This window comes from Haemophilus parainfluenzae ATCC 33392, from assembly GCF_031191205.1.
In the GTDB taxonomy this organism is placed as follows: domain Bacteria; phylum Pseudomonadota; class Gammaproteobacteria; order Enterobacterales; family Pasteurellaceae; genus Haemophilus_D; species Haemophilus_D parainfluenzae.
In genome coordinates this window covers 7,501-122,843 of sequence record NZ_CP133470.1, presented here as the reverse complement: position 1 = coordinate 122,843, position 115,343 = coordinate 7,501, and the positions used below count along the sequence as shown (strand labels likewise).

General features: G+C 39.8%; 106 protein-coding genes and 6 tRNA genes (1 of these 112 running past the window's edge). 65 read left to right on the top strand and 47 right to left on the bottom strand.

Features of this window, described 5'->3' with window-relative positions:
• Both RDV53_RS00590 and recN read left to right on the top strand, forming a co-directional pair.
• Positions 1 to 556, top strand: partial view of an NAD(+) kinase gene (locus tag RDV53_RS00590; RefSeq protein ID WP_005696488.1) — the 3' portion only. 335 nt of this gene lie to the left of the window's left edge; only the last 556 of its 891 coding nucleotides appear in the window; its start codon lies off the left edge, out of view; its stop codon occupies positions 554 to 556.
• 76 nt (positions 557 to 632) lie between these two features.
• Positions 633 to 2,309, top strand: a complete 1,677-nt coding sequence (gene recN / locus RDV53_RS00585; RefSeq protein WP_005696487.1) for a DNA repair protein RecN — start codon at positions 633 to 635, stop codon at positions 2,307 to 2,309.
• 23 nt (positions 2,310 to 2,332) lie between these two features.
• Here recN and RDV53_RS00580 read toward each other — a convergent pair whose 3' ends face one another.
• Together RDV53_RS00580 and RDV53_RS00575 are read right to left on the bottom strand one after the other, a co-directional pair.
• On the bottom strand, positions 2,333 to 2,899 hold the full coding sequence (locus tag RDV53_RS00580; protein ID WP_005696486.1) for an aminotransferase class IV family protein: 567 nt from the start codon (positions 2,897 to 2,899) through the stop codon (positions 2,333 to 2,335).
• The gene (locus tag RDV53_RS00575; protein ID WP_005696485.1) at positions 2,899 to 3,873 is read right to left on the bottom strand and encodes an aminodeoxychorismate synthase component I; all 975 of its coding nucleotides are present in this window, start codon (positions 3,871 to 3,873) and stop codon (positions 2,899 to 2,901) included. Before RDV53_RS00575 ends, RDV53_RS00580 begins: the two co-directional genes overlap by 1 nt.
• 91 nt (positions 3,874 to 3,964) lie before the next feature.
• Here RDV53_RS00575 and RDV53_RS00570 point away from each other — a divergent pair, with 91 nt between their 5' ends.
• The 10 genes from RDV53_RS00570 (at position 3,965) to RDV53_RS00525 (ending at position 12,480) form a co-directional block, all read left to right on the top strand.
• Complete coding sequence (locus tag RDV53_RS00570; RefSeq protein ID WP_521689239.1) at positions 3,965 to 4,540, top strand: anthranilate synthase component II; 576 nt, start codon at positions 3,965 to 3,967, stop codon at positions 4,538 to 4,540.
• Between the two features lie 78 nt (positions 4,541 to 4,618).
• Complete coding sequence (gene metK, locus RDV53_RS00565) at positions 4,619 to 5,773, top strand: methionine adenosyltransferase (protein WP_005696483.1); 1,155 nt, start codon at positions 4,619 to 4,621, stop codon at positions 5,771 to 5,773.
• 56 nt (positions 5,774 to 5,829) lie between these two features.
• On the top strand, positions 5,830 to 6,342 hold the full coding sequence (locus RDV53_RS00560) for a SprT family zinc-dependent metalloprotease (RefSeq protein WP_005696481.1): 513 nt from the start codon (positions 5,830 to 5,832) through the stop codon (positions 6,340 to 6,342).
• A gap of 53 nt (positions 6,343 to 6,395) precedes the next feature.
• Entirely contained in the window at positions 6,396 to 6,914 is a 519-nt protein-coding gene (locus RDV53_RS00555; protein ID WP_005696480.1) for an opacity family porin, read from the top strand.
• 156 nt (positions 6,915 to 7,070) lie between these two features.
• Complete coding sequence (locus RDV53_RS00550; protein WP_005696479.1) at positions 7,071 to 7,415, top strand: ArsC family reductase; 345 nt, start codon at positions 7,071 to 7,073, stop codon at positions 7,413 to 7,415.
• 69 nt (positions 7,416 to 7,484) lie between these two features.
• Entirely contained in the window at positions 7,485 to 7,931 is a 447-nt protein-coding gene (locus RDV53_RS00545; RefSeq protein WP_032822690.1) for a hypothetical protein, read from the top strand.
• A gap of 86 nt (positions 7,932 to 8,017) precedes the next feature.
• On the top strand, positions 8,018 to 8,419 hold the full coding sequence (locus tag RDV53_RS00540; protein WP_005696477.1) for a hypothetical protein: 402 nt from the start codon (positions 8,018 to 8,020) through the stop codon (positions 8,417 to 8,419).
• Between the two features lie 170 nt (positions 8,420 to 8,589).
• A complete protein-coding gene (locus RDV53_RS00535; protein ID WP_005696476.1) occupies positions 8,590 to 10,545 on the top strand; it encodes a TonB-dependent copper receptor in 1,956 nt (651 codons plus the stop codon).
• Positions 10,546 to 10,664: 119 nt separating this feature from the next.
• Positions 10,665 to 11,798, top strand: coding sequence for a succinyl-diaminopimelate desuccinylase (gene dapE / locus RDV53_RS00530; RefSeq protein WP_005696475.1), 1,134 nt, complete (start codon positions 10,665 to 10,667; stop codon positions 11,796 to 11,798).
• 1 nt (position 11,799) lies between these two features.
• Complete coding sequence (locus tag RDV53_RS00525; protein ID WP_005696474.1) at positions 11,800 to 12,480, top strand: M15 family metallopeptidase; 681 nt, start codon at positions 11,800 to 11,802, stop codon at positions 12,478 to 12,480.
• A gap of 39 nt (positions 12,481 to 12,519) precedes the next feature.
• On the opposite strand, the gene rapZ is transcribed toward RDV53_RS00525, so the two are convergent.
• From rapZ to yjgA, 6 genes are all read right to left on the bottom strand, one after another.
• Positions 12,520 to 13,368: an RNase adapter RapZ gene (rapZ, locus tag RDV53_RS00520; protein ID WP_005696472.1), complete on the bottom strand. Its 849-nt coding sequence runs from the start codon at positions 13,366 to 13,368 to the stop codon at positions 12,520 to 12,522.
• 31 nt (positions 13,369 to 13,399) lie between these two features.
• On the bottom strand, positions 13,400 to 13,918 hold the full coding sequence (gene ptsN, locus RDV53_RS00515) for a PTS IIA-like nitrogen regulatory protein PtsN (protein WP_005696471.1): 519 nt from the start codon (positions 13,916 to 13,918) through the stop codon (positions 13,400 to 13,402).
• A 3-nt stretch (positions 13,919 to 13,921) separates the two neighbouring features.
• Positions 13,922 to 14,647 carry an LPS export ABC transporter ATP-binding protein gene (gene lptB, locus RDV53_RS00510; RefSeq protein ID WP_005696470.1) on the bottom strand — a complete coding sequence of 242 codons (726 nt, stop codon included), beginning with the start codon at positions 14,645 to 14,647 and terminating at the stop codon, positions 13,922 to 13,924.
• 3 nt (positions 14,648 to 14,650) lie between these two features.
• The gene (gene lptA / locus RDV53_RS00505; RefSeq protein WP_005696469.1) at positions 14,651 to 15,169 is read right to left on the bottom strand and encodes a lipopolysaccharide transport periplasmic protein LptA; all 519 of its coding nucleotides are present in this window, start codon (positions 15,167 to 15,169) and stop codon (positions 14,651 to 14,653) included.
• Positions 15,150 to 15,758: an LPS export ABC transporter periplasmic protein LptC gene (lptC, locus tag RDV53_RS00500; protein ID WP_032822692.1), complete on the bottom strand. Its 609-nt coding sequence runs from the start codon at positions 15,756 to 15,758 to the stop codon at positions 15,150 to 15,152. The genes lptA and lptC overlap by 20 nt, the downstream gene beginning before the upstream one ends.
• Before the next feature lie 81 nt (positions 15,759 to 15,839).
• Positions 15,840 to 16,376, bottom strand: a complete 537-nt coding sequence (gene yjgA / locus RDV53_RS00495) for a ribosome biogenesis factor YjgA (RefSeq protein WP_005696467.1) — start codon at positions 16,374 to 16,376, stop codon at positions 15,840 to 15,842.
• Positions 16,377 to 16,464: 88 nt separating this feature from the next.
• Between yjgA and pmbA the strand changes: the two genes are divergently transcribed.
• The gene (gene pmbA / locus RDV53_RS00490; protein WP_032822693.1) at positions 16,465 to 17,820 is read left to right on the top strand and encodes a metalloprotease PmbA; all 1,356 of its coding nucleotides are present in this window, start codon (positions 16,465 to 16,467) and stop codon (positions 17,818 to 17,820) included.
• A gap of 202 nt (positions 17,821 to 18,022) precedes the next feature.
• On the top strand, positions 18,023 to 18,562 hold the full coding sequence (hpt, locus tag RDV53_RS00485) for a hypoxanthine phosphoribosyltransferase (protein ID WP_005696465.1): 540 nt from the start codon (positions 18,023 to 18,025) through the stop codon (positions 18,560 to 18,562).
• An 89-nt stretch (positions 18,563 to 18,651) separates the two neighbouring features.
• On the opposite strand, the gene RDV53_RS00480 is transcribed toward hpt, so the two are convergent.
• The 5 genes from RDV53_RS00480 to dnaQ all read right to left on the bottom strand — a co-directional run bounded on the left by RDV53_RS00480 (position 18,652) and on the right by dnaQ (position 22,642).
• Positions 18,652 to 19,737 carry a tetratricopeptide repeat protein gene (locus RDV53_RS00480; RefSeq protein ID WP_032822695.1) on the bottom strand — a complete coding sequence of 362 codons (1,086 nt, stop codon included), beginning with the start codon at positions 19,735 to 19,737 and terminating at the stop codon, positions 18,652 to 18,654.
• Between the two features lie 241 nt (positions 19,738 to 19,978).
• Positions 19,979 to 21,499, bottom strand: coding sequence for a ribosome biogenesis GTPase Der (gene der, locus RDV53_RS00475; protein ID WP_005696463.1), 1,521 nt, complete (start codon positions 21,497 to 21,499; stop codon positions 19,979 to 19,981).
• A gap of 112 nt (positions 21,500 to 21,611) precedes the next feature.
• A tRNA-Asp gene (locus RDV53_RS00470) sits at positions 21,612 to 21,688 on the bottom strand.
• Positions 21,689 to 21,715: 27 nt separating this feature from the next.
• Positions 21,716 to 21,792 (bottom strand) — tRNA-Asp (locus tag RDV53_RS00465).
• A gap of 88 nt (positions 21,793 to 21,880) precedes the next feature.
• The gene (gene dnaQ / locus RDV53_RS00460; RefSeq protein ID WP_005696462.1) at positions 21,881 to 22,642 is read right to left on the bottom strand and encodes a DNA polymerase III subunit epsilon; all 762 of its coding nucleotides are present in this window, start codon (positions 22,640 to 22,642) and stop codon (positions 21,881 to 21,883) included.
• Between the two features lie 59 nt (positions 22,643 to 22,701).
• Between dnaQ and rnhA the strand changes: the two genes are divergently transcribed.
• Entirely contained in the window at positions 22,702 to 23,163 is a 462-nt protein-coding gene (gene rnhA / locus RDV53_RS00455) for a ribonuclease HI (RefSeq protein ID WP_005696461.1), read from the top strand.
• A 24-nt stretch (positions 23,164 to 23,187) separates the two neighbouring features.
• Here the strand turns inward: rnhA and tesB are convergent, their stop codons facing one another.
• The 4 genes from tesB to RDV53_RS00435 all read right to left on the bottom strand — a co-directional run bounded on the left by tesB (position 23,188) and on the right by RDV53_RS00435 (position 26,326).
• Entirely contained in the window at positions 23,188 to 24,048 is an 861-nt protein-coding gene (gene tesB / locus RDV53_RS00450; protein ID WP_005696460.1) for an acyl-CoA thioesterase II, read from the bottom strand.
• Between the two features lie 57 nt (positions 24,049 to 24,105).
• The gene (gene ychF, locus RDV53_RS00445; protein ID WP_005696459.1) at positions 24,106 to 25,197 is read right to left on the bottom strand and encodes a redox-regulated ATPase YchF; all 1,092 of its coding nucleotides are present in this window, start codon (positions 25,195 to 25,197) and stop codon (positions 24,106 to 24,108) included.
• Positions 25,198 to 25,264: 67 nt separating this feature from the next.
• A complete protein-coding gene (gene pth / locus RDV53_RS00440) occupies positions 25,265 to 25,849 on the bottom strand; it encodes an aminoacyl-tRNA hydrolase (protein ID WP_005696458.1) in 585 nt (194 codons plus the stop codon).
• Positions 25,850 to 25,909: 60 nt separating this feature from the next.
• Complete coding sequence (locus tag RDV53_RS00435) at positions 25,910 to 26,326, bottom strand: EamA family transporter (RefSeq protein WP_005696457.1); 417 nt, start codon at positions 26,324 to 26,326, stop codon at positions 25,910 to 25,912.
• 81 nt (positions 26,327 to 26,407) lie between these two features.
• On the opposite strand from RDV53_RS00435, the gene RDV53_RS00430 reads away from it, so the two are divergent.
• The 6 genes from RDV53_RS00430 to miaB all read left to right on the top strand — a co-directional run bounded on the left by RDV53_RS00430 (position 26,408) and on the right by miaB (position 32,460).
• A complete protein-coding gene (locus RDV53_RS00430) occupies positions 26,408 to 26,734 on the top strand; it encodes an RnfH family protein (protein WP_005696455.1) in 327 nt (108 codons plus the stop codon).
• A gap of 3 nt (positions 26,735 to 26,737) precedes the next feature.
• Positions 26,738 to 27,949, top strand: a complete 1,212-nt coding sequence (locus RDV53_RS00425) for a ribosomal protein uL16 3-hydroxylase (protein WP_005696454.1) — start codon at positions 26,738 to 26,740, stop codon at positions 27,947 to 27,949.
• On the top strand, positions 27,949 to 29,268 hold the full coding sequence (gene xseA, locus RDV53_RS00420) for an exodeoxyribonuclease VII large subunit (RefSeq protein ID WP_005696453.1): 1,320 nt from the start codon (positions 27,949 to 27,951) through the stop codon (positions 29,266 to 29,268). Before RDV53_RS00425 ends, xseA begins: the two co-directional genes overlap by 1 nt.
• 160 nt (positions 29,269 to 29,428) lie before the next feature.
• Positions 29,429 to 30,052 carry an ADP-ribose diphosphatase gene (gene nudF / locus RDV53_RS00415; protein ID WP_005696452.1) on the top strand — a complete coding sequence of 208 codons (624 nt, stop codon included), beginning with the start codon at positions 29,429 to 29,431 and terminating at the stop codon, positions 30,050 to 30,052.
• 7 nt (positions 30,053 to 30,059) lie between these two features.
• Positions 30,060 to 30,884, top strand: a complete 825-nt coding sequence (gene cpdA, locus RDV53_RS00410) for a 3',5'-cyclic-AMP phosphodiesterase (protein WP_005696450.1) — start codon at positions 30,060 to 30,062, stop codon at positions 30,882 to 30,884.
• 151 nt (positions 30,885 to 31,035) lie between these two features.
• Positions 31,036 to 32,460, top strand: coding sequence for a tRNA (N6-isopentenyl adenosine(37)-C2)-methylthiotransferase MiaB (gene miaB / locus RDV53_RS00405; RefSeq protein WP_005696449.1), 1,425 nt, complete (start codon positions 31,036 to 31,038; stop codon positions 32,458 to 32,460).
• A gap of 136 nt (positions 32,461 to 32,596) precedes the next feature.
• On the opposite strand, the gene RDV53_RS00400 is transcribed toward miaB, so the two are convergent.
• The 5 genes from RDV53_RS00400 to RDV53_RS00380 all read right to left on the bottom strand — a co-directional run bounded on the left by RDV53_RS00400 (position 32,597) and on the right by RDV53_RS00380 (position 34,263).
• A tRNA-Lys gene (locus RDV53_RS00400) sits at positions 32,597 to 32,672 on the bottom strand.
• An 18-nt stretch (positions 32,673 to 32,690) separates the two neighbouring features.
• Positions 32,691 to 32,777: transfer RNA gene (locus RDV53_RS00395), tRNA-Leu, on the bottom strand.
• 4 nt (positions 32,778 to 32,781) lie between these two features.
• Positions 32,782 to 32,857, bottom strand: a tRNA-Gly gene (locus RDV53_RS00390).
• A gap of 155 nt (positions 32,858 to 33,012) precedes the next feature.
• Positions 33,013 to 33,570 carry a CDP-diacylglycerol--glycerol-3-phosphate 3-phosphatidyltransferase gene (gene pgsA / locus RDV53_RS00385; protein WP_005696448.1) on the bottom strand — a complete coding sequence of 186 codons (558 nt, stop codon included), beginning with the start codon at positions 33,568 to 33,570 and terminating at the stop codon, positions 33,013 to 33,015.
• Positions 33,571 to 33,660: 90 nt separating this feature from the next.
• The gene (locus tag RDV53_RS00380) at positions 33,661 to 34,263 is read right to left on the bottom strand and encodes a peroxiredoxin C (protein ID WP_005697222.1); all 603 of its coding nucleotides are present in this window, start codon (positions 34,261 to 34,263) and stop codon (positions 33,661 to 33,663) included.
• Between the two features lie 141 nt (positions 34,264 to 34,404).
• Between RDV53_RS00380 and metC the strand changes: the two genes are divergently transcribed.
• The 5 genes from metC (at position 34,405) to RDV53_RS10240 (ending at position 41,091) form a co-directional block, all read left to right on the top strand.
• A complete protein-coding gene (gene metC, locus RDV53_RS00375) occupies positions 34,405 to 35,595 on the top strand; it encodes a cystathionine beta-lyase (RefSeq protein WP_005696446.1) in 1,191 nt (396 codons plus the stop codon).
• A 91-nt stretch (positions 35,596 to 35,686) separates the two neighbouring features.
• Positions 35,687 to 37,042: a UDP-N-acetylmuramate:L-alanyl-gamma-D-glutamyl-meso-diaminopimelate ligase gene (gene mpl, locus RDV53_RS00370; RefSeq protein ID WP_005696445.1), complete on the top strand. Its 1,356-nt coding sequence runs from the start codon at positions 35,687 to 35,689 to the stop codon at positions 37,040 to 37,042.
• A gap of 73 nt (positions 37,043 to 37,115) precedes the next feature.
• On the top strand, positions 37,116 to 37,622 hold the full coding sequence (locus RDV53_RS00365) for a DUF2301 domain-containing membrane protein (RefSeq protein WP_005696444.1): 507 nt from the start codon (positions 37,116 to 37,118) through the stop codon (positions 37,620 to 37,622).
• A gap of 285 nt (positions 37,623 to 37,907) precedes the next feature.
• Positions 37,908 to 40,148, top strand: coding sequence for a TonB-dependent receptor plug domain-containing protein (locus RDV53_RS00360; protein WP_295659630.1), 2,241 nt, complete (start codon positions 37,908 to 37,910; stop codon positions 40,146 to 40,148).
• A 64-nt stretch (positions 40,149 to 40,212) separates the two neighbouring features.
• On the top strand, positions 40,213 to 41,091 hold the full coding sequence (locus RDV53_RS10240) for a TonB-dependent receptor domain-containing protein (protein ID WP_370447711.1): 879 nt from the start codon (positions 40,213 to 40,215) through the stop codon (positions 41,089 to 41,091).
• A 58-nt stretch (positions 41,092 to 41,149) separates the two neighbouring features.
• On the opposite strand, the gene RDV53_RS00355 is transcribed toward RDV53_RS10240, so the two are convergent.
• A tRNA-Met gene (locus tag RDV53_RS00355) sits at positions 41,150 to 41,226 on the bottom strand.
• 191 nt (positions 41,227 to 41,417) lie between these two features.
• Here RDV53_RS00355 and mltA point away from each other — a divergent pair.
• The 4 genes from mltA to rlmKL all read left to right on the top strand — a co-directional run bounded on the left by mltA (position 41,418) and on the right by rlmKL (position 46,887).
• On the top strand, positions 41,418 to 42,545 hold the full coding sequence (gene mltA, locus RDV53_RS00350) for a murein transglycosylase A (protein WP_005696442.1): 1,128 nt from the start codon (positions 41,418 to 41,420) through the stop codon (positions 42,543 to 42,545).
• On the top strand, positions 42,545 to 43,306 hold the full coding sequence (tcdA, locus tag RDV53_RS00345) for a tRNA cyclic N6-threonylcarbamoyladenosine(37) synthase TcdA (protein ID WP_005696441.1): 762 nt from the start codon (positions 42,545 to 42,547) through the stop codon (positions 43,304 to 43,306). The genes mltA and tcdA overlap by 1 nt, the downstream gene beginning before the upstream one ends.
• A 167-nt stretch (positions 43,307 to 43,473) precedes the next feature.
• Positions 43,474 to 44,460, top strand: a complete 987-nt coding sequence (gene znuA / locus RDV53_RS00340; protein ID WP_032822513.1) for a zinc ABC transporter substrate-binding protein ZnuA — start codon at positions 43,474 to 43,476, stop codon at positions 44,458 to 44,460.
• 291 nt (positions 44,461 to 44,751) lie between these two features.
• Complete coding sequence (gene rlmKL / locus RDV53_RS00335) at positions 44,752 to 46,887, top strand: bifunctional 23S rRNA (guanine(2069)-N(7))-methyltransferase RlmK/23S rRNA (guanine(2445)-N(2))-methyltransferase RlmL (protein WP_005696439.1); 2,136 nt, start codon at positions 44,752 to 44,754, stop codon at positions 46,885 to 46,887.
• Between the two features lie 31 nt (positions 46,888 to 46,918).
• Here rlmKL and RDV53_RS00330 read toward each other — a convergent pair whose 3' ends face one another.
• Positions 46,919 to 48,826, bottom strand: a complete 1,908-nt coding sequence (locus RDV53_RS00330) for a monovalent cation:proton antiporter-2 (CPA2) family protein (protein ID WP_005696438.1) — start codon at positions 48,824 to 48,826, stop codon at positions 46,919 to 46,921.
• A gap of 163 nt (positions 48,827 to 48,989) precedes the next feature.
• Here RDV53_RS00330 and RDV53_RS00325 point away from each other — a divergent pair, with 163 nt between their 5' ends.
• The 5 genes from RDV53_RS00325 (at position 48,990) to dcuC (ending at position 56,235) form a co-directional block, all read left to right on the top strand.
• Positions 48,990 to 49,442, top strand: coding sequence for a DUF441 domain-containing protein (locus RDV53_RS00325; RefSeq protein ID WP_005696436.1), 453 nt, complete (start codon positions 48,990 to 48,992; stop codon positions 49,440 to 49,442).
• Positions 49,443 to 49,826, top strand: a complete 384-nt coding sequence (locus RDV53_RS00320) for a DUF423 domain-containing protein (protein ID WP_005696435.1) — start codon at positions 49,443 to 49,445, stop codon at positions 49,824 to 49,826. It begins immediately after the preceding gene.
• Between the two features lie 2 nt (positions 49,827 to 49,828).
• A complete protein-coding gene (gene hrpA / locus RDV53_RS00315) occupies positions 49,829 to 53,746 on the top strand; it encodes an ATP-dependent RNA helicase HrpA (RefSeq protein ID WP_005696434.1) in 3,918 nt (1,305 codons plus the stop codon).
• A gap of 8 nt (positions 53,747 to 53,754) precedes the next feature.
• On the top strand, positions 53,755 to 54,618 hold the full coding sequence (locus RDV53_RS00310) for an abortive infection family protein (protein WP_005696433.1): 864 nt from the start codon (positions 53,755 to 53,757) through the stop codon (positions 54,616 to 54,618).
• 258 nt (positions 54,619 to 54,876) lie between these two features.
• Positions 54,877 to 56,235 (top strand): anaerobic C4-dicarboxylate transporter DcuC, encoded by a 1,359-nt coding sequence (gene dcuC, locus RDV53_RS00305; RefSeq protein ID WP_005696432.1) that lies wholly within the window; start codon positions 54,877 to 54,879, stop codon positions 56,233 to 56,235.
• Positions 56,236 to 56,289: 54 nt separating this feature from the next.
• Here dcuC and folK read toward each other — a convergent pair whose 3' ends face one another.
• From folK to dksA, 3 genes are all read right to left on the bottom strand, one after another.
• Entirely contained in the window at positions 56,290 to 56,793 is a 504-nt protein-coding gene (folK, locus tag RDV53_RS00300; RefSeq protein ID WP_005696431.1) for a 2-amino-4-hydroxy-6-hydroxymethyldihydropteridine diphosphokinase, read from the bottom strand.
• Positions 56,793 to 58,289, bottom strand: coding sequence for a polynucleotide adenylyltransferase PcnB (gene pcnB, locus RDV53_RS00295; RefSeq protein ID WP_370447717.1), 1,497 nt, complete (start codon positions 58,287 to 58,289; stop codon positions 56,793 to 56,795). The genes folK and pcnB overlap by 1 nt, the downstream gene beginning before the upstream one ends.
• Positions 58,290 to 58,385: 96 nt before the next feature.
• Positions 58,386 to 58,823, bottom strand: a complete 438-nt coding sequence (gene dksA / locus RDV53_RS00290) for an RNA polymerase-binding protein DksA (protein WP_005696429.1) — start codon at positions 58,821 to 58,823, stop codon at positions 58,386 to 58,388.
• Positions 58,824 to 59,083: 260 nt separating this feature from the next.
• Here dksA and RDV53_RS00285 point away from each other — a divergent pair, with 260 nt between their 5' ends.
• The 7 genes from RDV53_RS00285 (at position 59,084) to RDV53_RS00255 (ending at position 67,909) form a co-directional block, all read left to right on the top strand.
• Positions 59,084 to 61,486, top strand: a complete 2,403-nt coding sequence (locus RDV53_RS00285; protein WP_005696427.1) for a DNA internalization-related competence protein ComEC/Rec2 — start codon at positions 59,084 to 59,086, stop codon at positions 61,484 to 61,486.
• A 50-nt stretch (positions 61,487 to 61,536) separates the two neighbouring features.
• Positions 61,537 to 63,285 carry a lipid A ABC transporter ATP-binding protein/permease MsbA gene (msbA, locus tag RDV53_RS00280; RefSeq protein WP_005696426.1) on the top strand — a complete coding sequence of 583 codons (1,749 nt, stop codon included), beginning with the start codon at positions 61,537 to 61,539 and terminating at the stop codon, positions 63,283 to 63,285.
• 53 nt (positions 63,286 to 63,338) lie between these two features.
• Positions 63,339 to 64,319 carry a tetraacyldisaccharide 4'-kinase gene (gene lpxK, locus RDV53_RS00275; RefSeq protein ID WP_032822464.1) on the top strand — a complete coding sequence of 327 codons (981 nt, stop codon included), beginning with the start codon at positions 63,339 to 63,341 and terminating at the stop codon, positions 64,317 to 64,319.
• 16 nt (positions 64,320 to 64,335) lie between these two features.
• On the top strand, positions 64,336 to 64,515 hold the full coding sequence (locus RDV53_RS00270) for a Trm112 family protein (RefSeq protein WP_005696424.1): 180 nt from the start codon (positions 64,336 to 64,338) through the stop codon (positions 64,513 to 64,515).
• A gap of 9 nt (positions 64,516 to 64,524) precedes the next feature.
• Positions 64,525 to 65,283: a 3-deoxy-manno-octulosonate cytidylyltransferase gene (kdsB, locus tag RDV53_RS00265; RefSeq protein ID WP_005697219.1), complete on the top strand. Its 759-nt coding sequence runs from the start codon at positions 64,525 to 64,527 to the stop codon at positions 65,281 to 65,283.
• Between the two features lie 9 nt (positions 65,284 to 65,292).
• Positions 65,293 to 67,119 carry an excinuclease ABC subunit UvrC gene (gene uvrC / locus RDV53_RS00260; protein ID WP_005696421.1) on the top strand — a complete coding sequence of 609 codons (1,827 nt, stop codon included), beginning with the start codon at positions 65,293 to 65,295 and terminating at the stop codon, positions 67,117 to 67,119.
• Positions 67,120 to 67,189: 70 nt separating this feature from the next.
• On the top strand, positions 67,190 to 67,909 hold the full coding sequence (locus RDV53_RS00255) for a TerC family protein (RefSeq protein ID WP_005696420.1): 720 nt from the start codon (positions 67,190 to 67,192) through the stop codon (positions 67,907 to 67,909).
• A 37-nt stretch (positions 67,910 to 67,946) separates the two neighbouring features.
• Here RDV53_RS00255 and RDV53_RS00250 read toward each other — a convergent pair whose 3' ends face one another.
• The 3 genes from RDV53_RS00250 to RDV53_RS00240 all read right to left on the bottom strand — a co-directional run bounded on the left by RDV53_RS00250 (position 67,947) and on the right by RDV53_RS00240 (position 71,628).
• A complete protein-coding gene (locus tag RDV53_RS00250; RefSeq protein ID WP_005696419.1) occupies positions 67,947 to 68,999 on the bottom strand; it encodes an ABC transporter ATP-binding protein in 1,053 nt (350 codons plus the stop codon).
• A 12-nt stretch (positions 69,000 to 69,011) separates the two neighbouring features.
• A complete protein-coding gene (locus RDV53_RS00245) occupies positions 69,012 to 70,532 on the bottom strand; it encodes an ABC transporter permease (protein ID WP_005696417.1) in 1,521 nt (506 codons plus the stop codon).
• Positions 70,533 to 70,629: 97 nt separating this feature from the next.
• Positions 70,630 to 71,628 (bottom strand): iron ABC transporter substrate-binding protein, encoded by a 999-nt coding sequence (locus RDV53_RS00240; protein WP_005696416.1) that lies wholly within the window; start codon positions 71,626 to 71,628, stop codon positions 70,630 to 70,632.
• A 212-nt stretch (positions 71,629 to 71,840) separates the two neighbouring features.
• Between RDV53_RS00240 and gshAB the strand changes: the two genes are divergently transcribed.
• From gshAB to RDV53_RS00220, 4 genes are all read left to right on the top strand, one after another.
• Positions 71,841 to 74,114: a bifunctional glutamate--cysteine ligase GshA/glutathione synthetase GshB gene (gshAB, locus tag RDV53_RS00235; protein ID WP_005696415.1), complete on the top strand. Its 2,274-nt coding sequence runs from the start codon at positions 71,841 to 71,843 to the stop codon at positions 74,112 to 74,114.
• Positions 74,115 to 74,212: 98 nt separating this feature from the next.
• Positions 74,213 to 75,301 carry a PhoH family protein gene (locus RDV53_RS00230; RefSeq protein WP_005696414.1) on the top strand — a complete coding sequence of 363 codons (1,089 nt, stop codon included), beginning with the start codon at positions 74,213 to 74,215 and terminating at the stop codon, positions 75,299 to 75,301.
• Between the two features lies 1 nt (position 75,302).
• Entirely contained in the window at positions 75,303 to 75,767 is a 465-nt protein-coding gene (gene ybeY / locus RDV53_RS00225) for an rRNA maturation RNase YbeY (RefSeq protein ID WP_005696413.1), read from the top strand.
• A gap of 18 nt (positions 75,768 to 75,785) precedes the next feature.
• Positions 75,786 to 76,571: a Cof-type HAD-IIB family hydrolase gene (locus RDV53_RS00220; RefSeq protein ID WP_005696412.1), complete on the top strand. Its 786-nt coding sequence runs from the start codon at positions 75,786 to 75,788 to the stop codon at positions 76,569 to 76,571.
• A gap of 37 nt (positions 76,572 to 76,608) precedes the next feature.
• Here RDV53_RS00220 and tpx read toward each other — a convergent pair whose 3' ends face one another.
• The 3 genes from tpx to serC all read right to left on the bottom strand — a co-directional run bounded on the left by tpx (position 76,609) and on the right by serC (position 79,372).
• Positions 76,609 to 77,106, bottom strand: coding sequence for a thiol peroxidase (gene tpx, locus RDV53_RS00215; RefSeq protein ID WP_005696411.1), 498 nt, complete (start codon positions 77,104 to 77,106; stop codon positions 76,609 to 76,611).
• 8 nt (positions 77,107 to 77,114) lie between these two features.
• On the bottom strand, positions 77,115 to 78,224 hold the full coding sequence (hisC, locus tag RDV53_RS00210; protein ID WP_005696410.1) for a histidinol-phosphate transaminase: 1,110 nt from the start codon (positions 78,222 to 78,224) through the stop codon (positions 77,115 to 77,117).
• A 65-nt stretch (positions 78,225 to 78,289) separates the two neighbouring features.
• Entirely contained in the window at positions 78,290 to 79,372 is a 1,083-nt protein-coding gene (gene serC, locus RDV53_RS00205) for a 3-phosphoserine/phosphohydroxythreonine transaminase (RefSeq protein WP_005696409.1), read from the bottom strand.
• Between the two features lie 178 nt (positions 79,373 to 79,550).
• Between serC and RDV53_RS00200 the strand changes: the two genes are divergently transcribed.
• Positions 79,551 to 79,904, top strand: a complete 354-nt coding sequence (locus RDV53_RS00200) for a DUF496 family protein (protein ID WP_005696407.1) — start codon at positions 79,551 to 79,553, stop codon at positions 79,902 to 79,904.
• Positions 79,905 to 79,980: 76 nt separating this feature from the next.
• On the opposite strand, the gene RDV53_RS00195 is transcribed toward RDV53_RS00200, so the two are convergent.
• Both RDV53_RS00195 and rsmC read right to left on the bottom strand, forming a co-directional pair.
• Positions 79,981 to 80,478 carry a YbhB/YbcL family Raf kinase inhibitor-like protein gene (locus RDV53_RS00195; RefSeq protein WP_005696405.1) on the bottom strand — a complete coding sequence of 166 codons (498 nt, stop codon included), beginning with the start codon at positions 80,476 to 80,478 and terminating at the stop codon, positions 79,981 to 79,983.
• A gap of 10 nt (positions 80,479 to 80,488) precedes the next feature.
• Complete coding sequence (gene rsmC, locus RDV53_RS00190; protein ID WP_005696403.1) at positions 80,489 to 81,481, bottom strand: 16S rRNA (guanine(1207)-N(2))-methyltransferase RsmC; 993 nt, start codon at positions 81,479 to 81,481, stop codon at positions 80,489 to 80,491.
• Between the two features lie 87 nt (positions 81,482 to 81,568).
• On the opposite strand from rsmC, the gene RDV53_RS00185 reads away from it, so the two are divergent.
• The 3 genes from RDV53_RS00185 to rimI are packed head-to-tail and all read left to right on the top strand — an operon-like array spanning position 81,569 to position 83,013.
• On the top strand, positions 81,569 to 82,159 hold the full coding sequence (locus RDV53_RS00185; protein ID WP_005696401.1) for a hypothetical protein: 591 nt from the start codon (positions 81,569 to 81,571) through the stop codon (positions 82,157 to 82,159).
• 3 nt (positions 82,160 to 82,162) lie between these two features.
• The gene (locus RDV53_RS00180; RefSeq protein WP_005696400.1) at positions 82,163 to 82,567 is read left to right on the top strand and encodes a DNA polymerase III subunit psi; all 405 of its coding nucleotides are present in this window, start codon (positions 82,163 to 82,165) and stop codon (positions 82,565 to 82,567) included.
• Between the two features lie 5 nt (positions 82,568 to 82,572).
• The gene (gene rimI / locus RDV53_RS00175) at positions 82,573 to 83,013 is read left to right on the top strand and encodes a ribosomal protein S18-alanine N-acetyltransferase (protein ID WP_005696399.1); all 441 of its coding nucleotides are present in this window, start codon (positions 82,573 to 82,575) and stop codon (positions 83,011 to 83,013) included.
• 55 nt (positions 83,014 to 83,068) lie between these two features.
• Here rimI and fdhE read toward each other — a convergent pair whose 3' ends face one another.
• Genes fdhE through fdnG form a run of 4 tightly spaced genes read right to left on the bottom strand, consistent with a single transcriptional unit; the run spans position 83,069 to position 88,782 of the window.
• Entirely contained in the window at positions 83,069 to 83,977 is a 909-nt protein-coding gene (gene fdhE, locus RDV53_RS00170) for a formate dehydrogenase accessory protein FdhE (protein ID WP_005696398.1), read from the bottom strand.
• Positions 83,978 to 84,037: 60 nt separating this feature from the next.
• Positions 84,038 to 84,754 carry a formate dehydrogenase subunit gamma gene (locus RDV53_RS00165; RefSeq protein ID WP_005696396.1) on the bottom strand — a complete coding sequence of 239 codons (717 nt, stop codon included), beginning with the start codon at positions 84,752 to 84,754 and terminating at the stop codon, positions 84,038 to 84,040.
• Positions 84,747 to 85,682, bottom strand: coding sequence for a formate dehydrogenase subunit beta (gene fdxH / locus RDV53_RS00160; RefSeq protein ID WP_005696395.1), 936 nt, complete (start codon positions 85,680 to 85,682; stop codon positions 84,747 to 84,749). The genes RDV53_RS00165 and fdxH overlap by 8 nt, the downstream gene beginning before the upstream one ends.
• A 1-nt stretch (position 85,683) precedes the next feature.
• Positions 85,684 to 88,782 carry a formate dehydrogenase-N subunit alpha gene (gene fdnG / locus RDV53_RS00155; protein ID WP_147286813.1) on the bottom strand — a complete coding sequence of 1,033 codons (3,099 nt, stop codon included), beginning with the start codon at positions 88,780 to 88,782 and terminating at the stop codon, positions 85,684 to 85,686.
• 275 nt (positions 88,783 to 89,057) lie between these two features.
• Here fdnG and fdhD point away from each other — a divergent pair, with 275 nt between their 5' ends.
• Positions 89,058 to 89,867 carry a formate dehydrogenase accessory sulfurtransferase FdhD gene (fdhD, locus tag RDV53_RS00150; protein WP_005696392.1) on the top strand — a complete coding sequence of 270 codons (810 nt, stop codon included), beginning with the start codon at positions 89,058 to 89,060 and terminating at the stop codon, positions 89,865 to 89,867.
• A 69-nt stretch (positions 89,868 to 89,936) separates the two neighbouring features.
• Here fdhD and RDV53_RS00145 read toward each other — a convergent pair whose 3' ends face one another.
• Positions 89,937 to 90,983, bottom strand: coding sequence for an ABC transporter substrate-binding protein (locus RDV53_RS00145; protein ID WP_005696391.1), 1,047 nt, complete (start codon positions 90,981 to 90,983; stop codon positions 89,937 to 89,939).
• A 148-nt stretch (positions 90,984 to 91,131) separates the two neighbouring features.
• Here RDV53_RS00145 and uvrD point away from each other — a divergent pair, with 148 nt between their 5' ends.
• The 5 genes from uvrD (at position 91,132) to RDV53_RS00120 (ending at position 97,301) form a co-directional block, all read left to right on the top strand.
• Positions 91,132 to 93,309 carry a DNA helicase II gene (uvrD, locus tag RDV53_RS00140; RefSeq protein WP_005696390.1) on the top strand — a complete coding sequence of 726 codons (2,178 nt, stop codon included), beginning with the start codon at positions 91,132 to 91,134 and terminating at the stop codon, positions 93,307 to 93,309.
• Positions 93,310 to 93,418: 109 nt separating this feature from the next.
• Complete coding sequence (locus tag RDV53_RS00135) at positions 93,419 to 94,423, top strand: ABC transporter permease subunit (RefSeq protein WP_005696389.1); 1,005 nt, start codon at positions 93,419 to 93,421, stop codon at positions 94,421 to 94,423.
• A 12-nt stretch (positions 94,424 to 94,435) separates the two neighbouring features.
• Complete coding sequence (locus RDV53_RS00130; protein WP_005696388.1) at positions 94,436 to 95,332, top strand: ABC transporter permease subunit; 897 nt, start codon at positions 94,436 to 94,438, stop codon at positions 95,330 to 95,332.
• Between the two features lie 9 nt (positions 95,333 to 95,341).
• Positions 95,342 to 96,325: a dipeptide ABC transporter ATP-binding protein gene (gene dppD, locus RDV53_RS00125; RefSeq protein WP_005696387.1), complete on the top strand. Its 984-nt coding sequence runs from the start codon at positions 95,342 to 95,344 to the stop codon at positions 96,323 to 96,325.
• On the top strand, positions 96,318 to 97,301 hold the full coding sequence (locus tag RDV53_RS00120; RefSeq protein WP_005696385.1) for a peptide ABC transporter ATP-binding protein: 984 nt from the start codon (positions 96,318 to 96,320) through the stop codon (positions 97,299 to 97,301). Before dppD ends, RDV53_RS00120 begins: the two co-directional genes overlap by 8 nt.
• A gap of 47 nt (positions 97,302 to 97,348) precedes the next feature.
• On the opposite strand, the gene RDV53_RS00115 is transcribed toward RDV53_RS00120, so the two are convergent.
• Genes RDV53_RS00115 through udk form a run of 4 tightly spaced genes read right to left on the bottom strand, consistent with a single transcriptional unit; the run spans position 97,349 to position 100,949 of the window.
• The gene (locus tag RDV53_RS00115) at positions 97,349 to 98,527 is read right to left on the bottom strand and encodes a sugar transporter (RefSeq protein ID WP_005696384.1); all 1,179 of its coding nucleotides are present in this window, start codon (positions 98,525 to 98,527) and stop codon (positions 97,349 to 97,351) included.
• Complete coding sequence (locus RDV53_RS00110) at positions 98,527 to 99,714, bottom strand: AsmA-like C-terminal region-containing protein (RefSeq protein ID WP_005696383.1); 1,188 nt, start codon at positions 99,712 to 99,714, stop codon at positions 98,527 to 98,529. The genes RDV53_RS00115 and RDV53_RS00110 overlap by 1 nt, the downstream gene beginning before the upstream one ends.
• Positions 99,715 to 99,717: 3 nt before the next feature.
• Positions 99,718 to 100,299 carry a dCTP deaminase gene (gene dcd, locus RDV53_RS00105; RefSeq protein ID WP_005696382.1) on the bottom strand — a complete coding sequence of 194 codons (582 nt, stop codon included), beginning with the start codon at positions 100,297 to 100,299 and terminating at the stop codon, positions 99,718 to 99,720.
• An 8-nt stretch (positions 100,300 to 100,307) separates the two neighbouring features.
• Positions 100,308 to 100,949, bottom strand: coding sequence for a uridine kinase (gene udk / locus RDV53_RS00100; RefSeq protein WP_005696381.1), 642 nt, complete (start codon positions 100,947 to 100,949; stop codon positions 100,308 to 100,310).
• Positions 100,950 to 101,134: 185 nt separating this feature from the next.
• On the opposite strand from udk, the gene RDV53_RS00095 reads away from it, so the two are divergent.
• From RDV53_RS00095 to RDV53_RS00055, 9 genes are all read left to right on the top strand, one after another.
• Positions 101,135 to 102,175 (top strand): ABC transporter substrate-binding protein, encoded by a 1,041-nt coding sequence (locus tag RDV53_RS00095; protein WP_005696380.1) that lies wholly within the window; start codon positions 101,135 to 101,137, stop codon positions 102,173 to 102,175.
• A 137-nt stretch (positions 102,176 to 102,312) separates the two neighbouring features.
• Positions 102,313 to 103,350, top strand: coding sequence for an ABC transporter substrate-binding protein (locus tag RDV53_RS00090; RefSeq protein ID WP_005696379.1), 1,038 nt, complete (start codon positions 102,313 to 102,315; stop codon positions 103,348 to 103,350).
• 66 nt (positions 103,351 to 103,416) lie between these two features.
• Positions 103,417 to 105,474, top strand: coding sequence for an ABC transporter permease (locus tag RDV53_RS00085; protein WP_005696378.1), 2,058 nt, complete (start codon positions 103,417 to 103,419; stop codon positions 105,472 to 105,474).
• 24 nt (positions 105,475 to 105,498) lie between these two features.
• Positions 105,499 to 106,551 carry a ferric ABC transporter ATP-binding protein gene (fbpC, locus tag RDV53_RS00080; RefSeq protein WP_005696376.1) on the top strand — a complete coding sequence of 351 codons (1,053 nt, stop codon included), beginning with the start codon at positions 105,499 to 105,501 and terminating at the stop codon, positions 106,549 to 106,551.
• Between the two features lie 147 nt (positions 106,552 to 106,698).
• Entirely contained in the window at positions 106,699 to 108,654 is a 1,956-nt protein-coding gene (locus RDV53_RS00075) for a site-specific recombinase (RefSeq protein WP_115353586.1), read from the top strand.
• Positions 108,655 to 108,768: 114 nt separating this feature from the next.
• A complete protein-coding gene (locus RDV53_RS00070; protein WP_005696373.1) occupies positions 108,769 to 109,698 on the top strand; it encodes a LysR family transcriptional regulator in 930 nt (309 codons plus the stop codon).
• A gap of 9 nt (positions 109,699 to 109,707) precedes the next feature.
• Positions 109,708 to 110,433: an azaleucine resistance protein AzlC gene (gene azlC / locus RDV53_RS00065; protein ID WP_005696372.1), complete on the top strand. Its 726-nt coding sequence runs from the start codon at positions 109,708 to 109,710 to the stop codon at positions 110,431 to 110,433.
• A complete protein-coding gene (locus RDV53_RS00060; RefSeq protein WP_005696371.1) occupies positions 110,430 to 110,759 on the top strand; it encodes a branched-chain amino acid transport AzlD family protein in 330 nt (109 codons plus the stop codon). Before azlC ends, RDV53_RS00060 begins: the two co-directional genes overlap by 4 nt.
• Positions 110,760 to 110,880: 121 nt before the next feature.
• Complete coding sequence (locus RDV53_RS00055; RefSeq protein ID WP_032822802.1) at positions 110,881 to 111,126, top strand: YgjV family protein; 246 nt, start codon at positions 110,881 to 110,883, stop codon at positions 111,124 to 111,126.
• Between the two features lie 21 nt (positions 111,127 to 111,147).
• Here RDV53_RS00055 and RDV53_RS00050 read toward each other — a convergent pair whose 3' ends face one another.
• The 3 genes from RDV53_RS00050 to guaB all read right to left on the bottom strand — a co-directional run bounded on the left by RDV53_RS00050 (position 111,148) and on the right by guaB (position 115,290).
• Positions 111,148 to 112,080: an AEC family transporter gene (locus tag RDV53_RS00050; protein ID WP_005696369.1), complete on the bottom strand. Its 933-nt coding sequence runs from the start codon at positions 112,078 to 112,080 to the stop codon at positions 111,148 to 111,150.
• Positions 112,081 to 112,156: 76 nt separating this feature from the next.
• Positions 112,157 to 113,716, bottom strand: a complete 1,560-nt coding sequence (gene guaA, locus RDV53_RS00045) for a glutamine-hydrolyzing GMP synthase (RefSeq protein ID WP_005696368.1) — start codon at positions 113,714 to 113,716, stop codon at positions 112,157 to 112,159.
• Positions 113,717 to 113,826: 110 nt separating this feature from the next.
• A complete protein-coding gene (guaB, locus tag RDV53_RS00040) occupies positions 113,827 to 115,290 on the bottom strand; it encodes an IMP dehydrogenase (protein ID WP_005696367.1) in 1,464 nt (487 codons plus the stop codon).
• Positions 115,291 to 115,343 lie beyond the last annotated feature (53 nt).

Here is a 115,343-nt window from a genome sequence, read left to right as displayed (position 1 = left end):
TTATGCGCAGCTTGAAGCGTGTTTAGAACATGGTGAATTTTTTGTAGAAGAGCGTTTTTTATTGGAAGCTAAAATTGAACGAAACGGTGAAATTATCTCCAGTAGCAATGCCGTAAATGAGGCGGTGATTCACCCAGCTAAAATTGCGCACATGATTGATTTCCATGTTTACATCAATGATAAATTCGCGTTTTCTCAGCGTTCAGATGGTTTGATTGTTTCCACACCAACAGGTTCAACGGCTTATTCGCTTTCCGCAGGCGGCCCGATTTTAACGCCAAATTTAAATGCGATTGCCCTTGTGCCGATGTTCCCACACACACTTTCTTCTCGACCATTAGTAATTGATGGAGACAGTAAAATCTCAATTCGCTTTGCTGAACATAATACTTCACAGCTAGAGTTGGGCTGTGATAGTCAAATTGCGCTAGATTTTTCTCCTGATGATATCGTTCACATTGAAAAAAGCCCGCACAAGCTACGTTTATTACATCTAAAAAATTATAATTATTACAATGTATTAAGCACGAAATTAGGCTGGCTTAAAAATTTCTAATCCAAAAAGTTAAAAATCTCTTTACTGTATATTATATCAGTTATAATATATAGATATACAGTTAAGGAGATTTTTTATGCTAACCCAACTTACCATCAATAATTTTGCAATTGTTCGTCAATTAGAGATTGAATTGGCGAAAGGAATGTCTGTGATCACGGGGGAAACCGGCGCAGGAAAATCTATTGCTATTGATGCGTTAGGATTATGCTTGGGGCAGCGTATTGAAACCTCTATGGTTCGAGAAGGGCAGGAAAGAGCTGAAATCTGCGCCTCTTTTTTTATTGAACCAACGAACCCTGCTTATCAATGGTTGCAAGAGCAAGAATTGCAGGATTCTGATAATCCTTCCGATTGTATTTTACGCCGAGTCATCAATGCAGATGGGCGTTCTAAAGCTTTTATTAATAGCACGCCTGTATCGGCTTCTCAATTAAAAGAAATTGGTCAATATCTTATTCATATTAATGGGCAGCACGCTTCACAATTATTATTGAAAAATGACTACCAACTTCAGTTGGTGGACACATTTGCACATCACTATGATTTGCTCGCACAAATGCGAGAAGATTATCGCGCGTGGAAAAATCTTCAAACGCAAGTTAAAACCTTCCAACAAAAAGTTGCCGAAAATGAAGCGAAGAAACAGCTTTTACAATATCAAGTTGAGGAGTTAGATGAGTTTGCCCTTCGTCCAAATGAATATTTGGAATTGGAAGAGGATCAACGTCGTCTATCAAATAGCGAACAGCTGACACAGTTATCACAATCAGCCTTACAGCTACTCAGTGAAAATGAGACGGTGAGTATCGATTCGATGCTTTATCGTGCGACACAGTATATTGATGAGCTAAGTGAGTTAGATCCTCGCTATGCTTCCGTCCAAACAATGTTGAATGATGCACTTATTCAAGTGCAAGAGGCGACAAGTGAAGTGCAGCATCTTGCTTCTCATATTGAGCAAGATCCGATGTTATTACAAGAGATTGAGCAACGTTTAGGGCAAGCTTTACAACTTGCACGTAAGCACAATGTGAAGCCAGAAGAATTGGTGGAGTGGCATCAAAAATTAAAAGCAGAATTGACCGCACTTTTAGATTTTTCAGAAAGTGAAGAGCGCCTGATTTTAGAAGAAAAAGCCGCCTTTGAGAAAATGCAACATACGGCAAAACAATTACATGAAAGCCGTTGCCAAGCTGCAGGGAAATTAGCACAGCAGGTTACACATTCTATCAAAGGGCTTGCAATGGAGAATGCCGAGTTTTTCATTGAAGTGAATTCAGATTTAACTAAAGTGACGGCAAATGGGGCAGATAATATCGTCTTTACTTTACGCAGTAATCTAGGACAGCAGGCACAACCGCTAGCAAAAGTGGCATCAGGTGGTGAGCTTTCTCGTATTTCATTAGCGATCCAAGTATTAACGTCCGATCAATCGGCAATTCCAACGCTGATCTTTGATGAAGTTGATGTCGGTATTAGCGGTAAAACCGCGAGTGTAGTGGGTAAATTGTTGCGTCAATTAGGCGATAAGTGCCAAGTACTGTGTGTGACCCATTTACCACAAGTGGCGTGTCATGGGCATCATCAATTTAATGTTGAAAAATTTACTGTTGATGATAAAACAGAAACCAAAATGACCGCACTTTCTCAAGAAGAACGCGTTCCTGCTCTTGCAAGATTACTCGGTGGCAGTGAAATTACGGATCTTGCTTTAGCGAATGCACAAGAGATGTTGGATTTAGTCAAGTAAAATGAGGCAAATGAATGGGCGTTTTATAGTTCATTCAATGCATTAATAACTCGAATTTCGTCAAACTGCTCAAGTTGTTCTTGTCTAATTTCAATTTCTTGAAGTTGACCGGATTGTAGTAAATATTCCCTTTGTGTGCCTTTTAATAAAGGGGTATTCGGTGTGAACCATTGAGTTCCGTTTCTAAAGGCGAGATTACCAATAGAGCAGTCTGTGACAAATCCCTCTTTAATAATAATGATTTCATCAGCCTCTCCCTTTTGTGCAAATAAGGTATTGATAAGTTCACGGTCAGCATATTTGAGCGAATAATCAATTTCATTACAGACTATGGACTTGAATACACGATGTGTTTTAGGTGTATATTCAACGTATAAAATTTTGGTTTGATGAGCGTTGTAGTCAATTCGACAGCGAACAAGCTTATTATGTAGCTTCTTAGGTACTTGAATTAGATCTAAAAGATTAAAAAAAGTGATCGCACTTTTTCCATAATAAGTGATAAGGCTATGCTCATAGCGTGCTTGATGCAGAGCAATATTTTTAATTTTGCCATTTTCAATGGCGATGGTTTCAAATAAAGGGAACATTACTTTTCCTTTTGGATTGGAAGGTAAACTTTGGCAATCAGCTCTTGATATTCGTCTTCAAGTTGGCTTTGAATGGTAATGCCACCACCACTACGAAAATAAAATTTATCACCTCTTTGTTCAATAAAGCGAATTGCGACGGCACTATTTAGGTTTTCGCCATCAAAAATACCGAAAATTCCTGTGTAATAACCTCGTTCTTGCTTTTCAGCTTGTTGGATAATGGAAACCGTTTTTTCTTTAGGCGCTCCGCTGATTGAGCCTGCAGGTAAAAGTGTGGCTAATATTGAGCCAATTTTATTTTGCCAATTATCTTCTAATTCACCGTAAATTTCTGAACTGGTTTGTAGTATTTCGCCTTGTTCTGTGTAAATACTATCGATGTAGCGAAAACGAGATACTTTGATATTTTTGGCAACCATTGCAAGATCATTACGCATTAAATCGACAATGGTGTAATGTTCTCGTTGCTCTTTTTCATCCTTTAACAAATTAGCTTTGGCATTAGGCTGGCTCGCATCAATCGTTCCTTTCATAGGATAGGTGTAAATTTTGTTTTGTCGAATTTGCACAAAGGATTCAGGTGAAAAGCAGACAAATTGCTCCTTAAAAAGTAATTTATAAGGCGCCTCAACTGAATGGAAAATTTGGATTAAATCCCCATTTAATTTGATTTCGGTAGGATAAGTGAGATTGAGTAAATAGGAATTACCTTTTTGTAATTCGTGTTGAACAACATGAAATCCTTGTTCATATTGATGTAATGTAATGGGTTTTTTATCAATGATAGACAAAGCAAAGTGCGGTTGATTTTCAGTGATATTTTTTACGCCTTGAATATCCCAAATCAGCCCTTTTTCAGCGCTTTCATCAAAAGAACAAATAAGCGGTTTCTTCTGTTCAAAATCAATTAAGAAGAAAAAAGGTTGGCGTAATGCACCATAAGTATTAGCTTGCTGAATAAATGTTTGCATGGCTTGTAGATAAAAAAATAAAAAGGATTTTAACGCAGAATCGCTATAATGTTGAAATGAATTTAGTCACCGAATTATGGCACTAGCCCGTATGAAAAAAATTTTAGTTATCAATAACCATGATTCTTTTACTTATAATTTAGTGGATCTCATTCGCCAATTACAGGTGCGTTTTGATGTTGTAAGTGTTGAAGATTTATCATTAGATTGTGTGGAAGGTTATACACATATTTTAATTTCTCCAGGACCAGATGTTCCAAGTGCGTATCCACAACTATTTGCGATGTTAGAACGGTTTTATCAAACAAAGTCCATTTTAGGTGTTTGCTTAGGACATCAAACCCTTTGTAAATTCTTTGGCGGAGAACTTTATAATTTGTCAAGTGTGCGACATGGGCAGAAACGGCGCTTGAAAGTGCGGTCAAATTCAGGCTTATTTTTAGGGCTTCCTGCCGAATTTGAGATAGGTCTTTATCATTCCTGGGCAGTACAAACTGAGAGTATACCAGAGACATTAGAAATTACAGCTGTTTGTGATAATGAAATCGTGATGGCAACACAGCACAAAAATTTACCTATTTTTTCTGTGCAATTTCATCCTGAGTCTTACATGTCAGAATTCGGTGAACAAATGTTACAAAATTGGTTAAATTTCAAAAATACTTGATGGAAATGCTTGCAGATTATCCAAAAATACGTATTATAGACGTCTATACGTCAATACATCTAAAAAAGAAGAGAACTTATGTCTAGCTATTTATTTACTTCTGAATCTGTTTCAGAAGGACATCCAGATAAAATTGCCGATCAAATTTCTGATGCGGTACTTGATGAAATTTTAAAACAAGATCCTAAAGCACGTGTGGCTTGCGAGACCTATGTCAAAACAGGGATGGCGTTGGTCGGTGGTGAAATTACCACATCAGCATGGGTTGATATTGAAAACCTTACACGCCAAGTGATTTGTGATATTGGTTACAAACATTCAGAGATGGGCTTTGATGGAAATTCTTGTGCCGTATTAAATGCGATTGGTAAGCAATCATCTGATATTAATCAAGGCGTGGATCGTGAGAATCCATTAGATCAAGGTGCGGGTGACCAAGGGATTATGTTTGGTTATGCAACAAATGAAACCGAAGTCTTGATGCCTGCGGCGATTACTTACGCCCATCGTTTAATGGAAAAACAAGCAGAAGTGCGTAAAAGTGGCAAATTAGCATGGTTACGACCTGATGCGAAAAGCCAAGTGACCTTAAAATATGAAGATAACAAAATCGTGGGTGTGGATGCAGTCGTCCTTTCAACACAACATAGTGAAGAAGTCTCACAAAAAGAAATTTATGAAGGCGTGATGGAAGAAATCATCAAGCCAATTCTGCCAAGCGAATGGTTATCTCAACAAACAAAATATTTCATTAACCCAACCGGTCGTTTTGTGATTGGTGGTCCAATGGGTGACTGTGGTTTAACGGGTCGTAAAATCATTGTTGATACATATGGCGGTGCAGCTCGTCATGGTGGTGGTGCCTTCTCGGGTAAAGATCCATCAAAAGTAGACCGTTCAGCCGCTTATGCCGCGCGTTATGTGGCCAAAAATATTGTTGCAGCAGGTCTTGCAGATCGTTGTGAAATTCAACTTTCTTATGCAATTGGTGTGGCAGAGCCAACGTCGATCATGGTAGAAACCTTTGGTACAGGAAAAGTATCAAACGAAGTATTGGTTAAATTAGTGCGTGAATTCTTTGATTTACGTCCTTATGGTTTAATTAAAATGTTAAATTTAATTCAACCAATCTATCGCCAAACTGCCGCGTATGGACACTTCGGTCGTGAACAATTCCCATGGGAAAAAGTAGATCGTGCAGAAGAATTACGTGCAGCAGCTGGTCTAAAATAAGTAAATTAAATGTATATGATAAAAACCGCTAATTTAGCGGTTTTTGTTTACTGAACATGATGATGTCATCTCAAACTCAGTTTCGGCATTTAAAAATGCAGGTGCAGCGCAAACTTGCAGAGACATTACAATTGGCTGAAAATCACTTTCAACGAACATTTTCTGTTCCGACAATTAGTTATGAATTGCGAGGAGTTAAGGCTGGTGTTGCCTATTTACAGAAAAATGAGATTAAATTTAACCGCACTTTGCTACTTGAGAATTCAGATGAATTTATTCGTCAGGTAGTTCCACACGAATTAGCTCATCTTATTGTGTATCAAGTATTTGGTCAGGTGAAACCGCATGGACAGGAATGGCAATCGGTGATGACACAGTTATTTAATCTCCCGGCTGATACTTGCCATCAATTTGATGTAGAGAATGTACAAGGCAAAATGTTTGCTTATCAATGTGAATGTCAGACTCATTACTTAACGATTCGGCGGCATAATCGTATTCAACGCGATAAAATTGCTTATTTATGCCGAAAATGTTACGAAAAATTGGTTTTTCATAGTGAAAATTAATAAGCAGTATGGTATATTTTTAGTGTTTTCAATCAAATAACAGGGGTTATCCAATGAAAAAATCATTATTAGCTATCGTTGTCGGAGCATTAGCGGTTGCTTCAACTGCAAATGCAGGTTTATATGCAGAAGGCGATCTTGGTCTTTCAAGAACTAAATTAACCAATGGTGGTTCAAGCAAAACTAAAATTGAGCCACGTGTTGCAGTAGGTTACAAATTAGGTAATGTACGTGTAGCAGGTGATTATACTCATCACGGTAACTTCCAAGGCACTAAAGTTCAAGGTTTAGGCGCGACAGTATTCTATGACTTCGATACCAACTCTCAAATTGAACCTTATGTTGGTGCTCGTCTTGCGGCTAACCGTTTCAAATTTGAAGACCGCGCAGAACAACGTTATAAAAGCTCTTCTGAAACCAAAGTGGGTTATGGTGTAGTTGCGGGTGCTAAATATAAATTAGCAGACAAAGTGTATGCAAACGGTGGTTTAGAATATAACCGTTTAGGTAGCTTTGATGATACTAAAGTGAATAACTATGGCGCTAAAGTAGGTGTAGGTTACGAATTCTAATTTCCCTTTTGAAAAGTGCGGTTGATTTTCACCGTACTTTTTTCTTTTGGGTATAAAAGTTTGTATCGTGTTAATCTATTTGTGATTAATTCATGTAGCAGTTAAAATCCTCGTTCTAAATGAAATCGAGGATTTTTTATTTTTAGAGGTGAGAATATGGTTATCGTTTATGGTATTAAAAACTGCGATACAGTGAAAAAAGCGTTGAAGTGGTTAACTGAACATAATATTGAACATAAATTACATGATTACCGAGTTGATGGATTAGATGCTCAGTTCTTGCAACAAGCAGAAGCACAATTTGGTTGGGACAATTTAGTCAATAAACGTAGCACAACGTGGCGTAATCTTGATGAAAAAGTGAAAAATACGCTATCAAAATCTACCGCACTTTCCGTATTAGCTAAAAATCCAACGTTAATTAAACGCCCGATTATTTTACAAGATGAAAAGGCATTGATTGGCTTTAACGAAAAAGAATATATCGCAGCATTTAAGTAGAAGGATTTATTTTTACTGTTTATCTACTTATTAGAACTACTAATTTTGATTAAAAAAGAAAATATAAAAATGAATAATGAACAACAAAGTGAACAGCAAAAAGCTATACGACGTTTTTTTATTGGGAGTTTTTTTATTGCATTATTGTGCGCTGCTGTCGTTGATTTATTTCTTGCTTCAATGGATCACGGCTCAGATGACGTGGTATGGGTATTTTTTTATACTTTTTTTATCGTATTTATACCTAGTGCGATTACAACGTTTGTTTTTTACATCACTCAGGAAAAAGCAAGTAGCTACTATTCGCGGTATTTGTTACTGGCATTTTTGATGCCACCCTTTTTAATTCCGATCCTGACCACATTATTCGATTTGATTTATTTAAACAGTTGGCATGATGCTATTGATACGCTTGTAGAGTATTATCTAACGCACGGTATTTTGGCTTGTATATTGGGAGTAGCTCAACTGGTGTTAGCACAAGCGTGTTTTATAAAAATATGGGACACACAGTAACCTCTTAACCTTGTTCTTTATTAAAGCTGGAGGCTTTCTTATCTGCTTATTAGAGTTATTAATTTTATTTGAAAGGAAATATAAAGATGAATAATGCATTACAAAAGACTATACCACGTTTTTTTATTGGGAGTTTTTTTATTGCATTATTATGTGCAGTCATTATTTCTGAGTTTGTTGGAGATGCATTTTTTCTTTCTTTTCTTATTTCATTTATACCAGAGGTGATGACAACACTTATCTTTTTTGTTACTCGGGAAAAAGCAAGTCGCTACTATGGGCGGTATTTATTGGTGGCATTTTTTATGCCTTTTTTAATCCCTATTATCGTCGGATTATCTTTGCATTTTGTTGATTTAGATTGGAATAGCACTGTTGACACCATTATAGGTGCTTATTTTTTATTAGGTCTTCCTTGCGCTATTTTAGGGATAGTTCAATTGGTGTTAGCTGTCGTATGTTTGCCAGAAATGCATCGTAAAGTGTAATCTTTTCACCTTGCATTTTGTTTTTAATAAGAATAAGATTCATTACAGTGTTATTGCAAATTCAATCACTGATGTGATAAATATTTCATAGCAGTTGGTTATTTGTTTGGAATTGTTTATGTGATTGAATTGTAACTTTTCTTAATTAATTGCCAAACAAAGGATTGATTATGCATAACAAATCTTATTTTGCTCTCCTTCCACTTCCATTTTTCTTATCTAATGCTTTTGCTGAAGATGCACAGCCTGTAACATTGTTGGATCCTATTGTGGTCACCGGTGTTACTCAGACGAATGCTAATTCAGTCAAACTTAATCCTAAAACAACGCTTCAACCTTTACCTGCTGGTGATGGAGCCGATTTACTACAATCAGTAGCAAATATGAGCGTGATTCGCAAAGGGGGAAGTTCTGGAGATCCGCTCTTTAGAGGATTGGGGGGATCTCGTTTAAGTATTCAAGCGGATGATCAATTTATTTATGGAGGATGTAGCAATCGTATGGATCCTCCAACTGCTTATATTTTCCCATCCGCTTATGATGAAGTAGTTGTTACTAAAGGACCTCAAACAGTCACACAAGGCACGGGTCTAGTGGCTGGAGCAGTACATTTTGTTCGTAAAGAACCTGAATTTGATACGCAAAACACTTATTTAAATGGCAGTGTAACCCTTGGTGGAAATAAACGCCGTGATGCTTATTTTGATGCGATGGCTGGTGGTAAATATGGTTATTTACGTACGAGTATGTCACACAATGAGGCAGGAAATTACAAAGATGGCGATGGCAATCGAGTTCATTCCTCTTTTGAACGCCGTAATCAAATGTTACAGCTTGGTTTCACACCGACAGAAAATACCTTATTGACAGGAACTTATGAACGGAGTAGAGGCGAAGCAGCTTATGCAGATCGAATGATGGATGGGAGTAAGTTTGATCGTGATGCGTGGAATGTTCGATTTGTACAACGAAATATTACACCATGGTTCACTGAACTTGAATTACGCTACGGTCAAAGTAAGATAGATCACGTGATGGATACTTATAGTATGCGTTATTTAAGCATGATGGGAAATCAAGTTAAAAAAGCCATGAACCCAAAACGTGAAACAAATACGGGACACTTAAAGGCAACTTTTGATTGGCCGGATATTAATTTACAGATTGGCATTGATTATATGCGTGACAAACACCTTGCGCGTATGGAAATGAAAGGGGAAGGTTACACGCATAAACCTTATCAACCGCAACAAAACTTCACCCAATGGGGCGGATTTGCAGAAGGAGCATGGACGATAAATGATAGCCGTAAATTCATTGCAGGTTATCGTTATGATGAAGTAAAGGCTGAATATGACACCTTAATGACAAATCATCCGAATAAAAAACGTACTTATGATTTACATGCGGGCTTCTTCCGTTGGGAAGAAGAGATTAATGGCATTAAATATTATGCTGGTCTTGGTGTTGCAGAGCGTGCACCGGATTATTGGGAGCGCCGTGCAAGTCAAGTGTTGAATAAAGAACAAAACCGTCAAATTGATACGGGATTAATTTGGAAAAATGATGCCTTTGATTTTTCTGTATCGTTATTTGGTAGTGATATTCACGATTTTATCATGTTAGAACGGGTAGGTAAAAATGTCTCAGCTCGTAACATCAAGGCAACTCGATTAGGCGGCGAAATTGAAGGCAAATGGAGATTTGCTCGTCACTGGGAAATCGGTAGTAGTCTTGCTTATACTTATGGTAAAAATCGCACGGACGACCGTCCACTCGCTCAAACTCCACCATTAGAATGGAAAAACTCATTAACTTGGGATAATGAAACCTTGAGTGCAGGAGTTTTATGGCGATTGGTTTCGGCCCAAAAACGCTATGCAACGGGACAAGGCAACATTATTGGGCAGGACATCGGTGCTTCCGCTGGCTTTGGAACGTTATCCTTTAATACTGGGTGGAAAATTAATAAATATGCCACTTTGCAGGGCGGAATTGATAACTTATTTAATAAATCCTATGCAGAATTTGTAAGTAAAGGCGCAGATCCTTCAGCGGGGCTTCAAACTGTTCGAGTGAATGAGCCAGGACGTCAATATTGGTTACGTTTGCAAGTTCAATTCTAGGATTCTTCATAAACTAATAAAAAACGGATAACGAGGTTGTCCGTTTTTTATTTGAACAGATTTAAATTAAAGGAAAATTTTGTTAAATTAGACCGCACTTTTAGTCATAAACAAATATTATGAAACAAAAAACTATTGAGCTTGCACAAGCATTAATTCGTCGTCCCTCTATTAGCCCAAATGATGAGGGCTGTCAGCAATTGATTGCTGAGCGTTTGGAAAAACTCGGCTTTCAAATTGAATGGATGCCTTTCAACGATACGTTAAATTTATGGGCGAAGCATGGTGCTGGTGAGCCTGTTATTGCCTTTGCAGGGCATACCGATGTGGTGCCGACAGGAGATGAAGCGCACTGGACTTATCCGCCGTTTTCTGCCGAAATTGTAGATGATGTGCTTTATGGTCGTGGTGCGGCAGATATGAAAGGCTCATTAGCAGCAATGATTGTGGCGGCAGAAGAATATGTGAAAGCTAATCTGAATCATAAAGGAACGATTGCTTTGTTGATTACTTCTGACGAAGAGGCTGCCGCGAAAGATGGCACGGTACGTGTTGTCGAAACCTTAATGGCGCGCGGTGAGAAAATCACTTATTGCATGGTAGGCGAGCCATCTAGTTCAAAAACATTAGGCGATGTAGTCAAAAATGGCCGTCGCGGTTCGATTACTGGTAACCTCTACATTCAAGGTATTCAAGGCCATGTGGCTTATCCTCATTTAGCGGAAAATCCAATTCACAAAGCCGCACCTTTCTTGCAGGAATTAACCACCTATCAATGGGATAATGGTAATGAATTTTTCCCGCCAACTAGTTTACAAATTGCGAATATTCATGCAGGAACAGGGAGTAATAATGTCATCCCTGGTGAGCTTTATGTGCAATTCAATTTACGTTATTGTACGGAAGTGACCGATGAAGGCATTAAGCAGAAAGTGGCGGAAATGCTTGAAAAACATGATTTGAAATACCGTATTGATTGGAATTTATCGGGTAAACCATTTTTAACGAAACCAGGCAAATTATTAGATGCATTAACGACGGCTATTGAGCAAACAACCGGTATTGCACCACAAGCAGAAACAGGCGGTGGCACCTCTGATGGGCGTTTTATTGCGTTAATGGGCGCTGAAGTGGTGGAGTTTGGGCCGCTTAATGCGACGATTCATAAAGTGAATGAATGTGTAAACGTTGATGATCTTGCCAAGTGCGGTCAGATTTATCATCAAATGTTAGTGAATTTATTGGACAAGTAAGATGAAATTAACGCCTGAAATGTTAACTGGCAAATCTCGTGAACATTTGATTAATTTGCCTACACCTCATTCTCCGAATCATTTTTTGCAAGCAGAGGCAATGAAAGCGTTTCAAGGATTGCAGCAAAGTGCGGTCAAAAATGGCTTTAATTTGCAACCCGCGAGTAGCTTTCGTGATTTTGAACGTCAACAACTCATTTGGAACGGTAAATTTAACGGTGAACGCAAGGTTCATGATGATGCGGGAAATCCATTAGATTTAGCGTTGTTAGATGATTGGCAAAAAGCACAGGCCATTTTACGTTGGTCAGCGCTCCCAGGGGGAAGTCGTCATCATTGGGGAACAGAAATCGATATTTTTGATCCTGATCTTTTGCTTCAAGGTCAATCTTTACAACTTGAACCTTGGGAATATGAAAAGGGTGGTTATTTTTTTGAACTTAGTGAATTTCTTACTGAAAATCTACCGCACTTTGATTTTGCTTTGCCATTTATCAGTCAGCCAGAAGGTAAAAAAATTGGCCGAGAGCCTTGGCATATTAGCTATTTACCGTTGGCAGAGCAGGCATCACGATTATTTACGCCAGATGTGCTATTGCAGGTTTGGCAGCATGAAACCGTGGCTGGAAAAGAAACGTTAATTGCACATTTGCCTGAGATTTTTGAGCAGTATGTGGTTTAATAAAAACGCAGCAAGTCGCTGCGTTTTTTTATGGTTTGATTAATTCTTTTCCAAGGATTTATGTTGAATTTTCACATTCTTGCCTTTGGCTTGGAAATATTCACCAATTTGTTGAGCGATGTAAACAGAACGATGTTTGCCACCCGTACAACCAATGGCAATGGTTAAATAGCTTCGATTATTTTGCTCTAACATCGGTAACCACGTTTCAATGTAATTACGCGTTTGGTAGATAAAATTATTCACTTCATCATGTGCAAGTAAAAATTGTGCAACGGGTTCATCAAGCCCTGTCATTGGACGAAGTTCTGGATCCCAGTGCGGGTTAGGTAGAAAACGCACATCAAAGACATAATCGGCATCAAGCGGAATGCCATATTTAAAGCCAAACGATTCAACCACGATTTTAAGCTCTTTATCTGTATTACCCCGTAAAACCTCTCTTAAACGTTCAGATAACGAATGAGTAGAAAGAGGTGCGGTATCAATAATAAAATTAGCATGTTGAATTAACGGTTCAAGTTGCTGATATTCTAAATCAATCGCTGATTCAAGTGGGAGATCTTGTGCTGAAAGTGGATGAAGACGACGTGAATCGCTGTAACGACGAATAAGTGTACTACGATCGCTGTCCAGAAAGATGATTTTGACAGAATAAGTGGCTTGAATATCTGTCAGAATCTTGTCTAAATCAGCACTTGAATGAGGAAGATTTCGAATATCAAGACTGATGGCAACAGCTGTTTGAGTTTTGGCGAGAATATTGGTGAGTTGAGGAAGTAAATCGAGAGGGAGATTATCCACGCAATAATAGCCCATATCTTCCAAAGCTCGTAATGCGACAGATTTCCCCGCACCAGAGCGACCGCTGATAATAATAATTTCCATCTGCGTGATTCCTTATGGTTAGTCGGTTAGGTTATACCTCTTGAGGTTCAATATTATCTAAATTTGTGTCGTCTTCAGATTCCTCTGAATGATCGGCACATTCAAAAATTTGCCAAATTTCATCCGCACTTTGTGCTGAACGAAGTTGTTTAATTAAGTTTTTATCCGTTAATTTTTCATTGAGTTCTGCGAGAACAGGAATATATTCTTGGCAGAGATTTTCAGGTACAAGCACAGCAAAAACGATATCCACCGGTTTATTATCAGCCGCATCATATTCAACAGGCGTTTCTAATTGCATAAATACCGTTAGGATTTTATCTGACACAGTAGCAGGTAACTTGGCTTTAGGCATGGCAACACCATTGCCCAATCCTGAATTACCTAATTTTTCCCGCTCAAATAAACATTCAAAACAGGCCTGTTCACCATTTTCGCATTGAAGTTTTTCAACAACGAAAGCGGCAATAGATTCAAATAATCGTTTCTTGCTAGAAAAAGCAACCCCCTGACGAATATCATCAGGGGAGAGCAATGTTGTAAATTTCATCGGTTATAGTTTAAATTGTTCGCCTAAATAGACACGTTTGACGTGCTCATCATTCATGACTTCTTCCGGTGTGCCGGTCGCGATAATTTTCCCTTCACCAACAATGTAAGCGCGTTCACAAACATCAAGGGTTTCGCGTACGTTATGGTCGGTAATTAACACGCCTAAGCCACGATTACGGAGATCCGTGATGATTTTCTTAATATCCGTCACCGAAATAGGGTCAACACCCGCAAAAGGTTCATCTAGTAAAATGAATTTAGGATTTGCCGCTAAGGCGCGTGCAATTTCCACACGACGACGTTCACCACCAGAAAGCGATTGTCCCAGGCTATCACGAATATGTCCAATGTTGAATTCATCAATTAACTCATCCGCTCTCTCTCTGCGTTGTTCTGCAGTGAGATCTTTGCGAATTTCTAATACCGCCATAAGATTTTCATACACCGTTAAACGACGGAAAATAGAGGCTTCTTGTGGTAAATAGCCAATTCCTCGACGAGCACGTTCATGCATAGGTAATACGCTAATATCATCGCCATCAATGGTGATTTTTCCCTGATCATGACGCACTAAACCGACGACCATGTAGAAAGTAGTGGTTTTACCTGCACCATTTGGACCAAGTAGGCCAACAATTTCATTGGAGTTTACGGTCAAACTCACATCAGAAACCACTTTTCGGCTCTTATAACTTTTTGCGAGAAATTCAGCTTGTAATACAGACATCGGTTATTTTTTACCTTTTTGTTGTAATTGGGTCGGAATTAAGACGGTTTGCACACGTGATTTTCCATTACCATTGGCTTTTAACTGTTGTTTTTTCACATCATAAGTGATGCGTTCACCGTTAATTTTGCTATCTAATTGTTTTAATTCAGCATTACCGGTCAATGTTAAGAATTCAGTGCCTAAATCGTAGTGAACTTTATTCGCTCTACCGTCAACAGGCTTACCATCATCAAGTTGTTGGTGGAAGGTAACAGGGCTACCAAATGCTTCAACAGTTTCTTTTTTACCTGAATTTTCTGGTGGGCGAGTAATGACTACTTTATTGGCTTTAATCAAAATGGAACCTTGCGTAATCACAACGTTATCCGTAAAGGTTACTACGCTGTTCTCCATATCTAAAGATTGATTATCTGAGACAATATTAATCGGTTTATTGGTATCGTCTTTTAACGCAAAAGCAGACAAAGAAGTCATCATTAACGCCGTTAAAAGCAGAATTTTATTGTTTGTTGATTTCATAATATGTTTTTACCTGTTCCTTTAGAGTTGCAACTTGCTGACGTAAATTTCCGACGAGGTTCAATCCACTCGAGTTAAAGTTTAATCCGTTAATTTTTACTTGTGTATTGGAAGTAATGTCTTGTGTTTTTAAATTAATTACTGCGGCTTCAGTCTCAACACGTTGTAGGCGAGATAACGGATCAAGGCTCTCGGCAATCACGCCACCTTCAAGATAGAGCATTTGATCTTTCGTTAATTTTGCCTTTTTCGCGCTAAGTTTCCAATTTTGTTTTTCTAATTGAATTTTATCGGTTTTCGCTTCTTTATCTTTATTGTCCAAAGAGACATCAAAAAGATAGACTAACGGCGAAATAAAATCCGTATGGCCGTCTTGGGTGTAATATTCCACTTTGTCGGAAATCGCGAGATACTGTTTTTTACCTTCAGGTGAGAATACAGTGGTTTCCATTTTATTACCGACGTATTCTGGGCTATCAGGCTTTTTAATGAGGCTTTGTAAATCGCTATGATCTTGATTAAGCGAATAATACCAGCCTAATAAAGCGAGGGCGATGACACCTAAAATAATATTCCAACGAATATTCATAAATAACGTTTTTTCCTTTCTAAAAGGGTAGCCAATCATAGCACTTTTTTGACACAATGTGCGGTCAAAAATAGCGGTATTTTAGTCTTCTAAAATGAGTGTTTTTAAGATCTGATAAATCTCGCGATAAGCTTTTGACGGCTTATTTTGTTCCTTCTCTTTTTGTGCTGCACGAATCAAATTACGTAATTGTTGGCGATCTGCAGAAGGATGTTCATTTAACAAATCAGTCAGAGCCGCATCACCTTTTGCAATCAATTCATCACGTAAGATTTCCAACTTATGCAGCATAGCTTGTTGCTGATTATGTTTGTTTTCAATTTTTTCTAAAGCTTCACGAATAGGCTCTGCATCAATTGAGCGTAAGAGCTTACCGATGTATTGCAATTGGCGACGACGCGCCTCTTTTTGCAGGCGTTGTGCTAATTCAATGGCATCTTTCAAGCTATCGTCTAGTGGAACCTTAGTCAGATTTGCTTTGGTTAAGTTCACCAATTTCTCGCCGAGCTGTTTTAAATCCTCAGCATCGCGTTTGATTTCACTTTTGCTTACCCAAATAATCTCTTCTTGGTCTTCATCTTCCCAATCAAAGGCTTCTTTTTTCTTCCGTTTTGCCATTCTGTTACCTTATGAAAAATTTGGTGCATTTTAGCATAAACTTTCAAAATAAGATAAAATGGCGCAAATTTTTAATAGGATTATCACCATGAAAACAGCAGAAAATTTAACCGCACTTTTAAAATCTCAAGAGCAAACATTGCGTGATGCAGTCAGTTTTGCGATTGAAACCGCCCAGAAAGCGGGAGCCACCGCAGAAGTTGGCGTTACAAAAGTGAGTGGTTTATCGGTTTCAACCCGTCTGCAAGAGATTGAAAATGTTGAATTTACTAACGATGGGGCATTAGGTATTTCCGTTTATTTAGGCCAACAAAAAGGTAATGCCTCTACTTCAGATTTAAGTGAAGAAGCGATTAAAAACACCGTTGAAGCCGCGCTCGCTATTGCAAAATATACCTCACCAGATGATTGCACAGGGCTAGCAGATAAAGAACTAATGGCTTTTGAAGCGCCCGATTTAGAACTTTATCATGGGGCAAGTGTTGATGTTGAACAGGCTACAAAATTAGCTTTAGAGGCTGAAAAATCAGCGTTGGAATACGATGCTAAAATCGTGAATAGTAACGGTGCAAGTTTTAATTCACATACTGGCGTGCGTGTTTATGGCAATACACACGGCATGCTACAAAGTTACTTATCTAGCCGCTATTCTTTATCTTGTTCGGTGATTGGTGGAGAGCTAGATCAACTGGAAAATGACTACGAGTACACGGTTTCACGTGAGTTTGATGCGCTTTCTTCCGCGGATTGGGTAGGACAAAATTGCGCGAAAAAAGTGATCGCGCGTTTAAATCCACAGAAATTAAGCACGCGCGAAGTGCCCGTGATTTTCTTAAATGATGTGGCCACAGGATTAATTTCTCATTTAACGGGCGCGATTAGTGGCGGCAGCTTATATCGCAAATCCAGTTTCTTGCTCGATCATCTTGGAAAACAAGTATTGCCAGATTGGTTCCAAATCAGTGAGCGTCCTCATTTGTTAAGACGTTTAGCCTCTACGCCTTTTGATAGCGAAGGGGTTCGCACACAGAATCTTGAAATTATTCAAGATGGCGTGTTGCAAACCTATTTGCTCACCAGTTACAGCGGTAGAAAAATGGGCATGCAAAGTACTGGGCATGCAGGCGGTATTCACAACTGGCTCGTGAAACCAAATTTAACGGGCGGATTGACCGCACTTTTACGTCAAATGAGCACTGGTTTATTGGTTACCGATGTCATGGGACAAGGTGTCAATATTGTGACCGGGGATTATTCTCGTGGCGCAGCCGGTTTCTGGGTGGAAAATGGCGAGATCCAATATCCGGTTGCCGAAATTACCATTGCAGGTCAATTACAAGATATGTTGAAAAATATTATTGCGGTATCAGATGATATAGAGCATCGTTCCAATATCCAAACAGGTTCAATCTTGCTCAACAAGATGAAAATCTCAGGGAATTAATAAAATTTATAAAAATGATAATAATTCTTATTGACAGATGATTTCTTTCTGCTACTATACGCACATCTGTTTAGTAGCGATTGCAGATTGCTTCAACAGGTAGAGTAGAAAGTAAATTCGTTAGGGTTAAAAGGCTGAAGGTTTAAACTTCAGCCTTTTTTATTGTAGAATACGCAAACGATTAAATTAAAAAGGAAAGACCATGAAAAAACACCACGTTGATATTATGATTTCAGAAGCGGATGTCCGTAGTCGCATAGCTGAACTTGGCGCGGAAATTACGCATTTTTATCAACAAAAAGCCATTGATAAACTGATTGTCGTCGGGCTTTTACGCGGTTCATTTATGTTCATGGCTGATCTGGTGCGTGAATTAAAATTACCGGTAGAAGTAGAGTTTATGACCACTTCAAGCTATGGTAGCGGAATGACAAGTAATCACGATGTGAAAATTACGAAAGATCTTGAAGGCGATATTCGTAATGAACACGTGCTAATTGTTGAGGACATTATTGATACAGGTTATACCCTAGAAAAAGTGCGTGGCATTTTAAATTTACGTGATCCTGCAAGCTTGGCGATTTGTACCTTATTAGATAAACCTTCTCGCCGAGAAGTGGAAGTGCCCGTTGAGTGGATTGGTTTTTCTATTCCGGATGAATTTGTTGTCGGCTATGGTATTGATTACGCACAACGCTATCGTAACTTAGGCTATATTGGCAAAGTGGTTATAGACGAATAATTTAGTCATATTTTAAACATAAAAGTGCGGTCAGATTTTCAAGCAAATTGCTTTTAAAATCTGACCGCCTTTTTAATGCTTGTTAACGATTAATCCTTGCGCGGTGGCCAATATACGTCTTCTTTTTTGACGATACCGCGTTTGAGAATATCGGCAGCAAGGGCGGCGGTGTCAGGTGGATTTTGGTAGAACGCTGCGTCTTCCTTGCTCATCGCAGAGTAGATGCCTTTCCAGTGGGTTTTGGCGGGTGGCAGGGGCAGGACTTCGTCTAGGCGTGGGAAGGTGTAGAAGGGGTTGCCGCTTTTGGTATCTGTGCCTGTAAGTGCTGTATACAACTCGTTGTAAGCTGTTTCACGGACAGGATCAGTTAGGGTGGAGGCGAATTCCTTCATATAGGCTTTCGTTTTACCATAAACGTGACTCAAACGTGAAGCCGATTCTCCCCCACTTTCTCCTCCATAGCGCACTGCATTGTGCATTAACCGCAAGGATTCTTTCTGATCACCATCAATGGCTTTAAACGAAGATAATTCCTTCATTGCCGCTGAAAACCCCTGCTTGGCAGCGCACTCAAACAGCAGTTGAGCGGTTTTTGAATTGTCGAGATTTTTTTCGTAAATCCGTGCCAATTCATACTGCGCCAACGGTACACCCAATTCCACAGCCTTCTGCAGGTAGGCAAGGCCGAGTTCCGGGGTGTAAGGGTAGCCAGCATGGCCTTCATACAAGGCATCAAACAGCCAATAGTATGCCATCGCCCAATCCTTCTCCAAGCCGTAATGCAACCATTTGCGGGCGTAGTCGGGACGTTGGTCAAACAAGTCCCCCATCGCTCCTTGGGTGCCGGTGTAGAGCAGGTAGAGATTGTTGATGGCACGGTAATGTCCGCGACCTGCCGCCGCTTCGTACAGAATCACCATATCCTGTAACTCTTGCACAGTTCTGCGCCAACTTTTGGCATGGAGTAAGGTTGCTGCCCGATACCATTGCTCGGCTTCGACATCAGTGTTGGGCGGCGGTGTCCATGTGGCACAGGTATATTCTGTGCGTTTCGGGTCAAAGGCTTTGGGTGCAGAAAGCGTTTGAGTATCGTTACGGTCTGATGCTGAAAATGAATTAACCCCGCAAGTCGTAATTAGCGGGATAAGTAAGAAAATGATGTTACATTTTTTCATATTTGACTGTTCTTTGGATGGATTAAAATTTAGTCTAAACATTCTTTTAAATAATGTAAATTATATTTTTATAATACTACTTGAAAATTAAAATTCATCAAAAAAACAAACCGATAACTTTATGTTGCTTATTTTTTAATGTGGTTTTGATGTTATTTTTATAATAAAAAGAGAGGTCAAAATTCACAGTGATTTTTGACCGCTCTTTGTTTGTTAAGATTAGCGTTTCGCTTTTTTGATATTAGCGTTTCGCTTTTTTGATAAACTTCATTAAGCGTTTACGTTTACGTAATTGGTTTGGTGTGAGTTTATTTTTTCTACCCGCGAATGGGTTTGAACCTTCTTGGAATAGCAAGCGAATTGGCGAACCAATAATTTTCAAACTCTTACGATAATAATTAGATAAATAACGTTTGTACGAATCCGGTAATTTATCCATTTGGTTACCATGCACCACGATAATTGGTGGGTTATAACCACCTGGGTGAGCATATTTTAATTTAATACGACGACCGCCAATCATTGGTGGTTGGTGCTCATCCGTTGCCATTTGTAAGATTCGGGTGAGAAGGGACGTCGTCATTTTTTGTGTCGCACAAGCATAAGCTTCTTTAATCGAATCAAAAAGATTCCCCACGCCACTGCCGTGTAAAGCAGAAATAAAATGCACACGGGCAAAGTCGATGAAATCAAGACGGCGATCTAATTCAGATTTGACGCGATCTTTCACATCTTGATCTAAGCCGTCCCATTTATTCACGACGATCACGAGTGAGCGTCCTGTATTTAAGATAAAGCCAAGTAGAGAGAGATCTTGGTCTGAAATGTTTTCACGCGCATCAATTGTGAGTAACACCACGTTTGCATCTTGAATCGCTTGTAATGTTTTGATGACAGAGAATTTCTCAACGGCTAAATGTACTTTTCCACGTTTACGCACACCCGCTGTATCAATCAAGGTGTATTGTTGCCCATCGCGTTCCATCGGAATGTAGATACTATCGCGTGTTGTGCCTGGCATATCGTAAACGACCACGCGATCTTCACCTAAAATACGATTGGTTAATGTGGATTTACCGACGTTTGGACGGCCTACAATCGCAATTTTAATATTTTTATCTTGTTCTTCTTCAAGTTCTTCGTCTAATGCGTCATCAATTAATGACGTATCTTCCTCTGAATCGAAGTCAAATTCGTGATCCCATTCATCTTTTTCTTCTTCATCAGAAGTGCGGTCATTTTCTGCTTCGTTTTCTTGTAATTTTTCCGCTAAAGGGGCAAGTACTTGCTCCATTAATTGAGTCACGCCACGACCTTGTGATGCCGCAATTTGTTCAATTTTACCTAAGCCTAATTGATAGAATTCTGCACAGTGTGAGTCTGCATCAATACCGTCAGTTTTATTCGCCACCACGACGGTTGTTTTATTCGTACGTTGGCGTAAGTAATTGGCAATACCAATGTCTGCTGCCGTTAAACCTGCGCGCGCATCCACTAAGAAAAGCACTACATCGGCTTCTTCAATCGCTAATAAGGATTGTTCCGCCATTTTTTCTTCAACGCCTTCTTCTGTGCCATCAATACCGCCGGTATCGATCACAATAAAATCATAGCCAGAAATATTGGCATGGCCGTATTTACGATCTCGAGTTAAACCAGGGAAGTCAGCAACAAGCGCATCACGAGTACGGGTTAAACGGTTGAATAGGGTGGATTTGCCTACGTTTGGGCGACCCACTAAGGCAACGACAGGAGTTGTCATAAAAAATATCTCTGTAAAGTGTAAATTTGGTTAATTATAGCGAATGTTGGCTGGCAGGTAAAATTCGGGCATAAAAAAAGCACCTTCAGGTGCTTCATTATCTCGGCTTAATTGGCGGAATGGACGGGACTCGAACCCGCGACCCCCTGCGTGACAGGCAGGTATTCTAACCAGCTGAACTACCACTCCGTGAGTATATTAAGACAAGTTTTAAATTGGCGGAATGGACGGGACTCGAACCCGCGACCCCCTGCGTGACAGGCAGGTATTCTAACCAGCTGAACTACCACTCCGCTAAGTGCTGGGTATAATAATGATGAACGTTAGAACCGTCAATCTTTTTTTTCTTTTTTTATGTTTATCTGATTAATAGATAACCGATTAATGAGGGGTTTCATTTCCCGTACGAATTGACCAAAAACATTTGCCATCGCTTTTTTTATTGACCAATTTAATGAAATCTAAATGAGCTTGGAGTTCATCATCAGTGGGTTGTAACACTTTTAAATTTTGCGAAAAATTGACCGCACTTTGAAGATCTTGAACATTGGCTGTCGTTTGGATAATCGAACTATCTGCATGCTCTTCATCAAATAAGCTGGTTTGACCGCCAGTCATGGACAAATAAACGTCGGCTAAAATCTCCGCATCCAGTAACGCGCCGTGGAGTGTGCGTTTGCTGTTATCAATGCCTAAACGATCACACAACGCATCTAAGCTATTCCGTTTTCCTGGATACATTTGGCGCGCCATTTGCAACGTATCGGTGACCAGGCAAATGTCGGTCGTTTTGATATCTAACCCAAGTTTACGGAATTCATAGTCCATAAAGCCTACGTCGAAGGGGGCGTTGTGAATAAGCAGTTCGGCACCACGAATGTATTCAATAAAGTCTTGTGCAATCGTTTTGAAATCTGGTTTATCTGCCAGCATTTCATCCGTAATACCGTGAACTTTAATGGCATCAGGATCAACCAAACGATCCGGCTTAATATAAATGTGAAAATTATTGCCCGTATATTTACGGTTGATCATTTCCACTGCGCCAATTTCAATAATGCAATGTCCTTCGTAATGCGCACCAATTTGGTTCATACCGGTGGTTTCAGTATCCAGTACAATTTGGCGATCCGGATTTATCATTGTTCTACCTATTTGTTTCCTTTAAAATACCGTCTATTTTACACAAGCTCGAATTAGTTATGCAAAAACAGATTGAAATTTTTACGGATGGCTCTTGCCTAGGCAATCCAGGCGCTGGGGGAATAGGGATTGTCCTGCGCTATAAACAGCACGAAAAACATATTTCAAAAGGGTATTTTAAAACCACCAATAATCGCATGGAATTACGAGCAGTGATCGAGGCTTTAAATAGCTTAAAAGAACCTTGCCATGTGACGCTTTATAGCGATAGCCAATATATGAAAAATGGTATCACACAATGGATTTACACTTGGAAGAAAAACAATTGGAAAGCGAGTACGGGAAAAGCGGTAAAAAATCAGGATTTATGGATTGCATTAGATCAGGCGATTCAAACCCATAACATTGACTGGCAGTGGGTGAAAGGCCATTCAGGACATCGAGAAAATGAAATTTGTGATGAATTAGCCAAACAAGGCGCAGAAAACCCAACTTTCGAAGATATCGGTTACGAAGGGTAGTCTGCACCTTATTTTAAAGTGCGGTTATTCTTGATAACGAATTAAACCTTCCTGCTGTGTGGTGGCAATTAGTGTGCCATCTGCAGCAAAAATTTGCCCTCTCGCTAAACCACGTCCCGCAAAAGCATTGTTACTTTCAATGGCATGTAAATGCCAATTATTTAAATTGAAAGGACGGTGGAACCAAATACTGTGGTCGATCGTGGCCACTTTCATCCCTTTCTGTAAAAAGCCTTTCCCATGTGGGTGAAGTGCGGTCAAAATACAGTGAAAATCAGAAAAATAGGCCAAGAGACATTGTTGAGTCTGCAAATCTAGTGGCGCTTCTCCATTGGTTTTAAACCAAGCATATTGTTCGGGGGGCAGTTCTCGGCCATCAAATGGATTGTTCAAATATCGGCTATGAATCTGAAATGGTCGTTCTTGGGCAAATTTTTCACTCAAACTTTCAGGCAAAGTTTGCGCCACTTTTAACATGATTTCGTGCTCATCAATACATTGTTCTGGCCCCGGCACTTGCGGCATGACTGATTGATGGTTAAAACCTTCTTCGGGTACTTGAAATGAGGCGGTGACGTGACAAATCACATTTTTATGTTGAATGGCTTTTACGCGTAATGCAGAGAAGTTACGTCCTTCACGTAAAGTTTCCACGTCATAAATAATCGGGTATTGACTGTCGCCAGGCGCTAAAAAGTAAGCATGACAAGAGTGGAGTACACGCTCAGGAGGGGCAACCTGCATTGCAGCAGACAGAGATTGAGCGACTACTTGACCGCCAAACACTTGACGGAAACCTAAGTCTTCACAGGCTCCGCGAAAGATAAGATCATCAATTTTTTCTAATTTTAACAATTCGATGAGCTGATTTAATTTATCTGACATTGTTTTTTCCTTTTATAAATACAAAAAGACCGCATAGTTATGCGGTCTGAAGCGTTTTTATACGTTAAAGCGGAAGTGCATGACATCACCATCTTGAACGATGTAGTCTTTACCTTCTAAGCGCCATTTACCTGCTTCTTTTGCTCCGTTTTCACCTTTGAATTGGATGAAGTCATCGTAAGCAATCACTTCTGCACGGATGAAGCCTTTTTCAAAGTCAGTGTGAATTACGGCTGCTGCTTTAGGGGCGGTTGCACCAACAGAAACCGTCCATGCGCGCACTTCTTTCACTCCCGCAGTGAAGTAGGTTTGAAGATTTAATAAAGCATAACCTGCACGAATTACACGGTTTAAGCCAGGTTCTTCAATGCCAAGATCTTGTAAGAATTCGATTTTTTCATCGTCATCAAGCTCTGCAATTTCAGCTTCAATCGCCGCACATACAGGCACCACAACAGAGCCTTCTTTTTTTGCAAACTCACGTACTTTGTCTAAATAAGGGTTATTTTCAAAACCGTCTTCATTCACGTTAGCAATGTACATGGTTGGTTTTAATGTGAGGAAGTTATAGCTTTTAATTGCTAATAACTCATCTTTATCTAACGCAACAGAACGAATCATGCCCGCTTCAGAAAGTACAGGAAGGATTTTTTCCATCACAGATAGCTCAAATTTTGCGTCTTTATCGCCACCTTTTGCACGTTTTTGTAAACGTTGGATTGCACGTTCGCAGCTGTCTAAGTCAGCTAGTGCTAATTCGGTATTGATGGTTTCGATATCACTTAATGGATCGATCTTACCTGCAACGTGCACGATGTCATCATTTTCAAAACAACGAACAACATGACCAATTGCATCCGTTTCACGGATATTAGCTAGGAATTTATTCCCTAAGCCTTCACCTTTACTTGCACCCGCAACCAAACCAGCGATATCCACAAACTCCATAGTGGTTGGCAAAACTCGTTCAGGTTTAACAATTTCCGCTAACGCATCTAAACGCGGATCCGGCATTGGTACCACCCCAGTATTTGGTTCGATTGTACAGAACGGATAGTTTGCCGCTTCGATACCGGCTTTGGTTAATGCATTAAAAAGGGTAGATTTACCGACATTTGGCAAACCAACGATACCACATTTAAATCCCATGATGTTTTCCTTATTGTGAGCGTAAGTGCGGTTAAAATTTATGGTGTTTTTTCACCGCACTTTTGAGTTAAATTTTAAAACTGTTTAAGCGATTGGTGGCTTTCACCATACCTTCTTTGAAAAGCAATTCAATGCAATCGGTGGCTTCGTCTAACGCTTTATCGAGTACTTCTCTTTCTGCTGGCGCGGGTTTGTTAAGCACAAAACCTGAAACTAAATCACGGTGTCCAGGATGGCCAATGCCAATGCGTAAACGATAGAAATTATTGCTGTTACCAAGCTGAGCTACGATATCTTTTAAACCATTGTGACCGCCATGTCCGCCACCTTGTTTTAATTTTACGGTGCCCGGCGGTAAATCTAATTCATCGTGTAGCACTAAAATTTCTTCTGGTTTAATGCGATAAAAATTAGCAAGTGCGCCTACCGCTTTTCCACTTAAATTCATAAACGTCGTTGGCACTAAAAAACGGACTTCTTTGCCGTTAATCAGTGTTTTTCCTACATAACCGAAGAATTTATTTTCTGCATTAAGCGAAACATTAAAGCGACGAGCCAAACGCTCAATCAGCCATTCACCTGCATTGTGGCGGGTTTCCGCATATTTATCGCCAGGGTTTCCCAGCCCCACGATGAGTTTAATTTCAGACATAGTTTTCTGCTTGAATAAAAATAGTGGCGTATTGTAGCGAAAAAGGGCTAATTTCTCAATCTATAAGGCTAAGACTAAAACGCCTGAGAGAATTAATAGACTTCCCATAACTAATTTCATACTTAAAGGTTCGCCTAACAATACCACACCTAAAATAATGGCAATCACGACACTGAGTTTATCAATGGGCGCAACCCAAGAGGCGGGTGCCATTTGCAATGCGCGATAATAGCAAAGCCAAGATAGACCCGTGGCAACACCAGAAAGAATTAAAAAGGTAAACGGTTTTGCTGCAATATGTTGTGGCAGTTGCCATTCGTTACGTGCGCTAATGATACCCGCTGTAACGAGTAACACCACAATTGTGCGGATAAAGGTCGCAAGATTGCTGTTAATGCCTTCAACCCCTAATTTTCCTAAAATAGCGGTAAGCCCAGCGAAAAAGGCTGAACCAATGGCAAAAAATACCCAATTCATGATGAACTCCTGATTTTATCGTTAATATTGACCGCACTTTTCCGCTATAATAACGGAAAACTCATCAAGACAGAATAAGACATGAACCAAATTAATATTGAAATCGCCTATGCCTTGCCGGATCGTTATTATTTGAAGTCCTTCAAAGTGGATGAAGGCACGATGATCCAAACGGCTATTTTACAATCAGGCATTTTACAACAGTTTACCGAGATCGATTTGCGCGAGAATAAAGTCGGGATTTATTCCCGTCCAGCCAAATTAACGGATCAATTAAAAGATGGTGATCGTATTGAAATTTACCGTCCATTATTAGCCGATCCTAAAGAAATTCGTCGTAAACGTGCAGCAGAGCAAGCCAAAGCAGCACAAGAAAAAGCCCAACAAGAAAAACAGGAAAAGGAGTAAAAAATGACCGCACTTTCCAACCAATATTGTCTGCCAGATGGCATTACCCCTGAAATTTTCCTGCGTGATTATTGGCAGAAAAAGCCATTGATTATTCGTAATGGTTTGCCTGAAATTGTTGGACAATTCGAGCCTGAGGATATTATCGAATTAGCACAAGGCGAAGAAGTGACGGCTCGCTTAGTAAAAACCTTTTCAGAGGATAATTGGAAAGTGTTTTTCAGTCCGTTATCTGAAGAAGATTTTGCAGATGTACCCGAGAAATGGTCGGTGCTCGTCCAAAATTTAGAACAATGGAGCACAGAACTCGGTCAGCTTTGGAATAAATTTGGCTTTATCCCACAATGGCAACGCGACGATATTATGGTGTCCTATGCACCTAAAGGTGGTTCTGTAGGTAAGCATTATGACGAATATGATGTATTCTTGGTACAAGGCTATGGTCATCGTCGTTGGCAGTTAGGCAAATGGTGTGATTCTTCTACAGAATTCAAACCGAATCAGCCGATTCGTATTTTTGATGATATGGGCGAATTAGTGATTGATGAAGTGATGAACCCAGGCGATATTCTTTATATTCCGGCTCGTATGTCGCATTACGGTGTGGCAGAAGATGATTGTTTGACCTTTTCTTTTGGTTTGCGTTACCCGAATTTAGCAGACATTTTCGATAACGTGAACAAAGCGTTTTGTCATCAAGATCCTGAATTGAATTTAAGCGAATTCCAATTACCGTTACGCTTAACGCAATCAGAGCAAAGTACGGGCAAATTGGCGGATGAAAATATTCAAGCAATGAAAAAGCAATTCTTAGCGAAATTGGCAGAGTCAGAAGCCTTTGATGCCTTGTTCAAACAAGCAGTAGCAGGCACAGTGAGTTCACGTCGTTATGAAATGTTGGTATCCGATGAAATGTCCGATCCTGACGAAGTGCGGTCAATTTTAGAAGAGGAACAAGGTGTATTAATGCAGGACAATAACTGCAAATTACTTTACACCGAAAATCCGCTCCGCATTTATGCGAATGGCGAATGGTTGGATGAAGTGAATGTTATTGAAGCGGAAGTGTTGAAACGCCTTTCTGATGGTGAAGCGCTAGATTGGGCATTCTTAAATAATTTAGTGAATGATACGGAAGATCCTGAAAGTACAATGGAATTATTACTTGATTCGATTTGTAACTGGCTAGATGACGGTTGGGTGTTGATTGAATAATGTCTGAAAACATTTACTCCGTTTCCCAACTGAACAGCGCTGCCCGCCAAATGCTAGAAGGGCATTTTTCACAGATTTGGCTTACAGGGGAGATTTCTAATTTCACCCAACCGGTGTCGGGACATTGGTATTTGACCTTAAAAGATGAGAATGCCCAAGTGCGTGGCGCGATGTTCCGCATGAAAAATTTGCGGGTGGGATTTCGTCCGCAAAATGGTATGCAGGTCTTGGTGCGGGCAAATGTCAGTTTATATGAGCCTCGCGGTGATTATCAGCTGATTATCGAATCTATGCACCCTGCGGGTGAAGGCTTGTTGCAACAGCAATTTGAAGCGTTAAAAATGAAATTGGCGGCTGAAGGGTTGTTTGCACAAAATTTGAAGAAAAGCTTACCGGACTTTGCTAAAGCGGTGGGGATTGTTACCTCTTCGACTGGCGCAGCGTTGCAGGATATTTTACATATTTTGGCTCGCCGCGATCCCAGTTTAAAGGTTGTGATTTACCCAACGGCAGTGCAAGGCAAAGAAGCAACGGCTGAAATCGTCCAAATGATCGAACTCGCTAATGCTCGTCAAGAAGTGGATGTATTGATTGTCGGCCGTGGTGGTGGTTCCTTAGAAGATCTTTGGTGCTTTAATGAAGAAGAAGTCGCGCGTGCTATATTCCGTTCTAATTTACCGATTATCAGTGCAGTCGGTCACGAAACGGATGTTACCATTGCCGATTTTGTAGCTGATTTACGAGCACCGACACCGTCTGCAGCGGCAGAGTTAGTGAGTCGCAATCAGCAGGAATTACTTCAACAGTTAGCTTATAAGCAACAGCGATTGGAGATGGCGTTAGATCGTATTTTTAGTCATCAACAACAACGTTTACAACAGTTACGTTTACGCCTGCAAAATCAACATCCGCAAAATCAATTGTTGATGCAAAAAGCTAGAACGGAGCAATTACATCATCGTTTGGTCTTGGCGATGCAACGTCAAATGGATAAAACGCAGCAAAAATTGACCGCACTTTCAGCACGCTTAAAACAAAATCCGTTGCCTTATCGGTTGCAAAAACAATCCCAATATTTAGCTCAGTTACAAGTGCGGTTAAATTTAGGGGCGAATCGTCAAGTCACGGAACGTCAAAATAAATTGGCAACATTGTGTGGCAAGTTAGATGGATTAAGTCCATTAAAAGTATTAGCACGAGGATATTCCATCGCAGAAGATGTCAAAGGACATGCTATTGTGAGTGTGAAACAAGTCAAAACAGGCGACACCATTAAAACGAAGGTAGCTGATGGGGAAATTACCAGCCGCGTTTGTTAATTTAAATAAATGTTTAATGTAAACCTATGATGAATAAGAAATCATCATAGGTTTTCTTTTTTTGTGACCAGCTTCAAAGTTTCGACAAAAACACGGGCGGTTTGGTTTTTTTTATTTTTCTATGAGAGTATCATGCGACCTCAGTATTGGGAGATTTACGATGTCAGAAATTCAACAGTTTAGTCAGCATGATATTGAAGTTCTTAATGAAGAAACTGTTTATAAAGGTTTTTTTACACTTAAGAAAGTACAGTTCAAACACAAGCTTTTTGCCGGTGGCGAAAGTGGTATCGTAACACGAGAGTTGTTGGTAAAAGGTGCCGCCTCTGCCGTGATAGCTTACGATCCGAAAGAAGATTCGGTGGTTTTAGTGGAACAAGTACGTATTGGTGCATATCAACCTGAATCAGCTCGTTCCCCTTGGTTATTAGAATTGATCGCCGGGATGGTAGAAGAGGGTGAACAACCTGAAGAAGTCGCTTTGCGTGAAAGTGAAGAGGAAGCAGGCGTATCCGTTCAAGATCTCACACATTGTTTAAGCGTGTGGGATAGCCCGGGTGGTGTCGTCGAACGTATTCATTTGTTTGTCGGTCGAGTAGATAGCTCGCAAGCCAAGGGACTTCATGGTTTAGCTGAAGAGAATGAAGACATTCGTGTTCATGTGGTGAAACGTGAACAAGCCTATCAATGGATGTGTGAAGGAAAAATTGATAATGGCATTGCAGTAATGGGCTTGCAATGGCTTCAATTAAATTACGCCCAATTGCAGCAACGCTGGCAATAGGAGTCCCATGAACAATAGATTTGAATACGAACCTGCGAGTGAAGTTGTTAAATTATTACAAATTACCGATCCTCATTTGTTTAAAGATACAAGCAAAGACTTATTAGGTATCAACACGCACGAAAGTTTTTCTCAGGTGTTAAAAGAAATTCAGTTAGAGTCTTTTGAGTACGATGTTGTGCTTGCAACAGGGGATTTGGTACAAGATAGTAGCGACGAAGGCTATCTGCGATTTGTTGAAATGGTTAAACCGTTAAATAAATGGGTATTTTGGCTTCCGGGTAACCATGATTTCCAACCTAAAATGGCAGAGCATTTAAGCCAATCGCCTATTAATGCGTCAAAACATTTACTTTTAGGTAAACATTGGCAGGTAATTTTGTTAGATAGCCAAGTTTTCGGTGTGCCTCATGGCGAATTGAGCCCTTATCAGTTAGATTGGTTAAAAACAAAATTAGCTGAAAATCCAGCACGTCATAGCTTGGTTGTATTACACCACCATTTATTGCCAACAAATTCAGCATGGCTTGATCAGCATAATTTACGTAATGCTCATGAATTTTCAGTTGTTCTTGCTCAATTCAACAATGTAAAAGGGATTTTATACGGGCATATTCATCAAGAAGTCGATGGCTATTGGCAAGGTTATCAAACCATGGCAACACCGGCGACTTGTATTCAATTTAAGCCGGACAGCAACCATTTTGCTTTAGATACCTTACAACCAGGTTGGCGTGAAATTGAGCTACATCCAGATGGACGAATTGAAACGAGAGTGAAACGAATCAAACAAAAAATATTCCTACCGAATATGGAGGAAGAAGGATACTAAACAAAGTGCGGTTAAAATTCAGGTGATTTTAACCGCACTTTTTCTATACCGAAATGGGTAAAAGTCCATTTTACACTAGCCAGAATTCCCACAAATCTGTACAATAGCCGACCGATTTTATCTTTTTACTAATCTTTATTTTTTAAGCAATATGACGCAAAAATTACATATTAAAACATGGGGCTGTCAGATGAATGAGTATGATTCATCAAAAATGGCCGATCTTCTCTTAAATACACATGGTTTGGAATTAACTGATATTCCAGAAGAAGCAGATGTGTTACTTCTTAACACCTGTTCTATCCGTGAAAAAGCACAAGAAAAAGTGTTCCATCAGTTAGGTCGTTGGAAAGAATTAAAAAAACAAAATCCAAACTTAGTGATTGGTGTGGGCGGTTGTGTGGCTTCACAAGAAGGTGAACATATTCGTCATCGTGCACCTTACGTGGATATCGTATTTGGTCCGCAAACTTTACATCGCTTACCAGAAATGATTAATCAAATTCGTGGCGGTAAAAGTTCGGTGGTGGATGTGAGTTTCCCTGAGATTGAGAAATTTGACCGTTTACCGGAACCTCGTGCAGAAGGCCCAACTGCGTTTGTGTCCATTATGGAAGGCTGTAATAAATATTGTACTTACTGTGTGGTGCCTTATACCCGTGGTGAAGAAGTGAGCCGTCCTGTTGATGATGTATTATTTGAAATTGCGCAGTTGGCTGATCAAGGTGTACGTGAAATTAATTTATTAGGCCAAAACGTAAACGCATATCGTGGCCCGACATTTGATGGTGGTATTTGTACATTTGCGGAATTATTACGTTTAGTGGCATCCATTGATGGTATCGACCGTTTGCGTTTTACCACCAGCCACCCAATCGAATTTACTGATGATATTATTGATGTGTATCGTGATACGCCTGAGTTGGTAGACTTCGTACACTTACCAGTACAAGCTGGTTCAGACCGTATTTTAACGATGATGAAACGGGGTCATACCGCGTTAGAATATAAATCTATCATTCGTAAATTACGTGCGGTGCGTCCAAATATTCAAATCAGCTCAGATTTCATTGTGGGCTTCCCAGGTGAAACCAAGGAAGAGTTTGAACAAACAATGAACCTGATCGCACAAGTGAATTTTGATATGAGCTTTAGCTTTATTTATTCTGCGCGTCCAGGTACACCCGCTGCCGATATGCCAGATGATGTCTCTGAAGAAGAGAAAAAACAACGTCTCTATCTTTTACAAGAGCGTATCAACCAACAAGCTGCACAATATAGTCGCCGTATGCTTGGTACAGAGCAACGTGTATTGGTAGAAGGGCCGTCTAAGAAAGATATTATGGAATTAACAGGACGTACTGAAAACAACCGTATTGTTAATTTCCAAGGCTCACCAGATATGATTGGTAAGTTTGTCGATATCAAGATTACTGATGTTTATACTAACTCTCTACGTGGTGAAGTAGTGCGTACAGAAGATCAAATGGGATTACGTATTGCACAATCACCACAAGAGGTGATGAACCGAACTCGTAAAGAAGATGAATTAGGCGTAGGACGTTATCACGGCTAATCATTTTAGAATATAGATAAGTAACCGTACGAAAGTGCGGTTATTTTTTTATATGTTTTTAGAAAAAGAGAGTAGGAAAGTCTTTATCCTAAATTTTAGGCATAAAAAAAACACCCGTTAAGGTGCTGATTTAAAGTGGTGGGTCGTGAAGGATTCGAACCTTCGACCAACGGATTAAAAGTCCGCTGCTCTACCGACTGAGCTAACGACCCACTGGTATGATTTTGAAATGGTGCCCGAAGCCAGACTTGAACTGGCACGCCTCGAAAGGCGAGGGATTTTAAATCCCTTGTGTCTACCGATTCCACCACTCGGGCAAATTGGAGCGGGAAACGAGGCTCGAACTCGCGACCCCGACCTTGGCAAGGTCGTGCTCTACCAACTGAGCTATTCCCGCGTTTGCTTGTTGCCAAACAACGGGGCGTATTTTACGGATTTATCTTATTGTGTCAAATAAAATTCGTAAAAAAAATTTTTGATTGGTTAAAAATAATTCAAAAACAAAAGGTGCGATTAAAATAACCGCACCTTTTATTTAAAATTTAGTCAATTCTATAATTCAATGTTATCTAACAAGCTACCTTTCGCTGCTTTCAAGTATTGGAGCATTGACCACACTGTTAAAATCGCTGCCAAGTAGAGTAGTATGATTGCCAAGGTTTCCATATAAACGTTATATCGCCAGAGTAATCCACCTAAAGCTAGCATTTGAGAGGTGGTTTTTACTTTTCCCATCCATGAAACGGCCACTTTATTACGTTCACCTAATTCAGCCATCCATTCACGTAAAGCGGAGATTATGATTTCACGTGAAATCATAATAATGGCGGGGATAGTAATCCAGAAAGAATGTTGATATTCCACGATTAACACAAGGGCAGTAATAACCATCACTTTATCAGCTACAGGATCAAGGAAAGCACCGAAGCGAGTTGTTTGTTTTAATTTTCGAGCAAGATAGCCATCAAACCAGTCGGTGACACCTGCGATAAAGAAAATAAGAGTGGTAATAAAAGGCGCGGAAGGGATAGGCAAATAAAACGCCAAGACGAAGAATGGAATTAAAATCACTCGGAGAATCGTCAGGAAAATAGGAATATTATATTTCATAAAAATAACCGCACTTTGGTTAAAGATATGTTCATTTTAAAGGATCTACAAAAATAAAAAAAGCCACTTAATGTGGCTTTTTCTTAAAAATTAAAGTTTGTCAGCGTTTTGTTTCAAGTATTTAGCAACACCTTCAGGGCTGTCTTTCATACCTTCTTTGCCTTTTTCCCATTGAGCTGGGCAAACTTCACCGTGTTCTTCGTGGAATTGTAACGCATCTACCATACGTAACATTTCATCGATGTTACGACCTAATGGTAAGTCGTTTACGATTTGGTGACGAACAACCCCGTTTTTGTCAATTAAGAATGAAGCACGTAATGCAACACCAGCTTCTGGATGCTCAATACCGTATGCTTGAGCGATTTCGTGTTTAACGTCAGCTGCTAATGCATATTTAACTGCACCGATACCGCCGTTTTCAGTTGGGGTATTACGCCATGCGTTGTGAGTGAATTCTGAGTCAATAGATACACCAACCACTTCAACACCACGTTTTTTGAATTCTTCATAACGGTGGTCGAATGCGATTAATTCAGATGGGCAAACGAAAGTAAAGTCTAATGGGTAGAAGAATAATACCGCAGCTTTACCATTAACGTGTTTTTTGAAATTGAAGTTGTTAACGATTTCACCATTGCCTAAAACTGCAGAAGAAGTAAAATCTGGAGCTTGACGAGTTACTAATACCATAGTCATAATTCCTATATAAATGTTAATAAAAATTTTGCTAACGCAAAAACTCGGTCACTATTCTAAAAAAATTGACCGCATTTTAACAGCTGTTTTTATCTATTGAATTAATTAATATTGTCTAAGTTATAGGTGAAATATATGTCAGAACATTATACTTTATCAACCACACTGGTTCATGCCGGACGTAAAAAACGTTTTACTCAAGGGGCTGTAAACCCCGTGATTCAGCGTGCATCTTCTTTAGTATTTGAGACTATTGCAGATAAAAAACATTGCACAAAAAATCGTTATAAGGGAGAGCTTTTCTACGGGCGTCGTGGCACGTTAACGCATTTTGCGCTTCAAGATTTAATGTGTGAAATGGAAGGGGGCGCTGGCTGTTATCTTTATCCTTGTGGTGCTGCAGCGGTAACCAATGCCATTTTATCATTTGTAGAAACGGGTGATCACGTTTTAATGACAGGTGCAGCCTATGAGCCGACACAAGATTTTTGCAATGTAATTTTGAAAAAAATGCATATTGATACGACCTATTATGATCCCATGATAGGTACAGATGTTGCCAAACTCGTGCAACCAAATACCAAAGTCTTATTTTTAGAGTCACCAAGTTCTTTAACAATGGAAGTGCCAGATATTCCTGCGATTGTTAAAGCGGTTCGAGCCGTGAGCCCTGAAATCGTCATTATGATCGATAATACATGGGCGGGAGGCGTACTATTCAAAGCGTTAGAACACGGTATTGATATCTCTATTCAAGCAGGAACGAAATATTTAGTGGGGCATTCTGATGTTATGATTGGTAGTGCTGTGGCTAATGCACGGGCTTGGGATAAACTGCGCGAGCATTCCTATTTAATGGGACAAATGGTCGATGCCGATTCCGCTTATACGACGGCTCGTGGTATTCGGACCTTAGGTGTGCGATTAAAACAACATCACGAAAGTAGTTTAAAAGTGGCCAAATGGTTAAGTGAACAACCACAAGTTAAAGCAGTGTATCATCCTGCGTTACCAAGCTGTCCTGGTCATGAAAACTTTAAACGTGATTTTACGGGGGCAAGCGGTTTATTCTCTTTCGAATTACATAAACGTTTAAATGACGAAGAGATTTCTGCCTTTATGGATAACTTTGATCTGTTCACGATGGCTTATTCTTGGGGTGGGTTTGAGTCGCTCATTTTATGCAATCAACCAGAAGAAATTGCGAAAATTCGCCCAGGTATTGAGCGTAAATTAACGGGGTCATTAATTCGAGTACATATTGGATTTGAAGACACTGATGAATTAATTGCCGATCTACAAGCGGGCTTTGACCGAATCAAATAAGAAAGAGGGCTGTTTATGTAAACAGCCCTTATTTACTCAATCTTTGAGTTGATTTATCATAGTCAGCATTTTTAGCAACTAGAGAAGAACAATGAAACATATTCATATTTTAGGCATCTGCGGTACCTTTATGGGCGGTGTTGCAATGATTGCCAAACAAATGGGCTATAAAGTCACGGGCTCTGATACCAATATTTACCCACCAATGAGTACTTTTTTGCAAGAGCAGGGCATTGAAATTATTCCTAATTATGATGTGGCTCAACTTCAACCTGCGCCAGATATGGTGATTGTTGGAAATGCCATGAAGCGTGGTAATTCTTGCGTGGAATATGTTTTAGATAATGCCTTGCCTTACACATCAGGTCCGCAATGGTTACACGACCATTTGTTACGTAATCGTTGGGTATTAGCGGTTTCAGGTACACATGGTAAAACCACAACAACGGGCATGTTGACTTGGATTTTAGAACAAAATGGGCTAAAACCAGGTTTTCTAATCGGTGGTATTGCAGGGAATTTTGGTACCTCTGCTCGTTTAGGGGAGAGTGAGTTCTTCGTGATTGAAGCGGATGAGTATGATACGGCGTTCTTTGATAAACGTTCTAAATTTGTACATTACAATCCGAAAACCTTGATTATAAACAATATCAGCTTCGATCATGCGGACATCTTCGATGATCTTCACGCGATCCAGCGTCAATTCCATCATATGATCCGAACCATTCCTTCTACAGGACGCGTTCTTTCTTTTGCAGATGAACAGAGCGTAAAAGAAACCCTCAATATGGGATGTTGGTCAGAACAGCAATTAATCGGTAAAGGTAAAGAATGGTTTGCGGAACGTATTACCAATGATTGTTCTGAATTTGCCGTATTCCATCACGGTGAAAAAGTCGCTGAAGTGAAATGGAATATTGTCGGACAGCATAATATGCACAATGCTTTAATGGCGATTGCAGCCGCTTACCATGCAGGCGTCAAAATTGAAGATGCATGTCAGGCATTAGGCAGTTTTATCAATGCAAAACGTCGTTTAGAAGTGAAGGGTGAAGTAAACGGGATTACGGTTTATGATGACTTCGCTCACCATCCAGAAGCCATTCTGGCAACACTCACTGCGTTGCGTGACAAAGTAGGCGGAGGTGTACGTATTCTTGCGGTATTAGAACCTCGTTCAAACACCATGAAAATGGGCGTGCATAAAGATGAAATTGCACCTGCACTTGGACGTGCCGATGCCGTATTTATGCTACAACCAGATAATATTCCATGGGATGTGGCTGAAATTGCAGGACAATGTGTGCAACCGGCACATTACACAGGAAATGTTGATAAATTAGTAGATATGATTGTGGCTGAAGCGAAACCAACAGATCACATTCTTGTGATGTCAAATGGTAGTTTTGGTGGCATTCATCAAAAGATTTTAGATCGATTAAAATAATCTTGGTTTAAAGTGCGGTCAGAAATGAGAGTGTTTTTAACCGCACTTTTATCATCAAAAATAAGGAAATCACATGGCTGATCCACATATTAAATCTCCAATGGATATTTGGGATAAACTCACTGTCATTATTTATCGCACAGGCTTTGTTATTGCGGCATTTAGTATTTTCGCTTTAACTTGGTATCCTCAACAGGCTCAAATTGCCGTGTTGATTGCGGCAACTTGTTGTGCTTCGTCTCTTCATATCTATTTAAAACATTACCGCTTAACATTCCAATTTGCTACATGGCTTGCACTATTATGTGCGCTTTTAGGTTGGCATGAATTGGCACTGGGGGGGGCACTGGTAACACTTGGCAGTTTATGTTTTAAAGAATATTTCTGTTTTAGAGTACCATTGTTAAATTTACAACCCGCATTTGTCGCTGCACTTTGGCTTGCTTGGGTATTTGAAGGTAGTTGGATTGCCCGAATTTTATCGTTGATTGTCGGCGGGTTATTATTGATTCTTGCGGTTCAAAAATGGCGAATGCCATTACACTTTGATATCGGCGATAAGACAAAGTATCAAATCTAATAAGATTGATGGATAAAGGCATAATGTTTCATGACATTGTGCCTTTATTTTTTTGAGTATTCTACAAAAATTAAAATTGTGATCTTCTTCTCATTTTTAATATAAACCTGAGTTATTTAATAGGTTTTTAAAATCATCACGCGTATAATAATGATAATTATTTTTATTATATTAAGAGGGATAGAGATGGATGACTCAAACAAAAATTATACTACCGTAACTTTATTGCTTTTTTCCTTTATGGGGATAGTCCCTTTAGGAGCCCAGGCGGAAGAAATAAATCAATTGGAAACCATTAATGTTAGTGCAACGGCAGAAAGTAAGACATTAGCAGGTAAAGATGAGGTTTATAGTAAAAATAATGTCACTGAATATAAAAGCAAAAAAGAAATTGAAACTTATCATTCTCAATCTGTATCTGATTTATTAAGTGGTATTACAGGCGTCTATAGTGGCGATGCGCGTAATGGAGGTGCGATTGATCCTATTATTCGTAGTTCTTGGGGACAAGGGCGGATTCCTGTATTAGTTGATGATACTGAACAGGCGATTACCATTTGGCGCGGTTATTCCGGTGTAAGTAATCGTAACTATCTTGATCCATTCTTAGTGAGTGAAGTGAATGTGGAAAAAGGCCCTAATTTAGACCGCACTTTACGCTCCGGGGCGTCAGGCACGATTCGTATGACCACTTTAAATCCTGACGATATTATCAAACCGGGCCAAAAATGGGGTATTGAACTTAAAACGGAGACCGCCGACAATTCCATTAAGGCTCGTCCTTATGAAGGTATTCCCATCGGTCAGGATTATCGACTTGTTGCACCAGATGGGCGTGCCGAATTAGGTGAATGGGCGTTGTATTTTAAAGATGATGATCGGATTAGCCCACGAAAAAAAGGCAGAAATAAACCTTTACACGATAATGCTGTACGTTTGGCGTTAGCAGCAAAAGATGATGGTTATGAAGTCTTAGGGGCGTATGCTTATCGTAAAAAAGGGAATTATTTTGCCGGTAAACGGGGAGGGAAAAAATACGGTGAAGGAACAACCGGCCCGCTTAATTTAGATAAAAACTCCGATGACCCTTATATTCCACTCATTGCTCGAATTTATAAACCGGGTGAAGAAGTACCAAATACATCTTATGAAAGCCGATCTTGGTTATTAAAGGGTAAATTCCACTTTAATAAACATGCTTCACTTTCTGCGAACTTCCGAGACACGCGAATAAATTATGGTGACATAATGCCTTCCCGACTTGGCTATAACTATTCTGCACGTAATACCGTCACCCAATGGCCACTAGCAGATGTAAAACAAAAAACAGGTAATGTTGAGTTTTCCTATAACCCGCCGGATAACAAATGGCTTGATTTAAAGATAGGTGTCTGGGCAGTAAAAAATGATACGGCAACTAATACATCGGGCGGCTCACCTGGCGATGTGCTTTTTAGCGATTATGAAACGCAATCACTTGGAAATGAAGCGTACCACCAACTGGCTGATGAGATCGGTGATAAAGCTTATGATTTGGATCAGATAGAAGATCCTGCTGAACGTAAACGCGCACAAGATCGCGTTTATGAAATTTTTCATAATAAAGTAAAAGAATATATGAAAAATCCTAAATTTAAAAATATTGATGGGATTTTTAATACTCAACCCGCTCAAGTGCAATTTGCCCGTGATAATCATATGGGAATAACCTTTAGCAATGTCACGGAACTAAGTCCAAAACTTCGTTTAAGCATTATGACAAATTACCGTCGTGAAACTTTAGACAGTACCAATGTTTATGAGCTTTGGGATAAATATCAACTTACTGCATTTAATCAATACGACACTGATGATAAAACGGAAGGGGGAAATCTTACTTGTGTGGAGGGCGATTTACATGGTATTTGCCGAGTATCAAACTCAGCTCGTTCAGGAAATCGAAAAGGCAACCGAAATGAATTTAATGCAGGCTTCAAATTTGAATATTCACCAACCGATTGGTTATTACTGACTGCTGGGGTGAAATATACCCATTACAAATCTAAAGATCGCGGTTTGCAGGAAAAAATTGCAAACTTAAAACAGGAAGAGGTATTAACCGAATCACGAATTCCATTTATCGTGAAAAAGTTAAAACAAGTTAGTCCTGAACTCACGCAAAACTATTTAAACTATGAAAGAAAGTCTAAATTATATACAAAATTGTATAATGAATTTGAAGAACTTTATCCAAAACCAGACTATGACTCATCCGAATTTGAACAGTGGGTTAATAATCAATCTAACTATATTTATGCACATGGCTATACAGAATCAACAGAAGAAGAAAATGAGGCTCATGCCATACTTGGCCAAAACGATGCACAATGGGATGAATCAGCAACGCAAACTATTTATTGGGAACGGGACGAATACGGTAATTTTTCTGTTGAGCATTTTCCGCTTAAGGATGGACGCATTACAAAAGAAATGTTAGAAAAAAAAAGTAATACATCCACAAACTGGGAAAGAAGATTATTTATATGACATTGGTGCTGATTTTTCTGGCTCGCCAGAAAAAACACCAATAACTAAAGAACAGTGGGAAAAAATGAAAAAGGCAGAGCGTAAAGATCACGCTTGGGCACCTTCCTTTAGTGCTACCGCATTTTTAAGTGATAACGCCAGAATTTATGTGCGCTATGATGAAACCAAACGTATGCCGAGTATTTTTGAAGATACTATTGGCTATTCCATTGATATTCTCACGCCGCTTTATAAACGTAAACCGGAACACAGCAAAAATATTGAAGTGGGCTATGTACATGATTTACGTGGTTTCTTCCCAAGTTTACGCCGTGCGGATATTCGCCTAAATTGGTACAAAAATACCACGAAAAATATTTTTGACCGTGATATTAATTATGAGATGAAGCAGTTTGATAAACGGATTTTAGAAGGCGTAGAATTATCCGCTCGTTATGATCAAGGTCGCATCTTCGGTGATATCGGTATTAGCTACAACATCAAAAATAAATTCTGCGATAAAAGTTCAGCAATTCGAGATGTTGGTAGTACGGGTGATATACACACATTTAAAGCCTATCCCGAATGTGTTAATGGTGGTAATGAAAACGGCTACTTAAAAAATGCCATTTTGCCGAAATACAGCATTACCTCAAATCTTGGTGTACGTTTCTTAGATGAACGATTAGAAGTTGGCACGCGAATGGTGTATCACACCAATGTAAAAGAAACCCGCAATAAATCCTTGCGTGATGCCGGTTGGTTTGCCAATAGCAATAATAACCCACGTTGGCAACCGGTGTTCTTGGTGGATGCGTATATGAATTACAAAGTGAATGAGAATCTTGCGCTGTCATTGTCTGCGACAAACTTAACTGATCGTTATTATCTTGACCCAATGACACGTTCCTCCATGCCTGCACCAGGGAGAACGATTAAATTTGGGGTGACGGCAACATTCTAGAATAGAAAATAGTCACTTTGAATACAAAAAAGCACCGAAATCTCGGTGCTTTATAATTTGGTTGCGGGGGCCGGATTTGAACCGACGGCCTTCGGGTTATGAGCCCGACGAGCTACCAAGCTGCTCCACCCCGCGTCTGATGGCGCGTAATATACTCGTTTCAAAAATTATTGCAAGATTTAAACTGAATTTGACTTTCCGTTTGTTAAGAAAATAAACAATGTGAATATTAATTAATCATTTTATGAAATAGTACTAGTCCTAAAAGGGAATTTTTGATAGCGTATGCAACTTTGTATTAGTTAGTTTAATTTAGGAAAATAAGAATGAAATTTCGTCAAAATCTCGCCGTAAAAATTCTTTCTGTGATGGCGGCTATTTCAGTACTTGCATCATGTGGATCGGCACCAAGTAAAGTTTCTTCAAAAAATAATTCTAGCTTGCCGCGTACTGCGACAGGCGACGATCCACAAAAATTCGGGGCCAAGTATAGTGGACGTACTTATCAACAAGCTATTTTAAGTCCAGTGGCTTCCGTGGAGAACAAAGGGGCGGTCGTTAATCAAGGTGATTTTTTAACGCAGTTGACGAATGTTCGTGATTATTCAAATTCATTAACAAATCGCTTTGCGGCGAATTATGGCAAAATCACTAACTGGGTGCTTGCAGGAGCCAATGTAAATGAATTAGCACAATACGGCATTAATCCTCAGATTATGAAAGGTTTTGATGGTTATCAAAACGTATTGATGACAGGTTATTATTCGCCGGTGATTCATGCACGCCGTACTGCACAAGGTCAATATCAACATCCAATTTATGCGATGCCAAGCTATAAACGTTATAGTCGTGCAGAAATTTATAATGGTGCATTGGCAGGACAAGGCTTAGAGCTCGCTTATAGTGATTCAATGATGGATAACTTCCTATTAGGCGTGCAGGGGAGTGGCTACGTTGATTACGGTGATGGCAATTTAAATTATTTAGCCTATGCGGGACAAAATGGTTATAAATATCAAGCGGTTGGTCGTTTGTTAGTAGAAGATGGTGAAATTCCAAAAGAAAAAATGTCCATTCAAGCGATTCGTGAATGGGGGAAAGCAAACCCATCTCGAGTACGAGAATTGTTAGAACGTAATCCATCTTATGTTTTCTTTAAAAACGATCCAACAGGTGAAGTGAAAGGTTCTGCAGGTGTGCCTTTAGTGCCAATGGCGGCCGTTGCTTCTGATCGCAATGTGATTCCTTCTGGAACCGTATTATTGGTTGAAGTGCCAGATATTGATAATAATGGTAACTGGATGGGCACACACAAATTACACTTAATGGTGGCTCTTGATGTGGGCGGCGCGGTAAATGGTCACCACTTTGACTTATACCGTGGTATTGGCGATCAAGCAGGTCACATCGCTGGTTTATCAAAACACTATGGACGTGTTTGGGTACTACAATAATGGCTCGAGTCGATAATTACGAACAACGTTTTGGCGGCATTGGCCGCCTTTACACACCAGAAGGCTTGGCGCGTTTGCGTCAGGCTCATGTGTGCGTCATTGGTATTGGTGGCGTAGGTTCGTGGGTGGTGGAAGCATTGGCTCGGAGTGGTGTAGGGCAGATCACCATGATTGATATGGATGATATTTGTGTCACTAATATTAATCGTCAACTTCCTGCATTAAGTGGCAATATTGGTAAGCTTAAAACGGAAGTGATGGCCGAGCGCGTTAAGCTGATTAATCCAGAATGTGTGGTAAATGTCATTGATGATTTCATCTCACCGGATAATCAAGCCGAATACTTAAATCGTGGCTATGATTATGTGATTGATGCCATTGATAATGTGAAAACCAAAGCCGCGATGATTGCCTATTGCAAACGTAATAAAATCAAGATTATTACCATTGGTGGTGCAGGTGGTCAGACTGATCCTTCGAAAATTCAAATTACTGATTTAAGCAAAACGATTCAAGATCCATTATTGGCAAAAGTGCGGTCAGTTTTACGTAAGGATTTCAATTTTACTCAAAATCCACAACGTAAGTTTGCAGTTGATGCGGTGTTTTCTAGCCAGCCTCTGATTTTCCCTAAAATGGGCGAAGGCTGTGAAGTATCAGCCACCATGAATTGTGCAAATGGCTTTGGTGCAGCAACTATGATAACAGCAACTTTTGGATTTTTTGCCGTTTCTCGGGTAATCGATAAGTTATTAAAATAAAGAAATGAAGCAACGTGAAAACGTTGCTTTTTCTTTATGAATGAAAGTATTTAACAAGATGAAGAAATATCACTTCATTTTTTTATTTGGAATGTTGCAATTTTATCAAAAAGGAGTAGTCTATGTTGGCTTTGAGAATAATTCCCAATAAAAGCAAGGAAACAAACATGAAACAAGTATTAAAAATGAGTGCAATTTCTACCGCACTTTTAACCCTTCCAATGATCGCAAATGCAGATGTATTGGCCTCCGTGAAACCGCTCGGTTTTATTACATCGTCTATTGCAAACGGTGTGACGGATACACAGGTTTTAGTACCGGCAGGTGCTTCTCCACATGATTACAGCTTAAAACTTTCAGATGTGCAAAAAGTGAAATCTGCAGATTTAGTGCTTTGGGTTGGTGAAGATATTGACGCTTTCTTAGCAAAACCGATTAGCCAAATTGATAGTAAAAAAGTCATCAATATTTCTGATATTCCAGAAATTAAACCACTTTTAAGCAAAGTGCATCATGAGCATTATCATGAAGGCGATGAACACGAGCACGGTCATGATCATAAACATGGACACGATCATAAGCACGAACATGGTCATGACCATGAGCATCATCACCATGATGTAGATGAAAATGGGTTAAGCGTGAATTGGCACTTATGGTATTCACCCGCCATTAGCCAAATTGTGGCACAGAAAGTCGCGGATAAATTAACAGAACAACACCCAGATAAAAAAGAACTCATTGCGAAAAACTTAGCCGATTTTAACCGCACTTTGACTGAGCAAAGCGATAAAATCAAAGCACAATTGGCACCACTCAAAGATAAAGGCTTCTTTGTGTTCCATGATGCTTATAGCTATTTCAATGATGCGTATGGTTTAAATCAAACCGGTTATTTCACCATTAATCCATTAGTGGCACCGGGTGCAAAAACCATTGCTCACATCAAAGAAGAGATTGAAGAACACCATGTAAATTGTCTTTTTGCTGAGCCTCAATTCACACCAAAAGTGATTGATTCGCTAGCGCAAAGTACAAAAGTTAATGTGGGTCGTTTAGATCCTATTGGCGATAACGTACAGCTTGGTCCAAATTCTTATGCGAATTTCCTTCAAGCCACCGCTGATAGCTATGCTCAATGTTTAAGTAAATAATCTTATTTACTTTTATCTTAAAAACAGCCTTTAAGGCTGTTTTTTTATTGCCCCATCTAAATCGCCCGAATGATTTTCAATTTTTAAGAAATTTTCGCTTGTTTGAGCGAAGCGAGTTCGAAAATTTCTGTAAAGAAAATTGAAAAAGAATGAGGATTAGCGATTTAATTGGGGTGTGTTTTCTTTTGCCTACTTTGCTTTGCACAAGCAAAGAAAAGTAGGTCGCCTTAGGCGAAATCCTAATTAAAACTATGCTATAATCCGCCCAATTTTTCCCTACCGAGAAAACGCATGAAACAACTATTTGCCACAACTGCCCGTGGTTTTGAAGAACTCTTAAAAGTCGAACTAACTGAGCTTGGTGCAACGGAATGTAAAATTGCACAAGGCGGCGTACATTTTCAGGCTGATGATGAAGCACTTTATCGCAGTTTATTATGGTCACGTTTAGCTTCACGTATTTTGTTACCGATTGTAAATGGCAAGGTATATAGTGATTTAGACTTGTATTCAATTGTGACAGGGCAAGATTGGTTAAGTTATTTTGATGAGAAAGTTACATTTTTTGTTGATTTCAACGGGACAAACCAAGAAATTCGCCATACCCAATTTGGTGCGATGCGTGTGAAAGATGCCATTGTGGATTATTTTGAACGTCAAGGGAAAGCGCGTCCAAATGTGGATAAAAACTATCCAGATATTCGAATTCATGCTTATTTGAATAAAGAAGAGCTTGTCGTTTCACTCGATTTAAGTGGTGAAGCATTACATTTACGAGGTTATCGCGAAGATACAGGCCAAGCGCCTTTACGTGAAACCTTAGCTGCCGCGATTGTGCTTCGTTCAGGTTGGAAAAAAGGGACACCTTTAGTGGATCCAATGTGCGGTTCGGGCACCTTGCTAATTGAAGCCGCGCAGATGGAAGCACAAATTGCACCGCAATTACATCGTTTACATTGGGGCTTTGATTGCTGGAAAGGGCATAATCAAGATGCTTGGGATAAGGTCAAAGCAGAAGCGGCACAGCAAGCTGAAACTTATTTTAATCAAAATCTAAAACCGCATTTTTATGGCTTCGATCTCGATCATCGCGTACTGAAAAAAGCGCAAAAGAATGCACAAAATGCAGGTGTGGCACATTTAATTCAGTGGAAACAAGGTGATGTTGCCGCATTAAAAAATCCAAGTCCAGATGAAGTGGGAACGGTGATTTGTAACCCGCCTTATGGTGAGCGTTTAGGTACAACTCCTGCTTTGATTGCACTATATTCAGTCTTTGGACAACGCCTTAAAAATGAATTTGGTGGTTGGAATGCGTCGATTTTTAGTAGTGAATCTACGTTGCTTGATTGCTTGCGTATGCGTTCTCATCGTCAATTTAAAGCGAAAAACGGTCCGTTAGATTGTGTTCAGAAGAATTATCAAATTTCTGAGCGTAAAGAAAGTTCGGTTGAAAATCCGCTTGAATTTGACCGCACTTCAACGGTAGCGGTAGATTTTGCGAATCGCTTACAGAAAAATATCAAGAAAATTGAAAAATGGGCGAAACAGCAAGGCCTTGATGCGTATCGTTTATATGATGCTGATTTACCGGAATATAACGTAGCGGTGGATCGTTATGGCGATCATATTGTGGTGCAAGAGTATGCCGCACCGAAAAATATTGATGAAAACAAAGCGCGTCAGCGTTTATTGGATGCAGTGACTGCAACCTTACAAGTCACTGGAATTGAAACCAATAAACTGATTTTGAAAGTCCGTCAAAAACAAAAAGGCACCAATCAATATGAAAAATTGGCCAATAAAGGCGAATATTTCTATGTAAATGAATACGGCGCACAGCTTTGGGTGAATCTAACAGATTACTTGGATACAGGATTATTCTTAGATCATCGTTTAACCCGTAAAATGCTTGGTGAAATGGCAAAAGGTAAAGATTTCCTCAATCTTTTCGCTTATACCGGTTCTGCAACAGTGCATGCAGCATTAGGTGGGGCAAAATCAACAACGACCGTGGATATGTCTAACACCTATTTAAACTGGGCAGAGCAAAACCTGATTTTAAATGATATTGAAGGCAAACAGCACAAACTCATCCAAGCTGATTGCTTACAATGGTTAGAAAAATGCGATCGTCAGTTTGATCTGATTTTCGTGGATCCGCCAACATTCTCGAATTCTAAACGTATGGAAGACAGCTGGGATGTTCAACGTGATCACATCAAATTAATGCGTAATCTCAAACGTATTTTACGTCCTAACGGCACCATCGTGTTCTCAAATAATAAACGTGGTTTTAAAATGGATTTTGAGACGTTAGATGAGCTGGGACTAAGTGCGGTCGAAATTTCAGCGAAAACATTACCGCTTGATTTTGAACGTAACAAACAAATCCATAATTGCTGGATTGTGACCATGAAAGCCTAATAAAAAAGCCCGATAGTGATCGGGCTTTTTGTTATTCAACTTCTTTTTGTTTTTCGGTTTCTGAATCATCGTGAAGAAGGGTTTCAATCGCCGTTTCATCATCATTAGTATCATCTTCTTTTTCTAAAATTTCAGCTGTTTCTTCATTTAATGCTTCGGCATCAGAATGTGGTTTTATGAAGGGTTTGGGCATCCAATATTTTCGGATGATGTCTGTTGAAAAACCATGTAAAACTTCTTCATTCAACCTTTCCTGGTCTAAGTAACGAACTTCTGCAATGACCTCGTCAGCTTCAATTTTATTGATACCTAATTGCATTAGTGTTGCATGACTGAGCGTGAGGGCAGACTCAAAGGTCTCACGTACAATAAAGTCCACATCTTGCTTGATAAGATTCACGGTTGTTCTGCGGTCATAAGTTCGCGCCAAAATAGGGAGTTTCGGATAAGCATCTTTCAAATTCTGAACGATGTTTTCAATACGTTGTGTATCATTAATCCCAATGACGACACATTTAGCTTTTTCGATACCGGCAGTGCGTAATACATCAAGACGAATACCATCACCGTAATAAACTTTAAAACCAAATTTAGCTGCCGCACGAATATTTTCGATGTTACGGTCAATCACCGATACGTTAATGCCACGAACAAGAAGTGATTGACAGACGATTTGGCTGAAACGACCAAAACCAATTACGAGCACGCTATCTTCTAAATCCACAATTGGATCGAGATCGCTAGTATCGATTTTTTCCTCTTGATTTGCTGATTTGCGTTGGTTGATTTTACGCATTAATAAACCTATCAATGGGGAGAATAACATCGAAATAATCACTGCAGCGGTAAAGGTTGCATTTTGATCTTTTGTCATCACGCCTGCAGTGGTCGCAGCTGAGAAGAGTACGAATGCAAATTCACCACCGTGCGCCATGATAGTCATTCGTCCAACTGATTCTTTTCGGTCAAGTTTTGTAATTCGTGCGACGGTATAAACGGCTAAGGCTTTGCCAATGATATAAAGACATACTATGCTTAATAACCAAAGTGCATTATGGAATACCAAGGTTAAATCAAGTGACATTCCCACGCCCATGAAGAAGAGACCAAGCAATAGACCACGGAAAGGTTCAATATCGGCTTCTAATTGGTGACGGAATGCAGATTCTGAAAGCATTACGCCAGCAACAAAGGCGCCCATCGCCATTGAAAGGCCACTTGCTTCCATGGCTAATGCCGCGCCTAAGACTACAAGCAACGCGGCTGCTGTCATCATTTCGCGAATATGGGCTTTGGAAATTAAACGGAAAATTGGATTCATTAACCATTTACCCGCAACGACTAACCCCACAACGGCACCTAGCGCAACGGCAATGGATGTCCAGTTAGTTTGGTGTTCAATATGCGTTGTTTCGGGCGTTAAAAAGGCGATGGATGCCAATAATGGCACAATGGATAAATCTTCAAAAATTAAGGTAGAAATAACACGTTGACCTTTGGGGGTGTTTGTAATACAGCGTTCTTCTAATACTTGCATCACAATGGCTGTGGAAGAAAGGGTAAAGCCCATGCCTGCAATAAACGCCACTTCTTTAGGAAGATTTAAGATATAGATACCAGCAAAGGTGAGTAGTGCGCCGCATAACCCTACTTGTAGAAAACCTCGCCCGAAAATTGCTTTTCTCATCGCCCATAAACGTTCGGGGTGCATTTCCAAACCGATAATGAATAAGAACATCACCACACCCAGTTCCGCCATATGGAGAACTGATTCAGCATCTTCTACCACACCAAACACTGAAGGACCAATTAAACAGCCCGCTACTAAATAACCTAATACGCTACCTAAGCCAATGCGCTTAAAAAGCGGCACGATGGTCACACTGGTAGCAAGTAGAACAACGGTTTTAATCAATTCAGGGCTGACAACATTCGACATAGGGCAAAAACCTTAGTAAAAACAGGGAGTATGAGAAGAAAGTTGACTTATATTCTAGCCTTTTTTGGATAAATAAAAAACACAGAAAAGCGAGAAATTGGTATAATTTACAAAAACTTTACATGTAAAATAGTCTGTGTTTTGACCGCATTTTAGAGGTATTATGTCATTACAATTCAATATGATCGCGTTATTATTGGTTTTCTTAATCGTTTTGGGATTAATGAGTCAAAATAGCGCAATCACCATCTCCGCTGCAGTGCTATTAATCATGCAGCAAACCTTATTATCCAAATACATTCCCATACTCGAACAATATGGGATAAAAATTGGGATCGTCATTTTAACAATTGGTGTGCTTGCACCGTTAGTGTCGGGGAAAATCCAACTTCCCGATCTCAGTTCATTTTTAAACTGGAAAATGGGTGTCTCTATTTTAATTGGGGCATTAGTGGCATGGCTTGCAGGGAAAGGGGTGCCATTAATGGGGGAACAACCTGTTTTAGTGACTGGATTATTAATTGGTACGATTATTGGTGTGTCTTTCTTAGGAGGCATTCCGGTAGGTCCACTTATCGCCGCCGGTATTTTAGCGATATTAGTAGGAAAATTTTAGATGAAAAACAAATGGTTATTTATCGCTGGGCTAAGCGGTTTGTTATGTGTGGCAATTGGCGCTTTTGCTGCCCACGGATTAAGCAAAGTTTTAGAACCTAAAGAATTGGCGTGGATTGAAACTGGTGTGAGATATCAAATGTTCCACACCATTGCAATTTTAGCGATTGGTATTTTGCAATTGTGCCGTGAATCACTGGTTACAAATAAAATGGCTAATTTCGCTGCAGGGAGTTGGGCGTACGGCATTCTTCTTTTTAGCGGCAGTCTTTATGCGCTCGCTCTTGGTGTAGGCAAATTCCTTGTTTGGGTAACACCAATTGGCGGAACGTTATTTTTAATTGGTTGGCTGTGCTTGGCTTACGGTGGTGTTAAAAGTAAATAGGTATGAAGAATAAATCAGTCAAACGTGAATTAAACCCGATACAACAATCTCTTTTTTCGAAACTCAAGGATATCATGCTGGTGGATCAACGTCGTTTATCCGCTCGCATTCATGGTATTGGAAAAATTAAAAGCCAAGAAGCTCAACAAGCTGTTGCCGCAGAAATCCAGCTGCAGATTGAACAGGCTCAATTACGTGTAGAAAATCGTAAAAGTGCGGTGCAAAATCCCATCATTTTTCCAGAGAGTTTGCCCGTTAGCCAACACAAAGCAGAAATTGAAAAACTGCTTTCCGAGCATCAAGTGATCGTCGTGGCGGGGGAAACCGGTTCAGGTAAAACCACTCAATTGCCGAAAATGTGTTTGGAGTTAGGTTTTGGCAATTTGGGCATGATTGGTCATACTCAGCCACGCCGTATTGCTGCTCGTTCAGTTGCAGCGCGTATTGCTGAAGAGTTGAAAACGGAGCTTGGTGGATTAGTCGGTTATAAAGTCCGTTTTAACGATCAAATCAGTGATGATACGCAAATCAAGTTGATGACTGACGGGATCCTGTTAGCAGAAATTCAAAACGATCGTTTCCTTAATCAATATTCTTGTTTGATTATTGATGAAGCCCACGAACGAAGCCTAAACAACGATTTTATTCTCGGTTATCTGAAACAGCTGTTGCCACGTCGCCGTGATTTGAAACTTATCATCACTTCCGCAACTATTGATGTGGAACGCTTTTCCAAACATTTTAATAATGCACCGATCATTGAAGTGTCGGGCAGAACCTATCCTGTTGAAGTGCGTTATCGTCCCGTAGTGGAAGAAGACGATCAAGATCAGCTACAAGGCATTCTCAATGCAGTAGATGAACTGCAGGCGGAAGGTCGTGGCGATATTTTGATCTTTATGAACGGTGAGCGAGAAATTCGCGATACCGCCGAAGCCTTACAAAAACAAAATCTAAAACACACGGAAATTCTACCGCTCTTTGCTCGCTTGTCTGCGCAAGAACAGAATAAAATTTTCCATCCAAGCGGTTTAAATCGTATTGTATTAGCGACCAACGTCGCAGAAACCTCATTGACCGTGCCGGGCATTAAATATGTGATTGACCCAGGTACAGCGCGTATTTCCCGTTATAGCTATCGCACCAAAGTACAACGTTTACCGATTGAACCCATTTCACAGGCATCGGCTAATCAGCGTAAAGGTCGTTGTGGTCGTGTGAGCGAAGGGATTTGTATTCGTTTATATTCGGAAGAAGATTTTAATTCTCGTCCAGAGTTTACCGATCCTGAAATTCTACGCACCAATTTAGCCTCTGTTATTTTGCAAATGACGGCATTGGGTTTGGATGATATTGAAGCTTTCCCATTTGTGGATGCCCCAGATAAACGCCATATTCAAGATGGGATAAAACTGTTGGAAGAATTGGGGGCGTTTGAAATGGTTCGCACCAAATCAGGCGAGAAACGTCAATTAACGGCAGTAGGTCGTCAATTATCGCAACTCCCTGTGGATCCTCGTTTAGCGAAGATGTTGCTGACCGCTGTTTCACAAGGTGCGTTGCATGAAGTGATGATTATTGTCGCTGCTTTATCTATTCAAGATCCGCGCGAGCGCCCACAAGAAAAACAGCAAGCTTCCGATGAAAAACATCGTCGTTTTGCCGATAAAAAATCAGATTTCTTGGCTTTCCTCAATCTTTGGCGTTACCTACAAGAACAACAAAAAGAATTGAGTAAAAACCAATTCCGTCGTCAATGCCAAAAGGATTTCTTAAATTATTTACGTATTCGTGAATGGCAGGATATTTATCATCAAATTCGTTTAACCGTGCGTGAAATGGGCTTACCGATTAATTCCGAAAAAGCCGAATATCAGCAAATTCATACCGCACTTTTAAGCGGCTTGCTTTCTCATATCGGTTTAAAAGAAGCGGAAAAACAACAATATCTTGGCGCGCATAATGCCCATTTTGCGATTTTCCCCAATTCTGTGCTTTTCAAAAAACAACCGAAATGGGTGATGGCGGCAGAGTTAGTGGAAACCTCCAAACTTTGGGGGCGTATGGTGGCGGAAATCGAGCCAGAATGGATTGAGCCACTTGCCGAGCATTTAATTAAAAAATCCTATTCCGAACCACGTTGGTCGAAATCCCGTGGTGCCGTGATTGCTGATGAAAAAGTCACGCTTTACGGTGTGCCGATTGTGGCTGCGCGACCAGTGAATTACGGTTCTATTGATCCGACGATAAGCCGCGAGCTCTTTATTCAATCAGCCTTAGTGGAAGGGGATTGGAATACCAAACATAAATTCTTCAAAGAAAATCAACGACTCGTTCGAGAAGTAGAGAAGTTGGAACACAAAAGCCGCCGCCGCGATATTTTGGTGGATGACCGTACGCTTTTTGAATTTTACGATCAGCGTATTGGTACGGAAGTGGTTTCCCAAAAACATTTTGATACCTGGTGGAAAAAAGCGCAGCAAAAAGATCCTGAATTGCTTAATTTTGAACGCTCATTCTTGATTAATGATGATGCGGAACAGGTGAGCAAGCTGGATTTCCCGAATTTCTGGCATCAAGGCAATTTGAAACTCAAACTGACGTATCAATTTGAACCGGGTACCGATGCAGACGGCGTGACGGTTCATATTCCGTTGCCATTGCTCAATCAAGTGGAAATGACCGGCTTTGATTGGCAAATTCCAGGTTTGCGTGAAGAATTGGTGATTGCGCTGATTAAATCTCTGCCGAAATCTTATCGTCGTAACTTCGTGCCCGCACCTAATTATGCTCAAGCTTTTTTAAGTCGTGCCGTACCGTTGGAAAAGCCATTATTGGATACGCTAATTTATGAATTACGTCGTATGACGGGCGTTACCGTAGAAGCGGAACATTGGAATTGGGAACAAATTCCAAGCTATTTGAAAATGACTTTCCGTGTGGTGGATGAAAACGGCAAGAAAATTGCCGAATCCATGAATTTGGATGAGCTGAAATTCAACTTAAAAGATCGTGTGCAGGAAAGTATTTCTGCTGTGGCAGATGATGGCATTGAGCAAAGCGGGCTGCATATTTGGAGTTTTGCAGATTTACCACAATGTTATGAACAAAAACAACGTGGCTTTAGCGTCAAAGCGTTTCCGGCCATTGTAGATGAAAAAGATGCCGTAGGTATCAAACTGTTTGAAACAGAGTTTGAGCAAGCGGTGGCGATGCAACAAGGTCTGCGCCGCTTATTGTTGCTCAATGTACCGTCACCGATTAAATATCTGCATGAAAAATTGCCGAATAAAGCTAAATTGGGGCTGTATTTTACCCCGTTCGGTCGTGTGTTGGATTTGATCGACGATTGTATCGCTTGTGCGGTGGATAAGCTGATTGCCGATTTTGGCGGGTTTGTGTGGGATGAAGCAGGTTTTGAAAAGTTGCGTGATTTTGTTCGAGAAAACCTTAACGAAGTGACCGTGGATATTGCGCAGAAAGTGGAGCAAATTCTCTCCCTTAATCATGCCTTGAACCAACGTTTAAAAGGCAAAATGGATTTCACGATGGCCTTTGCCTTTTCCGATATTAAGGCGCAGTTAAGCGGATTGATTTATCCAGGTTTTGTGCAAAAGAGCGGTTATGATCGCCTACCAGATTTACAGCGCTATTTGCAAGCCATTGATAAACGTATCGATAAACTGGCTCAAGATGTGAATCGAGATCGTGCTGCGATGCTACGCGTGGAACAAGTGCAACAAGCTTACCAACAATTACTGGCTAAACTACCAAAATCCAAACCGATTTCTGATGAAATTGCGGAAATTCGCTATATGATTGAGGAATTGCGTGTGAGTTTATTTGCGCAGCAATTAGGCACGAAATATCAGGTGTCGGATAAACGGATTTTGAATTTGATTACAAATATTAGTAGCTAAGGTTTTTTATGAGTACACAGTTAATTCCACTAGAGATTATCGCTTTTTTATCTAAAGAGTTACCTCAATTTAATTCACATACAGAATTAGATACATTATTTTTATCTGCAGGTATAGCATCAGATAGTATTCCTAATGAAAATAGGGAAAAAAAGGTTCAACGCAAATTATCAAATATAAATGATAGTTGCTCAGAACCAATACAAAAATTAGAGATCTTGCTTAATGAGGCTACAAAACCTGTGACGGGAAATGATGTTTCCTTTGGATATCTAAAAACTCGAGAAGAAAAGAAGAAAACATTTAAAGAGAATATAGAAACAGAACTAAATAAGCATGGTTTCGCATATATTAATGGGAAAATCTTACCATCAAAATCGTTATCGCCTGCTAGTATCACTTTGTCTGATTTGATCAAAAATAGGAATGTGGAGTCAATAAATAGAGAATTTGATAGGGCGATAAAAAATTTAAATACAAATCCATTAGATGCGATTTCTTCTGCATGTAATATTTTAGAGTCTATTTTAAAAGTTTATATTTTGGAGAAAGGTTTAGAACTACCTAATACACAAATATTAAAAGAATTATGGAAAGTAGTTAAAGAAGATTTTAAGTTTGGATTAAGTAAATTAGGACAAGATGATTTACAGAAAATTAATTCTGGTATTACATCTATAATTGATGGCATAGCATCAATAAGGACACACGAAAGCTCAGCCCATGGGGGAGGCCCAGAATCCTATATTCCTGAGGTTAGACAGGCAAGGTTGGTTGTTAATGCCGCACACTCTTTAGCAGTATATATATTAGAAACATGGGAGGCTCAAGATAGTCTTTCACAATCACCAGAACGTCTCATAATAGGGTAAGTATTCCCCAAGATAGCGCAAGCATCCACGCTTGTGCTCATGTGGTACAAACGAGGGCGCTTGAGCCATCGTTCTGTTTTAAAAAAGTGCAGTCATTTTCTCAGATGTTTTTAACTTCAAAAATTCTATCAAAACCGACCGCGCTTTCTCTCCAAACTCTTTTTGTGATCTACCTCAAATTTTCGTATTGAACTGATTTACAACTGCCAATTCAATCGCTATCTTGCTGATATTATTATTTTAATAAAGAGGTAAATTATGGATCTGATTATAGGTTTGATTGCCATTGTCTTAGTGGCATATTACATCGTGAAAGGCTATTCAGCGACCGGGGTGTTGATGTTCGGTGGCTTGGTCTTGTTATTCATTTCAGTGCTGATGGGACATTCGATTTTACCGGAAGGCGTGAAAAGCACCGGTTCCACCTATTTTGATATTTTAGAATATGTGAAATATCTACTTGGTAATCGTGGCGGCGGTCTAGGCTTGATGATTATGGTGTTATGTGGTTTCTCCGTGTACATGACTTATCTTGGTGCAAACGATGTGGTAGTGAAATTGGTTTCAAAACCACTGAAAAATATCCGTTCACCTTATATTTTAATGGTGTTTGCTTACTTCCTTGCATGTTTAATGTCTTTTGCAGTGGCATCCGCAACGGGCTTGGGCGTGTTATTAATGGCAACATTATTCCCTGTCATGGTAAACGTCGGAATTTCACGTGGGGCTGCAGCAGCAATCTGTGCATCGCCAATCTCCATTATACTTTCCCCAACATCGGGCGACGTGGTGCTTTCTGCTGAAATTTCAAAAATTCCTTTAGGTGAGTTTGCCTTTGGCACAGCATTGCCGGTTTCGATTTTTGCAATTTTAGGGATTGCTGTCGCGCACTTCTTCTGGCAGCGTTATTTAGATAAAAAAGAAGGCGTACAAGTAGAATGTTTGAATGCAGATGAAATTAAAACCACTGCACCAAACTATTATGCGATTTTGCCATTATTACCCATTATTGGCGTATTGATTTTTGACGGTAAATGGGGCTTACCAAATTTACACATCGTTACCGTAATGGTGCTTTGCTTTATCATTACTGCCATAGTGGATTTCTTACGTAGCTTCAACGCCAAACAAACCTTTGATAACCTCGTGGTGGCATATCGCGGTATGGCAGATGCCTTTGCAGGAGTAGTCATGCTTTTAGTAGCGGCAGGTGTATTTGCGCAAAGTTTAAGTACAATCGGGTTTATCACTAATTTAATCGACTCTGCACAAAGCTTCGGCGGCTCAGCATTCTTTATGATGTTAGTGCTTGCGGTGATTACCATTTTAGCCACCATGGCGACGGGGTCAGGTAATGCGGCGTTCTATGCTTTTGCAGAATTAATTCCAAAATTAGCCACTCAAATGGGCGTCAACCCGGCGTTCTTAACCATTCCAATGTTACAAGCCTCTAACTTAGGTCGTGGTTTATCACCGGTTTCAGGTGTGGTTGTGGCTGTGTCAGGGATGGGAAAAATTTCACCATTTGAAGTCGTAAAACGTATGTCTGTCCCAATGTTGGTTGGTTTTATTTGTGTGATTATCGGTACAGAAATCTTTGTTTCCGTTGCCGCCTAGCTTGATGAGTAAAAAAGAAGGGCTGATAGTGAATATCAGCCCTTTTGTTTTGAGTTAAGTGCGGTTAATTTTCTCGCTATTTTTGATTTTATGCATTTGATGATTTTCAAAGGCTTTCACCAAATTGGCGACTTTTTCCCCTTCCGGTAAAACCAAATCTTGTGCGATATCATAAAGCGGCACAATCACAAATTCACGGTTTTTCATATCGTAATGAGGCACCGTTAAGCGTTCATTTTGAATGATTTGATCACCATAAAGCAGAATATCCAAATCCAGTGTACGCTCACCCCAGCGACGTAAACGTACGCGACCTTGTTCATTTTCAATGCGTTGCAATTCATCGAGCAAGGCTAAAGGTGGGCGAGTGGTTTCGATCATTGCCACCGCATTCACATAATCCGGTTGATCCTGCGGGCCTAATGGTTTGCTTTGATAAAATCCGCTGACCGATTTTAATTCAGTATTAGGTAGCGCAGAAATTGCCTCTAATGCCGAATTTAATTGTTCTGTAGGCGTATTTAAATTGCTGCCAAGGGCGATATACACTTGAACCATTAGTTAGCCGCCTTAGGTTTACGTCTGCGATAATATTTTTTCTTTGGCGCTGGATGCAATTTTTGTTGCTCTTGAACCAACTGGCGACGTTGTTCTTGATTGCTGAGTTGGTACTCATGCCACCATTTAGCCAATTCAACGGTGTCGCCACCTTCTACTTCAGCACGCATCGCCAATAAATCAAAGGCCGCACGAAATTTTTGATGTTCCATCGTGCGAGCAGGGTGAGAACCCGTGCGTTTAAGCAGTTGTAATTGCAACATCCAAATATCACGAATGACGGATGTATGACGACGAGGTGCGGCTAATGATCGGCATAATTGATCAAGCACTTCATTTGTCGCAAGGGCATAGGCATCGTGATTGTTTAAGCCACCTTCATTTTTCAGCACATCCACTTTTTCGCGTAATGGATACCAGAAGAATGCCGCAAATAAAAAGGCTGGATTGATACGTAATTTATCGGCAATACGTTCATCAGTTGAATTTAACGAAGTTAAAATCATTCGTTCCGCAAGGCTGTCTTCTTTTTCAGTGAAATAAGGCGTTAAGCTTGGGAAAAGCTGTTCAAATAAGCCATATTGACGCAGTAATTTATAGGTTTTTACACCATTGCCAGACTGCAATAATTTTAGACTTTCATCGAATAAACGCGCTGGTGGAATATTTTTCAGTAATGGCGCAAGCTCACGAATTGGTTGTTCACTTGGTTTTTCCAAGAACATATCCAATTTCGCCATAAAGCGCACAGAACGTAGCATACGCACGGGATCTTCTTGATAACGAGTCACTGGATCACCAATCAGACGTAATTTTCCGTTTTTCAGATCATCAATTCCGTTGAAGTAATCACGTAATGTATTATCTTGCGGATTGTAGTAAAGGGCATTTACGGTAAAGTCACGGCGTTCGGCATCTTGTTCAATGGTGCCGTACACGTTATCACGCAGTAACATTCCTTCATCGCTTTGTTTCGCTTGATTTTCGCTGCGCGCATCCGAATGGCTGGCACGGAATGTGGCCACTTCGATCACATCGCGACCAAACATAATATGCGCAAGACGGAAACGACGACCAACTAAGCGGCATTGGCGTTGGAATACTGCCTGAATTTGGTCTGGACGAGCGTTTGTTGCCACATCAAAATCTTTTGGATGTTTACCTAATAATAAATCACGCAAACACCCCCCAACGATATAAGCTTCGTAACCTTGTCGTTGCAATTTTTCTACCACAGTAATGGCATTACGGCTAAACATACGTGGATTAATGCCAAAATGAGAGGCTTTCACGCTATGTTTGTCGTAACGAGACGCTTGTGTGTTGGTTTTTTTATGGTGAGAAGAGGACGGGGCGATCTTGGGTTGTGAACGCTCTGTTTTTGAAACGTTAGATTTTTTGCTTTTTGGCGCCGTTTTGGGAACGGGCGAATTTATATTGGTTTCGGTTTCTTTTTTAGTTTTTTTACCAAATAAATTTTTTATATAAGTAAGAATAATTTACTCCATTCTCTATGTTCAATGCGCATTTGATAAAAACACGAAAAGTGCGGTTGTTTTTGACCGCACTTTTGGTTGGGTTATTTGAATAAATTAACCCGCCACTTGTTTTTCACGAATTTCAGCAAGAGTTTTGCAATCAATACAAAGATCAGCAGTCGGGCGCGCTTCTAAACGACGGATGCCAATTTCTTCCCCACAAGAATCGCAATAACCGAAATCATCGGTATCTAATTTTTTCAATGTATATTCAATCTTTTTCATTAATTTACGCTCGCGATCGCGGTTGCGTAATTCAAGACTGAATTCTTCTTCTTGCGTCGCACGGTCAGCAGGATCAGGGAAGTTAGACGCTTCATCTTGCATATGAGCAACCGTTCTTGATGCTTCTTCCACAATTTGCTCATGCCATGCGGTTAAAATTTTTCTGAAATGAAGAATTTGATCTTCATTCATATATTCTTCACCTTTTTTAGGTTGATAAGGCTTAACACCAGCCAAATCCAGCAAACTTAGAGAGGCCTTAGACATAGATAACTCCTAATTATGTTACAGACTTTTTATGACATCCTGTCTTGTTTTAGTTTGTTCAGAGCAACTAAAAATAGCTGACATTAGAACCCTGTTATTTTAAGGGCGATATAAATAGCAGAACTTCACCTATTTAGCAAATAAATTTAGTCTAGAAATTTCAAATTTGCGATCGTGATCGCAAAAAACGACATATTCATTTGCGTATCTACAAGCTTAAGGTTAGCTTGCCTTATTTTTCGCTATAAATAACACTTAAAATGAAAATCACGCTATTTCAACTGTGCATGATGTTTATTGTTTCTGCCTTATCCTTGCTTGTAGTACCTGATTTTTTACTGTTTACCTGGCAACGAGCAGGGCTGGGCATTTTATTGCTGGTTATGACCACACTTTGTTCCCATTGGTTCAATTATTTTAAAGCTAGAAATTTTTGCATGAGCGGTATCTTGTTTTTGCTTACTTTGGCTTATGCGCATTCACCTGCTTTATCGTTATTGGGACAAGCAGAGAAAATTTCAAGTTTACCAAATAAAATCACCTTAGATCTTTATATCTCAGAAATTCTTCATCAACAAGATTATCAAACGTTGGTTGCAAGAACGTCATTATTTGATGGGAAAGAACAACAGATTTTTATTAATTGGAAAGCGCCGGAAAAGCCACAAGTAGGTGAAATTTGGCGGGCTGATGTAAAACTTCGACCTATTTCTGCAAGACTTAATCATGGGGGATTTGATCGACAGCAATGGTATTTTTCCAAAAGGATTATTGCCGTTGGAAATGTGAAAAGTGCGGTCAAAATGAGCGAAGATTTTTCTTACCGCACACATTTTCTACAGACTAGCCTCAATCAGACAGAGGGGCTTTCTTTGCAAGGCTTGCTTATTGCATTGGCATTTGGTGAGCGGGCTTGGTTAGATAATAAAACATGGCTGATTTACCAACAAACGAATACGGCACATTTGATTGCCATTTCAGGGCTCCATATTGGTTTAGCAATGGGAATAGGCTTTTTCTTTGCTCGATTCTTGCAACTCGCACTGCCTACACGCTTTATTTCACCCTGGTTTCCACTTTGCTTTGGTGTGTTGATTGCTTTAGGTTATGCCTATTTAGCCGGATTTAGTTTACCGACCTTCCGTGCAATGATGGCATTGCTTTTTATTGCAATCCTTCAATTTTCGCGACGATATTACACGCCTTCGAAAATGCTTTGTTTGGTCGTGGCATTTCTGCTTTTTTGTGATCCACTTATGCCACTTTCGGTTAGCTTTTGGCTTTCAGTTGGTGCTGTTACCTGCCTGATTGTATGGTACCGATATGTTCCCTTATCAATAATCGAGTGGCAACATCAAAAATTATCCCGCAAAGTGCGGTGGATTTTGGGCTTGTTTCATTTGCAACTTGGGCTGCTGATTTTATTCACGCCTATTCAACTTTTCTTTTTTAATGGCTTTGCGTTAAATGGATTCTTGGCGAATTTAATCGCAGTGCCCTTGTATAGTTTCTTACTGGTACCCTTGATTCTCTTTGCAGTGTTAACGAATGGCGCATTTTCTTCTTGGCATCTTTCAAATACGATTGCTCAAGGTATTACGCAATTTCTCAGTATTTTCCAAGGCTCGTATGTTCCGATTTCGATTAATTTATCCCTCATTCTGACCGCACTTTTAAGCCTTGTTTTTGGCGGAATGTTATATGGTTTGTATTTTGCATCTCAAAGGAAAACAAAAAACACACCGCTAAAATCAAGTCGATTTTTCACATTAAACAGCACAAAAATCTTATCGTCAGAAGCTTATAAACAAGCTCTTTTAGGTGTTATTCTTATTTCTAGTTTTTGTATTGGTACTCTTGGGTATCGATATATCACGAAACCCAAATGGCAGTTAGATACGTTAGATGTGGGACAAGGTTTAGCAACCTTAATTGTAAAAGAAGGGAAAGGCGTGTTGTATGATACGGGGCCCGCTTGGCAGAGTGGAATAGGTGGCTCTTCTATGGCGGAATTAGAAATATTGCCTTATCTTCAACGGGAAGGGATTGAACTTGAAACCTTGATTTTAAGCCATGATGATAATGACCATTCAGGCGGTGCTAAAACGATTTTAACCGCATACTCAGAGATTGAGCTGATTACACCTTCTCGCAAAAGCTATGGCGAAATGCACCGCACTTTTTGTCTTCAGGGGAAACAATGGCAGTGGCGAGGACTTGATTTTAAAATTCTTTCACCAACGCAAATTACAGACAGGGCGGAAAATCCGCAATCTTGCGTAATTTTACTAACGGATGGGCAGTATCAGATCCTTTTAACTGGTGATGCTGATGTGGCGACAGAAAGATCTTTTGCTGAAAACCTCGGCAAGATTAACGTGTTACAGGTGGGGCATCATGGTAGTAAAACTTCAACAGGCGAGTTTTTACTGGGACAGACAAAACCGGATATAGCCTTAATTTCAAGTGGACGATGGAATGCGTGGAATTTTCCTCATCCAACCGTGATTGAACGGTTAAATCGTTATCAAAGTGCGGTCGAAAATACCGCTATTTCAGGTCATATAAGGTTAAATTTTACTGAAAAGGGCATTGAAATTGAAAAAGCGAGAGGAGATTTTTCACCTTGGTTTGCCCGTGTAATTGGATTATCCCCGAAATAACAGGTACAATGCAGCCAATTTTTTTAAGATAATTGATGTAAGAATAAGCTATGCAAGATAAAGATTTCTCAACCACACAAACTTTTAAGCGTTTATGGCCGATGATTTCACCGTTTAAATCAGGCTTATTAGTCGCCGCTTTTGCTTTAATTTTTAATGCTTTGGCAGATTCAGGTTTGATTTATATGCTTAAGCCTTTGCTTGATGATGGTTTCGGAAAAGCCGATCATTCTTTCTTGAAAATGATGGCATTTGTTGTCGTTGGTATGATTATATTGCGTGGGGTGACCAACTTTGTCTCTACTTATTGCCTGGCGTGGGTATCCGGTAAAGTAGTGATGATTATGCGCCGCCGTTTGTTTAAACATTTAATGTTTATGCCAGTGAGCTTCTTTGATCGTAATTCAACAGGCAAATTGCTTTCTCGTATTACCTACGATTCAGAAATGATAGCGAACTCTTCATCGAGTTCATTAGTGACGATTGTTCGCGAAGGAGCCTATTTAATTTCGTTGCTTGTTGTGATGTTCTATACTAGTTGGGAATTAACACTTGTACTTTTCGTGATTGGGCCGATTATTGCAGTGCTGATTCGCATGGTATCTAAGATTTTCCGTAAGCTTAGTAAAAACATGCAAGATTCCATGGGGGAATTGACCTCTGCAACGGAACAAATGCTAAAAGGGCATAAAGTGGTGCTGTCTTTTGGTGGACAATTAGTTGAAGAAGAGCGTTTCGATAAAGTCAGTAACGATATGCGTCGCAAAGGTATGAAGATGGTGACTGCTGATGCGATTTCAGATCCAGTTGTGCAAGTAATTGCTTCTTTGGCGTTGGCAGCAGTGCTTTACTTAGCAACGACACCATTAATTGCTGATGATAATTTAACTGCGGGTTCTTTCACGGTGGTCTTTTCTTCCATGTTAGCGATGATGCGTCCGTTAAAATCTTTGACGAATGTGAACTCACAGTTCCAACGTGGCATGGCAGCGTGTCAGACATTATTTGCCATCTTAGATTTGGAAACAGAGAAAGATAATGGCACGTATAAAGCAGAACCTGCAAAAGGTGATTTAGAATTTAAAAACGTGAGTTTTGCTTATGAGGGTAAAGAAGAGAAAGCCTTAAATAATATCTCTTTTTATGTGCCTGCAGGCAAAACTGTGGCTTTAGTGGGGCGTTCAGGTTCGGGAAAATCAACGATTGCTAATTTGGTGACGCGTTTCTACGATATTGACGAAGGCGAAATTTTATTAGATGGCGTAAGAATTCAAGATTATCGTTTATCTAATTTACGTGAGAATTGTTCTGTCGTTTCTCAACAAGTACATTTATTTAACGATACGATTGCCAATAATATTGCTTACGCGGCAGAAGATAAATACACGCGTGAACAAATTATTGAAGCTGCAAAAGCAGCTTACGCCCTGGAGTTTATCGAGAAACTTCCACAAGGTTTTGATACCGTTATTGGTGAGAATGGTGCAACTCTTTCAGGTGGCCAACGTCAGCGTTTAGCGATTGCTCGTGCATTACTACGTAATTCACCGGTCTTAATTTTAGATGAAGCTACATCGGCATTAGATACAGAATCTGAACGAGCGATTCAGTCAGCATTAGAAGAACTGAAAAAAGATCGTACAGTATTGGTGATTGCACATCGTTTATCAACCATTGAAAATGCCGATGAAATCTTAGTCATTGAGCACGGTGAAATTAAAGAATGTGGTACGCATCAAGATTTGTTAGCGCTTGATGGCGCGTATAAACAATTACACAGTATGCAGTTTAGCGGATAAAATAATAAGGGCGAACCAATGTGTTCGCCCAAAATCAATATAGGATAAATGAAATGCCTTTTTGGTACTCTAATTCAAAGCTTGCTTGGTTGCTTCTTCCTTTTTCACTGCTATTTTGGTTGATTAGCCAAATTCGCCTAGCACTATTTTCCCTGAATATCTTATCCTCTTATAAATCTCCAAAACCGGTCATTATTGTCGGTAATCTTTCTGTGGGCGGAAATGGTAAAACGCCTGTTGTGGTGTGGTTAGTTGAAGAGTTGCAAAAACAAGGATTGCGTGTAGGTGTGATTTCTCGTGGCTATGGTAGCCAATCTAAAACCTATCCTTTACTTGTTACGCCTGAAACCGATCCCGTTCAAGGGGGCGATGAACCTGTTTTAATTGCCAAAAGAACAGGTGTGCCTGTGGTGATTTCACCGAATCGTCAGCAAGCTATCGAATTACTTTTGAAAACACAGGATTGCGATCTGATTATTTCGGATGATGGATTACAACATTATAAGTTGCAGCGTGATATTGAAATTGTGGTGATGGACGCAGAACGTGCTTTAGGGAACGGCTTTGTTTTGCCGGCAGGGCCTTTGCGTGAATTACCAAGTCGTTTAAAAAATGTGGACTTTGTGATTACCAATGGTGGAAAAAACGCTTATTCTGATGCGGTTATGACGCTCGTTCCTCACTATGCGATTAATTTAGTGACGGCTGAAAAACGCTTGTTAAGTGAATTTACTCAAGGTTCAGCCATCGCGGGAATTGGCAACCCCCAACGTTTTTTCATGATGTTGGAAAATTTAAATATTCGTTTAGCCAATACGAAAGCTTTTCAAGATCATCAACATTTTGAGCCACAATTATTAGAAAAACTCGCTGAAAATCAACCGCTCTTTATGACGGAAAAGGATGCCGTAAAATGCCACGCTTTTGCTAAAGAGAATTGGTGGTATGTTCCCGTTGATGCAGAGATTGTAGAGGCTGAAAATCAAGGCCAAAAACTTCCACAATTGTGGGAAAAAATTCGTCATTTGGTTTAACTTATTCGAGTGAAATATGCGTGAGAAACTCAATCCTCGATTATTAGAAGTGATCGCTTGCCCGCGATGTTTGGCAAGATTGAAATACGATCAAGAAAATCAACGGCTCATTTGCCCTTTTGAGCAAGTAGCGTATCCTATTGAAAACGGCGTGCCTGTATTGTTGGCAGAAAAAGCCGAAACATTGAAAGAATAAGGAATGATTATGTCATTTACAGTTATTATCCCTGCTCGTTTTGCATCGAGCCGCTTACCGGGTAAACCTCTAGCCGATATTGCCGGTAACCCCATGATTCAACATGTTTTTGAAAAGGCTCAGCAATCAGGGGCGAGTCGAGTAATTATTGCCACAGATAACGAACAAGTTGAAAAAGCAGCAAAAGCTTTTGGGGCAGAAGTTTGCATGACATCAGAAGCGCATAATTCTGGTACGGAACGTTTAGCAGAAGTCGTGAGTAAACTCGGAATTGCTGATGATGAAATTATTGTAAACATCCAAGGGGATGAACCGTTAATCCCCCCCGTTATTGTGAGTCAAGTAGCAGAAAATTTAGCGAAATTTAATGTGAATATGGCGACACTTGCGGTAAAAATTCATGAAGCGGAAGAGTTATTTAATCCAAATGCCGTGAAAGTCGTCACAGATAAAGATGGCTACGTTTTATATTTCTCTCGTTCAGTGATTCCTTACGATCGTGATCAATTTATGCAATTAGAAGACACTTCAAAAGCACAACTGGCTAATGCGTATCTTCGTCATATCGGTATTTATGCTTACCGTGCGGGCTTTATTAAACAATATGTGCAATGGGTACCAACACAATTAGAAAACTTAGAGAAGTTAGAGCAACTCCGTGTATTGTGGTACGGTGAGCGTATTCACGTAGAGTTAGCAAAAGAAGTGCCTGCTGTTGGTGTGGATACAGCAGAAGATTTAGAAAAAGTGCGGTCAATTTTGGCGTAGTTTTTACTGATGTTTGATTCCAAGAAGTTTCTCTCTGACGTTTCTCATGAACCTGGTGTTTATCGTATGTATGACGATAAAGATCAGGTTATTTATGTGGGCAAAGCGAAAGATCTCAAAAAGCGACTTTCCAGCTATTTCCGCAAAAACTTAAGCAGCAAAAAAACAGAAGCCTTGGTGTCGTCAATTCATCATATTGATACGACGATTACTTCTTCTGAAACAGAAGCGTTATTGCTTGAGCATAATTTCATTAAGCTTTATCAACCTCGTTATAACGTATTATTGCGAGATGATAAATCCTATCCTTTTATTTTATTGACGAAAGAACGTCATCCTCGTATTACTTCTTATCGCGGAACGAAAAAAATTGCAGGTGAGTATTTCGGGCCTTATCCTCATGCAGGTGCAGTGCGTGAAACCTTGTCGTTAATGCAAAAATTATTCCCTGTTCGTCAATGTGAAAATTCGGTTTATAACAATCGTTCCCGCCCTTGTTTGCAATATCAAATCGGGCGTTGTTGTGCACCTTGTGTGCCAGGTTATGTGACTGATGAGGAATATAACCAACAAGTTGAATTAGCTCGATTATTTTTGCAAGGGAAAGATCAGCAAGTATTAGATTACCTCATCGGCAAAATGGAACAGGCGAGCCGAGACTTAGATTTTGAAGGTGCGGCGCGTTATCGAGATCAAATTCAAGCGGTTCGCGCGGTTATCGAAAAACAATTTGTATCCAATGAGCGTTTGGACGACATGGATATTATGTCTATTGCGTATCAGCACGGTTTAGCTTGTGTTCAAGTGATGTTTATTCGTCAAGGTAAAGTATTAGGCAATCGCAGTTATTTTCCTAAAGTACCCGCTAACACTGATTTATCCGAACTCACAGCAACGTTTGTTGGGCAGTTTTATTTGCAAGGTCATCAGGGCAGAAGTATTCCTAATAGTATTATTGTGGATCATAAACTAGATGAAAAAACCGAGCTTGAGGCCTTGTTAACTGAACAAGCTGGCCGAAAAGTGGTGATACAAGAATCCGCTAAAGGCGATAAAGGTAAATATCTGCAACTAGCACAAATTAATGCCAAAGCGGCGTTAGCGACTCAACTTAAACAATCTTCCCGAATGCACGAACGTTATCAAGCCCTTTGCGAATTGCTTGATATGCCTGAAATTAAACGTATGGAATGTTTTGATATTAGTCATACGATGGGGAATCAAACTGTAGCATCTTGCGTGGTATTTAATCAAGAAGGCCCACTGAAATCAGATTATCGTCGTTTTAATATTGAAGGCATTACCGGTGGTGATGACTATGCCGCGATGGAGCAAGCCTTAAAGAAACGTTACGATCGTGATCTTGATGAAGATAAAATTCCCGATATTATTTTTATTGATGGTGGTAAAGGACAGCTTAATCGCGCCTTAGAGGTTTTTCATCATCTCAACGTAAAATGGGATAAAAATCGACCGCACTTAATCGGTGTGGCAAAAGGTGTGGATCGTCGAGCAGGACAAGAAGTGTTGATTATCAGCAAACAAGATCGTGAGATTCACTTGCCGGATGATAGCCTTGCGCTGCATTTAATCCAACATATTCGAGATGAAAGCCATAATCATGCGATTAGCGGACATCGTCAAAAACGTCAAAAAGCCTTTACCCAAAGTGGCTTAGAAACCATTGAAGGGGTAGGCGCCAAACGACGCCAAGCCTTGTTGAAATATTTAGGTGGATTACAAGGTGTCAAAAATGCCACATTGGATGAAATCGCCTCAGTACCCGGTATTTCTAAAGCCTTAGCAGAAAAGATTTTCGAGACCTTAAAAAGTTAGGAAAAATCTTGATTTTCTACGCGAACTGTCTATTATTTCAACCTTTCGGATTTTATTATAGGAACATATTATGTTTGAATGGCTTGTTGATCCCGAAGCATGGATTTCATTGCTTACTTTGACCGCACTTGAAATCGTCTTGGGTATCGATAACATTATTTTTATTAGTATTTTAGTGGGACGTTTACCCGCAAATCAACGCCAATCTGGTCGTATTATCGGTCTTGGGTTAGCGATGATTACCCGTATTTTACTTCTTGTTTCCCTTTCTTGGATGATGAAATTAACGGAACCGCTGTTCACTTTAGTTGGTCAGGAAATTTCAGGCCGCGATTTGATTTTATTCCTTGGGGGCTTATTTCTGATTGTGAAAAGTACAGGTGAAATCAAAGAAGCGATGCATCCTGAATCACATCATGAAGAAGAAACGAACAAGAAGAAAGTCAGTTACTTGGGCGTGTTAATCCAAATTGCTGTTTTAGATATTGTGTTTTCTTTAGACTCCGTGATTACGGCAGTAGGTATGGCAAACCATCTTCCAGTGATGATTTTAGCGATTATGCTTGCGGTTGGTGTCATGATGTTTGCGGCGAAACCAATTGGTGATTTTGTAGATACCCATCCAACATTGAAGATTTTAGCCTTAGCCTTCTTAATTTTAGTAGGGGTAAGTTTAATTGCCGAAAGCTTGGATATTCATATTCCGAAAGGCTACATTTACTTTGCTATGGGCTTCTCCGCGGTGGTGGAAATGCTCAACATTAAGATGCGAAAAGCACTAGGACATTAATTATATAAAAAAGGCGGAACAATGTGTTCCGCCTTTTTTAGTGATGATAGAAAACCCCTTTCCCGTATAAATACAGTGTGACTTGTTCTCCAATTTGGTAATGATTAATGAGATCTTCATTAAGATTAAATTCATAACCGCCAACATCAATACAAAGATTAATGGCGCGTCCTCTCGATTCAATCCGTTTAATCTCACCTTTAAAAGACGCTGTCGGATCTTGGATTTTTTTTGCAAGAGAGAATTGCTCAGGGCGGAATAAAACCTTCCCTTGCGTATGACCATTTCCTTTATTTTCTACAGCAACCTCACCTAATTGACAGATCGCGATGGCATCATTTTTTAACGTTGCAGGGAAAATAATACTTTCTCCGATAAATGTTGCGATGGATAAATGCTGCGGTGACCAATACAGTGTTTTAGGTGTCGCAATTTGGAGGATTCTTCCTTCTTGAATCACAGCAATTTTGTCTGAATAACAGAGTGCTTCATCACGATCATGAGTCACAAATATGGCGGATGAATCACTTTCTCTTAATACCTGTAACATATCGTAACGAATTTGATTTCTTAGATGCTCATCTAATGCACTGAATGGCTCATCAAACAGGATGAGTTCTGGGTTTGGTGCGAGAGCTCGAGCAAGTGCAACACGCTGTTGTTGCCCGCCTGAAAGTTGATGGGGAAAACGATCAGCTAAGCTGCTAATACCAGTTAGTTTCATCACTTCCTGTATGCGTTGTTTTTCCTCTTCGGTTTTTCCTTTACCATCGCCTAAGCCATAAGCAATGTTGTGGTAAACATTTAAATGAGGGAATAACACGCCTTCTTGTACCACATAGCCTAATTTGCGTTGCTGAGTTGGCACATTGATATTGTCGTTAAAAATAGGTTGATTCTTTAACCAAATCTCACCGCTTGTTGGTTGTTCAAAACCAGCAATGCTACGCAATAAGGTGGTTTTCCCACAACCAGATGCACCAAGAAGAAACAAAATTTCACCTTTCTCTAATTGTAGCGAGATATTGTGTAAAACCTGTTGTCCATTAAAGGATTTATTCAAATTTTTAATATCGAGTAATGTTGTCATTTTATCTTTTCGTTATTTAAAACCGTATCGTTTCAGTAAAAATACAGGAATCCCAGAAAATAGCACTAACATAATGGCATAAGGCGTGGCTGCCGCATATTGCGCATCAGATGTATATTCCCACACTGCGGTTGAAAGCGTTTTAATGTCATTCGGTGTGAGTAATAGGGTTGCGGTAAGCTCTTTCATTAAGTTTAAAAAAACTAAAGCAAATGCAGCAGCAATCCCAGGTAACATAGCGGGAATAACTAAGGTACGGAAAATATAAAAGTTGCTACGCCCTAAGCTTTGCCCCACCTTTTCGATGTTATCAGACATCTGTTCAAGCGATCCTCGTAAGGTCGTTTGAGCCATTGGAAGATAAAGCATAAAGTAGGCGACCACGACCATCGCAAAGGTTTGATAAAATGAATACGCATAGTTGATGGTAAAGAAAACCAACGATAATGCGATCACGAGCCCCGGTACTGCATGAAGTAGATAAGGGATGCGATCAAGCCAAATTGTTAATTTACTGCGATAGCGTACTGCCGCCCATACTAATGGTAAGGCACAAATAACCGTAAGTGTAGCCCCAAGCGTAGAGATGGTCAGTGAGTTTGTGAAAGCGGTAAAAAATTCCCCAAAATCGACCGCACTTTCAATGGAATTTCCTACTTTTAGCCAATAAATCAGCATGGTAATTGGCACCCCAATACTGAGCACAAAAATGGTTGTAAAGAAACTCACGACTAAAATTTGTTTTCCAACAGAGAGCGTTTTCAATGGATAAGGGCGTATTACGCCTTTGCCACTTTGATAGAGTGTTTGTGTGCCTCTAAAACGAATTTCTCCCATCACCACAAGGATACAAATCACCATTAACACACCAGAAAGTAAAGCGGCAGTGTTGTTATTAAAGGCCATTTCATATTCTTGGAAGATTGCCGTAGTGAAGGTTTGATAATTTAAAATAGAAACCGCACCGAACTCCACTAACATATGAAGGGCAATTAATAATACGCTACTGCCGATAGCGGGTTTGAGTTGCGGGAAAATCGCATGCCAAAATGTATAAGCCTGGCTTTTCGCCAGTGAAAGGCTCACTTCTTCTAAAGAGCGATCGAGTCTTTTTAAGGTTGCAGCCACAGGGAGATAAGCAAGCGGGAAAGAACTCAGCGTCATAATGCCGATGGTTCCCCAGAAGCCTTCCACTCTAAAGGTGAGACTGATCCAGGTAAAACAGCTGACAAATGCAGGAATACAAAGCGGAAGCGTCATGGCAACTTGGAAAAATCCTTTTCCCCAAAAGCGATAACGTTCTAATAAAAATGCACATAGTGTGCCGAGAATAATGGCAAAAAGCGTGACAAATACCATTAAAAGTAGCGTATTACTGAGCAATTCCCACATTCTTGGGCGCCAAAGTAGCTCAATACTACGAGCCAATCCAACATCCGCAGCTCGTTCAATAACATATAAAAAAGGGAGTAATAATGGCAAACTAATCAGCACGATTAAGGCAATAAGCCAGCGAGGAGGGCGATTAGACACAAAAAATCCTTTGAAAATATCAGTGTAGAGTAAGTAGAGTAAATAACAGAAGGGCGTGTATTACACGCCCTATATTACATAGCATAGCAAACTAAACTTATTTCAAACCAGCTTCTTCAATAAGTTTGTTTGCGTTGTCTTTGTCTTCAGAAGTCGTTGCAGAAACAACAGGTGCTTCTAATTTCGCATAAGGTTCCATGTTAAATGGGGAAACCACATCAGAGCGAAGTGGGTATTCTGCACGTACAGAAACAAATGCTTCTTGCCCTTCTTTACTTGCTAAGAAATCAACGAATTTTTTCGCTTCTTCTTTATTTTTAGATCCTTTTAATACCGCTGCACCAGAATAAGTTACTAATGCACCGGGATCTTGATGACGAATAAAGTAAAGACGCGTTTTGAGGTTATCAGCACCTTTTTCTTTCGCGAGTGCATACCAGTAATAGTTGTTGATTAACGCTGCTGGTACTTCGCCATTTTCAACCGCTTGAAGAGCAACGCTGTTTTTCGCATAAAGTTTACCGTTTTCTTTTAAGCCTTTTAACCATTTAAGAGCGGCATCTTTACCTTTTAATTTGGTAATCGCAACAACTTGCTCTAAGAATGCGCCTGAAGTTGGAACGTAACCAATTTTATCTTTCCATTTTGGTGTTGCATAATCTAACACGGATTTTTCCATGTCTTTTTCAGATAATTTAGTGTGATCGTAAACCACTACTCGAGAACGACCGCTTAATGCGACCCAGTCTTTTTTCGGTGCAACAGGAACGCCCTTGTGTGCAGTTTGTTTAATAGTATCTGCAGAAAGCGGTTCTAATAAGCCTGCATCAGACAGGGCAGCGAAAGGTGCAGTTTGTTCAGAAAAGAATACGTCAGCAGGGGTTTTATCGCCCTCTTCTTTTAATTGACCTGCAAGTTGATCGCTTTTTGCACTGTTTAAGGTCACTTTAATACCCGTTGCTTTTGTAAACGCATCGGCAACGGCTTTTGCACCTTCTTTATGTTGTCCGTTGTAAACGGTAATATCTGCAGAAGCGAAGCCTGCAAATGCCATTAAGCCAGTAAGGGCGGCAATTTGAAAATGTTTAATTTTCATAAAAACTCCTTTATATTATCGGGGGAAGGGAAATATAGCTAATTCTCTGAAAACAAGAATTGTCCCATTGTAATATACTTAAAACAGATAATGCAAATAATTATCAAATATTTTATTTATATCAAAATTTTATATTTCATGCTATTTTCTTACTTTGTTACTTATTAATCTTTTTACATAATGTAGAGCAAACATCTTGAGTAGGAACGGATATGAACATTCAGCAAATCATTAAACAACATCATCTAGAACTCTTATTCCAGCAAGGCACTTTTGGGATTGAAAAGGAAAGTCAACGGGTGCATTCGGATGGTTCAATAGTGACATCATCGCACCCCAAAGCCTTTGGTAATCGTCGTTTCCACCCTTACATTCAAACAGATTTTGCAGAAAGTCAGTTGGAATTAGTGACTCCTCCGATGAAAAAATTAGAGGATACATTGCGTTGGCTTTCTGCTATTCATGAAGTAACTTTGCGAACTTTACCGGAGAATGAATTTATTTTTCCTTTCAGTATGCCTGCGGGGTTACCGCCAGAGGAGCACATTAAGGTCGCACAATTAGATAATCATGAAGATGTGGCTTATCGTGAGCATTTAGTCCAGTCTTACGGTAAATATAAGCAAATGGTCTGTGGTATTCATTACAATTTTCAAATTGCCCCTAAATTTATTGAAGCCTTATTTCATGCACAAAATGAAACACAAAGTGCGGTTGATTTTCAAAATGATTTTTACCTAAAAATAGCGAAGAACTTCTTACGTTATCAATGGATTTTGCTTTATTTGTTTTCTGCGACACCAACGGTAGAGGAAAAATATTTCAGAGGCAATTCACCCCTTAAACCGCATCAATATGTGCGGAGTTTACGTTCAGGGAAATATGGTTATGTGAATGATCCGAAGATCCACGTCTCTTATGACAGTTTGCAAGAGTATGTTGAGACCTTAGAACACTGGGTGAAATCGGGTGATTTGATTGCGGAAAAAGAATTTTACTCAAGTGTACGCTTGCGTGGTGCTAAAAAAGCACGAGATTTACTTGAAAAAGGAATTCAATATTTAGAATTCCGTTTGTTTGATCTCAATCCGTTTGCACCTTACGGAATAGAGCTTGATGATGCGAAATTCATTCATTATTTTATTTTGTTACTGGCATGGCTTGAAGATACGGCTGATCAAGAGGGCGTAGAATTAGGTAAAGCACGTCTTGCAGAGGTAGCATGGGAAGACCCAAGACAGCAAAGTGTTTATGCGGTAGAAGGGGAATTAGTCCTCCTTGAAATGCTCAAAATGCTTGAGCAACTCAATGTAAGTGATGAGATAAAAACGATTGTTAAAGACAAATTAGGGCAATTTGCGGATCCAAGCCAAACGCTTTGTGCAAAAGTGGTCGCGGCAATTGAACAGGTCGGTAGTTATCAACAATTAGGTGCTGATATCGCGCAATCCAATAAAGCAAAAGCCTTTGAACGTTTTTATGCATTAAGTGCGTTTGATAATATGGAACTGTCCACACAGGCGTTATTATTTGATGCAATTCAAAAAGGATTAAAGGTTGAGATTTTAGATGAACGCGATCAATTTCTCAGTCTTCAATTTGGCGACCATTTGGAATATGTGAAAAACGGTAATATGACTTCTCACGATAGCTATATTTCCCCACTCATCATGGAAAATAAAGTGGTGACAAAGAAAGTGTTGGCGAAAGCCGGATTTAATGTACCTCAAAGTATCGAGTTTACCGATGTGAAAAGTGCGGTCGAAAATTTCCCACTTTTTGAGAATCGAGCTGTCGTGATTAAGCCCAAATCAACGAATTTTGGTTTAGGTATCAGTATTTTCCAACAAGGTGTAACGGATAGAGAGGATTTTGCAAAAGCAGTAGAAATTGCTTTCCGTGAAGATAAAGAGATCATGGTTGAAGATTATCTACAAGGCACCGAATACCGTTTTTTTGTGCTAGGTGATCAAACGTTAGCTGTCTTATTACGTGTGCCAGCAAATGTCATTGGAGATGGGGTACATACCGTTGCTGAATTAGTCGCCGCAAAAAATGATCATCCTTTACGGGGCGATGGTAGTCGTACACCATTGAAAAAAATTGCATTAGGAGATATTGAGCAGTTGCAGCTTAAGGAACAAGGCTTAACCGTGGATTCTATTCCAGCGAAAGATCAACTTGTCCAATTACGTGCGAATTCCAATATTAGTACAGGCGGTGATTCTATTGATATGACGGATGAAATGCATGCCAGTTACAAAGAAATTGCGGTCGGGATTAGCAAAGCAATGGGGGCGGCAGTGTGTGGCGTGGATTTGATTATTCCTGATTTGAAAAAGCCGGCAGAACCGAGCCTACGCTCGTGGGGTGTGATTGAGGCAAACTTTAATCCTATGATGATGATGCATATTTTCCCATTTAGTGGACAATCTCGACGATTGACAATGAATGTGATTAAGATGCTTTTCCCAGAATTGCCTTAATTTGGTTATCGGGCTTCATCAGTTGGTGAAGCCCGTTTTACATTCATCATAATTAGGCTAAAATGGAGACAGTATTCACAATTCTTAAATGAAATTTAATGACAACGTTTACCTTAGAACCTCAAGAAAATGATCGTCTGCAATCCCTTTGCGGTGCATTTGATGAAAATATCAAACTGATTGAAAAAGAATTTAACCTCAATATTTCCCGCAATAATTTCACTTTTACCCTGAAATCAAATGATGAAAATCCCAAATCTCACCATGAACAATTAATTGATCGTGCGGCTAAATTAATCCAAATATTATATGTGGAGACTGCACCAATTAAGGGGAAAGTGAAAGAACTTGATTTAGAAGATGTGCATATTGCCTTGCAAGAGAGCAGAATGTTGTCTCAAGCGGGAAGTGAGTCACGTAGTGAAAATCAGGTCTATAGCACCACAATTAAAACTAAGCGTGGTTTGATTAAACCGCGTGGTGAAAATCAAATTCAATATTTACACAATATTCTTACGCACGATATTAGTTTTGGAATTGGACCTGCTGGAACAGGGAAAACCTTTTTAGCCGTGGCGGCTGCTGTTGAGGCATTAGAGCGTCAAGAAATTCGTCGAATTTTGCTGACTCGCCCTGCCGTAGAGGCTGGCGAAAAATTAGGTTTCCTGCCGGGTGATTTAGGCCAAAAAATTGAACCTTATTTACGACCACTTTATGATGCATTATTTGAAATGCTAGGCTTTGAACGCGTACAAAAATTGATGGAGCGCAATGTGATTGAAATCGCACCATTGGCTTATATGCGCGGGCGTACACTGAATGACAGCTTTATTATTTTAGATGAAAGCCAAAATACGACGGTCGAACAAATGAAAATGTTTTTGACTCGTATTGGTTTTAATTCCAAAGCTGTGATTACGGGGGATGTGACCCAAATCGATTTACCGCGTAGCACTAAATCGGGTTTACGTCACGCCATGGAAGTGTTAAGTAAAGTATCGGAATTAAGTTTTAACTACTTTGAAAGTAAAGATATTGTGCGACATCCTGTGGTGGCAAAAGTAGTGCAAGCTTACGAAGAATGGGAAGCCCAAGATGAAATCCGCCGTCAAGAAATCGCTGCGCAGCGTCGAGCTGAACGTGAGCAAAAAGTGCGGTCAGAAAATGAAACGAATTTAGGAGAATAACATGGGCAATATGATTATCGATTTGCAACTGGCCTGTGAAAATACAGAAGGCTTACCATCAGAAGAACAAATTCTGCAATGGGCAACTGCTGCAGTGCAACCAGAAAGTGATAATGTGGAAATGACGGTGCGCATTGTGGATAAAGCGGAAAGTCATGATTTAAATTTAACTTATCGTGGAAAAGATCGTCCAACTAATGTGTTGTCTTTTCCTTTTGAATGTCCTGACGAAGTGGAATTACCGCTGTTGGGCGATTTAGTGATTTGTCGTCAGGTAGTAGAGCGTGAAGCTATCGAGCAAGAAAAGCCTTTAATGGCACATTGGGCGCATATGATTGTGCATGGTAGCTTACATTTGCTGGGCTACGATCACATTGAAGATGATGAGGCCGAAGAAATGGAAAGTTTAGAAACTGAAATTATGCAGGGTTTAGGCTTTGCCGATCCTTACCTTTCAGAAAAATAATGACGATTTGGAGCAATTATGTATAAAGCCGTATTCAGCGATTTTGATGGTACCTTATTAACGTCGGATCATCGAATTTCGCCTAAAACCTTAGATGCAATTCAACGTATTACAAACCAAGGTATTCCATTTACACCTATTTCTGCTCGTTCACCGCTTGGTATTTGGCCTTATGCGAAACTCATTGAAAATTACAACATCATTGTGGCATTTAGTGGCGCCTTGATTTTAGATAAGAACGCCACGCCTATTTATTCGGTACAAATTGATCCCGCTGATATCCAAGCCATTAACCAAGTATTAGCAGATCATCCTGCGTTAGGTGTCAATTATTATACCTATGATGATTGCGTTGCTCGAGATTTAGATAATAAATGGGTGATTTATGAACGTAGCGTAACGGGCATCCAGATTGATCCTTATGATGAAAGTGTGGTTTATTCTCCGCATAAAATCCAAATCATTGGTGAAACAGATGAAGTGATTGGTATTGAGCAAATCTTGAAAGAGAAATTCCCGCATTTAAGCATTTGCCGTTCTCATGCGAATTTCCTTGAAGTGATGCATAAATCCGCGACAAAAGGCAATGCCGTACGTTTTCTCGAAGATTACTTTCATGTGAAGATGGAAGAATGTGTTGCTTTCGGTGATAACTTTAACGATTTAGATATGCTAGAAAGCGTAGGATTAGGCGTGGCAATGGCCAATGCACCTGATGAAATTAAACAAGCTGCTAATCGTGTCACTGCTTCGCATAATGATGATGGAATTGCATTAATATTGAATGAGATTTTTCCTGAATAAATAAAAAGGCGCTTTCTATAAAAAAGCGCCTTATTCATTATAGTGCAGCTAGCGCAGCTTCATAATTTGGCTCATCTTTAATTTCAGAAACCAGTTCACTATGTAATACGTTGTTGTTTTCATCTAAAACAATCACTGAACGTGCGGTTAAACCTGCGATTGGACCTGTTGTGATGTTTACGCCTAAGTTTTCATGAACTTCTTTATGACGGAAAGTAGAAAGTGTTTCTACGTTCTCAATACCTTCCGCACCGCAGAATCGTGCTTGTGCAAAAGGTAAGTCCGCTGAAATACAAAGTACCACGGCATTCTTTAAATTAGCCGCTTGTTGATTGAATTTACGAACAGAAGTTGCACATACACCTGTATCAATACTCGGGAAAATATTTAAGACCTTGCGTTTTCCTGCATAAGCATCAAGCGTGACGTCAGCAAGTTCTTTATTGGTGAGTGTAAGTGCGGTTACTTTTTCCCCTTTTTTTGGAAAGTTACCGCTTACTTCAATGGGATTGCCCATCATTGTTACTTTGCTCATAAAAGCTCCTATTTCTCATTTCCTAAATTAAGCACTTTTTTAAGTGCCGTAAAAAATTTGTCATTTTCTTGCGGTAAGCCAATGCTGATGCGCAAGTGATTTGGCATGCCATAACCTGCAATTGGGCGTACAATCACGCCTTCACGCAATAATGCATCATAAATTGGTGCAGCAGGTTGTTTAAAATCAATGGTAATAAAGTTACCTTTAGACGGAATAAAGTCTAAGCCATATTGTTGACAGAAGGTTTCATAACGTTTCATTTCTTGGCGATTATTTTCCGCCACTTTTTCCACAAAAGCGTCATCGTTCATCACTGCAATCGCGCTGGTTAAAGCGAGACTGTTACAGTTAAATGGCTGACGAACACGGTTTAATAAATCTGCAATTTCAGGATTAGAGACCGCGTAGCCAATGCGTAAACCTGCAAGTCCATAAGCTTTTGATAGAGAGCGTGAAACGATAAGGTTCGGATATTTTTCCAGTAATGCAAAAGAATTAACGCGTTCATTTGGATGAGTAAATTCAGTATACGCTTCATCTAGTACCACAATCACATTTTCAGGTACTTTGGCCAAGAAAGCATCCAATTCAGCTTCAGTTAAGAAATTCCCCGTTGGATTGTTGGGATTGGCAATAAAAATCAGTTTGGTTTTATCTGAAAGTGCGGTCAAAAATCCGTTTAAATCATGTCCCCAATCTTTAGCGGGGATTTCTTTTGCGACGGCATTAATAGCTTTCGTCACTAAAGGGTAAACAATAAAAGCATATTGTGAATAAATCACTTCATCATGCTCACCCGCAAAGGTATGAGCAAAGAGCTCTAATAAATCGTTAGAACCATTGCCAAGGGTGATTTGGTTTGGTTGCACACCAAATTTTTTTGCAATAGCTGTTTTAAGTTCAAAACCATTTGCATCAGGGTAGCGAGTTAAATGATCAAGTTGGGCTTGAATGGCTTTTTTCGCACTTTCAGGAAAGCCGAAAGGGTTTTCATTTGAGGCCAGTTTAACGATATCCGTAATGCCTAATTCGCGTTCGAGTTCTTCGATAGGTTTTCCGGCTTGATAAGGTGAAAGAGATTTTACGCCTTGATTGGCAACGTTGATGTATTGCATATGCTTTCCTTATAAAGACGAGCGGGCCTTTCAGCCCGCACGTTGAGTTTAATTAACCAGGATAATTAGCTGTTTTCAGCTTCAAATTTTTTCATGAATTCAATAAGCGCTAGTACACCTTCTAATGGCATTGCATTGTAGATAGATGCACGCATACCACCTAACACTTTGTGACCTTTTAAGGCTTGAAGACCTGCAGCTGTAGATTCCGCAACAAACTTAGCATCAAGTTCAGGATTGCCTGTCACAAATGTGACATTCATGGTTGAACGGTTTTCTTTAGCCACGACGTTACGATAGAGTTTGCTGCTATCAATATAATCGTAAAGGGTTTGCGCTTTCTCCGCATTGCGTTTAGCAATTTCTTTTAAGCCACCAATCGCTTGAATGTGTTTGAAAACCAATGAACAGAGATACCAAGCAAATGTTGGCGGGGTATTGATCATTGAGTCTGCATCACGCTGTGTGGCGTAATTCCAAATTGATGGTGTTGCTTGGCGAGCATGACCAATTAAATCATCGCGAATAATCACAAGTGTAATCCCTGCTGGGCCAAGATTTTTTTGTGCACCCGCGTAAATGACACCAAATTTGCTAATATCAATTTCGCGAGAGAGCACATTAGATGACATATCGGCTACAAGTACCGCATTGCCCACATTCGGTACATCAAAAATTTCTACACCACTGATGGTTTCATTTGGGCAATAGTGAACGTAATCGTATTGTTCCGCAATGTCACTGAAATCAAGGTTGGTAATGCGAGTGTGATCACCATTTTCTACAATGGTAATTTCATCAATTTCAGCAAAGTTACGCGCTTCTTTCGCTGCAGTTGCAGACCAGTGACCGCTATTTAAGTAAAGTGCTTTGCCTTTCTCACCAATTAAGTTCATCGGTAAGGCTGCAAATTGACCACGTGCGCCACCTTGTAGGAATAACACGCGATAATTATCTGGAATGTTATACACTTCGCGCAGATCTTTTTCTGCTTGAGTAATCAATTCCATAAAATATTTGCCACGGTGGCTGACTTCCATCACTGACACACCTTGACCAAGCCAGTTAGTTAGCTCAGCTTGTGCTTTGTGTAGTACCTCAGGGAAAATCATGGCTGGACCAGCACTAAAATTAAAGACTTTTGACATTGTGTTTCCTTATTTTATTTTGAATAGATTCTTCATTTTTACCACTACCGAATAGGATAATCAACTAAATCAAACAGTTTTTTGATCTAATCCATTAATTTAAATTTAAGCTTTTGACGGAGACGAAAAAAAAGGCTACATTACCTAAAGTTTGTTTTTAACTTTGAGAGAGTCGATCATGGGAAATGTAAATAAATCCTTCCAAGAAGTATTAGAGTATGTGCGTTTATATCGTTTAAAAAATAAACTTAAGCGCGACATTGAAGACAACAACCGCAAAATTCGTGATAACCAAAAACGTGTCTTATTATTAGATAACTTAAATCAATATATTCGTGATGATATGAGTATTGAAGATGTTCGTGCAATTATTGAAAATATGCGTGATGACTATGAAGGTCGTGTAGATGATTACAACATTCGCAATGCGGAACTTTCTACTCAACGCCGTGAAACGAGCAATAAGATGAAAGAACAGAAAAAAGCCCACGCGAAATTAGTGAAAGATTCATCAAATAAAATCACGTTATAAAATCCTAAAAGAAATGACCGCACTTTGTTGAAGTGCGGTCATTTTTTATGGTGTTTTTAGGATGAACTATAAATGATTAAACATCATAAGTGCCCATCACCACAGCTTGATCTAGAATATGCCCTTGCATCGCAAAATGTAGATCATTGAAACGGAATCCTGGTTTAAGGTTAAGTTTGGTATCGAGCGCATACACAATAAGCTCGTAACGATGTAAGCAGTTTGGTGGTGCCATACCACCATAGAATGAGGCTTCTTCAATATCAAATTGACCTAATTTACTCGCCCAAGTATTTGCACCTTGTACATAATCTGTTGCAGTTTGGCTTTCATTTTCTTGGATAACCGTACGTTCAAGATCCGCAATGAGCCAATGAATCCACACAAAACCACTTGCCGTAATCGCATCTTTATCTTCTAAGACAACCGCAAAGGATTTAGTGCCTTGAGGGGCATCGTGAATTTCAAATGGAATAGAGTAGGTTGGCATGCCATTTGGGCTAAATTGTGTGCCGCGTTTGCCATATTTGTCTTCAAATGCACCATTTTGAATGGCTGAACTGGTTACAAACATTGTTTTCTCCTTAATTTCTCACGGAATACACTTTAAATTTAGTGGTTTGAGCAAGTACGTCAAACTTACCGAAATGTTGTGCTAATAAATCGGGATAGGGCAGAAATGCATTAGCAACAATACGCAGTTCTCCGCCTGCTGTTAAATGCCATTTTGCTTGTTGAATAAGCTCCTTTACCGCACGATAAGCGGTATCGATTCCATCGTGGAAAGGTGGGTTTGAAATAATCAGATCAAATTTTCCCTCAATATGGGAAAACACATCGCTTGCGATAACATTGCCTTCAAGCTGATTTTCTGCCAGTGTTTGACGAGCAGATTGAATTGCCATCGCATGAATATCAGTCATTGTTACCTCCGTTTTCGGATGATATTTTTTGATCATTGAACCAATGACACCTGCCCCACAACCAACGTCTAACACTTTACCTTGAATTGGTGAGGTTAAAGTGGAAAGCAGAAGTGATGTTCCGCTATCAAGTTCATTGGCACTGAATACACCCGGCAAGCTGTAAATACGGAGATCGCCTAATGCATCATTTTGGTAGCATTTCCAATAAGATTGAAGCTCAAAGTGCGGTTGTTTTTGTAAGGAAAAATGATATAAACCGCAACGACGCGCTGAGTCAATTTTGCCAATTTCACCATAAGGTTCAAGCAGTTTTTCAGCTGAACGGGCACCGCAACGATTTTCACCGATAATCAACACTTCTTGACCAATTTTACTTTTGGCAAGTAGTTGCATCAGCTGAAAATTCACTTCTTGTTTATTCTTCGTCCAATAATAAATAATCAAATCGGCTTGTGGTTGAAATTCAACCTCAAAATTGACCGCACTTTGGGTTTTAGCATAATCAAAATACCAGCTCCAAATTTGTACGGATTGACAATGTTTTTGCAATATTTGAGGAAAATCATCGTTAATGCCGCCGGCAAGAAGAATTGATTTACCGTTAAAAAAGGGAAGATGGCGCTGTAAAACTTCGCTTTCGAGAGAAATCACGCTTTAAATCCTGTAGTTTATTGGTTAAAATTATGCATTATTCTAGCAAAAGATAACGATTTAGACGCATTTATTAAGGAATTATTTATGAAAAAAATCATTACTGCCGTCGCCATGGCAAGTTTATTGTCCGGCTGTCAATTACTCGAACAACTTCAAGGCACTAAGCAACAGCCTTCAACCTTACCAACAAGCTCAAAAATTGAATTACCTGCTGCACAAGCACAAAGTTTAGATGCGCAATTTGAGCGAATCAAAAAGGGTAACGAAGAAGTCACATTTAATGGTGAGAAATTCTATAAACAAACGAAAGCCTTTGATAAATCAGAAGATCCGCGTTTCTTAAGTGGTGCGGCAAGTGTAGATCGTAGTAATCGTAAATTTATCACTAGTGAAACCTACTACTTAAAAGACCTTTCACATGTTTCAGCATTAACGACAAAATATCTTGATGCAAACAAAAAAGTATGTGAGTTAAAAACAATTGGTAACGCTTCAGATGTTTATTATGCTTGTGATGGTAAAGATTTCCAACGTTTTATCGCCGTGGTTTATCAAGCGAAAAACATTCTTTCTTTCCGTAGCTTAAAAGCATATCAAGAAAAACCAACTGAAGCGCAAGAACAAGCGATTGTTAAAGGTTTAAGAGATTATCCGTTAGATACTATCGCTCGTTAATCTATGGATAGACGCAATCTTCTTTTAAATGAAATGGGGATAACCCGTTGGCAGCTCCATCGTCCAGAAGTATTACAAGGGGCGGTTGGTGTGAGTGTGTCTGAGCAAGTGAAATTTATTGTGGTGGCGAAAGATAATGTATCTAACTCCCCACTTTTTTCAGATGTTCGACTTGCACTTGAGTTAAATAAAGAAGATTGCCTTTGTTTGAATTTTGATCAAATTCAACATATCACATTACAACATTCTGTGCGGTATTGGTTATTAGCTGAAAATGCTGATGAAATCGACCGCACGTTGCCTTATTGCTTAAATGCAGAGCGTATTTATCGCTCCGTTGATTGGCAACAATTTCAGCAAGATAACCAAGCTAAGCGTGAGCTTTGGCAACAAATCCAACAAATTTAATCATTATGCCTTCTCTATTTCCTATTGAAGAATGCGATATGGATCGCTTATATGAAATTGAACAAGTTGCGCATCTTGTGCCTTGGTCATTGGGAACCTTGAAAAATAATGTCGGCGAACGTTATCTTAATCTAAAATTAGTGGAAAAAGAGCAAGTACTTGGTTTTGCTATTTGCCAAACGGTATTAGATGAAGCGACATTATTTAATATTGCGATAGATCCGGTTCAACAAGGAAAGGGCTATGGTTCGTTTTTATTGCAAGGTTTAATGGATAAGCTTAAAGAGAAAGGTATTCAAACGCTTTGGCTTGAAGTGCGTGAATCGAATCCTGCTCGTTTCCTTTATGAAAAGCTGGGATTTAATGAGGTTGATATTCGTAAGAATTATTATCCGAAACCAGATGGTGGACGAGAAAATGCTGTCGTGATGGCATGTTATCTCTAGCATGAAAAAGTGCGGTCAATTTTGACCGCACTTTGTTTATTTGAAAAGTAAGACATTACACTTCTTCTGCTGGGAAGACAAATGGATTTAATCCACTGCGTGCGAAGCCTTTTTCTTCCATTTCAATATCTAAGAAAATTGATGCTAAATCATCGGCTACCGCTTCAACATTCGGATCTTTTTCTTGGAACATGATTTTTAAGTAGCTTTGGCAATCGCCACAGGTTTCTGCACGAACAAGAGCAAGCTCTTCATTTAATGACCACATTTCAAGATTTTTGTGTTCATTGCAGTTTGTACATTGTGCGCGCACTAAATTCCACTCACTTTCACAGAGATTGCAGTGCAAATAGCGTAAACCTTGTGAAGTACCGATATGGACAACACTTGACACTGGTGCAGAACCACAAACTGGACAGTAATGTAGATTGTCAGTTCCTTCTTGGCGACTGTTATGAGGAATTTGTTGAGCCAGTTGTAACCAATAAAGAGAAAGCGCAGCCCAAATAAATACTGCTTTATCGGTGCTCACTAAATTAAATTCTTGGCTTAAAAGATGGCTAGCCATTTCTTCAAGCTCTTTATCAGAGGCTTTTTCAAGATTCTCAATCGTAGCAATAACCTGTTCATTTGCTTTTGGTTTAATGCTATGTAAAATTTCTTTGAGATATTCAATCCAAATACTTGAGCGTTTAAATGTTTTAGTATTTAACGGTTCAAGTTCATCTAAATTATCGAAATGCTGTTTTTCTAATGGATTTTTTTCAAATACGCTTAATTGGCTTTCCACAACATCTGCAGCAAAGAGTAAATAATCAGCCAATGGATGATCTTTCGCTAATTCTCTTAAACGTTTTGCACGACGTTGATAAAGATTTTTAGGGTTAGCAAACAAAACAGGCGGAATATCGTATGAATTCGTTTTTTGTTTGATTTCGTCTGCAGATAAGATTTTGATACTCATAATTGTCTCTTAAGTATTTATAAGAAAAAGTGCGGTCAATTTTAACCGCACTTTTTGATTTTAGCCATTGATACCTTTGAACAATGCTTTGGTTTTTACTTTTTTACCTTCAGCTTCGTTTTTAAGGTCTTCTTCTAGCTTAGGAAGTACTTCTTCGTTATACCATTTCGGGTGGTGTTTTTTCGCCCAGCGAACGGTTACCCAGCCTTCCACGATACCACGAATGGAGCCTTTTACCCAGAATGCCATGTACATGTGTACCAAGATACCGGTGAACAACATGAATGCACTTAAAGAGTGAAGTAAAATCGCAAAACGTAATACCGGAATAGAGAAGTAGTGCGAGAAAAATTGACGCCACATAATGATGCCAGTTACAAGCAAGGTAACCATTGCCAAGTTCAATGTCCAGAATAACATTTTTTGACCAAGGTTATACTTACCGTTATAAGCAACAGCGTGTTCATTTCCTTTCAATACTTCAAGCATGCCTTTTAACCAGCGGATATCGTTTTTCTCTGGAATGTTGTGATCCCAGTAAAGATAGCCAAGGAAAATAAAGGCAACAAACATAATGATACCGGTGAACGGGTGAATTGCTCGCGCCAATTGCGGGGTACCTAAAATCTCAGTTAACCACGCAAAATCTGGGAAGAAGAATGCTACACCAGTGAACATCGTCATAAAGAAGCAGATTACGAGTAGCCAGTGGCTAAAACGAGCAGGCGTTCTATGACGAATGATTCGAGTATCATTGCTAATCTCAATCTTACTCATCTTTGCCCCCTTTTCTATCTTCTTCTTCAAATATTTCGTGATGATCTTCTACATCTTCTTCCACGTTTGGACCTACAGCTAAGTAGTGACCAATTTCAGCAAGTGCTAAACCACCCATTGCCACAGCTGCTACCGGTTTCAAGATATCTTTCCACACAGTGACAGAGAGGTCAATTTGTGGATCTTTAGGAAGACCGGAATAAAGCTCTGGTTTATCCGCATGGTGTAATACATACATTACGTGTGTACCGCCCACGCCTTCAGGGTCATAGATGCCCGCGTTTTCGTAACCACGTGATTTTAAGTCAGCAACACGTTGTTCTGCGTAGAGTTTCATTTCTTCTTTAGAACCAAAACGAATTGCACCGGTTGGACATGTTTTCACGCAAGCAGGTTCTTGGCCTACAGAAACACGATCCACACAAAGGGTACATTTGTACACGCGGTTGTCGTCTGGGTTCATACGTGGAATGTTGAACGGACAACCTGCGATACAGTAACCACAACCGATACATTTATCAGATTGGAAATCCACGATACCGTTCGCATACTGGATGATTGCACCAGGTGCAGGACAAGCTTTTAAACAGCCTGGTTCTGAACAGTGCATACAACCATCTTTACGGATTAACCATTCTAAACGATCATTTTCTTCTACTTCGTTAAAGCGCATTACCGTCCATGCTTTTGCATTGAGATCTACTGGGTTATCGTAGATCCCCACACATTTTGCATTGACGTCAGAGCGGATATCATTCCACTCTGAACAGCCCACCTGACAGGCTTTACAACCAATACAGGTGGATACATCGATTAATTTTGCTACTTCAACTTTATGATCTCGCGCTTGAGGTGCCGGCGTAAAACCAGACGTAGCGGAGACCTTGATAATGTCTTGCGATTGAACGCCTTGACCATTTCCTGCCATATTATGCCTCCGCCTTCTCGATATTTACCAAGAATGTTTTATATTCTGGTGTTTGTGTAACCGATTCACCCCAAGATGGTGTTAAGGTATTGGTTGAGAAACCACGGTTACCTTTACCATTTAAGGCTTTCATATTCCAGTGAATTGGAAGACCTATATGGTGTACGGTACGTCCGTCGACTTCTAAATCTTTCAAACGTTTCGTTACGACTGCGACGGCTTTAATATAGCCACGGCGAGAAGTAATTTTCACCATATCACCTTTTTGGATACCTTTTTCTGCCGCTAATTTTTCACCGATTTCCACGAATTGTTGTGGTTGAGCGATGATATTTAACGCAGATTGAGCTGTCCAACTGTGGAAGTGCTCGGTCAAACGATAAGTCGTTGCCACATACGGGAAGTCTTTATTTGAGCCGATAAATTCGCGGTCTTCTTTATAAATACGAATTGTCGGATCAGAGACTACACTTGGATGCAGTGGGTTAGTATCAATTGGGCTTTCAATTGGTTCATAGTGCTCAGGCACTGGACCACTTGTAATTTTATCTACTGCAAATAAACGGCCTACACCTTCTGCAGACATAATGAATGGACCTGCATCAGAGCCTGGTGGTTGTGTACCATAGTCAGCCACATCATGCCAGTTCCAGTTTTTACCGTTCCATTTGATTAATTGACGGTGTTTATCCCAAGGATTACCGTTAATATCAAGTGAAGCACGGCTATAAAGGACACGGCGGTTTGCTGGCCATGCGAAGCCCCAACCTAATGTACAACCTAAACCTGAAGGGTCAGAATTGTCACGGTTTGCCATTTGGTTACCTTTTTCAGTCCATTGACCTACGTATATCCAGTTACCTGCAGAGGTTGTACCGTCATCACGTAAGTGAGCGAATCCGTTAAGTAATTGACCTTTCTTATAAACCACATTACCGTTTGCATCTAAAAGATCTTCAAGGGCATAACCATTTAATTCTTTTGCTAACTCTGCGGAGCTTGGTGCATGCGGTTGTGCATAGTTCCAAGTCATCGCTTCGAAAGATTCTAAACCTTTTGGTTGAATACCTTTTTTCAAGTCTTCTTGATAGAGATGATGCATCTCTTCACGAATCATAGAAAGAATTTCAACATCTGGTAGTGCTTCACCTGGTTGGTCACAGCCTTTCCAGTGCCATTGTGCCCAACGACCAGAGTTGGCAATAGAGCCATCTTCTTCTGCGAAACAAGTAGTTGGTAAACGGAATACTTCAGTTTGAATATCTGCTGGGTTTACATTGTTTGATTCACCAAAGTTTTTCCAGAATTCAGAAGATTCAGTTTGAAGTGGATCCATTACGATTAAGAATTTCAATTTGCTCATACCTGCAACAGTTTTGTTTTTGTTCGGTAATGAGTTTAATACGTTGAAACCTTGTAAAATCCAACCGTTCAATTTGCCATCATTCATTAACTTAACATGAGTGATAGGATCATATAAACGATCTGCTTTTGGTAAGAAATCGAAGCCCCAACCATTTTCTTTGGTTGCTTTATCACCATAGAACGTTTTCATCATACTGACGAAGAATTTCGACGTATTACGATAGTAGTTTGTTTGGTTTGGTACGATATCTTTTGGCGTAATCGCATTAATGTATTGTTCGTAAGAGCTATCTTTGTCATTTGGTAGACGCATATAACCTGGTAAAGACATCGGCAATAAGCCCATATCAGTTGTACCTTGAACGTTTGAGTGTCCACGCAATGCATTAATACCACCGCCTGGCATACCCATGTTACCTAAGAGTAATTGGATCATTGCCATTGAGCGAATGTTTTGTGTACCAATTGTATGCTCAGTTAAACCTAACGCATATAAGTGCGTCATAGTTTTGTTTGGAGCAGAGGTTTTACCAATCTCTTCACAGATTTGTAAGAAGGTTTTTTGTTTGACGCCTGTGATACGCTCAACCATTTCTGGGGTATAGCGAGAGACGTGATCTTTCAAGATATTAATCACACAACGTGGATCTTGTAAGGTCATATCACGTTTAGCAAAACCATTTTCATCAAATTGGTAATTCCATTTAGATTTATCGTAAGTGCGTTTTTCTTCATCAAAACCTACGAATAAACCATCTTCGAATTTGAAGCCTTCATCAATTAAGAATGAAGCATTGGTATAGTGTTTAACGTATTCGTGTTGGATTTGATTAGTTTCCAATAGGTAACGGATCACACCCATTAAGAATGCGATATCAGTACCAGAACGAATTGGCGCATGAAGGTCAGCTACAGACGCTGTACGGTTAAAGCGAGGATCAACTACGATGATTTTTGCACCGTTTTTCTTCGCTTCGATCGCCCAACGGAAGCCAACAGGGTGAGCTTCAGCAGGGTTACCGCCTTGAACGATAATAAGATTGGCGTTTTTGATGTCAACCCAGTTGTTTGTCATGGCACCGCGACCAAATGATGGAGCAAGACTTGCTACCGTTGGTCCGTGTCAAGTATTCGCTTGGTTACACATCGGCACTATGCCCATCATTCGAACCCATTTGTGGGTAAGAAGTGCGGCCTCATTACTAATGGCAGAGGCGGTCATAATACCTGTAGTTGTCCAACGGTTAACGGTTTTGCCACTTGCATCTTTTTCAACAAAGTTGGCATCACGGTCATCTTTTAGCAAGCGAGAAATACGTTTGATTGCATCTTTCCAAGAAATACGTTCCCACTTGTCAGAACCTGGTGCACGATATTCAGGATATAGTACGCGACTTTCACTATTAACATAGTCTAACGCACCTGCACCTTTCGGACACAACGCACCACGGCTTACCGGATGGTCTGGGTCACCTTCAAGGTGGAATAATTTAGAACGGGTATTGGTACCTGTGTGGCTACTTAAGGAATCGTAAGGTTTACCTGTGCTATATAGCAACATACCACAGCTTACAGAACAATATGTACAGGTGTTACGGGATTCAAACGCCCGTAATAATTTGTACTCACGTGGCGCTGCTAAAACAGATGATGGTGCAAAGCCCAACATTGCCGCAGACGTCCCCGCCATACCACCTGCACAGATCTTAAAGAACTTACGTCTAGAGACCTGCATAATCACTCCTTCATAACGGCGAACCGTTAAGATATTTAGATAGTATAAATTCGTATAGATAATTTATTTGATTTCGTTAAAATAACGTCATCAACATTAAATTGATTATAAAAATGACCAATTTAAACGGGCGCAATTTTAACTATTTTTTAACCATAAATCTATAATCAATACTTGTTATAGTCGCTTAAAAAGTTGAGCTAGATCACAAAATAAATATTTTTTGTTAAAAAAAAGTAACATTTTTGATACAGATATTTTATTGGGAAAACATTATGCACTGGATAATCAACAAAACGATTAATTTCTTAAAAAAAATACCCGAAAATCCAACCGCACTTTTTATTGAAAAGCAAGATAGTCTGGCGGCGGAAGTTCCTGTTTCACTTGTCTATAATGGTATTGCGCATACTGTTATGATGTGCTCTCCACAAGATTTAGAGGATTTTGCTTTAGGCTTTTCATTAGCTGAAGGCATTATTGAGAAAAAAGCGGATATTTATGGCATTGATGTGGTAGAAGTGTGTAATGGTATTGAAGTACAAATTGAATTATCTAGCCGCCAATTTGTCGCATTAAAAGATCATCGTCGTACTTTAACGGGAAGAACGGGATGTGGCATTTGTGGTACAGAACAAATTTCACAAGTCTATAAAAAATTGCCAAAATTAGACCGTACTTTCCAATTTAATTTAAATTTATTAGATGGCTGCTTAGAGCAATTACAAGCTAATCAAACACTCGGAAAAGAAACAGGGGCAACACATGCAGCTGCCTTTTTTGATTTATCTGGTAATCTATTGGCAATTCGAGAAGATGTAGGGCGACATGTGGCACTAGATAAATTAATCGGCTGGCATGCTAAACAAAATCAACCACAAGGGTTTGTGCTGGTTTCGAGTCGCGCCAGTTATGAAATGGTTCAAAAATCAGTGGCTTGTGGTATCGAGTTACTTGTTGCGATTTCTGCCGCGACAGATCTTGCGGTGAATATGGCTGAACAACACAATCTTTCCCTTATTGGTTTTGCGCGCCCAGGAAAAGCCAATATCTATGCGGGTAAAGAGCGGTTGGTTTTAGTTTAGTTTTATCTATTAAAAACAAGTGCGGCCAAAAACACGACGATTTTTGACCGCACTTTTTGTTTATTTCTTTTATTCTTTTGGCGATTTACTCTCTAAGAGTACTTCAGAAACCCAACGTTGGGTGAGACGTTTACCTTCTTGATCTGTACCAAATTTCATAAAATCAATATCCACGAGTTTTAATTTGCTAGCCGGCAGGAAACCTGGTGCAGGTTCAGCATGGATATTGGTTGGAAGTTGATAAGAGTCAGATTCTCGCCACGGAATTTCTTGCGCTTCTTTGCTTAGCACAAAATCCATAAACAGCTTAGCATTATCGAGGTTTCTTGCTCCTTTAATAATACTAGCTCCGCCTAAAGAATAGCCTACGCCTTCGCATGGTAGAATCCCTTCAACGGGTGCACCGTTTTTCTTCTCACGCGGATAAACCAACATAAAACCTAAATCAATTGCTACGGTACCATTTGCTAAATAGTTGCTCGCAAGACCAGTTTTGGTATGTTGCATGAGATTAGGTTCTAATTTTTTCAAATAATTGAAAGCTTTTTCTTCTCCCCATAATGTAGAAAAAGTACTGATAAGTGAATACCCCGTACCTGAAACGCGTGGATCCGGATATTGAATTTGCCCTTGATATTCGGGTTTTATCAGATCCGCATAACATTTTGGTGCAGGAATATTTAGTTCTTTTAATTTTTTAGTATTTACCCCAATGCCAAGTTCCATTAAGTAAATTACAGAGGTGAAATTACCGCGTTGCTCCATTAAAGATTTAAACTGCGGCATAATGTCTTTTTGTAATGGGGAACGATAGGATTCAAGTAAGCCTAATTCTGCAGCTTGAAGATGAGGTTCAATAGTGCCGCCAAACCAGAAATCAGCTTGTGGGTTTTCTTTTTCAGCTTTAATTTTGCCTAATACAACGCCTGTACTATTACGTACAAATTGTGCATCTATATTGTATTTTTTACTAAAGGCTTGCGTGACTTTTTCGCATACTACGTTTTGTACACTGCAATACACGGTGAGTTTGCCTTCAGCCTGTGCTTGAGAAGTGTACGCGAGGGCGGTTAGGGCTGAAAGTGCGGTTAATTTTAACGTGGTTTTTATTGACATTATGTCTCCTTTTTCTTCGTCAATATTTAGTAATTATTTGATATTGCTAATATAAGCGAGCGGAGGAAATTTGTAAATATTGGGATTGTTTAAACGCATAATTCCCACTATAATCCCCTGTAAATTTAACCAGATTAAAATAAGAGCAATGGATATTTCAGAATTACTTGATGGCTTGAATGATAAACAACGTGAAGCAGTGGCAGCGCCGCTTGGCAATTACCTGGTACTTGCAGGGGCAGGAAGTGGTAAAACTCGCGTCTTGACTCATCGTATTGCGTGGCTGATTGCCGTAGAAAATATTTCTGAAGGCAGCATCATGGCGGTGACCTTTACCAATAAAGCCGCTGCTGAAATGCGCCATCGTATTCAAGATACCTTATCCAAACATGCTCAACCAAATTTATTTGGCATGTGGATTGGGACATTCCATAGCATTGCTCATCGATTATTACGCGCTCACCATTTTGATGTGAACTTGCCACAAGATTTCCAAATTTTAGATTCTGAAGATCAACTTCGTTTAGTGAAACGCCTGATGAAATTGCACAATTATGATGATAAAGCATTCCCTCCAAAGCAAGCGTGCTGGTATATCAATAATAAAAAAGATGAAGGTTTAAGACCGCAAGATATTGATGATTTTGGCGATCGTCAGGAAAAAGAGTGGATTAAGATCTACCAAATTTATCAAGATACTTGTGATCGTGCGGGCTTGGTGGATTTTGCTGAATTATTAATTCGTGCGTATGAATTATTTGCTAAAAAGCCGGTGATTTTGCAGCGCTATCAACAACGTTTTCAGCATATTTTGGTAGATGAGTTTCAAGATACCAATAAAATTCAATATGCCTGGATCAAAATTCTTGCCGGAAATACGGGCAAAGTAATGATTGTGGGCGATGATGACCAATCCATTTATGGATGGCGTGGTGCACAAGTCGAAAATATTCAAAAATTCTTAAAAGATTTCAACGCTGAAACTATCCGTTTGGAACAAAATTATCGTTCTACCGGCAATATTCTGAAAAGTGCCAACCAACTTATTTCGAATAATAGTGATCGCCTCGGTAAGAATTTATGGACCGACGGTGAAATGGGTGAACCAGTAGGTATTTATGCAGCATTTAATGAATTAGATGAGGCAAAATTTGTGGCTTCTCAGATTCAAAACTGGGTAGATGATGGCGGAAAATTAGATGATTGCGCCGTTTTATATCGTAGTAATAGCCAATCTCGTGTCATTGAAGAAGCCTTGATTCGTTGCCAAATTCCTTATCGTATTTACGGCGGGATGCGATTCTTCGAACGCCAAGAAATTAAAGATGCGTTGGCCTATTTGCGTTTGATTAATAATCGTCAAGATGATGCGGCATTTGAACGTGTAATTAATACGCCTACACGTGGCATTGGTGATCGTACTTTAGATGTGTTACGAAATTTAACTCGTGAACGTCAAATTACGTTATGGCAAGCTGTTCAAGTAGCCACACAAGAAAATATGCTAACGGGACGTGCTTCAACCGCATTATTGCGTTTCCAAGAGTTGATTAATTCTTTACAGGTGGATACAGCCGAAATGCCACTTTTTGCACAAACTGATTTTGTGATTAAACATTCTGGCTTATACGACATGTATAAACAGGAAAAAGGCGAAAAAGGTGAAGTCCGTATTGAAAACTTAGAGGAATTGGTGACGGCAACCCGAGAATTTATCAAGCCTGATGAAGCAGAGGATATGACCGATCTTACCGCCTTTTTAACTCATGCCTCTTTAGAAGCGGGAGAAGAGCAGGCTTCACCGCATCAATCTTGTGTAGAAATGATGACCTTACACTCAGCAAAAGGTTTGGAATTCCCACGCGTGTTTATGGTGGGGGTAGAAGAGGGCGTATTCCCAAGTTTCCGTTCATTTGAAGAACCCGGTCGTTTAGAAGAAGAACGCCGTCTTGCTTATGTGGGCATTACACGTGCTAAGCAAAAACTGACCATTTGTTATGCAGAAAGTCGTCGTGTTTATACAAAAGAAGAACGTCATTTGCCTTCACGTTTTATTACAGAATTGCCATCAGAATGCATTCAAGAAATCCGCTTGCGTGGAACGGTGACTCGAGCATTAAACCAAGCGAAAGTGGGAAGTTTAAGCGCGAGTTTGCCTGAGAACGAATGGAAAATGGGGCAAAAAGTGAAACATGAAAAATTTGGTTTCGGCACAGTGATAAACGTTGAAGGCTCAGATAATAACACCCGTTTACAAATCGCTTTCCAAGCTCAAGGTATTAAGTGGTTGATTGCGCATTTGGCAAAATTAGAAAAAGTGCGGTAGAATCGGGAGGATTTTATTGCAGCGGGCATGAATATTGATGTTTGTGCTCAAGATGCCAAGTGCGAAAGCATTCGAAGAAATGACCGCACTTTTATCATGTGGGAAGTAGATGTTTAAATTTATTTTAAAACGTATTTTAATGGTGATTCCTACCTTTATCGCCATTACTTTTGTGACTTTTGCGCTCATTCATTTTATTCCAGGCGATCCTGTGGAAATTATGATGGGAGAGCGAGGTTTAACGCCAGAAGTTCATCAACAAATGATGAAGCAACTTGGTCTCGATTTACCGTTGTATCAGCAATATTTCAATTATATTGGCAATGTAATACAAGGCGATTTTGGTGAATCATTCCGCACCCAACAACCTGTCCTGAGAGAGTTTTTCACACTTTTTCCTGCTACCTTTGAATTGGCTTTCTTTGCACTATTTTGGTCGTTAATTGCCGGTATTACGCTAGGAACGATTGCGGCCGTCAAGAAAGATAGTTGGATTTCTCATACCGTGACAGCTATGTCATTAACGGGTTATTCCATGCCAATTTTCTGGTGGGGATTAATTTTGATCTTATATGTTTCACCTTGGTTAGACTTACCACAAGGGGGACGTTTAGAAGATAGCTTCTGGATCGATACACCAACGGGTTTTATGTTAATCGATACTTGGCTTTCAGGCGTACCGGGTGCTTTCTGGAATGCCATTAAGTCATTGATTCTCCCGTCTATTGTGTTAGGCACCATTCCACTTGCGGTGATTACCAGAATGACACGTTCTTCGATGTTGGAAGTGTTAGGTGAAGATTATATTCGTACCGCAAAAGCGAAAGGCTTAAGTTATACCCGAATTGTGATTGTCCATGCGCTACGTAATGCGCTTATCCCTGTTGTGACAGTGGTGGGCTTGATTGTAGGACAGCTATTATCTGGTGCAGTTTTAACTGAGACGATTTTCTCATGGCCGGGTATTGGTAAATGGATTATTGATGCGATTTCCAATCGTGATTATCCTGTCTTACAAGGCGCCGTGTTGATTATTGCTACAATTATTATTGTAGTGAATTTGACGATCGATTTACTTTATGGCGTGGTAAACCCACGTATTCGCCATCAATAAGGAGCCTTATTAATGACGGAACAAACTTTATCTATTGAAACGATTACGCCTCGCACACCGTTGCAGGAGTTTTGGTTTTATTTCAAACAAAATAAAGGGGCAGTGATTGGGCTCACTTTTATTCTTGCTGTAGCATTAATCAGTATTTTTGCCCCTTGGATTGCACCTTTTGATCCTATCGAACAAAATCGTTCAGCCTTATTGTTACCACCAGCTTGGTATGAAGGCGGCAATTCAGCTTATTTACTGGGTACAGATGACATTGGTCGAGATATTCTTTCTCGCATTATTTATGGTACGCGCATTTCTGTTTTTGCAGGTTTCATTATTGTCATACTATCTTGCATTTTAGGAACGAGCCTAGGTTTGCTTGCCGGTTATTATGGTGGCGCATTGGATACATTAATTGTTCGTTTTATTGACATTATGTTGGCTATCCCAAACTTGCTTTTAACCATTGTGGTGGTATCAATTTTAGAGCCTTCTTTAACCAATGCGACGTTAGCGATTGCCGTGGTTTCGATTCCAAGTTATGTGCGCTTAACACGTGCAGCGGTATTAAATGAGAAAAACAGAGATTATGTCACCTCTTCGCGTGTAGCGGGAGCAAGCGTATTACGCTTGATGTTTATTGTCATTTTACCGAATTGCCTTGCGCCTCTCATTGTGCAAATGACAATGGGGATATCTAATGCCATTTTAGAATTAGCAACCTTAGGTTTCTTAGGTATTGGTGCAAAACCACCAACACCGGAATTGGGGACTATGTTATCTGAATCGCGTAGTTTTATGCAGGCGGCCAACTGGTTGGTTACGATTCCAGGTTTAGTGATTTTATCGCTTGTTTTAGCATTCAACTTAATGGGCGACGGGTTGCGTGATGCGCTCGATCCAAAATTAAAACAATAGGGGGGCAGAATGGCATTATTAGATGTAAAAGAACTTTCTGTTCACTTTGGTGATGAAAAAGCACCTTTTAAAGCAGTGGATCGCATTAGCTATCAAGTTAATCAAGGTGAAGTATTAGGTATTGTTGGCGAGTCGGGCTCAGGGAAATCAGTAAGTTCCCTTGCGGTAATGGGCTTAATTGATTTTCCTGGTCGTGTTTCAGCGAAAGGCTTATCGTTTGAAGGAAAAGATCTTTTAAGTTTAGCACCAAAAGAAAAACAAGAATTGATTGGCGCAGATATCGCCATGATCTTCCAAGATCCAATGACAAGCTTAAATCCCGCTTATACGGTGGGTTTCCAAATTATGGAAGCCATTAAAGCGCATCAAGGTGGGAGCAAAAAAGAACGCCGTGAACGCACTTTAGAGCTTTTACGCTTAGTCGGTATTCCTGATCCTGAATCGCGTATTGATGTCTATCCACATCAGCTTTCTGGCGGGATGAGCCAACGCGTTATGATTGCTATGGCGATAGCTTGTAAACCGAGATTGCTCATTGCAGATGAACCAACTACAGCACTGGATGTGACTATTCAAGCACAAATTGTAGATTTGTTGCTTGAGTTACAGCAAAAAGAGTGCATGTCGTTAATTCTGATCACGCACGATCTTGCGTTAGTCGCAGAAGCCGCGCATCGTATTATTGTGATGTATGCAGGACAAGTAGTAGAAGAAGGACGAGCAGAAGATATTTTCCGTGAACCCAAACATCCCTATACTCAAGCATTATTGCGTTCTTTACCGGAATTTGCAGAAGGTAAATCTCGTTTGCAATCGTTGCCCGGTGTAGTACCAGGTAAATACGATCGCTCACAAGGTTGTTTGTTAAATCCACGCTGTCCGTATGCGACTGATCTTTGTCGAAGTGTTGAACCTGAATTACGCCAAGTAGGAAATCGACAAGTTAAATGTCATACCCCATTAAATACCCAAGGAGAACCAAGCAATGTCTAATGTCGCACAAGAGAATGCTCCATTGCTCAATGCTATCGGGCTGAAAAAATATTATCCTGTGAAAAAAGGGATGTTTGCAAAAACACAGCAAGTGAAAGCGTTAGATGGGGTGTCTTTTTCTTTAGAACGTGGTAAAACCCTTGCCGTAGTGGGGGAATCTGGTTGTGGTAAATCCACACTTGGTCGTCTTTTAACCATGATAGAAGAACCGACTGAAGGTGAATTGTATTACAACGGGCAAAATTTCTTAGTCAATGATCATGAAACGAAAGGATTGCGCCGTCAGAAAATCCAAATCGTGTTTCAAAATCCTTATGCCTCACTGAATCCGCGTAAGAAAATCGGCACGATTTTGGAAGAGCCCTTAGTCATTAATACCAATCTATCGGCAAAAGAGCGTAAAGAAAAAGTATTGTCCATGATGGCAAAAGTGGGGTTGCGTGCAGAGTTTTATAATCGCTATCCACATATGTTTTCAGGTGGGCAACGTCAGCGTATCGCGATTGCTCGTGGTTTAATGCTTAATCCTGATGTGGTTGTGGCGGATGAACCCGTTTCTGCGTTAGACGTATCCGTTCGTGCGCAAGTGCTGAATTTGATGATGGATTTGCAAGCTGAGCTTGGTTTATCTTACGTATTTATTTCCCATGATCTTTCGGTGGTTGAGCATATTGCTGATGAGGTGATGGTGATGTATTTAGGTCGCTGTGTTGAAATGGGCACAAAAGCACAGATCTTTAATAATCCTCAGCACCCTTATACACAAGCGTTACTTTCGGCTACGCCAAGATTATCGCCTGAATTACGTCGTCAGCGGATTAAATTAAAGGGAGAATTACCAAGCCCGATTAATCCACCAAAAGGTTGTGCATTTAATCCACGTTGTTGGAAAGCGACCGATAAATGTCGAAATGAACAGCCTAAATTGGAAAAATATCCTGATGGTAAGCTCATTGCTTGCTTCCATCTTGATTAAAAAAGAGAAAAGAAAATGACCGCACTTGAGTAAGTGCGGTCATTTTTTTAGGCATTTTGAGTGCGATAGCGGAAATTAAAGAAGACAAAGATGCCGAGTGCAATCATCGCTAATGCTGCGCCACTAAAGCCTATATATTCAAGACCAATGTGACGTGTTATTTGGTTACCAAATAGTGCGCCTGCACCAATACCCGCATTAAAAATACCTGAATAAATGGCGCTCGCTACGTCTGTTGCATCGGGAGCAAGTTGCAACACGCGCATTTGCAATGCGAGTCCGATACAAGAGATTCCTATCCCCCAAATAAAGGCTAAGGCAAACATTGTTGCGGTATAGCCAGCCGAAGTAAGCATAAAGCCTAAGGAAATAGCTAATAACAGAATTGCATGGATAATAAATTGTGTGGCACCAAAACGGTATAATCGGTTAAAAATCACACTCGCTGTCACACCTGAAATACCAAAAACTAAAAGAATCATCGTGGTAAGATTAGGATCCATTTGCCCGATTTGAACCATAAATGGCTCAATGTAGGTATAAGCGGTAAAGTGTGCTGAAACAATAAGTACCGTTGTGGCATAAAGTCCAGTGAGTAATGGACGTTTTGCCAAAATCGGTAGACTAGAAAGTGAGCCGGCATTTTTACTTGGTAGATTTGGTAATAAACGCATAATCAATATCATCACCACTACAGCTAATGCAGCAATGATTGCAAAAGTAATACGCCAGCCAACTAATTGACCAACTACACGGCCTAATGGTAAGCCCAAAATAGTCGCAAGGGATGTACCGATAGCGAGCATACCAATTGCTTGTGTTTTCTTATTCTTCGGTGCCACTCGCATCACTAATGATGCGGTAATTGCCCAGAAGAGTGAATGCGCTACCGCAATACACATCCGAGCAATGAGAAGAATCCAATAATTCCACGCAATGACCGAGATAATATGGCCGATGATAAAAATCACAAAAAGTTTCAGCAATAAGCCCTTACGTTCCATATCGCCTGTCGCGAGCATGGCGGGTAAAGACATAATCATAACCGTCCAAGCATAAACGGTCATCATTAAACCCACATCGGAGCTTTGCATATCAAAACTTTGTCCGATATCGGTGAGTAATGCAACTGGCACAAATTCCGTGGTATTAAAAATAAAAGCGGCGCAAGCCATGATGACTACGCGCCAATATTGGGTTCTTTCTGCTTTCTGATAAAAGGACATTATTTTAATTTCTCTTTAATTAATTCTTTCAATTGATGACGAAAGTTTTGGTCAATATTGACCTTATATTGTGGAGAGTAGCAACTATCGAAAAAGCGAATTGGCAATGCCAATTTTTTGTATTTTTCGTTAGTGGATCTTAAGGTTAAATTGACATCACATTGTACATTATCTAAATCAATGGCTCCAGAACCATCAGCTAAAAGTGCGGTTGTTTTTAAGTTCATTTTATCTACTTTAAGCAAGTGATTTTCGAATGAAAGACGTGATTCTAAACGCTCATAAGACGTATTCATATTTCTGCTTGAGGTTAAATCGCTGTTGTAATTAATTGGTAAATACTGCGCCGCCATATCCAATAAGTTCAATCCTAAAATTTCACCATTTTTAGCATCGAAATAGAATTCCCCTTTGGTGAGTTCTGAATTGGTTAGGGCTAGCTGAATATTAAAATCAGTATTGCCTGTTAATGTATTCGGGAAATTTAGCAAGGCGATAAGTTGCGCCATTGGGAAATTTTTACCGGAAAAATTGACCGCACTTTGCAGCTCTTTATGACTAAATTTAAAGGTCGCTAAACAATTCTGGCAATCGGGTTGTAAATAGGCATTGACGGTTTTAACTGGTTTTGAAAAATCAATATACGTTTCGATATAACCGAGTGGCTGTTGATTTAAACGGGCATTAACAAATTGAATCAAATTCTTGCCTTGATGGTTTAGGTTAATATTTCCCTTGCTGAATGCAAATTGATATTGCGTGTTTGTGCCATAAAGTGGTTTATCAAGAGAAAGAGTAACCGCACTTTCACCTTTAAACGCAATGTTTTGGTTAAAAATATTTTTAAGTGAGAAATCACTGAAACGGCCATGAATATTGGTATGGTTTAAGGCTTGTTCACTGAGTTTAAAATGAGTGATTTGTACTTCTTCTAAAATCGGGTTACCTGAAAAAAGCGGGAAGAGCGCAAATTTAGCTTCAATGTTTTCAGCTGAAAGTTGATGGTATGTCAAACCCGATAAATTTACTGTTGGTTGAGGTAGAAGGCTTAGTGAAAAATCATGTACTTGAATATCGTATTGCGCTAAATGATCGGCAATGCTGTTTTTCAGTTGATTGAGTTGAATATAGAAAAAAGCAAAGATCGCAAACAGCACGATCAACAGGCTAATTGCGATCTTTTTCATGGATTAATCCTCATTAATTCGGCTTGCCACCGCATTCTGCTGATGTTTATATTTGGCATCTTTACGACTGGTATACGGGCGAGCAGCTGGACCACTTAACACTTCAAAACTTAAAGCACCAATCACCATATTTGGACGTAATGCTAAAGGTAATTTGCCAGAGTTGTAGAATTCCAACACAATTTTGCCTTCCCAACCTGGATCGATACGATGTGCGGTTACATGTACCATTAAACCTAAACGAGCAAGTGAAGAACGACCATCTAGCCAACCGATAATATTGGCAGGGAGTTTCACAGACTCTAATGTGGTTGCTAATGCCAACATACCTGGATGTAAGAAGAAGGCTTCATCATCACCGATAATAATTTCGTCACTCATCACTGATTCAAGTTGAGCAGAGACTTCTTCTTTCGGACCACTTAAATCAATATAAGGTGCGGAATGTTCACGAAATACGCGAAATGAATTGCCTAAACGCACATCAATGGTTGCACCGTTGATTTTGTCATTTTCAGGACGAGGCGTTAAAGAAATAATGCCATCATCTAGATAGCGTTCGATATCGGTATCGCAAAGACGCATGATTTTTCCTATTTTTGGTTTAATAAATGAAGAATTTGAGCTTTTAACATATTAATTGCAATACGGTTTTTACCACCGCGCGGAATCACGATATCCGCATATTGTTTTGATGGCTCAATAAATTGCAAGAACATTGGACGAACAGTTGCACGATATTGGTCAATGACAGATTGTAATGAACGACCACGTTCTTCCATATCACGTTGTAAACGGCGGATAAAACAAATGTCTGATGGCGTATCCACGAAGACAGAAATATCGGCTAATTGGCGAACTCTCTCATCAGTAAGCAATAATATCCCTTCTAAAATCACAATTTTTTTCGGCGTGAAGTGCTTGGTTTCGCCTGTTCGGGTGTGATCAACATAACTATAGACTGGAATATCTACGGCGGTTCCGTTTTTTAAGTCTTTTAAGTGCTGAATGAGTAAATCTCTGTCCATTGAACTCGGGTGGTCATAGTTGGTTTTTACTCGCTCACTCATCTCTAAATGGCTTTGATCTTTATAGTAGCTGTCTTCAGCAATAATGCCGATTTCTTCACAACCTAAGTCGTTGCAAAGTTCTTTATGAACGGTAGAAGCAATGGAGCTTTTGCCTGACGCGGATGCCCCTGTGATGGCGATGATAATACAAGATGAGTCTGACATAGAACGTCCTCAAAAACGGAAGGTAAAAATTAATGGGATTATAAAGAAAAATCAGTTTAAATTCACCTTTCTTTTTTATTTAAATTTTTTAAATTTGTGAAGTACTTCACGGAATTTTTTTTCGCTTTCGCTTACGATGTGCTCGTTTTTATTATTTCATCAGTGTTATTTATGAGGAGTGTACGATGAAAATGAATAAAATTTCTCTCTCCATTTCAACCGCACTTTTAGCTGCAGGCTTCATGACATCATCGGCTGTTATTGCTCAAGGGCGTTTAGTGGTGTATTGTAGTGCAACTAACATTCTTTGTGAAACGACAACAAAAGCGTTTGGCGAAAAATATGACGTGAAAACCTCATTTATTCGCAACGGTTCAGGCAGTACTTTTGCAAAAGTTGAAGCGGAAAAAAATAACCCACAAGCAGACGTTTGGTTTGGTGGTACATTCGACCCTCAAGCACAAGCAGCTGAATTGGGCTTAATCGAACCTTATAAATCTAAACACATTGATGAAATTGTTGAACGTTTCCGTGATCCAGCAAAAACCAAAGGACATTATGTTTCTGCGATTTACATGGGTATCTTAGGTTTTGGTGTGAATACCGAGCGTTTAGCAAAATTAGGTATTAAAGAAGTACCAAAATGCTGGAAAGATTTAACTGATCCTCGCTTAAAAGGTGAAGTGCAAATTGCTGACCCACAAAGCGCTGGTACAGCATACACTGCATTGGCTACTTTCGTTCAACTTTGGGGCGAAGAAAAAGCCTTTGATTTCTTAAAAGCATTACATCCAAACGTATCTCAATACACCAAATCAGGTGTTACCCCATCTCGTAATGCAGCACGAGGTGAAACAGCAGTAGGTATCGGCTTCTTACATGATTATGCACTTGAAAAACGTCAAGGCGCACCATTGGAATTAGTCGTGCCTTGTGAAGGTACCGGCTATGAGTTAGGTGGCGTAAGTATCTTAAAAGGTGCGCGTAACATCGATAACGCAAAATTATTCGTGGATTGGGCATTATCTAAAGAAGGTCAAGAGTTAGCGTGGAAACAAGGTGACTCTTTACAAATCTTAACCAACACCACCGCGGAACAATCGCCAACAGCGTTTGATCCAAACAAACTTAACCTGATCAATTATGACTTTGAAAAATACGGTGCAACCGAACAACGCAAAGCCTTAATTGAAAAATGGGTTCAAGACGTTAAATTAGCGAAATAGTGTTTAAAGTGCGGTTGAAAAACATGAGATTTTTTGACCGCACTTTTACCATTTTAGCCCCACTAGCTAGGTTTTTACGTGGGTTTCTACGATGAGCGTATTAGCTCATCTTATTTTATAAACACAGGAGTGGACCAATGAAAATGTCTAACGTTGCTTTAGCACTTTCTGGTGTTGTATTTGGTGGCGTGTTGTTAAGCTCTCACGCATCTGCTGCAGAAGGTCGTTTAGTGGTTTATTGTAGTGCACAAAATACGATGTGCGAGCAAGAAACCATGGCTTTTGAGAAAAAATATGGTATCAAAACCAGTTTTATCCGTGGTGGTACAGGCACAATTTTAGCCAAAATTGATGCTGAGAAAGACAACCCTCAAGGGGATGTGTGGTATGGCGGTACGCTTGATCCTCATTCTCAAGCGGGTGAAATGGGCTTACTTGAAGCGTATAAGTCACCAAATCTCGCACAAATTCCTGAACAGTTTAGAGATCCCGCTAAAATTAAAGGCAACTATTCCTCCGCGATTTATCTCGGTGTATTAGGCTTCGGGATTAACCCAGAACGTTTGAAAAAACTCAATTTGCCGACACCAAAATGTTGGAAAGATCTAGCTGATCCTGCGTATCGTAATGAGATCCAAGCAGCAGATCCTCAAAGTTCAGGTACGGGTTATACACAATTAGCCACCTATATCCAACTTTGGGGTGAGGATGAAGCGTTCAAATATCTCAAAGAACTCAATAAAAATGTTTCCCAATATACCAAATCAGGTAATACAGCGACCCGTAATACGGCACGTGGTGAAACCGCAATCGGAATTGGTTTTTTACATGAATATTCTTTAGAGAAAGCCAAAGGCGCACCAGTAGAATTAGTTGTTCCTTGTGAAGGTACAGGCTATGAAATTGGTGGCGTGAGCATTATTAAAGGTGCAAGAAACCTTGAAAATGCGAAATTATTTGTGGATTGGGCGTTATCAAAAGAAGCGCAAGAGTTAACCTGGAAAAAAGGGGAAGCGTATTCTATTTTAACCAATAGTACCGCAGAACAATCACCTTATGCGCTCGATTTTAAATCTATCAATTTAATTAATTATGATTTTGACAAATACGGCTCAAGTGATTTACGTAAACGTTTGATCACAAAATGGGTTGATGATGTTAAATTAGCAAAATAATGATGTATACATAGCGAAATAATAGCTATTATATTATTTCGCTTTTTTTCTTTTATGCGAGGTTGTATGAACGCAAATAAACTTCCTATTATCCAATCTGCTAACTTTTGGATAATTCTTGCAGTGATTGCATTTCTTCTTCTGCCTTCCCACGCTTTAGATTATGGCTTGTTTGAAAGCACAAGCGATGAATACCTAGGTGCAATGGGTTGGTCTTCGTTAAATATTACGGCATTATGGTTTTTATCGGTTATTTTATACGGTTTGATGCCACTTCTTAAATTACCGAAGGATACACAAGCGAAAGCAGAGCTGTATCTTATTGCAGCAGCGACATTATTTATCTTTGTCAGTGCAACAATTTGTAAAGTCAGCATGGGTTATTCAGTGATTGTATTAATCGCGAGTTTAACCGCATTGGCGACGTTTTCTTTCGCAAAATTAAAAGTGATGCAAGGGGATAAATTTATTATCGCCTCTTTACTTTGCATTATCTTATTAATTTTCTTCTTCATCGTTTACCCGACATTGGCCATCTTTGTTTCAATGTTCTATGACGGTGATACCTTTGCACCACAACAAGTGATGCGAATTTTGACTCAAAGCTATATTGTACGTGTTATTAGTAACTCGCTATTCTTATCAGGTTTTGTAGGCATTGTATCAACAATTTTCGGTTTGGCATTTGCGCTTTATACCACCCGTATTGCACGTAGAACGGCATTCATTGGTAAAATTTTCTCCATTTTACCAATCGTCACACCGCCATTCGTTGTAGGCTTAGGGGTAACATTAATGCTTGGCCGTTCTGGTTATGTGACAGAGTTCTTATCCACAACATTTGGATTTGAGAACCATAACTGGTTATACGGTTTCAACGGGATTGCCATTGCACAGATTCTTGCTTTTGCGCCGATTTCATTCATGATTTTAGATGGTGCATTAAAATCTGTTCATCCATCAATTGAAGAAGCGTCTTACACCTTACGTGCAAATCGTTACCAAACGTTCTTCAATATCATTTTCCCATTACTACGTCCAGCATTGGCAAACTCATTCTTAATCGTGTTTATCCAATCCTTAGCGGACTTTAGTAACCCGTTAGTATTGGGTGGTAGCTTTGACGTAATCGCGACACAAATCTACTTCTATATTGCCGGCTCACAATTAGATTATGCTTCAGCAAGTACTTTAGGTTCGATGCTTTTAATCTTCTCATTAGCCGTATTTATCATCCAATATATTTGGATTGGTAATCGCTCTTATGTGACCGTTTCAGGCAAATCCTATCGTGGTGACGTGCAAGATTTACCAACCGGCTTGAAATATACCATCATCGGAATGCTTGGTTTCTGGGTACTCTTTAACTTAGCGTTATACGGCAGTATTTTCTACGGTAGTTTCACGGTGAACTGGGGCGTAGATTACACCTTAACCTTGAAAAACTATGCGATGTTATTCGGACAAGGCTTAAGCGATGGGGCATGGCCATCATTGATTAATACTTTAATCTACGCAGGAATTGCCGCACCATTGACCGCACTTTTCGGTTTATTAATTGCGTATATTGTGGTGCGTAAAGATTTCCAAGGTAAAAAATCTCTTGAGTTCTTAACCATGCTTTGCTTCGCCGTACCAGGAACTGTTGCAGGGGTATCTTATATTTTAGCCTTTAACAATGCGCCACTTTACATTACAGGCACCAGCATTATCGTGATCATTTCAATGGTAATGCGTGATTTACCAATCGGTATGCGTGCAGCGATTGCAGGTCTTGGACAATTAGATAAATCACTTGATGAAGCGTCTCTTTCTTTAAAAGGTAGCTCATGGAAAACATTATGGTTTATCGTTTTACCATTGTTAAAACCAGCGTTACTTTCTGCATTGGTTACAAGCTTTGTTCGTGCAATGACCACCGTAAGTGCGATTATCTTCTTAGTCACCGCTGATACACGTGTGGCAACAGCCTATATTTTAAACCGTGTAGAAGATGGTGAATATGGTGTTGCTATCGCATACGGTTCGATTTTAATTATTGTAATGATGGCTATTATTTTATTCTTTGACTGGATTGTGGGTGATACCCGAATTTCCCGTTCTAAAGCGAAAAAAATGAATTAACTCGTTAAGTTGTAGGTAAATATTATGAGTAATAATGATTTCTTAGTATTAAAAAATATCACTAAATCTTTTGGTAAATCCACAGTCATTGATAATTTAGATTTAACCATTAAACGTGGCACTATGGTGACATTATTAGGGCCATCTGGTTGTGGTAAAACCACTGTGTTACGTTTAGTGGCAGGCTTAGAAAACCCAACTTCAGGTCAAATTTTTATTGATGGTGAAGATGTAACCAAATCATCCATTCAAAATCGTGATATTTGTATCGTATTCCAGTCTTACGCATTGTTCCCACATATGAGTATCGGTGATAACGTAGGCTATGGTTTACGTATGCAAGGCGTAGGGAAAGAAGAACGCGCTAAACGTGTAAAAGAAGCCTTAGAGTTGGTTGACTTAGCGGGTTTTGAAGATCGTTTTGTGGATCAAATTTCAGGTGGTCAACAACAACGTGTCGCTTTAGCTCGTGCGTTAGTATTAAAACCAAAAGTATTACTTTTTGATGAACCATTAAGTAACTTGGACGCAAACTTACGTCGTTCTATGCGTGAAAAAATCCGTGAACTACAACAAAGTTTAGGTATTACCTCACTTTATGTGACTCATGACCAAACGGAAGCATTTGCGGTATCTGATGAAGTTATCGTGATGAATAAAGGTAAAATTATGCAAAAAGCGCCAGCAAAAGAGCTTTACTTGCGTCCAAATTCTTTATTCCTTGCAAACTTCATGGGCGAATCGAGCATCTTTGAAGGTAAATTGGAGAATAACACCATTGATGTGAATGGCTACAAATTGCCATTAAGTAATGCGGCGCAATTCAATTTACCGGATGGTGAATGCTTAGTGGGCGTACGTCCTGAAGCAATTTACTTAAAAGCAGAAGGCGAAGCAGCACAACAATGTGAAATCAAGAGTGCAGTCTATATGGGTAACCACTGGGAAGTCGTGGCAATTTGGGCTGGTAAAGAATTGCTCATTAACACCAAACCAGAAGACTTTAATGCCGATCTCAAACAAGCTTATGTGAATTTCTCTGAACAAGGTATTTTCTTGCTGAAGAAAGAGAAATAATATCAATTTAAAGGCGTATGGAAGCATACGCCTTTTCTTTTAAAATCCGTTCAAAATTGACCGCACTTTTCTGCTCATTTTTACTTTATCTAACAGAGCTGTATAATGTCTCGCTTTTGAATATAAAACGATAAAAGGGGAAAGCTCATGATTAAAACCGATACCTTACCGCAATTTTTGCGTAACAAAGTGGCGGAAAACGATGCCTTTGGTCTCGTAGAGGGCTTGTGCCAATTATTACGTAGCAGCCCCACAGAAAAAATTTCTCCGACCTTGCATTTATTTAAGTTTGTCTTAAAGAACGATAAAGAATTAGGCTATTCTGTTTCGAAATTATTATGCGGTTGGTTATGTGGTTTACGTCTTTATCCGTTGTTTATTAGTAGTGGCATTCTTACGCGTGGCGGTTTTGGGCAAGAAATGAAAACGCGTATTTATGAGCGTTTTAACCCGTCTTTTAAAGATATTAATGATTTACGTGATATTTTCTATTTATTGTTTAGCGATAAAAATGATGCTCGCTGGATTGATGCCGTTCCCTTAAAAACGTGGCGAGGCGTATTTGGTGTTTTAACCCGTTATACAGAACAAAAAGATCGCGAACGTTTAAAAAATCATATTGAAAGTGAAGGGCTATTTGCCATTGAAATGCTTTCAATTTGGATTGCCGCTGAAGATATGGATCCTGAGCTGATGCGAATGGAGCCTTCTCTGTTGAATGCAGATTCACCTTTTGTGGCTTTACACCATGAAGTAGTTGATTGGGTAGAGGCGCGTCGCCAATCAACGGTTTTTGATGATAGTCATTTACAGGTAATGTTTGATCAATGTAAGGCATTGATTATTGGCTTACAGAAACGTGGCGCGGTAGTGGGATCATCCTTAAATACAGCGTATTTATTGGAACGTCTTTCACAGACTTTAGAACGGTTAGAAACCTTGATGGCGATTTTTGTTTCAAATCGCTATTTACCGCGTCGAATCTTATTATTAACCGGTTGTTTTGCTCGTGCAGCAGCAGAACGACATAGTATTTCGCGACTATGGAAACAAAGCTCAGGATTGATGGCTCGTAGTGTTACGCAGAATGCCGGCGATCATGGTGAGCATTACATTACTCGAGATAAAAAAGAGTATTGGGCAATGTTTTATTCTGCCGCGGGGGGGGGTGTATTAATTGCACTGATGGCGTTATTTAAAACCTATCTAGGTAGCATCATTGATGACAAAGTCTGGAAAGGGATTGCCGAAGGTTTAAATTACGGCTTAGGTTTTATGGTGATCTTTATGTTGCATTTCACGGTGGCAACCAAACAGCCAGCCATGACAGCCGCTCGCTTTGCTGAAGCAGTTGAAAAAACGCCTCAAGGTAAAACCGTCAATATGAAATTAGCCCAATTATTAGTGGATGTATTTCGTTCTCAAAGTATTGCGGTGCTAGGCAATGTGCTCATTGCGATGGGCTTAGCTGCATTGATTGCGTTTAGTTACCAATATAAAACAGGGGAACCGTTGATGAATGCTGATCAAATCGCGTATCAGTTGCATAGCATTGATCCTTTTGCGGGAACCTTATGGTTTGCAGCCATTGCAGGTGTATGGTTATTTTGCTCAGGGATTATTTCGGGCTATTTTGATAACCGAAGCAATTATTTGAATATGCGTATGCGTTTAGCCCAACATCCGTTATTGAAAAAACTAATGTCTGAGAAGACTCGCGTGAAATTTGCTAATTATATGCATGAGAATTATGGCTCGCTAATTGGTAACCTTTGCTTTGGTATGCTGCTTGGTATTACGGGCGTGGTGGGTTACTTAACGCATCTTCCGTTAGATATTCGTCATGTAGCATTTTCATCTGCGAATGTAGGTTATATTGCCGTGAGCGGACATTTTACCTATTCATTACTTTTACAATGTATTGGTTTTGTATTATTGATTGGTTTAGTGAATTTAATTGTCAGTTTTTCATTAACGCTTTGGGTTGCATTGCGTTCTTTGAATGCGGAAATTGATAGCTGGTGGCCAATTTGGCATGAAGTTTGTCAAATTGTGAAAAAACGCCCATTGAGCTTATTTCTTCCTGTTCAATTAGATAAATAATCGGCTTAAGTGCGGTCAAAAATATCAACGTTTTTGACCGCACTTTCTTTTCGACAAATTTAATTTGCGTTATCATGTTGCTCATCTAATGCGATAACTTTATGAATTATTCTAATGAAACCTACATTTCTTGAACTTCGTCACCTAAGAACCTTGCTTGCTCTGAAGGAAACGGGCAGCGTTTCAATGGCGGCAAAACGTGTTTATTTAACACAATCGGCACTTTCTCACCAAATTAAGTTAATGGAAGAGCAATTTGGTTTACCTCTTTTTGAGCGTAAAAGTAATCCGTTGCGTTTTACCGCAGCTGGCGATCGTTTGATTCGTCTTGCCAATGAAATTCTTCCGAAAGTGGTTGATGCTGAACGTGAACTTGCTCGTGTAAAACACGGTGATGCAGGGCAGTTAAGAATTGCGGTGGAGTGTCATACCTGTTTCGACTGGTTAATGCCAGCGATGGATGAGTTTCGTCAGCATTGGAGCTTGGTAGAATTGGATATTGTGTCTGGTTTCCACACAGATCCGGTTGGATTGTTATTATCTCATCGTGCAGATTGGGCGATTGTGTCTGAAGTTGAACAAAATGATGATGTTTTATTTAAGCCGTTATTTTCTTATGAAATGGTGGGAATCTGTTCTAAAGATCATCCATTAGCCAATAAAGAGGTTTGGCAGGCGGAAGATTTCGCTGAAGAAACTTGGGTAACCTATCCCGTGCCTGATGATATGTTAGATTTATATCGTCAAGTATTGAAACCGAAAGGTATTAATCCACCTCGTCGTACAACAGAGCTAACGATCGCCTTGATCCAGTTAGTGGCGAGCCGTCGAGGCATTGCTACCGTACCTTATTGGGCGGCATTACCTTATTTAGAAAAAGGGTATGTGGTGGCGCGTAAAATTACAGAAGAAGGATTGTTCAGCAACCTTTATGCAGCGATTCGCAAAGAAGATGCGAATTTAGCTTATATCGAAGATTTCCATCAAACAGTAAAAGCACAAAGTTTTTCGACCTTACCTGGTTTGTCTGTTTTAGAGTTGTAGTAGGTCAATATGTCAGAAGTAGTGACAGAAAATCCCATCAAAGCCGCAGCAAAAGCGGCATTTCCTTACAGCATGCCAATGCTTGCCGGCTTTTTATTTTTAGGCATAGCATACGGCATTTATATGAAAGCACTTGGATTCGGTGTTTGGTTCCCTGTGGCAATGGCAGCGCTCATTTATGCAGGCTCCGTGGAATTTATTGCAGCCGCCGCCTTAGTTATGCCTTTTTCGCCTTTAAGTGTTGCGTTAGTTACGCTGATGGTCAGTGGTCGCCAAATTTTTTATGGCATTTCCATGTTAGAAAAATATGGTGCTCAACTCGGGAAAAAACGTTGGTATTTAATTAGTACCCTAGTAGATGAAAGTTTTTCCCTGAACTATATGGCGAAGATCCCCGATCATTTAGATAAAGGCTGGTATATGTTCTTTGTCAGTTTTTATCTCCATCTCTATTGGGTGGTAGGAGCCGGATTAGGTAATCTATTTGGCTCAATTATACCTTTTGATTTAAAAGGGGTAGAGTTTGGTATGACTGCACTTTTTCTGGTGATTTTTGCTGAAAACTGGCTCAAAGAGAAGTCTCATGAAAGCTCATTATTAGGTTTAGGTGTGGCTTTTGCATCGCTATTAATTGTTGGGAAAGCGCATTTTTTAGTGCCAACACTCATTAGTATTTGGATTTTATTAACGGTACGACGTCCTAAACTTTCATCTAAATTGGAGGCACTAAAATGACATTGATGGAACAAATTATCACCATTGTGATTTGTATTGTGTGCGTGCAATTTACTCGATTATTGCCATTCTGGATCTTTCCCGCAAATCGCCCGATTCCGGAATATGTTCGTTATCTAGGTAAAGTACTACCTGCCGCGATGTTTGGAATGTTAGTCGTGTATTGCTATAAAAATGTGGATGTGTTGAGTGGTTATCACGGCTTACCCGATTTCATTGCGGGTGCTTTGGTAGTGGGGTTACATTTCTGGAAAAAGAACATGTTTCTTTCTATCTCGGCAGGCACAATTTTTTATATGTTTTTAGTGCAAAAAATCTTTATCTAAGCGAATTTTGAGCGAAATAGAAATTTCTTGATATTGCAATCGGTTGCCTTTATTTCGCCTCTTTTCCTCAATTCCAAAATCTTTTATGATGGCGCCTCAATCATTGTTGACGGAGAGATTTATGGAATTTAATTTCATTGAGTTATTAGGTTATTTGGCAACATTCTTTGTGGCCGTGTCTTTTTTATTCAAATCCATTGTTCACTTGAGAGTTGTTAATGCAATTGGAGCGGTACTTTTTGTCGTTTACAGTTTGATCATCAAATCTTATCCAGTTGCGCTTCTAAACGCCTTCTTAGTTTTCGTTAACTTATATCAACTTTATCGTTTAAAAAAAGAGCAGCCAGCATCAAAAGTGCTTAAATAATTGACCGCACTTTTCCACGATTTACCCCCATATTTGATATAAGGCAATCACCAGAGGCATAGTAAACATACAAAGCAGCGTCGTTATTCCATAAATGGCGCTGGCTTTTTGTGGGTTGTTGTTATAAATCACCGCCATTTGTGTCACTGTTGAAGCTGAAGGGCTAGTGGTAGCTAAAAAGCTAATCAACACGATAATCTCACCTTTCTCAACCCAATGTACAAAGCCAATGAGCTTTATTAACACCAACAATACAAACGGAATAACCAACAAGCGCAATAGTGTAACTAAATAAATGCGCTTAGATGAAACAATGCTCTTTAATGGAATTGCGGCAATTAACATGCCCGCAACAAGCATGGCATTTGGGCCAATAAACAATCCAATCGAAGAGAGCGTGCCATTAATAATATTTGGCAACTTAATTTGAAAAGCAAACAAAAATGCTCCGACGAGAATTGACCAAATATTGATGTTTTTAGCAATCATCTTCAAGGATAAATTTCCTTTTCCTACAATAATCAAGCGGCAATGCGTCCAAAATAGAAAGGTTTGTACCACAATAAAACAGCTGGCGTAAATGACCCATTCTTTACCAAATAGCGACATCACAATTGGAATAATTAAGTTGCCAGAATTAGAATAAATGGAAGTGGCATGCTCAATAGGATCAAGGTTTAATAAGCGCTTTAACAGACTGCCAATAATAATCAGAATACTCTGAAGAAATACGGCCATAAGTAGTGAAAGCTGCAAACCTTGTAGAATTTCAGGTGTGTAATCAATTTGAAATGCCTCAATCATCACTGATGGACTGATAACATAAAGCCCAATAATAGAAAGTGGCTTGCTATCTTCAGATTTTAATAATTTTGATTTAACCAACCCATAGCCGATAAGCACAATAAGTGTTAGTTCAATAATTTTAGTACCGAGTAAAAATGCGATGTCCATAGTGAATATTGATGAGAGAAATTAGTGCTATGAAAGAAGAAAAGGGCAAATAATTTGCCCTTTAAATTGATTGATATTATTCCCACTCTATCGTTGCTGGTGGTTTTCCGCTGATGTCATACACTACGCGGGAAATGCCGTTCACTTCGTTAATGATACGATTAGATACTTTGCCTAATAAATCATAAGGCAAGTGAGCCCAATGTGCGGTCATAAAGTCGATGGTTTCTACCGCGCGTAGTGAGATAACCCAATCGTATTTACGGCCATCGCCCATCACACCAACAGATTTCACAGGTAAGAATACGCTGAATGCTTGGCTGGTTTTTTCATACCAACCGCTATTGCGTAATTCTTCGATAAAGATTGCATCCGCACGGCGTAATAAATCGCAGTATTCTTTTTTCACTTCGCCTAATACACGCACGCCTAAACCTGGACCAGGGAATGGGTGGCGGTTGATCATTTCAGCCGGTAAGCCTAATGCTAAACCGATTTTACGTACTTCGTCTTTAAATAATTCACGTAATGGTTCTACTAAGCCAAGTTTCATATAGTCTGGTAAGCCACCTACGTTGTGGTGTGATTTAATTACATGTGCTTTACCGGTTTTACTTGCTGCCGATTCGATGACATCAGGGTAGATCGTACCTTGTGCCAACCATTTCACATTAGTGAGTTTTTTCGATTCATCATCGAATACATCAACGAATACTTTACCGATAATTTTACGTTTTGCTTCAGGATCAGATACGCCTGCAAGTTCACCCAAGAAACGACTTTCAGCATCAACACGGGTAATGTTCAAGCCGAATTTATCGCCAAACATTTCCATTACTTGATCGCCTTCGTGTAAGCGGAGCAAGCCGTTATCCACGAATACGCAGTGTAAGTTTTTACCGATAGCACGGTGTAAAAGTAATGCAACCACAGAAGAGTCAACACCACCAGATAAGCCTAAAATAACTTCATCATCGCCCACTTGTGCTTTAATGCGAGCAACGGCATCTTCGATAATGTTTTCTGCAGTCCATTTGGTTTCGCAACCACAAATGTTTACCACGAAATTCATTAACAAGTCCAAACCTTTTTTAGTATGGGTTACTTCAGGGTGGAATTGTACGCCGTAGAAACGACGATTTTCGTCAGACATTGCCGCAATTGGACAGGTTGGGGTAGTACCAGTAACTTGGAAGTTTTCTGGTAAACGCGTTACTTTATCGCCATGGCTCATCCATACATCTAATTTGCTGTCGCCATCATTTAAATGAGCGAAAAGTGCGGTAGGATTATCCATTAAAACAGAAGCATAGCCGAATTCACGATGATCTGATGTTTCGGTTAGACCGCCAAGTTGCATCGCCATGGTTTGCATACCGTAACAAATACCCAATACCGGAACTCCTGCGTTAAATACATATTCTGGTGCACGTGGGCTATTTTCTTCAGTAGTACTTTCTGGACCTCCAGAAAGAATGATACCGTCTGGATTAAATTCACGGATTTGTTCTTCAGTTACATCCCACGCCCAAAGTTCGCAGTACACACCGATTTCACGCACACGACGCGCGATCAGTTGGGTATATTGAGAACCGAAGTCGAGGATCAGAATTTTATGGTTGTGGATATTTGTCATTTATAATGCTCTTATTATTGGTAGTGTAGACGGTCAATTTTCTCCAAAACTTTACAAAAATTAACCGCACTTTAAAACAATAAAAGGTGAGCTAAAGCCCACCCTACGGATTACCCCATACGATAGTTTGGCGCTTCTTTAGTAATCGTTACATCGTGAACATGGCTTTCTTTAATGCCTGCACCACTGATGCGAACAAATTCTGCTTTCGTGCGTAATTCTTCGATGGTTGCGCAGCCAGTTAAGCCCATGCAAGAACGTAAGCCACCCATTTGTTGGTGGATGATTTCTTTTAAGTAGCCTTTGTATGGAATACGGCCTTCGATACCTTCTGGTACGAGTTTGTCAGCTGCGTTATCAGATTGGAAATAACGGTCTGATGAGCCTTTCGCCATGGCACCTAATGAGCCCATACCACGGTAAGATTTAAACGCACGACCTTGGTAAAGTTCGATTTCACCCGGTGCTTCTTCAGTACCTGCGAACATAGAGCCAACCATTACACAGCTTGCGCCTGCAGCGATGGCTTTTGCAATATCACCAGAGAAACGGATACCACCGTCCGCGATAACTGGAATACCACGATCTTTTAATGCCGCAGCGGCATCTGCGATAGCGGTGATTTGTGGAACACCTACACCAGTCACGATACGAGTAGTACAAATAGAACCTGGTCCGATACCTACTTTCACTGCGCTTGCGCCTGCGTCTGCAAGTGCGATAGCACCTTCAGCCGTTGCTACGTTACCCGCAACAATAGGTAAGTTTGGATATTTTGCACGCGTTTCACGAACACGTTGTAACACACCTTCAGAGTGACCGTGAGAAGAGTCGATTAACAATACATCTACGCCCGCTTTCACTAATGCATCAATACGTTCTTCGTTACCTGGACCAGCACCGACAGCCGCCCCTACACGTAAACGACCAAATTCATCTTTACATGCGTTTGGTTTTTGTTCCGCTTTTTGGAAGTCTTTAACGGTGATCATGCCTTTTAATTTGAAAGCATCATCTACAACAAGCACTTTCTCTACGCGGTTTTTATGCATTAATTCTAAAATCGTTTCACGACTTGCACCTTCTTTTACGGTGACCAAGTCTTCTTTTTTTGTCATTAATTGTGAAACGGTTTTACTTAAATCTTTTACGAAACGCGTGTCGCGGCCAGTGATGATACCGATTAAGTTATTTTCATCATCGACAACAGGGTAGCCTGCGAAACCGTTTTTCTTCACCATTTCGGCAAGTGCTGCAAGGGTTAAATCGGGCGAAACAGTCACAGGTTCAGAAACAATACCACTTTCGAATTTTTTCACTTTACGAACGCGATCAGCTTGGCGTTCAATTGTCATATTTTTATGAATAAAGCCGATGCCACCTTCTTGTGCTAAGGAGATCGCTAATTTGGTTTCTGTGACAGTATCCATCGCAGCAGAAAGCATAGGAATATTTAAGCGAATTTCTTTGGTGAGTTGAGTTGAGAGGTTAGCTGTGTTCGGAAGAACAGTTGAATGAGCTGGGACAAGTAGAACGTCGTCAAAAGTCAGAGCTTCTTGTTTGATTCTAAGCATGGCAATATCTCGCTGTTAAAAGTTGTGTCAAAAAATATTGCGCCGGGATTATA

What these genes read in the sequence shown, in the direction of transcription:
- xseA (WP_005696453.1), top strand. Translation starts at nt 27,949, where the DNA reads ATGTCTGAAAACATTTACTCCGTTTCCCAACTGAACAGCGCTGCCCGC.
- rimI (WP_005696399.1), top strand. Translation starts at nt 82,573, where the DNA reads ATGCCTTCTCTATTTCCTATTGAAGAATGCGATATGGATCGCTTATAT.
- cpdA (WP_005696450.1), top strand. Translation starts at nt 30,060, where the DNA reads ATGAACAATAGATTTGAATACGAACCTGCGAGTGAAGTTGTTAAATTA.
- metC (WP_005696446.1), top strand. Translation starts at nt 34,405, where the DNA reads ATGTCAGAACATTATACTTTATCAACCACACTGGTTCATGCCGGACGT.
- yjgA (WP_005696467.1), bottom strand. Translation starts at nt 16,376, where the DNA reads ATGGCAAAACGGAAGAAAAAAGAAGCCTTTGATTGGGAAGATGAAGAC.
- dnaQ (WP_005696462.1), bottom strand. Translation starts at nt 22,642, where the DNA reads ATGATAAATCCGGATCGCCAAATTGTACTGGATACTGAAACCACCGGT.
- RDV53_RS00060 (WP_005696371.1), top strand. Translation starts at nt 110,430, where the DNA reads ATGACATTGATGGAACAAATTATCACCATTGTGATTTGTATTGTGTGC.
- RDV53_RS00285 (WP_005696427.1), top strand. Translation starts at nt 59,084, where the DNA reads ATGAAAATCACGCTATTTCAACTGTGCATGATGTTTATTGTTTCTGCC.
- lptA (WP_005696469.1), bottom strand. Translation starts at nt 15,169, where the DNA reads ATGAAATCAACAAACAATAAAATTCTGCTTTTAACGGCGTTAATGATG.
- RDV53_RS00055 (WP_032822802.1), top strand. Translation starts at nt 110,881, where the DNA reads ATGGAATTTAATTTCATTGAGTTATTAGGTTATTTGGCAACATTCTTT.
- der (WP_005696463.1), bottom strand. Translation starts at nt 21,499, where the DNA reads ATGACAACTCCTGTCGTTGCCTTAGTGGGTCGCCCAAACGTAGGCAAA.
- fdxH (WP_005696395.1), bottom strand. Translation starts at nt 85,682, where the DNA reads ATGGCAGGAAATGGTCAAGGCGTTCAATCGCAAGACATTATCAAGGTC.
- recN (WP_005696487.1), top strand. Translation starts at nt 633, where the DNA reads ATGCTAACCCAACTTACCATCAATAATTTTGCAATTGTTCGTCAATTA.
- RDV53_RS00320 (WP_005696435.1), top strand. Translation starts at nt 49,443, where the DNA reads ATGAAAAACAAATGGTTATTTATCGCTGGGCTAAGCGGTTTGTTATGT.
- ychF (WP_005696459.1), bottom strand. Translation starts at nt 25,197, where the DNA reads ATGGGATTTAAATGTGGTATCGTTGGTTTGCCAAATGTCGGTAAATCT.
- RDV53_RS00110 (WP_005696383.1), bottom strand. Translation starts at nt 99,714, where the DNA reads ATGAAAAAGATCGCAATTAGCCTGTTGATCGTGCTGTTTGCGATCTTT.
- RDV53_RS00200 (WP_005696407.1), top strand. Translation starts at nt 79,551, where the DNA reads ATGGGAAATGTAAATAAATCCTTCCAAGAAGTATTAGAGTATGTGCGT.
- fdhD (WP_005696392.1), top strand. Translation starts at nt 89,058, where the DNA reads ATGCACTGGATAATCAACAAAACGATTAATTTCTTAAAAAAAATACCC.
- guaB (WP_005696367.1), bottom strand. Translation starts at nt 115,290, where the DNA reads ATGCTTAGAATCAAACAAGAAGCTCTGACTTTTGACGACGTTCTACTT.
- RDV53_RS00130 (WP_005696388.1), top strand. Translation starts at nt 94,436, where the DNA reads ATGACGGAACAAACTTTATCTATTGAAACGATTACGCCTCGCACACCG.
- hrpA (WP_005696434.1), top strand. Translation starts at nt 49,829, where the DNA reads ATGAAGAATAAATCAGTCAAACGTGAATTAAACCCGATACAACAATCT.
- msbA (WP_005696426.1), top strand. Translation starts at nt 61,537, where the DNA reads ATGCAAGATAAAGATTTCTCAACCACACAAACTTTTAAGCGTTTATGG.
- fbpC (WP_005696376.1), top strand. Translation starts at nt 105,499, where the DNA reads ATGAGTAATAATGATTTCTTAGTATTAAAAAATATCACTAAATCTTTT.
- RDV53_RS00545 (WP_032822690.1), top strand. Translation starts at nt 7,485, where the DNA reads ATGAATAATGAACAACAAAGTGAACAGCAAAAAGCTATACGACGTTTT.
- rapZ (WP_005696472.1), bottom strand. Translation starts at nt 13,368, where the DNA reads ATGGAAATTATTATTATCAGCGGTCGCTCTGGTGCGGGGAAATCTGTC.
- nudF (WP_005696452.1), top strand. Translation starts at nt 29,429, where the DNA reads ATGTCAGAAATTCAACAGTTTAGTCAGCATGATATTGAAGTTCTTAAT.
- RDV53_RS00115 (WP_005696384.1), bottom strand. Translation starts at nt 98,527, where the DNA reads ATGTCCTTTTATCAGAAAGCAGAAAGAACCCAATATTGGCGCGTAGTC.
- RDV53_RS00430 (WP_005696455.1), top strand. Translation starts at nt 26,408, where the DNA reads ATGAACCAAATTAATATTGAAATCGCCTATGCCTTGCCGGATCGTTAT.
- RDV53_RS00380 (WP_005697222.1), bottom strand. Translation starts at nt 34,263, where the DNA reads ATGGTATTAGTAACTCGTCAAGCTCCAGATTTTACTTCTTCTGCAGTT.
- znuA (WP_032822513.1), top strand. Translation starts at nt 43,474, where the DNA reads ATGAAACAAGTATTAAAAATGAGTGCAATTTCTACCGCACTTTTAACC.
- hisC (WP_005696410.1), bottom strand. Translation starts at nt 78,224, where the DNA reads ATGCAATACATCAACGTTGCCAATCAAGGCGTAAAATCTCTTTCACCT.
- folK (WP_005696431.1), bottom strand. Translation starts at nt 56,793, where the DNA reads ATGGTTCAAGTGTATATCGCCCTTGGCAGCAATTTAAATACGCCTACA.
- lpxK (WP_032822464.1), top strand. Translation starts at nt 63,339, where the DNA reads ATGCCTTTTTGGTACTCTAATTCAAAGCTTGCTTGGTTGCTTCTTCCT.
- RDV53_RS00550 (WP_005696479.1), top strand. Translation starts at nt 7,071, where the DNA reads ATGGTTATCGTTTATGGTATTAAAAACTGCGATACAGTGAAAAAAGCG.
- pth (WP_005696458.1), bottom strand. Translation starts at nt 25,849, where the DNA reads ATGTCTGAAATTAAACTCATCGTGGGGCTGGGAAACCCTGGCGATAAA.
- RDV53_RS00480 (WP_032822695.1), bottom strand. Translation starts at nt 19,737, where the DNA reads ATGAAAAAATGTAACATCATTTTCTTACTTATCCCGCTAATTACGACT.
- RDV53_RS00555 (WP_005696480.1), top strand. Translation starts at nt 6,396, where the DNA reads ATGAAAAAATCATTATTAGCTATCGTTGTCGGAGCATTAGCGGTTGCT.
- RDV53_RS00310 (WP_005696433.1), top strand. Translation starts at nt 53,755, where the DNA reads ATGAGTACACAGTTAATTCCACTAGAGATTATCGCTTTTTTATCTAAA.
- kdsB (WP_005697219.1), top strand. Translation starts at nt 64,525, where the DNA reads ATGTCATTTACAGTTATTATCCCTGCTCGTTTTGCATCGAGCCGCTTA.
- RDV53_RS00135 (WP_005696389.1), top strand. Translation starts at nt 93,419, where the DNA reads ATGTTTAAATTTATTTTAAAACGTATTTTAATGGTGATTCCTACCTTT.
- RDV53_RS00095 (WP_005696380.1), top strand. Translation starts at nt 101,135, where the DNA reads ATGAAAATGAATAAAATTTCTCTCTCCATTTCAACCGCACTTTTAGCT.
- RDV53_RS00075 (WP_115353586.1), top strand. Translation starts at nt 106,699, where the DNA reads ATGATTAAAACCGATACCTTACCGCAATTTTTGCGTAACAAAGTGGCG.
- RDV53_RS00120 (WP_005696385.1), top strand. Translation starts at nt 96,318, where the DNA reads ATGTCTAATGTCGCACAAGAGAATGCTCCATTGCTCAATGCTATCGGG.
- RDV53_RS00180 (WP_005696400.1), top strand. Translation starts at nt 82,163, where the DNA reads ATGGATAGACGCAATCTTCTTTTAAATGAAATGGGGATAACCCGTTGG.
- RDV53_RS00145 (WP_005696391.1), bottom strand. Translation starts at nt 90,983, where the DNA reads ATGTCAATAAAAACCACGTTAAAATTAACCGCACTTTCAGCCCTAACC.
- uvrC (WP_005696421.1), top strand. Translation starts at nt 65,293, where the DNA reads ATGTTTGATTCCAAGAAGTTTCTCTCTGACGTTTCTCATGAACCTGGT.
- RDV53_RS00425 (WP_005696454.1), top strand. Translation starts at nt 26,738, where the DNA reads ATGACCGCACTTTCCAACCAATATTGTCTGCCAGATGGCATTACCCCT.
- rlmKL (WP_005696439.1), top strand. Translation starts at nt 44,752, where the DNA reads ATGAAACAACTATTTGCCACAACTGCCCGTGGTTTTGAAGAACTCTTA.
- rnhA (WP_005696461.1), top strand. Translation starts at nt 22,702, where the DNA reads ATGCAAAAACAGATTGAAATTTTTACGGATGGCTCTTGCCTAGGCAAT.
- uvrD (WP_005696390.1), top strand. Translation starts at nt 91,132, where the DNA reads ATGGATATTTCAGAATTACTTGATGGCTTGAATGATAAACAACGTGAA.
- mltA (WP_005696442.1), top strand. Translation starts at nt 41,418, where the DNA reads ATGAAATTTCGTCAAAATCTCGCCGTAAAAATTCTTTCTGTGATGGCG.
- pmbA (WP_032822693.1), top strand. Translation starts at nt 16,465, where the DNA reads ATGAAAACAGCAGAAAATTTAACCGCACTTTTAAAATCTCAAGAGCAA.
- dcuC (WP_005696432.1), top strand. Translation starts at nt 54,877, where the DNA reads ATGGATCTGATTATAGGTTTGATTGCCATTGTCTTAGTGGCATATTAC.
- RDV53_RS00085 (WP_005696378.1), top strand. Translation starts at nt 103,417, where the DNA reads ATGAACGCAAATAAACTTCCTATTATCCAATCTGCTAACTTTTGGATA.
- RDV53_RS10240 (WP_370447711.1), top strand. Translation starts at nt 40,213, where the DNA reads ATGAAAAAGGCAGAGCGTAAAGATCACGCTTGGGCACCTTCCTTTAGT.
- RDV53_RS00435 (WP_005696457.1), bottom strand. Translation starts at nt 26,326, where the DNA reads ATGAATTGGGTATTTTTTGCCATTGGTTCAGCCTTTTTCGCTGGGCTT.
- gshAB (WP_005696415.1), top strand. Translation starts at nt 71,841, where the DNA reads ATGAACATTCAGCAAATCATTAAACAACATCATCTAGAACTCTTATTC.
- RDV53_RS00255 (WP_005696420.1), top strand. Translation starts at nt 67,190, where the DNA reads ATGTTTGAATGGCTTGTTGATCCCGAAGCATGGATTTCATTGCTTACT.
- RDV53_RS00570 (WP_521689239.1), top strand. Translation starts at nt 3,965, where the DNA reads ATGAAAAAAATTTTAGTTATCAATAACCATGATTCTTTTACTTATAAT.
- RDV53_RS00525 (WP_005696474.1), top strand. Translation starts at nt 11,800, where the DNA reads ATGAAATTAACGCCTGAAATGTTAACTGGCAAATCTCGTGAACATTTG.
- fdhE (WP_005696398.1), bottom strand. Translation starts at nt 83,977, where the DNA reads ATGAGTATCAAAATCTTATCTGCAGACGAAATCAAACAAAAAACGAAT.
- RDV53_RS00330 (WP_005696438.1), bottom strand. Translation starts at nt 48,826, where the DNA reads ATGTCGAATGTTGTCAGCCCTGAATTGATTAAAACCGTTGTTCTACTT.
- RDV53_RS00575 (WP_005696485.1), bottom strand. Translation starts at nt 3,873, where the DNA reads ATGCAAACATTTATTCAGCAAGCTAATACTTATGGTGCATTACGCCAA.
- dapE (WP_005696475.1), top strand. Translation starts at nt 10,665, where the DNA reads ATGAAACAAAAAACTATTGAGCTTGCACAAGCATTAATTCGTCGTCCC.
- tcdA (WP_005696441.1), top strand. Translation starts at nt 42,545, where the DNA reads ATGGCTCGAGTCGATAATTACGAACAACGTTTTGGCGGCATTGGCCGC.
- ptsN (WP_005696471.1), bottom strand. Translation starts at nt 13,918, where the DNA reads ATGAAATTTACAACATTGCTCTCCCCTGATGATATTCGTCAGGGGGTT.
- tesB (WP_005696460.1), bottom strand. Translation starts at nt 24,048, where the DNA reads ATGTCAGATAAATTAAATCAGCTCATCGAATTGTTAAAATTAGAAAAA.
- RDV53_RS00220 (WP_005696412.1), top strand. Translation starts at nt 75,786, where the DNA reads ATGTATAAAGCCGTATTCAGCGATTTTGATGGTACCTTATTAACGTCG.
- azlC (WP_005696372.1), top strand. Translation starts at nt 109,708, where the DNA reads ATGTCAGAAGTAGTGACAGAAAATCCCATCAAAGCCGCAGCAAAAGCG.
- RDV53_RS00090 (WP_005696379.1), top strand. Translation starts at nt 102,313, where the DNA reads ATGAAAATGTCTAACGTTGCTTTAGCACTTTCTGGTGTTGTATTTGGT.
- RDV53_RS00325 (WP_005696436.1), top strand. Translation starts at nt 48,990, where the DNA reads ATGTCATTACAATTCAATATGATCGCGTTATTATTGGTTTTCTTAATC.
- serC (WP_005696409.1), bottom strand. Translation starts at nt 79,372, where the DNA reads ATGTCAAAAGTCTTTAATTTTAGTGCTGGTCCAGCCATGATTTTCCCT.
- pgsA (WP_005696448.1), bottom strand. Translation starts at nt 33,570, where the DNA reads ATGAAATATAATATTCCTATTTTCCTGACGATTCTCCGAGTGATTTTA.
- lptB (WP_005696470.1), bottom strand. Translation starts at nt 14,647, where the DNA reads ATGTCTGTATTACAAGCTGAATTTCTCGCAAAAAGTTATAAGAGCCGA.
- RDV53_RS00165 (WP_005696396.1), bottom strand. Translation starts at nt 84,754, where the DNA reads ATGAGTAAGATTGAGATTAGCAATGATACTCGAATCATTCGTCATAGA.
- RDV53_RS00070 (WP_005696373.1), top strand. Translation starts at nt 108,769, where the DNA reads ATGAAACCTACATTTCTTGAACTTCGTCACCTAAGAACCTTGCTTGCT.
- dcd (WP_005696382.1), bottom strand. Translation starts at nt 100,299, where the DNA reads ATGCGTCTTTGCGATACCGATATCGAACGCTATCTAGATGATGGCATT.
- RDV53_RS00050 (WP_005696369.1), bottom strand. Translation starts at nt 112,080, where the DNA reads ATGGACATCGCATTTTTACTCGGTACTAAAATTATTGAACTAACACTT.
- guaA (WP_005696368.1), bottom strand. Translation starts at nt 113,716, where the DNA reads ATGACAAATATCCACAACCATAAAATTCTGATCCTCGACTTCGGTTCT.
- RDV53_RS00540 (WP_005696477.1), top strand. Translation starts at nt 8,018, where the DNA reads ATGAATAATGCATTACAAAAGACTATACCACGTTTTTTTATTGGGAGT.
- lptC (WP_032822692.1), bottom strand. Translation starts at nt 15,758, where the DNA reads ATGAATATTCGTTGGAATATTATTTTAGGTGTCATCGCCCTCGCTTTA.
- RDV53_RS00250 (WP_005696419.1), bottom strand. Translation starts at nt 68,999, where the DNA reads ATGACAACATTACTCGATATTAAAAATTTGAATAAATCCTTTAATGGA.
- metK (WP_005696483.1), top strand. Translation starts at nt 4,619, where the DNA reads ATGTCTAGCTATTTATTTACTTCTGAATCTGTTTCAGAAGGACATCCA.
- miaB (WP_005696449.1), top strand. Translation starts at nt 31,036, where the DNA reads ATGACGCAAAAATTACATATTAAAACATGGGGCTGTCAGATGAATGAG.
- RDV53_RS00195 (WP_005696405.1), bottom strand. Translation starts at nt 80,478, where the DNA reads ATGTTTGTAACCAGTTCAGCCATTCAAAATGGTGCATTTGAAGACAAA.
- hpt (WP_005696465.1), top strand. Translation starts at nt 18,023, where the DNA reads ATGAAAAAACACCACGTTGATATTATGATTTCAGAAGCGGATGTCCGT.
- ybeY (WP_005696413.1), top strand. Translation starts at nt 75,303, where the DNA reads ATGGGCAATATGATTATCGATTTGCAACTGGCCTGTGAAAATACAGAA.
- dksA (WP_005696429.1), bottom strand. Translation starts at nt 58,823, where the DNA reads ATGTCTAAGGCCTCTCTAAGTTTGCTGGATTTGGCTGGTGTTAAGCCT.
- RDV53_RS00560 (WP_005696481.1), top strand. Translation starts at nt 5,830, where the DNA reads ATGATGATGTCATCTCAAACTCAGTTTCGGCATTTAAAAATGCAGGTG.
- RDV53_RS00580 (WP_005696486.1), bottom strand. Translation starts at nt 2,899, where the DNA reads ATGTTCCCTTTATTTGAAACCATCGCCATTGAAAATGGCAAAATTAAA.
- dppD (WP_005696387.1), top strand. Translation starts at nt 95,342, where the DNA reads ATGGCATTATTAGATGTAAAAGAACTTTCTGTTCACTTTGGTGATGAA.
- udk (WP_005696381.1), bottom strand. Translation starts at nt 100,949, where the DNA reads ATGTCAGACTCATCTTGTATTATCATCGCCATCACAGGGGCATCCGCG.
- RDV53_RS00230 (WP_005696414.1), top strand. Translation starts at nt 74,213, where the DNA reads ATGACAACGTTTACCTTAGAACCTCAAGAAAATGATCGTCTGCAATCC.
- RDV53_RS00535 (WP_005696476.1), top strand. Translation starts at nt 8,590, where the DNA reads ATGCATAACAAATCTTATTTTGCTCTCCTTCCACTTCCATTTTTCTTA.
- RDV53_RS00185 (WP_005696401.1), top strand. Translation starts at nt 81,569, where the DNA reads ATGAAAAAAATCATTACTGCCGTCGCCATGGCAAGTTTATTGTCCGGC.
- tpx (WP_005696411.1), bottom strand. Translation starts at nt 77,106, where the DNA reads ATGAGCAAAGTAACAATGATGGGCAATCCCATTGAAGTAAGCGGTAAC.
- RDV53_RS00270 (WP_005696424.1), top strand. Translation starts at nt 64,336, where the DNA reads ATGCGTGAGAAACTCAATCCTCGATTATTAGAAGTGATCGCTTGCCCG.
- RDV53_RS00240 (WP_005696416.1), bottom strand. Translation starts at nt 71,628, where the DNA reads ATGAAAATTAAACATTTTCAAATTGCCGCCCTTACTGGCTTAATGGCA.
- RDV53_RS00365 (WP_005696444.1), top strand. Translation starts at nt 37,116, where the DNA reads ATGGCTGATCCACATATTAAATCTCCAATGGATATTTGGGATAAACTC.
- mpl (WP_005696445.1), top strand. Translation starts at nt 35,687, where the DNA reads ATGAAACATATTCATATTTTAGGCATCTGCGGTACCTTTATGGGCGGT.